This window comes from Nocardia sp. BSTN01 (assembly GCF_015354405.1).
Lineage (GTDB): Bacteria > Actinomycetota > Actinomycetes > Mycobacteriales > Mycobacteriaceae > Nocardia.
This window is the reverse complement of sequence record NZ_JADKYP010000015.1, coordinates 1-111996: the sequence shown is the minus strand read 5'-3', so window position 1 is coordinate 111996 and position 111996 is coordinate 1. Positions and strand designations below refer to the sequence as shown.

Annotated in this window: 115 protein-coding genes, 1 other RNA gene and 1 pseudogene (1 of these 117 only partly in view); 48 read left to right on the top strand and 69 right to left on the bottom strand. The window is 67.3% G+C overall.

Annotated features, from left to right (window positions below):
• Window positions 1-1386 carry the 3' portion of an Eco57I restriction-modification methylase domain-containing protein gene (locus IRT45_RS36870; protein ID WP_228534374.1) on the top strand. It extends 822 nt beyond the left edge of the window, so the window shows 1386 of its 2208 coding nt (coding positions 823-2208); its start codon lies off the left edge, out of view; the stop codon is at window positions 1384-1386.
• Between the two features lie 30 nt (window positions 1387-1416).
• Here IRT45_RS36870 and IRT45_RS15350 read toward each other — a convergent pair whose 3' ends face one another.
• From IRT45_RS15350 to IRT45_RS15335, 4 genes are all read right to left on the bottom strand, one after another.
• Window positions 1417-2037, bottom strand: coding sequence for a TetR/AcrR family transcriptional regulator (locus IRT45_RS15350; RefSeq protein WP_194806530.1), 621 nt, complete (start codon window positions 2035-2037; stop codon window positions 1417-1419).
• A gap of 102 nt (window positions 2038-2139) precedes the next feature.
• The gene (locus tag IRT45_RS15345; RefSeq protein ID WP_036499925.1) at window positions 2140-2319 is read right to left on the bottom strand and encodes a hypothetical protein; all 180 of its coding nucleotides are present in this window, start codon (window positions 2317-2319) and stop codon (window positions 2140-2142) included.
• 129 nt (window positions 2320-2448) lie between these two features.
• Window positions 2449-2967 carry a gamma carbonic anhydrase family protein gene (locus tag IRT45_RS15340; protein ID WP_194806529.1) on the bottom strand — a complete coding sequence of 173 codons (519 nt, stop codon included), beginning with the start codon at window positions 2965-2967 and terminating at the stop codon, window positions 2449-2451.
• Window positions 2948-3928 carry a GlxA family transcriptional regulator gene (locus tag IRT45_RS15335; RefSeq protein ID WP_194806528.1) on the bottom strand — a complete coding sequence of 327 codons (981 nt, stop codon included), beginning with the start codon at window positions 3926-3928 and terminating at the stop codon, window positions 2948-2950. Before IRT45_RS15335 ends, IRT45_RS15340 begins: the two co-directional genes overlap by 20 nt.
• 71 nt (window positions 3929-3999) lie before the next feature.
• Between IRT45_RS15335 and IRT45_RS15330 the strand changes: the two genes are divergently transcribed.
• Window positions 4000-4767 carry an MBL fold metallo-hydrolase gene (locus tag IRT45_RS15330; protein ID WP_194806527.1) on the top strand — a complete coding sequence of 256 codons (768 nt, stop codon included), beginning with the start codon at window positions 4000-4002 and terminating at the stop codon, window positions 4765-4767.
• A gap of 109 nt (window positions 4768-4876) precedes the next feature.
• A complete protein-coding gene (gene ald, locus IRT45_RS15325) occupies window positions 4877-5995 on the top strand; it encodes an alanine dehydrogenase (RefSeq protein ID WP_194806526.1) in 1119 nt (372 codons plus the stop codon).
• Window positions 5996-6022: 27 nt separating this feature from the next.
• Here the strand turns inward: ald and sigJ are convergent, their stop codons facing one another.
• Complete coding sequence (gene sigJ, locus IRT45_RS15320) at window positions 6023-6943, bottom strand: RNA polymerase sigma factor SigJ (protein ID WP_223273418.1); 921 nt, start codon at window positions 6941-6943, stop codon at window positions 6023-6025.
• 116 nt (window positions 6944-7059) lie between these two features.
• Between sigJ and IRT45_RS15315 the strand changes: the two genes are divergently transcribed.
• Window positions 7060-8157 (top strand): cobalamin biosynthesis protein, encoded by a 1098-nt coding sequence (locus IRT45_RS15315; protein WP_194806524.1) that lies wholly within the window; start codon window positions 7060-7062, stop codon window positions 8155-8157.
• On the opposite strand, the gene IRT45_RS15310 is transcribed toward IRT45_RS15315, so the two are convergent.
• The 3 genes from IRT45_RS15310 to IRT45_RS15300 all read right to left on the bottom strand — a co-directional run bounded on the left by IRT45_RS15310 (window position 8131) and on the right by IRT45_RS15300 (window position 10172).
• Window positions 8131-8547, bottom strand: a complete 417-nt coding sequence (locus tag IRT45_RS15310) for an ester cyclase (RefSeq protein ID WP_194806523.1) — start codon at window positions 8545-8547, stop codon at window positions 8131-8133. The genes IRT45_RS15315 and IRT45_RS15310 overlap by 27 nt on opposite strands.
• A 105-nt stretch (window positions 8548-8652) precedes the next feature.
• Entirely contained in the window at window positions 8653-9672 is a 1020-nt protein-coding gene (locus IRT45_RS15305; RefSeq protein WP_194806560.1) for an SURF1 family protein, read from the bottom strand.
• Window positions 9673-9677: 5 nt separating this feature from the next.
• The gene (locus IRT45_RS15300) at window positions 9678-10172 is read right to left on the bottom strand and encodes a low molecular weight protein-tyrosine-phosphatase (RefSeq protein WP_194806522.1); all 495 of its coding nucleotides are present in this window, start codon (window positions 10170-10172) and stop codon (window positions 9678-9680) included.
• A gap of 52 nt (window positions 10173-10224) precedes the next feature.
• On the opposite strand from IRT45_RS15300, the gene cobC reads away from it, so the two are divergent.
• The gene (gene cobC / locus IRT45_RS15295; RefSeq protein ID WP_309240974.1) at window positions 10225-11439 is read left to right on the top strand and encodes an Rv2231c family pyridoxal phosphate-dependent protein CobC; all 1215 of its coding nucleotides are present in this window, start codon (window positions 10225-10227) and stop codon (window positions 11437-11439) included.
• A 143-nt stretch (window positions 11440-11582) separates the two neighbouring features.
• A complete protein-coding gene (locus IRT45_RS15290) occupies window positions 11583-12725 on the top strand; it encodes a Nif3-like dinuclear metal center hexameric protein (protein ID WP_194806521.1) in 1143 nt (380 codons plus the stop codon).
• Window positions 12726-12856: 131 nt separating this feature from the next.
• On the opposite strand, the gene IRT45_RS15285 is transcribed toward IRT45_RS15290, so the two are convergent.
• Entirely contained in the window at window positions 12857-13300 is a 444-nt protein-coding gene (locus IRT45_RS15285; RefSeq protein ID WP_194806520.1) for an OsmC family protein, read from the bottom strand.
• 234 nt (window positions 13301-13534) lie between these two features.
• Here IRT45_RS15285 and IRT45_RS15280 point away from each other — a divergent pair, with 234 nt between their 5' ends.
• Both IRT45_RS15280 and IRT45_RS15275 read left to right on the top strand, forming a co-directional pair.
• Window positions 13535-14272: a zinc ribbon domain-containing protein gene (locus tag IRT45_RS15280; protein ID WP_194806519.1), complete on the top strand. Its 738-nt coding sequence runs from the start codon at window positions 13535-13537 to the stop codon at window positions 14270-14272.
• Between the two features lie 10 nt (window positions 14273-14282).
• Complete coding sequence (locus tag IRT45_RS15275) at window positions 14283-15515, top strand: bifunctional RNase H/acid phosphatase (protein WP_194806518.1); 1233 nt, start codon at window positions 14283-14285, stop codon at window positions 15513-15515.
• A gap of 90 nt (window positions 15516-15605) precedes the next feature.
• On the opposite strand, the gene IRT45_RS15270 is transcribed toward IRT45_RS15275, so the two are convergent.
• Both IRT45_RS15270 and IRT45_RS15265 read right to left on the bottom strand, forming a co-directional pair.
• Entirely contained in the window at window positions 15606-16493 is an 888-nt protein-coding gene (locus IRT45_RS15270) for an alpha/beta hydrolase (RefSeq protein WP_194806517.1), read from the bottom strand.
• Window positions 16494-16555: 62 nt separating this feature from the next.
• Window positions 16556-17719: a lactate 2-monooxygenase gene (locus tag IRT45_RS15265; protein WP_194806516.1), complete on the bottom strand. Its 1164-nt coding sequence runs from the start codon at window positions 17717-17719 to the stop codon at window positions 16556-16558.
• Window positions 17720-17949: 230 nt separating this feature from the next.
• Here IRT45_RS15265 and IRT45_RS15260 point away from each other — a divergent pair, with 230 nt between their 5' ends.
• The 3 genes from IRT45_RS15260 to IRT45_RS15250 all read left to right on the top strand — a co-directional run bounded on the left by IRT45_RS15260 (window position 17950) and on the right by IRT45_RS15250 (window position 19571).
• A complete protein-coding gene (locus IRT45_RS15260; RefSeq protein ID WP_194806515.1) occupies window positions 17950-18735 on the top strand; it encodes an alpha/beta fold hydrolase in 786 nt (261 codons plus the stop codon).
• Between the two features lie 73 nt (window positions 18736-18808).
• Window positions 18809-19226, top strand: an RNA gene (rnpB, locus tag IRT45_RS15255) — RNase P RNA component class A.
• 39 nt (window positions 19227-19265) lie between these two features.
• Entirely contained in the window at window positions 19266-19571 is a 306-nt protein-coding gene (locus tag IRT45_RS15250) for a putative quinol monooxygenase (protein WP_194806514.1), read from the top strand.
• 13 nt (window positions 19572-19584) lie between these two features.
• On the opposite strand, the gene IRT45_RS15245 is transcribed toward IRT45_RS15250, so the two are convergent.
• The 3 genes from IRT45_RS15245 to IRT45_RS15235 form a co-directional block, all read right to left on the bottom strand.
• A complete protein-coding gene (locus IRT45_RS15245) occupies window positions 19585-19857 on the bottom strand; it encodes a Clp protease N-terminal domain-containing protein (protein WP_194806513.1) in 273 nt (90 codons plus the stop codon).
• Window positions 19858-19953: 96 nt separating this feature from the next.
• Window positions 19954-20352, bottom strand: a complete 399-nt coding sequence (locus tag IRT45_RS15240; protein WP_194806512.1) for a nuclear transport factor 2 family protein — start codon at window positions 20350-20352, stop codon at window positions 19954-19956.
• Window positions 20353-20384: 32 nt separating this feature from the next.
• A complete protein-coding gene (locus IRT45_RS15235) occupies window positions 20385-21218 on the bottom strand; it encodes an oxidoreductase (protein WP_194806511.1) in 834 nt (277 codons plus the stop codon).
• Between the two features lie 809 nt (window positions 21219-22027).
• On the opposite strand from IRT45_RS15235, the gene IRT45_RS15230 reads away from it, so the two are divergent.
• Both IRT45_RS15230 and IRT45_RS15225 read left to right on the top strand, forming a co-directional pair.
• Window positions 22028-22360, top strand: a complete 333-nt coding sequence (locus IRT45_RS15230; protein ID WP_036499952.1) for a hypothetical protein — start codon at window positions 22028-22030, stop codon at window positions 22358-22360.
• A 15-nt stretch (window positions 22361-22375) separates the two neighbouring features.
• A complete protein-coding gene (locus IRT45_RS15225; RefSeq protein WP_194806510.1) occupies window positions 22376-23845 on the top strand; it encodes an RNB domain-containing ribonuclease in 1470 nt (489 codons plus the stop codon).
• Here IRT45_RS15225 and IRT45_RS15220 read toward each other — a convergent pair.
• From IRT45_RS15220 to IRT45_RS15195, 6 genes are all read right to left on the bottom strand, one after another.
• Window positions 23833-24702 (bottom strand): CHAD domain-containing protein, encoded by an 870-nt coding sequence (locus IRT45_RS15220; protein ID WP_194806509.1) that lies wholly within the window; start codon window positions 24700-24702, stop codon window positions 23833-23835. The genes IRT45_RS15225 and IRT45_RS15220 overlap by 13 nt on opposite strands.
• Complete coding sequence (gene pip / locus IRT45_RS15215; RefSeq protein ID WP_194806508.1) at window positions 24699-25661, bottom strand: prolyl aminopeptidase; 963 nt, start codon at window positions 25659-25661, stop codon at window positions 24699-24701. Before pip ends, IRT45_RS15220 begins: the two co-directional genes overlap by 4 nt.
• Entirely contained in the window at window positions 25661-26155 is a 495-nt protein-coding gene (locus IRT45_RS36865) for a hypothetical protein (RefSeq protein WP_228534373.1), read from the bottom strand. Before IRT45_RS36865 ends, pip begins: the two co-directional genes overlap by 1 nt.
• Window positions 26156-26213: 58 nt before the next feature.
• Window positions 26214-27107, bottom strand: coding sequence for a hypothetical protein (locus IRT45_RS15205; protein WP_194806507.1), 894 nt, complete (start codon window positions 27105-27107; stop codon window positions 26214-26216).
• A gap of 67 nt (window positions 27108-27174) precedes the next feature.
• Complete coding sequence (gene glnA, locus IRT45_RS15200; RefSeq protein WP_194806506.1) at window positions 27175-28512, bottom strand: type I glutamate--ammonia ligase; 1338 nt, start codon at window positions 28510-28512, stop codon at window positions 27175-27177.
• A 73-nt stretch (window positions 28513-28585) separates the two neighbouring features.
• Window positions 28586-30136, bottom strand: a complete 1551-nt coding sequence (locus tag IRT45_RS15195) for an alpha/beta hydrolase (RefSeq protein ID WP_194806505.1) — start codon at window positions 30134-30136, stop codon at window positions 28586-28588.
• Between the two features lie 209 nt (window positions 30137-30345).
• Between IRT45_RS15195 and panB the strand changes: the two genes are divergently transcribed.
• The 3 genes from panB (at window position 30346) to IRT45_RS15180 (ending at window position 36265) form a co-directional block, all read left to right on the top strand.
• Window positions 30346-31206: a 3-methyl-2-oxobutanoate hydroxymethyltransferase gene (panB, locus tag IRT45_RS15190; protein WP_036499989.1), complete on the top strand. Its 861-nt coding sequence runs from the start codon at window positions 30346-30348 to the stop codon at window positions 31204-31206.
• A 300-nt stretch (window positions 31207-31506) separates the two neighbouring features.
• Window positions 31507-34515 carry a bifunctional [glutamine synthetase] adenylyltransferase/[glutamine synthetase]-adenylyl-L-tyrosine phosphorylase gene (locus IRT45_RS15185; protein ID WP_194806504.1) on the top strand — a complete coding sequence of 1003 codons (3009 nt, stop codon included), beginning with the start codon at window positions 31507-31509 and terminating at the stop codon, window positions 34513-34515.
• A gap of 376 nt (window positions 34516-34891) precedes the next feature.
• Window positions 34892-36265 (top strand): bifunctional lysylphosphatidylglycerol flippase/synthetase MprF, encoded by a 1374-nt coding sequence (locus tag IRT45_RS15180; RefSeq protein WP_194806503.1) that lies wholly within the window; start codon window positions 34892-34894, stop codon window positions 36263-36265.
• Between the two features lie 7 nt (window positions 36266-36272).
• Here the strand turns inward: IRT45_RS15180 and IRT45_RS15175 are convergent, their stop codons facing one another.
• Window positions 36273-36800 carry a hypothetical protein gene (locus IRT45_RS15175; RefSeq protein WP_194806502.1) on the bottom strand — a complete coding sequence of 176 codons (528 nt, stop codon included), beginning with the start codon at window positions 36798-36800 and terminating at the stop codon, window positions 36273-36275.
• A 249-nt stretch (window positions 36801-37049) separates the two neighbouring features.
• Here IRT45_RS15175 and IRT45_RS15170 point away from each other — a divergent pair, with 249 nt between their 5' ends.
• Window positions 37050-38504, top strand: a complete 1455-nt coding sequence (locus IRT45_RS15170) for a metallopeptidase (RefSeq protein WP_194806501.1) — start codon at window positions 37050-37052, stop codon at window positions 38502-38504.
• A 37-nt stretch (window positions 38505-38541) separates the two neighbouring features.
• Here the strand turns inward: IRT45_RS15170 and IRT45_RS15165 are convergent, their stop codons facing one another.
• From IRT45_RS15165 to IRT45_RS15140, 6 genes are all read right to left on the bottom strand, one after another.
• Window positions 38542-39018: a 6,7-dimethyl-8-ribityllumazine synthase gene (locus tag IRT45_RS15165; protein ID WP_039777200.1), complete on the bottom strand. Its 477-nt coding sequence runs from the start codon at window positions 39016-39018 to the stop codon at window positions 38542-38544.
• Window positions 39019-39027: 9 nt separating this feature from the next.
• The gene (locus tag IRT45_RS15160) at window positions 39028-39864 is read right to left on the bottom strand and encodes an alpha/beta hydrolase (protein ID WP_194806500.1); all 837 of its coding nucleotides are present in this window, start codon (window positions 39862-39864) and stop codon (window positions 39028-39030) included.
• 91 nt (window positions 39865-39955) lie between these two features.
• The gene (locus IRT45_RS15155; protein ID WP_194806499.1) at window positions 39956-40363 is read right to left on the bottom strand and encodes a DUF3224 domain-containing protein; all 408 of its coding nucleotides are present in this window, start codon (window positions 40361-40363) and stop codon (window positions 39956-39958) included.
• 37 nt (window positions 40364-40400) lie between these two features.
• Window positions 40401-41759 (bottom strand): M20/M25/M40 family metallo-hydrolase, encoded by a 1359-nt coding sequence (locus IRT45_RS15150; RefSeq protein ID WP_194806498.1) that lies wholly within the window; start codon window positions 41757-41759, stop codon window positions 40401-40403.
• Entirely contained in the window at window positions 41756-43435 is a 1680-nt protein-coding gene (locus IRT45_RS15145; RefSeq protein ID WP_309240973.1) for a CocE/NonD family hydrolase, read from the bottom strand. The genes IRT45_RS15150 and IRT45_RS15145 overlap by 4 nt, the downstream gene beginning before the upstream one ends.
• 89 nt (window positions 43436-43524) lie before the next feature.
• On the bottom strand, window positions 43525-44436 hold the full coding sequence (locus IRT45_RS15140) for an oxygenase MpaB family protein (RefSeq protein WP_194806496.1): 912 nt from the start codon (window positions 44434-44436) through the stop codon (window positions 43525-43527).
• 197 nt (window positions 44437-44633) lie between these two features.
• On the opposite strand from IRT45_RS15140, the gene IRT45_RS15135 reads away from it, so the two are divergent.
• A complete protein-coding gene (locus IRT45_RS15135) occupies window positions 44634-44801 on the top strand; it encodes a hypothetical protein (RefSeq protein WP_157104288.1) in 168 nt (55 codons plus the stop codon).
• Window positions 44802-44874: 73 nt separating this feature from the next.
• Here the strand turns inward: IRT45_RS15135 and glnA (IRT45_RS15130) are convergent, their stop codons facing one another.
• Window positions 44875-46311 carry a type I glutamate--ammonia ligase gene (glnA, locus tag IRT45_RS15130; protein ID WP_194806495.1) on the bottom strand — a complete coding sequence of 479 codons (1437 nt, stop codon included), beginning with the start codon at window positions 46309-46311 and terminating at the stop codon, window positions 44875-44877.
• Window positions 46312-46772: 461 nt separating this feature from the next.
• On the opposite strand from glnA (IRT45_RS15130), the gene IRT45_RS15125 reads away from it, so the two are divergent.
• Window positions 46773-47234, top strand: a complete 462-nt coding sequence (locus tag IRT45_RS15125; RefSeq protein ID WP_063064163.1) for an RDD family protein — start codon at window positions 46773-46775, stop codon at window positions 47232-47234.
• Here IRT45_RS15125 and IRT45_RS15120 read toward each other — a convergent pair.
• Window positions 47218-47802: a TetR/AcrR family transcriptional regulator gene (locus tag IRT45_RS15120; RefSeq protein ID WP_194806494.1), complete on the bottom strand. Its 585-nt coding sequence runs from the start codon at window positions 47800-47802 to the stop codon at window positions 47218-47220. The genes IRT45_RS15125 and IRT45_RS15120 overlap by 17 nt on opposite strands.
• Window positions 47803-47886: 84 nt before the next feature.
• Here IRT45_RS15120 and IRT45_RS15115 point away from each other — a divergent pair, with 84 nt between their 5' ends.
• Window positions 47887-48747 carry an aldo/keto reductase gene (locus IRT45_RS15115; RefSeq protein WP_194806493.1) on the top strand — a complete coding sequence of 287 codons (861 nt, stop codon included), beginning with the start codon at window positions 47887-47889 and terminating at the stop codon, window positions 48745-48747.
• An 11-nt stretch (window positions 48748-48758) separates the two neighbouring features.
• Here IRT45_RS15115 and IRT45_RS36860 read toward each other — a convergent pair.
• The 9 genes and pseudogenes from IRT45_RS36860 to sucB all read right to left on the bottom strand — a co-directional run.
• Window positions 48759-49175 (bottom strand): annotated as a pseudogene (locus IRT45_RS36860) (aldehyde dehydrogenase family protein); the annotation flags it as partial.
• A gap of 195 nt (window positions 49176-49370) precedes the next feature.
• Window positions 49371-50006, bottom strand: coding sequence for an IclR family transcriptional regulator (locus IRT45_RS15110; protein WP_194806492.1), 636 nt, complete (start codon window positions 50004-50006; stop codon window positions 49371-49373).
• 10 nt (window positions 50007-50016) lie between these two features.
• Complete coding sequence (locus IRT45_RS15105) at window positions 50017-51177, bottom strand: S9 family peptidase (RefSeq protein WP_228534371.1); 1161 nt, start codon at window positions 51175-51177, stop codon at window positions 50017-50019.
• Between the two features lie 165 nt (window positions 51178-51342).
• Window positions 51343-52086: a DUF4191 domain-containing protein gene (locus IRT45_RS15100; RefSeq protein WP_039777211.1), complete on the bottom strand. Its 744-nt coding sequence runs from the start codon at window positions 52084-52086 to the stop codon at window positions 51343-51345.
• Window positions 52087-52153: 67 nt separating this feature from the next.
• On the bottom strand, window positions 52154-54355 hold the full coding sequence (locus IRT45_RS15095; RefSeq protein WP_194806491.1) for an elongation factor G-like protein EF-G2: 2202 nt from the start codon (window positions 54353-54355) through the stop codon (window positions 52154-52156).
• Window positions 54356-54533: 178 nt separating this feature from the next.
• Window positions 54534-55544 (bottom strand): lipoyl synthase, encoded by a 1011-nt coding sequence (gene lipA, locus IRT45_RS15090; RefSeq protein WP_194806557.1) that lies wholly within the window; start codon window positions 55542-55544, stop codon window positions 54534-54536.
• A 74-nt stretch (window positions 55545-55618) separates the two neighbouring features.
• Window positions 55619-56170, bottom strand: a complete 552-nt coding sequence (locus IRT45_RS15085; RefSeq protein ID WP_276326885.1) for a GNAT family N-acetyltransferase — start codon at window positions 56168-56170, stop codon at window positions 55619-55621.
• Between the two features lie 108 nt (window positions 56171-56278).
• Window positions 56279-57169: a TIGR01777 family oxidoreductase gene (locus IRT45_RS15080; protein ID WP_194806490.1), complete on the bottom strand. Its 891-nt coding sequence runs from the start codon at window positions 57167-57169 to the stop codon at window positions 56279-56281.
• Window positions 57170-57201: 32 nt separating this feature from the next.
• Window positions 57202-58995, bottom strand: a complete 1794-nt coding sequence (gene sucB, locus IRT45_RS15075) for a 2-oxoglutarate dehydrogenase, E2 component, dihydrolipoamide succinyltransferase (RefSeq protein WP_194806489.1) — start codon at window positions 58993-58995, stop codon at window positions 57202-57204.
• A 411-nt stretch (window positions 58996-59406) separates the two neighbouring features.
• On the opposite strand from sucB, the gene IRT45_RS15070 reads away from it, so the two are divergent.
• A complete protein-coding gene (locus IRT45_RS15070; protein ID WP_036500046.1) occupies window positions 59407-59757 on the top strand; it encodes a hypothetical protein in 351 nt (116 codons plus the stop codon).
• 221 nt (window positions 59758-59978) lie between these two features.
• On the opposite strand, the gene IRT45_RS15065 is transcribed toward IRT45_RS15070, so the two are convergent.
• The gene (locus IRT45_RS15065) at window positions 59979-61487 is read right to left on the bottom strand and encodes a leucyl aminopeptidase (protein ID WP_194806488.1); all 1509 of its coding nucleotides are present in this window, start codon (window positions 61485-61487) and stop codon (window positions 59979-59981) included.
• A gap of 178 nt (window positions 61488-61665) precedes the next feature.
• On the opposite strand from IRT45_RS15065, the gene IRT45_RS15060 reads away from it, so the two are divergent.
• Entirely contained in the window at window positions 61666-62229 is a 564-nt protein-coding gene (locus IRT45_RS15060; protein ID WP_194806487.1) for an RNA 2'-phosphotransferase, read from the top strand.
• Between the two features lie 68 nt (window positions 62230-62297).
• Here the strand turns inward: IRT45_RS15060 and IRT45_RS15055 are convergent, their stop codons facing one another.
• Window positions 62298-62960, bottom strand: a complete 663-nt coding sequence (locus IRT45_RS15055; RefSeq protein ID WP_194806486.1) for a phosphate uptake regulator PhoU — start codon at window positions 62958-62960, stop codon at window positions 62298-62300.
• Window positions 62961-63104: 144 nt separating this feature from the next.
• Here IRT45_RS15055 and IRT45_RS15050 point away from each other — a divergent pair, with 144 nt between their 5' ends.
• From IRT45_RS15050 to IRT45_RS15040, 3 genes are all read left to right on the top strand, one after another.
• A complete protein-coding gene (locus IRT45_RS15050) occupies window positions 63105-64175 on the top strand; it encodes a ParA family protein (RefSeq protein WP_194806485.1) in 1071 nt (356 codons plus the stop codon).
• 99 nt (window positions 64176-64274) lie between these two features.
• Window positions 64275-65087, top strand: a complete 813-nt coding sequence (locus tag IRT45_RS15045) for a bifunctional 2-polyprenyl-6-hydroxyphenol methylase/3-demethylubiquinol 3-O-methyltransferase UbiG (protein ID WP_194806484.1) — start codon at window positions 64275-64277, stop codon at window positions 65085-65087.
• Window positions 65088-65179: 92 nt separating this feature from the next.
• Window positions 65180-65473 carry a hypothetical protein gene (locus IRT45_RS15040; RefSeq protein ID WP_194806483.1) on the top strand — a complete coding sequence of 98 codons (294 nt, stop codon included), beginning with the start codon at window positions 65180-65182 and terminating at the stop codon, window positions 65471-65473.
• A 117-nt stretch (window positions 65474-65590) separates the two neighbouring features.
• On the opposite strand, the gene IRT45_RS15035 is transcribed toward IRT45_RS15040, so the two are convergent.
• From IRT45_RS15035 to IRT45_RS15025, 3 genes are all read right to left on the bottom strand, one after another.
• Window positions 65591-66124, bottom strand: coding sequence for a dihydrofolate reductase family protein (locus IRT45_RS15035; protein ID WP_194806482.1), 534 nt, complete (start codon window positions 66122-66124; stop codon window positions 65591-65593).
• A gap of 2 nt (window positions 66125-66126) precedes the next feature.
• Complete coding sequence (locus IRT45_RS15030; RefSeq protein WP_309240972.1) at window positions 66127-67044, bottom strand: helix-turn-helix domain-containing protein; 918 nt, start codon at window positions 67042-67044, stop codon at window positions 66127-66129.
• Window positions 67045-67126: 82 nt separating this feature from the next.
• A complete protein-coding gene (locus IRT45_RS15025) occupies window positions 67127-67549 on the bottom strand; it encodes a DUF1707 domain-containing protein (RefSeq protein ID WP_228534370.1) in 423 nt (140 codons plus the stop codon).
• Window positions 67550-67887: 338 nt separating this feature from the next.
• Here IRT45_RS15025 and IRT45_RS15020 point away from each other — a divergent pair, with 338 nt between their 5' ends.
• Window positions 67888-68940, top strand: a complete 1053-nt coding sequence (locus tag IRT45_RS15020) for a mechanosensitive ion channel family protein (protein ID WP_194806481.1) — start codon at window positions 67888-67890, stop codon at window positions 68938-68940.
• A 19-nt stretch (window positions 68941-68959) separates the two neighbouring features.
• A complete protein-coding gene (locus IRT45_RS15015; RefSeq protein ID WP_194806480.1) occupies window positions 68960-69814 on the top strand; it encodes a TIGR03621 family F420-dependent LLM class oxidoreductase in 855 nt (284 codons plus the stop codon).
• Here IRT45_RS15015 and IRT45_RS15010 read toward each other — a convergent pair.
• Window positions 69811-70941, bottom strand: a complete 1131-nt coding sequence (locus IRT45_RS15010) for an ImmA/IrrE family metallo-endopeptidase (RefSeq protein WP_194806479.1) — start codon at window positions 70939-70941, stop codon at window positions 69811-69813. The genes IRT45_RS15015 and IRT45_RS15010 overlap by 4 nt on opposite strands.
• Before the next feature lie 105 nt (window positions 70942-71046).
• Complete coding sequence (locus tag IRT45_RS15005; RefSeq protein ID WP_194806478.1) at window positions 71047-71874, bottom strand: SGNH/GDSL hydrolase family protein; 828 nt, start codon at window positions 71872-71874, stop codon at window positions 71047-71049.
• A 360-nt stretch (window positions 71875-72234) separates the two neighbouring features.
• On the opposite strand from IRT45_RS15005, the gene IRT45_RS15000 reads away from it, so the two are divergent.
• The 5 genes from IRT45_RS15000 to IRT45_RS14980 all read left to right on the top strand — a co-directional run bounded on the left by IRT45_RS15000 (window position 72235) and on the right by IRT45_RS14980 (window position 76990).
• Window positions 72235-72711 carry a nuclear transport factor 2 family protein gene (locus IRT45_RS15000; protein WP_309240971.1) on the top strand — a complete coding sequence of 159 codons (477 nt, stop codon included), beginning with the start codon at window positions 72235-72237 and terminating at the stop codon, window positions 72709-72711.
• Window positions 72708-73505: an SDR family NAD(P)-dependent oxidoreductase gene (locus IRT45_RS14995; RefSeq protein ID WP_194806476.1), complete on the top strand. Its 798-nt coding sequence runs from the start codon at window positions 72708-72710 to the stop codon at window positions 73503-73505. Before IRT45_RS15000 ends, IRT45_RS14995 begins: the two co-directional genes overlap by 4 nt.
• A gap of 129 nt (window positions 73506-73634) precedes the next feature.
• Window positions 73635-75569, top strand: coding sequence for a UvrD-helicase domain-containing protein (locus IRT45_RS14990; protein ID WP_194806475.1), 1935 nt, complete (start codon window positions 73635-73637; stop codon window positions 75567-75569).
• Between the two features lie 48 nt (window positions 75570-75617).
• A complete protein-coding gene (locus tag IRT45_RS14985) occupies window positions 75618-76424 on the top strand; it encodes a hypothetical protein (protein WP_194806474.1) in 807 nt (268 codons plus the stop codon).
• Between the two features lie 5 nt (window positions 76425-76429).
• Window positions 76430-76990, top strand: a complete 561-nt coding sequence (locus tag IRT45_RS14980; RefSeq protein WP_194806473.1) for an alpha/beta-hydrolase N-terminal domain-containing protein — start codon at window positions 76430-76432, stop codon at window positions 76988-76990.
• On the opposite strand, the gene IRT45_RS14975 is transcribed toward IRT45_RS14980, so the two are convergent.
• Window positions 76983-77651 carry a winged helix-turn-helix transcriptional regulator gene (locus tag IRT45_RS14975; RefSeq protein ID WP_309240970.1) on the bottom strand — a complete coding sequence of 223 codons (669 nt, stop codon included), beginning with the start codon at window positions 77649-77651 and terminating at the stop codon, window positions 76983-76985. The two genes, IRT45_RS14980 and IRT45_RS14975, sit on opposite strands and share 8 nt — an antisense overlap.
• Window positions 77652-77742: 91 nt before the next feature.
• Between IRT45_RS14975 and IRT45_RS14970 the strand changes: the two genes are divergently transcribed.
• A complete protein-coding gene (locus IRT45_RS14970; protein ID WP_194806471.1) occupies window positions 77743-78633 on the top strand; it encodes an alpha/beta fold hydrolase in 891 nt (296 codons plus the stop codon).
• Here the strand turns inward: IRT45_RS14970 and IRT45_RS14965 are convergent.
• The gene (locus tag IRT45_RS14965) at window positions 78630-79298 is read right to left on the bottom strand and encodes a TetR/AcrR family transcriptional regulator (protein WP_194806470.1); all 669 of its coding nucleotides are present in this window, start codon (window positions 79296-79298) and stop codon (window positions 78630-78632) included. The two genes, IRT45_RS14970 and IRT45_RS14965, sit on opposite strands and share 4 nt — an antisense overlap.
• Window positions 79299-79421: 123 nt before the next feature.
• Between IRT45_RS14965 and IRT45_RS14960 the strand changes: the two genes are divergently transcribed.
• Window positions 79422-80384, top strand: coding sequence for an SDR family oxidoreductase (locus IRT45_RS14960; RefSeq protein WP_194806469.1), 963 nt, complete (start codon window positions 79422-79424; stop codon window positions 80382-80384).
• Window positions 80385-80399: 15 nt separating this feature from the next.
• Here the strand turns inward: IRT45_RS14960 and IRT45_RS14955 are convergent, their stop codons facing one another.
• The 3 genes from IRT45_RS14955 to IRT45_RS14945 all read right to left on the bottom strand — a co-directional run bounded on the left by IRT45_RS14955 (window position 80400) and on the right by IRT45_RS14945 (window position 84141).
• Entirely contained in the window at window positions 80400-82514 is a 2115-nt protein-coding gene (locus IRT45_RS14955; RefSeq protein ID WP_194806468.1) for an FAD-dependent oxidoreductase, read from the bottom strand.
• A gap of 94 nt (window positions 82515-82608) precedes the next feature.
• Window positions 82609-83091, bottom strand: coding sequence for a gluconokinase (locus tag IRT45_RS14950; protein WP_194806554.1), 483 nt, complete (start codon window positions 83089-83091; stop codon window positions 82609-82611).
• A 168-nt stretch (window positions 83092-83259) separates the two neighbouring features.
• Window positions 83260-84141 (bottom strand): sterol desaturase family protein, encoded by an 882-nt coding sequence (locus IRT45_RS14945; RefSeq protein ID WP_194806467.1) that lies wholly within the window; start codon window positions 84139-84141, stop codon window positions 83260-83262.
• Window positions 84142-84217: 76 nt separating this feature from the next.
• Between IRT45_RS14945 and IRT45_RS14940 the strand changes: the two genes are divergently transcribed.
• Window positions 84218-84838, top strand: a complete 621-nt coding sequence (locus IRT45_RS14940; RefSeq protein ID WP_194806466.1) for a TetR/AcrR family transcriptional regulator — start codon at window positions 84218-84220, stop codon at window positions 84836-84838.
• Between the two features lie 143 nt (window positions 84839-84981).
• Entirely contained in the window at window positions 84982-85749 is a 768-nt protein-coding gene (locus IRT45_RS14935) for a histidine phosphatase family protein (protein ID WP_228534369.1), read from the top strand.
• 12 nt (window positions 85750-85761) lie between these two features.
• Here the strand turns inward: IRT45_RS14935 and IRT45_RS36855 are convergent, their stop codons facing one another.
• A complete protein-coding gene (locus tag IRT45_RS36855; RefSeq protein WP_228534368.1) occupies window positions 85762-86115 on the bottom strand; it encodes a TetR-like C-terminal domain-containing protein in 354 nt (117 codons plus the stop codon).
• Between IRT45_RS36855 and IRT45_RS38020 the strand changes: the two genes are divergently transcribed.
• The 4 genes from IRT45_RS38020 to IRT45_RS14915 all read left to right on the top strand — a co-directional run bounded on the left by IRT45_RS38020 (window position 85999) and on the right by IRT45_RS14915 (window position 89487).
• The gene (locus tag IRT45_RS38020; RefSeq protein WP_375540101.1) at window positions 85999-86259 is read left to right on the top strand and encodes an anthrone oxygenase family protein; all 261 of its coding nucleotides are present in this window, start codon (window positions 85999-86001) and stop codon (window positions 86257-86259) included. The two genes, IRT45_RS36855 and IRT45_RS38020, sit on opposite strands and share 117 nt — an antisense overlap.
• Window positions 86256-86657: a hypothetical protein gene (locus IRT45_RS14925; protein ID WP_194806465.1), complete on the top strand. Its 402-nt coding sequence runs from the start codon at window positions 86256-86258 to the stop codon at window positions 86655-86657. The genes IRT45_RS38020 and IRT45_RS14925 overlap by 4 nt, the downstream gene beginning before the upstream one ends.
• 239 nt (window positions 86658-86896) lie before the next feature.
• Window positions 86897-88069, top strand: coding sequence for an aminoglycoside phosphotransferase family protein (locus IRT45_RS14920; RefSeq protein WP_194806464.1), 1173 nt, complete (start codon window positions 86897-86899; stop codon window positions 88067-88069).
• A gap of 146 nt (window positions 88070-88215) precedes the next feature.
• Window positions 88216-89487: a cytochrome P450 gene (locus IRT45_RS14915; protein WP_194806463.1), complete on the top strand. Its 1272-nt coding sequence runs from the start codon at window positions 88216-88218 to the stop codon at window positions 89485-89487.
• An 18-nt stretch (window positions 89488-89505) separates the two neighbouring features.
• On the opposite strand, the gene IRT45_RS14910 is transcribed toward IRT45_RS14915, so the two are convergent.
• From IRT45_RS14910 to IRT45_RS14890, 5 genes are all read right to left on the bottom strand, one after another.
• Window positions 89506-89829 (bottom strand): hypothetical protein, encoded by a 324-nt coding sequence (locus IRT45_RS14910; RefSeq protein WP_194806462.1) that lies wholly within the window; start codon window positions 89827-89829, stop codon window positions 89506-89508.
• A gap of 12 nt (window positions 89830-89841) precedes the next feature.
• Complete coding sequence (locus tag IRT45_RS14905; protein ID WP_194806461.1) at window positions 89842-90015, bottom strand: hypothetical protein; 174 nt, start codon at window positions 90013-90015, stop codon at window positions 89842-89844.
• 222 nt (window positions 90016-90237) lie between these two features.
• Window positions 90238-91491 carry an amidase domain-containing protein gene (locus IRT45_RS14900; protein ID WP_194806460.1) on the bottom strand — a complete coding sequence of 418 codons (1254 nt, stop codon included), beginning with the start codon at window positions 91489-91491 and terminating at the stop codon, window positions 90238-90240.
• Window positions 91492-91610: 119 nt separating this feature from the next.
• Window positions 91611-92138 (bottom strand): hypothetical protein, encoded by a 528-nt coding sequence (locus IRT45_RS14895; RefSeq protein ID WP_194806459.1) that lies wholly within the window; start codon window positions 92136-92138, stop codon window positions 91611-91613.
• 166 nt (window positions 92139-92304) lie between these two features.
• On the bottom strand, window positions 92305-92535 hold the full coding sequence (locus tag IRT45_RS14890) for a hypothetical protein (protein ID WP_194806458.1): 231 nt from the start codon (window positions 92533-92535) through the stop codon (window positions 92305-92307).
• Window positions 92536-93178: 643 nt separating this feature from the next.
• Between IRT45_RS14890 and IRT45_RS36845 the strand changes: the two genes are divergently transcribed.
• Together IRT45_RS36845 and IRT45_RS36840 are read left to right on the top strand one after the other, a co-directional pair.
• Window positions 93179-93568: a hypothetical protein gene (locus IRT45_RS36845; RefSeq protein WP_228534367.1), complete on the top strand. Its 390-nt coding sequence runs from the start codon at window positions 93179-93181 to the stop codon at window positions 93566-93568.
• 80 nt (window positions 93569-93648) lie between these two features.
• Complete coding sequence (locus IRT45_RS36840; RefSeq protein WP_228534366.1) at window positions 93649-94029, top strand: hypothetical protein; 381 nt, start codon at window positions 93649-93651, stop codon at window positions 94027-94029.
• Window positions 94030-94119: 90 nt separating this feature from the next.
• Here the strand turns inward: IRT45_RS36840 and IRT45_RS14880 are convergent, their stop codons facing one another.
• The 6 genes from IRT45_RS14880 to IRT45_RS14855 form a co-directional block, all read right to left on the bottom strand.
• A complete protein-coding gene (locus IRT45_RS14880; protein ID WP_194806457.1) occupies window positions 94120-94668 on the bottom strand; it encodes a hypothetical protein in 549 nt (182 codons plus the stop codon).
• Window positions 94665-95327, bottom strand: a complete 663-nt coding sequence (locus IRT45_RS14875; protein WP_194806456.1) for a pentapeptide repeat-containing protein — start codon at window positions 95325-95327, stop codon at window positions 94665-94667. The genes IRT45_RS14880 and IRT45_RS14875 overlap by 4 nt, the downstream gene beginning before the upstream one ends.
• Window positions 95324-96802 carry a hypothetical protein gene (locus tag IRT45_RS14870; protein WP_194806455.1) on the bottom strand — a complete coding sequence of 493 codons (1479 nt, stop codon included), beginning with the start codon at window positions 96800-96802 and terminating at the stop codon, window positions 95324-95326. Before IRT45_RS14870 ends, IRT45_RS14875 begins: the two co-directional genes overlap by 4 nt.
• 1 nt (window position 96803) lies before the next feature.
• The gene (locus IRT45_RS14865) at window positions 96804-97106 is read right to left on the bottom strand and encodes a WXG100 family type VII secretion target (RefSeq protein ID WP_194806454.1); all 303 of its coding nucleotides are present in this window, start codon (window positions 97104-97106) and stop codon (window positions 96804-96806) included.
• A 5-nt stretch (window positions 97107-97111) separates the two neighbouring features.
• Entirely contained in the window at window positions 97112-97453 is a 342-nt protein-coding gene (locus IRT45_RS14860) for a WXG100 family type VII secretion target (protein ID WP_194806453.1), read from the bottom strand.
• A gap of 165 nt (window positions 97454-97618) precedes the next feature.
• Window positions 97619-98629, bottom strand: coding sequence for a restriction endonuclease (locus IRT45_RS14855; RefSeq protein WP_194806452.1), 1011 nt, complete (start codon window positions 98627-98629; stop codon window positions 97619-97621).
• Between the two features lie 331 nt (window positions 98630-98960).
• Here IRT45_RS14855 and IRT45_RS14850 point away from each other — a divergent pair, with 331 nt between their 5' ends.
• A complete protein-coding gene (locus tag IRT45_RS14850; protein ID WP_194806451.1) occupies window positions 98961-99407 on the top strand; it encodes a hypothetical protein in 447 nt (148 codons plus the stop codon).
• Between the two features lie 16 nt (window positions 99408-99423).
• Entirely contained in the window at window positions 99424-99858 is a 435-nt protein-coding gene (locus IRT45_RS14845; RefSeq protein ID WP_194806450.1) for a hypothetical protein, read from the top strand.
• A 99-nt stretch (window positions 99859-99957) separates the two neighbouring features.
• Here IRT45_RS14845 and IRT45_RS14840 read toward each other — a convergent pair whose 3' ends face one another.
• Both IRT45_RS14840 and dapA read right to left on the bottom strand, forming a co-directional pair.
• The gene (locus tag IRT45_RS14840) at window positions 99958-100818 is read right to left on the bottom strand and encodes a DUF262 domain-containing protein (protein WP_228534365.1); all 861 of its coding nucleotides are present in this window, start codon (window positions 100816-100818) and stop codon (window positions 99958-99960) included.
• Between the two features lie 766 nt (window positions 100819-101584).
• Window positions 101585-102475 carry a 4-hydroxy-tetrahydrodipicolinate synthase gene (dapA, locus tag IRT45_RS14835; protein ID WP_194806449.1) on the bottom strand — a complete coding sequence of 297 codons (891 nt, stop codon included), beginning with the start codon at window positions 102473-102475 and terminating at the stop codon, window positions 101585-101587.
• 350 nt (window positions 102476-102825) lie between these two features.
• On the opposite strand from dapA, the gene IRT45_RS14830 reads away from it, so the two are divergent.
• Complete coding sequence (locus IRT45_RS14830; RefSeq protein WP_309240968.1) at window positions 102826-103632, top strand: DUF3048 domain-containing protein; 807 nt, start codon at window positions 102826-102828, stop codon at window positions 103630-103632.
• 177 nt (window positions 103633-103809) lie between these two features.
• Window positions 103810-104178, top strand: coding sequence for a hypothetical protein (locus IRT45_RS14825; protein WP_194806448.1), 369 nt, complete (start codon window positions 103810-103812; stop codon window positions 104176-104178).
• Window positions 104179-104476: 298 nt separating this feature from the next.
• Here IRT45_RS14825 and IRT45_RS14820 read toward each other — a convergent pair whose 3' ends face one another.
• Complete coding sequence (locus tag IRT45_RS14820; protein ID WP_194806447.1) at window positions 104477-107329, bottom strand: AAA domain-containing protein; 2853 nt, start codon at window positions 107327-107329, stop codon at window positions 104477-104479.
• 543 nt (window positions 107330-107872) lie between these two features.
• Here IRT45_RS14820 and IRT45_RS14815 point away from each other — a divergent pair.
• The gene (locus IRT45_RS14815) at window positions 107873-108127 is read left to right on the top strand and encodes a hypothetical protein (protein ID WP_194806446.1); all 255 of its coding nucleotides are present in this window, start codon (window positions 107873-107875) and stop codon (window positions 108125-108127) included.
• A 31-nt stretch (window positions 108128-108158) separates the two neighbouring features.
• Here IRT45_RS14815 and IRT45_RS14810 read toward each other — a convergent pair whose 3' ends face one another.
• From IRT45_RS14810 to IRT45_RS14795, 4 genes are read right to left on the bottom strand one after another with little or no spacing between them, the layout of a single operon-like run.
• The gene (locus IRT45_RS14810) at window positions 108159-108821 is read right to left on the bottom strand and encodes a hypothetical protein (protein ID WP_194806445.1); all 663 of its coding nucleotides are present in this window, start codon (window positions 108819-108821) and stop codon (window positions 108159-108161) included.
• On the bottom strand, window positions 108818-109312 hold the full coding sequence (locus IRT45_RS14805) for a hypothetical protein (RefSeq protein ID WP_194806444.1): 495 nt from the start codon (window positions 109310-109312) through the stop codon (window positions 108818-108820). Before IRT45_RS14805 ends, IRT45_RS14810 begins: the two co-directional genes overlap by 4 nt.
• Before the next feature lie 4 nt (window positions 109313-109316).
• Window positions 109317-110042, bottom strand: a complete 726-nt coding sequence (locus tag IRT45_RS14800) for a hypothetical protein (RefSeq protein WP_194806443.1) — start codon at window positions 110040-110042, stop codon at window positions 109317-109319.
• The gene (locus IRT45_RS14795; protein ID WP_194806442.1) at window positions 110039-110356 is read right to left on the bottom strand and encodes a type VII secretion target; all 318 of its coding nucleotides are present in this window, start codon (window positions 110354-110356) and stop codon (window positions 110039-110041) included. Before IRT45_RS14795 ends, IRT45_RS14800 begins: the two co-directional genes overlap by 4 nt.
• Before the next feature lie 287 nt (window positions 110357-110643).
• On the opposite strand from IRT45_RS14795, the gene IRT45_RS14790 reads away from it, so the two are divergent.
• Window positions 110644-111744 carry an acyl-CoA desaturase gene (locus IRT45_RS14790; RefSeq protein WP_194806441.1) on the top strand — a complete coding sequence of 367 codons (1101 nt, stop codon included), beginning with the start codon at window positions 110644-110646 and terminating at the stop codon, window positions 111742-111744.
• Window positions 111745-111996 lie beyond the last annotated feature (252 nt).

Here is a 111996-nt window from a genome sequence, read left to right as displayed (position 1 = left end):
ATCGCTGTGCGCGGGCATGAGCAGCGGACCTGCCGGTTTGTCACGGCCTACGAGTCGGAGCGCGAACCGACAGGCGATGCCGACCTGTTCGACGCTTTGGTCGGCCCGGCCGATTCCGTGGTCGAACACGGCGGGCGCCGCATCGCGGTGGAGACCGGAACACTGTGGACCGGTGCGCACGACAGCGCGGGGCGAGTGCGGAATCCGGAGCCCGGTATGGCCCCCTCCGTCGCATCGGCCAGCGGGAAGTCACCGTCGAGCGAAAAGTCCATGGCGAGTGGAGAGTCGCCAGTGGTCGCAAGCCGAGCGGGGGCGAGCCGCCCTGCCGGTGGTGTTCCGGCGCACCGCAGCGTCTGGATCGGTCGCGAGCATGACGCTGAATCCGGGATGGCATGGCACGCGGCGTCGATCGACCGGCGGCGCGGGGATGTGGTCGAGCCTGGGCAACCGCCCGCGGACGTGCCTTCGTGGACACCCGTCGAGGGTGTCGACGCCGACGTGAAGTGCGAAGACGAATCGCTCACCAGCACTTTCGATCCCGCGACGCCGTGGCGCATGTCGCGCCCGGATACCGACGCCTGGTTGGCGCGAATCGCCGCCGGCACGTGGCGCACATTCGGTGAGGTCGCGCGAATCAGGGTGGGAATCAAGACGAATGCGGATCGAATCTTCATCTCCGACCGTTGGGAAGATCGGCCCTGCTGTCCGGAGCCCGAACTGCTCCAGGGGCTGCTGACTCATCACGATCTCGTTCCGTGGCGGATCGCCCGCGCCCACGATACTCGCGTGCTGTATCCCTACGACGCTTCCTGTACCTGCCGCACACCGATCGACCTGAACGAATACCCGCTCGCCGCAGCCTATCTCGCTCAGCACAAGGACACCCTGGCCGCTCGGGACTACCTGACCGGCACCGGGCGGGAGTGGTTCGAGATCTGGGTGCCGCAGCGGCCGCATCTGTGGTGCCGGCCGAAGGTGGTGTTCCCGGATATCAGTGTGGCGCCACGCTTTGCGCTCGATCGCAGCGGTGCGGTGGTGAACGGGGACTGTTACTGGATGTCGCTGGCCGATATCGGCGACGAGCGCCTGGCCTATTTGCTGATGGGCGTGGCCAATTCGACGCTCGGGCTGCGGTTCTACGATGCCGTGTGCGGAAATCGGCTCTATGCCGGGCGGCGACGGTGGATCACGCAGTACGTCACCCGGCTTCCGCTGCCCGATCCGAATACCGTTGCGGCACAGGAGCTCACCGATCTGGCTCGGGATTTGGCGAACGGCGGAGCCGAACCCGATGCCGCGCTGCTCGACCGGCGAGTGGCAGCGGCGTTCGGGCTGGGCGAGACCGGAGTACGCCCGCAGGACAGTGCCGCTTCGGAGTCTTCGTAGCAACCGGCGACGGCCGCGACCGCGAGACGGTCAGGCGGTGTGCCCGCCCACCATCGGCAGCAAGGTCCGCCGGGCGAAGGCGCGGGCGGCCTCCGCATCCGAGAGCGGGATCAGCCCGTCGGGAGTCAACGCCAGCGATTGCGCCAGCCGGGCCATGATCTCGGCGACGAGGTCGGCGTCGAAATCCGACTCGGCGTTGGTCTTCTGCAGGCCGCGCAGCTTGTCGCCCAGATAGGCGCGGCCCACCGCGAGGATCGGGCCGGCGTCGGTGGTCAATCGGGGCAGGATCAGCTCCGGTTCGGTGCGCAGCAGACGCTGCAGCAGCTCGTTGTGCGCCAGTGCGGTGATGAAGACGACGAAGATCTCCACCAGCTGATCCTCGTTGTCGGTGATGCTGCCGACCCGCTGTTCGATATCGGCGACGAAGCGCTGCGCCTCGCGCACGCTCACCGCCTCGACCAGATCGTTCTTCGATTCGAAGCGGCGATACAGCGTCGCGGGACTGATGCCGGCGCGACGCGCGATCTCACCCATGCTGGTGCGCTTGATCCCGAAGTCCAGGAAGGCCGACAGGGCGCTCTCGAGCAGCTGCTCACCGTCGGAGCGGGGCTTCTCGAGGATGCGGGCCAGGATGGACGGAACAGGGGGCATGGGGTCTCCAGTCGAGTCGGCGAGGGACCGCGTCGATGCGGAAGGCTGACGATCATTATCTCATCGCGCCGGACCGCCACCGACGTCCCCGACCGCCCGCGCTCATCGCAGATTGAGGGCGGCCATTTCCTGCTCGATCGCATTCGCGGCGAAATCGCTTCCGCTGGAACGTAATTCGTGGACCCGGCGCTGTAGCGCCTCGATGCCACCGGGTTGGGCCGCGATATCGGCCACACTGATCCGCCCCTTGGGTCGGTGCATACCGGACTGCTCGTACGACACCGTCTAACCTCCTGCATACCCACGTCGCAGTACGCCGCCCGAGGCGATGATTCACTGCCGCGGACCGCGAACATGCTGCGACGATGTTACCAAGAGATCAACATGGACGCTTGACCAGTGTGGCCCCTCTCACAGCTGGGTGCCGGTGTCGCGGTGAGTGCTCATATTGTGCAGATAGACCGCGGCGTTGAGCTTGATGCGATCGCGTTCGGCATCGCCGAGTTCGCGCCGCACCTTGCCCGGCACGCCCGCGACCAGCGAGCCGGGCGGAATCTTCGCCCCCTCGGGAATCAGGGCATTGGCGGCGATGAGACTGCCCTCTCCGATCACCGCGCCGTTGAGCACCGTCGCGCCCATGCCGACGAGCACGTCGTCGCCGATCGTGCAACCGTGCAGGATCGCGTTGTGGCCCACCGACACTCCGCTGCCTACCCGCAGCGCGAAACCCGGGTCGGCGTGCAGGACGCACCCGTCCTGGATGTTGGTGCCGGCGCCGATCGCGATGTCCTCCAGATCGCCGCGGATCACCGCGCCGTACCAGACGCTGACCTGTTCACCCAGCCGCACCCGGCCGATCACCGTGGCCGTCGGCGCCACCCATGCGGTGTCGTCGATCTGCGGCTCGTGCTCACCCAGCTTGATCCTCATGCAGGTCAACATAGCTGGCCCGGAACTGGGCGCGATGTGCGGCCGGTGGCAGTCCGAGCGTGCGGTGGAAATGGTGGCGCAGATTCATCGCCGTGCCCAGGCCGGTCTCGGCGGCGATGCGGTCCATCGTGTCGTCGGTGGATTCCAGCAGCAGCCGGGCGCGGTCGATGCGCTGATCGAGCAGCCAGCGCTGCGGGCTGGAGCCGGTGCGGTCGCGGAAACGGCGGGTGAAGGTGCGCCGCGACATCAGGGCGGTGCGGGCCCAGCCGTCCAGATCGATCGGATGATCCAAATGCGTTCGGGCCCAGACCATCGCGTGTTCGATCGGATCGTCGTCGTCGGCATCGGGCACCGCGAGCGGTATGTACTGTGCCTGTGAACCGGCGCGATAGGGCGCCAGGACCAGCGTGCGCGCGAGTTCGGTCGCGGCGCGGGCGCCGTGGTCGGCGCGCACCAGGTGCAGGCAACAGTCCAGTGCCGCAGCGACTCCCGCGGAGGTCACCACATCGCCGAGGTCGGTCCACAACCGATCCGCGCGCACGGTCACCGCGGGAAACGCGCGGGCCAGGGCTGCGGCCAGACCCCAATGGGTGGTGACTTCACGCCCGTCCGCCAGGCCGGTGGCGGCGACGACCCAGGAACCTCGGCACAATCCGACGATGCGGGCGCCGCGGTCGTGCGCGCGCCACAGAGCCGACGAAATGACCTCGGGCACGGGCAGTTCCGGGTTCCAGCTGGGAATCACCACGGTCTCCGCGCGGTCGATCGCCTCGGGGCCGTGGCGCACGACGAGGTCGAAATCGCCGGGGGTGCTCAGGATTCCGGGCCCCTCGGCACAGGTGAGCACCTGGTAGGGCGCGCTGTGCTGCACGCTGGTGCCGATGCGCCCGAACACCATTCCGGGAACGGACAGATGAAACGGGCTGATCCCGTCGAAGGCGACCACCGCGACCACATGCATGGCCCGATCTTATCGAAGCGTGGCCTGCGGGCCACTGTTCGAACGTGCCGGATCGGTACAGGCTGTTGCTCATGACGAACACGCTCTCCACCACGGTCGAACTCCTGCACATCGGCGGCCCCACCGTCCGGCTGAACTACGGCGGGCTGGTCTGGCTGACCGATCCGACGTTCGACGAACCCGGCGACTACTCCGCCGGCGCGCTCACCCTGCACAAACTGACCGGACCTGCGGTCGCGGCGGAGCAGGTCGGCGCGGTGGACGTGGTGCTGCTGTCGCACGATCAGCATCCCGACAATCTCGATCCGGCCGGGCGCGACGTCATGGCCGGCGTCGAGACCGTGCTGTCCACGCCGGAAGCGGCCGGACGACTGGAAGGCGTTCGGGGACTGACGGTGTGGGAGTCGGTGACCATCGGCGCCGTCACGGTCACCGCGGTACCGGCACTGCACGGGCCGGAGGGGGCCGAGGCGTTGAGCGGCACGGTCACCGGGTTCGTGTTGCAGGCCGAGGATCTGCCGACGGTGTACATCTCCGGCGACAACGCCTCCGTCGACTACGTCGAGCGCATCGTGGCGAGATTCGGCCGCATCGACATCGCCCTGCTCAATGCCGGCGCCGCGAACGTGGGCCGGTTCGAGGATCGCGACGTCACGCTCAATGCGCGCACGGCGCTGGCCGCGGCGGCGGTGCTCGGCGAGGCGGTCGTGGTGCCGGTACACGCCGAGGGCTGGGCGCACTTCACCGAGACCCTCGATCACCTGCGGCGCACCTTCGGCTACGGCGGGCGTGCGAAGCAGTTGCGGATCCCGCCGCTCGGCGAGTCGATCACGGTGTGACGAGGACGGCGGGCGGCCGGGCGCGGATCGATTGCCAATTGGTTGCGGTTCGGCGAATCACCGCCACATGATCATGGCGCCGCGCCCGGATCAGGGCCACGATGGCGGTATGAGAATCGGGGTTCCGCGCGAGATCAAACCGCAGGAGAGCCGGGTCGCCCTCGCCCCGGCCGGCGCCGTCGAACTCACCCGGCACGGTCATCGGGTGCTGATCGAATCCGGCGCCGGACTCGAGTCCGGATTCACCGACGCCGATTACGCGGCCGCCGGGGCGACCATCGCCGCGACCGCCGACGCGGTGTGGGACGAGGCGGAACTGGTGTTGAAGGTGAAAGAGCCGGTCGCGCCCGAATATTCACGCATGCGCGCCGGGCAGGTGCTGTTCACCTTCCTGCACCTGGCGGCCTCCCGGAAATGCACCGACGCCGTGCTGGCCTCCGGCATCACCGCCATCGCCTACGAAACCGTGCGTGGACCCGACGGATCGCTGCCGCTGCTGACACCGATGAGCGAGATCGCGGGCAAACTCGCACCGCAGGTCGGCGCCTACCACCTGATGGCGCCCGAAGGTGGTGCCGGGGTATTGCTGGGCGGCGTGCCAGGGGTGCGGCCGGCGGAAGTGGTGGTGATCGGTGGCGGGGTGGCCGGAACGAGTGCCGCGACGGTCGCGGTCGGAATGGGTGCGCGGGTGATCGTGCTCGACACCAATCCGGTCCGATTGCGGGAACTCGATGTCCGGTTCGCCGGTCGCGTCACCCCGCTCGCCGCGAATGCCGCCGATATCGAGCGGGCCGTCCTCGCCGCGGATCTGGTGATCGGTTCGGTCCTGGTGCCGGGAGCCCGTGCGCCGCAACTGGTCCCGGACACCCTGGTACAGCGGATGCGGCCGGGGACCGTGCTGGTCGATATCGCCATCGACCAGGGCGGTTGTTTCCAGAGCTCGCATCCCACCACGCACGCCGAACCGACCTTCGCCGTGGCGAATTCGCTGTTCTACTGCGTCGCGAACATGCCCGGCGCGGTCCCGCACACCGCCACCGTCGCGTTGACCAACGCCACCCTGCCGTATGTGCGGACCATCGCCGATCTGGGCTGGCGGGAGGCCTGCCGGGCCGACCCCGGGCTCGAGGCCGGCCTCAATGCCGATGCGGGACAGCTCTATTCCACGGCGGTGGCGCGAGCGCACGGCCTGGTCGGGGTCGGTCCCGGCGCGAGGTGGCGCGCCTGATCGAGCCGCGCCTGATCGGGCCCGGCCTCACATCGTCCAATCCGGTTCGCCCTCGGGCAGATCGTGCAACTTCTCCGGGTTGCGGACGATCGCGATCGAGGTGATGCGGTCCTCTTCGACGGTGAACGCCATGATTCCCAGGTGGTTGCCGTCGAACACCATGAGCCCGGGCAGCCCGTTGACCTGAACCATGCGCGCCCACGCACCGGTTCCGGCGCGGTACCAGCCGAAGTACAGCTTGGCCACCAGCTCGGCGCCCTGCACCGGCTGCCGGATCGCCGGCACCCGGCCGCCCCCGTCGGCGGTCAGGGTGACGTTCTCGTCGAGCACGCCGAGCAGGCCGCTCAGATCGCCGGACCGCCACGCCGTCGAGAAGGCCGAGACCACCCGCTCGTGTTCGTCGCGGGAGGCCGGGAAGCGCGGGGTGCCGTCCTCGACGTGTTTGCGGGCGCGGGAGGCGAGCTGGCGGACGGCGGCGGGGGTGCGGCCGACCACGTCGGCGACCTCGGGACCTGTCATGCCGAAGATGTCCTGCAGTACGAAGGCGGTGCGTTCGGCGGGCGAGAGCGATTCGAGGACCACCAGCAGGGCGGTGGTGACGCGCTCGTCCTGTGAGATGCGGTCGGCCGGGTCGTCCCAGCTGGTGACCTCCGGTTCGGGCAGCCATTCGCCGACGTACTGTTCGCGGCGCGCCCGGGCCGAACCCAGCTGATCCAGGGCGAGGCGTCCGGTGACGGTGGTCAGCCAGGCCCGCAGATTGTCGATTCGATCACCGGGAGAACGGGTTTCGTACCAGCGTTGCAGCCGCAGCCACGCCTCCTGCACGACATCGTCGGCATCGCTGAGGCTGCCCAGCGTGCTGTAGGCCACGCGGCGCAGATACTGGCGGTGCTCCTCGAACTGCCGTGCCAGTTCGGTCTGGTCGATATCGTCGTGTCCGGTCGTCACAGCTGCCATCCTCGTCTCGCCGTGCGGGCCCGCCGCCCGGGTGCTTCCCCATGGTGACGACGCCGCGGTGCCGAGTGTGACATCGGGGTGCCGGACGCGGCCGATAGTCTCGCCCGGTGCGATATGGAACGGCGCGGGCCGCGGGACTGCTGATCGGATTCGCGGCGGATCGGATATTCGGTGATCCGCGGCGGGGACATCCGGTGGCGCTGTTCGGGTCGGCGGCGGCCGCGCTGGAATCGCCCTGGTACCGCGATACGCGTGCCGCCGGGGTCGTGCACGAGATCGTCTTGGTGGGCGGGGTCGTCGCGCTGGGTGCCGGTGCGGAAATCGCCGGTCGGCGATCGGGAGCTCTCCGTGGGCGCCGCGCGGTGGCCTCGGCCGGAGCGGATCGGCGCAGGGGCGGTGGCGCAACCGGTCGTAAGCGGGACGGGTGCACCGACCCCCGAACAGCGGCGGGGCGTTCCGACCTGCGCGCGGGGCTCGGCACCGTCGTGATGACCGCAATCGGCACCTGGATCGCGCTCGGCGGCACCACGCTCGCCCGGACCGGACGCGACATGGCGGACCGGTTGGAGGCGGGCGAGTTGAGCGGTGCGCGCGAGGTGCTGCCCTCGCTGTGCGGACGCGATCCCGAGGTGCTCGATGCCGACGGATTGGCCCGTGCCGCAGTCGAATCCATCGCCGAGAACACCTCCGACGCCACCGTCGCACCGCTGGTGTGGGGCGCGATCGCGGGTGTGCCCGGCGTGTTGGGCTACCGCGCGATCAACACCCTCGACGCGATGATCGGCTATCGCAACGAGCGGTACCGTAACTTCGGCTGGGCCGCCGCGCGCGTCGACGATCTCGCGAATCTGCTGCCCGCGCGGGTGAGCGGTGCGCTGACCGTCGCGCTCGCGCCGCTGGCGGGCGGCCGGCCCGGCGATGCGTGGCGGGCGTGGCGCCGTGACGCCCGATCACATCCGAGCCCCAATGCGGGCGTCGCCGAAGCCACGATGGCCGGAGCGCTGGGCGTCGCGCTGGGTGGGCGGACCGCATACCGGCACGGGGTCGAGATGCGGCCGGTGCTGGGCAGCGGGCGGACTCCGCAGGTGCCCGATCTGCGGCGAGCGGTGCGATTATCGAACGGAGTGCAGCTGGCGGCCGCGCTGGCAGCGGCAGCGTATGCGCTCGGCCGCCGCCGGTCAGTTCGGGCCGAATTGCCGGAGTAGGGCCGCGGTGTCCAGGTATTGCCGGTCCCGCACGACCTTCAAGTCGTCGTCGAAGACCAGCACTTTGGCATAGGCGATCTCGAACCGCCGGCCGGTCGCGGGAAGCACTGTCACACCGGCGACGACGAAGTCGTTCACCGCGGTGGCGCGGCCGACCAGTTCGGCGACCGCCGAGTTCGGCGCCGGGTGGAGCGCGCGAATGCCCTCGGCGTAGTCCGGGAACGCCGTGAACCAGGCGCGGCTCCAGTCCAGGGTGCCCGCGAGATCCAGTCGCAGGCCGGTGCCGGTGTCGAACTCGTAGTCCCGGGCGCAGGTGGCCGCCCAGAGATCCCACTGCTGTCCGGTCCACGATCGCTGGACGGCATCGTAAGCCTGCTGGATGGCGTTCATCCGGTTCTCCGCTCGCATGAGTCGATCTAGCTATATCAATCTATAGCCAAATAGGTTGATCGAGCCAGTCCACCAGCGAAGCGGGCGAATTCTGCGCCGAGCCGGTCAGCGGCGGGCGTTGCCGTAACGGTCGGCGAGGCGGTCCGCGGTGGAGCGGGGTTTCGCCGGTGGTTCGTCGGATACGGGCGTGGTCTCGGAGTGCGCCTCCGGAGCTGGGTCCGAGGGGGCGGCGGCCGCAGCCGTGCTCATGTCTTCGGTTGCGGCACTTGCTGATTCGGCAGCGGGCGATCCGGCTGTACTCATCGCCGGAACCTGTTCACTCGGTGTGGCCGCCTCCGTGGCGGCACGGTCGCGGCGGCGTTCGCGGATTTCGGCGTAGACGAAGTAGCCGAGGCCGAGCGGGGCCATGACACCGAACGCGATCCACTGCAGCCCGTAGGACAGATACGGGCCCGCGTCGAGCTGGGGGAGTGCTTCCGGGGTGAAGGCGCCGGGCTGGCCGGCGTCCAACTGCAGATAGCCGCCGTGCTCACCGGTGGCGAAGCTGGTCAGCGGCGTGCCGAGAACGGTGGAGAGCGCAGCGGTATCGACCGAGTACACCTGACGCAGACCGTCGCGGACCATCGGATCCTTACCGGGGACGACGCCCTCGGATCGGCGGACCCGCCCCTCGATGCGCTGCGGACCCGACGGCGGTTCCGCGATCATCGGCAGATCGGAGCCGTTCACCGCCGCGATCAGGCCGCGATCGACCAGTACGACCCGGCCGTCGTCGAGCCGGAACGCGGCCAGCACCCCGTAGGCGGGCTGATCGTTGAGGCGCTGCAAACGCTCGACCACCATCGAATTCGGCACATAGCTACCGGTGGCGATGACCCGCCGCCATTCGGTGTCGGCCGGATTCGTCCCGGCCGGTGGTGTGCCCTCGCCGGTGTTCAGCAGGTTCTGCGCCGGAACCGGGTCGGCGTTCACGGAGGCGGCGATCAGGTTGTTGCGATGCGACGTCGAGGTGTTCTTGCCCAGCTGCCAGGGCGCGAGCACGGTGAAACACAGATAGGCGAACGCGACCACGACGACCGCCAGAATCGCCCAGCTGGGCCGCAGCAGGAAGGTGAGCCGGCGCAGGAGGTTCATTGCCGCGGTCCGGTCGTCGCGGGTTCGCCGAGTTGTTCGCGCACCCAGGCCAGCAGCGCCGGAACCGCTGCCTCGATCTGCGCGCGCACCAGCTCGAAATCGGTGTCGTCGCCGTAGTAGGGATCGGGGACGTCGTGATCGTCGGCGGCGGGGTCGAAGCTGCGCAGCAGTCGCCGGCGCGCTTCCGGAATCCGCAGCCGGGTCAGTTCGCGATCGTGGTTGGAATCCAGGGCAATCAGCAGATCGGCGTCGAGATGATCGGGCCCGATCATGGCCGCGACGTGCCCGATCGGATATCCGTGCCGGGTGAGCAGGGCGGTGGTGCGCGGGTCGGCGTCCGAGCCGACGTGCCAGGCGGTGGTGCCGGCGCTGCTCACGCGCACCCGATCGGCCAGTCCGGCTCGTTCCAGATGCGCGGCGAAGATCTTCTCGGCCATCGGCGACCGGCAGATATTGCCGGTGCAGATGAAGGTCACGTGCAGCTCGCCCACGCACCCATTGTGGCCGGTCGGTGCGGGCGGCGGCCACGTAGGGTAGGTGGCTGTGCCCGAGGACACCCCCACGACCGCCGGCACGCGGTCGCACCGAGGCCCGGGCCGCCCCAGCGATAACCGTCCGGGCGGACCCGCGGCCGACGCCGATGCGACGCGTGCGGGTTTCGCCGTGGGCGCCGACAGGATGCGGGTGCCCGGAGCTGCGTCGCATGAGGGTGGGGCGCGGGAGGGTGGCCCGGAGTTCGTTTGTTCGGCGTTGCGGCATCACGGGGACCGCGACGTGCGGCCGGGGATGCTCGACTTCGCGGTGAACGTGCGCGGCGACGCGCCGCCGGAGTGGTTGCTGCGGCGGCTGGCCGCGCGCTTGCCGGAACTGGGGCGGTACCCGTCCGAGACGGAGGCCGACGCGGTGCGCACGATCGTGGCCGCACGGCACGGGCGTGCGCCGGAGGAGGTGCTGCTGCTGGCCGGGGCCGCGGAGGGGTTCGCGCTGTTGCCGCGGCTGGCGTCGCGGTTGGCGGCCGTCATCCATCCGTCCTTCACCGAACCGGAACTCGCGCTGCGTGAGGCGGATGTTCCGGTGGTGCGGGTGATGCTGGCGTCGCCCTACGAGTTGGAGGGGGCTCGGGTCCCCGAGGACGCCGATCTGGTGGTGCTCGGTAATCCGACCAATCCGACCTCGGTGCTGCATCCTCGCGCGGTGATCGAATCGCTACGGCGGCCCGGTCGGATCGTGGTGGTCGACGAGGCGTTCGCCGACGCGGTGCCCGGTGAGCCGGAAACGCTTGCGAGACAGCCTTATCCGGATGTCCTGGTTTTACGCAGCCTGACCAAGACCTGGGCCCTGGCCGGCCTGCGGTGCGGATATCTGCTGGGGCCGCCCGAACTGCTGGCCAAGTTGAACCACGGTCGCCCGCATTGGCCCCTCGGCACACTGCAGCTCGAGGCGATCGCGGCGACCTGTGAAACGCATGCGATCGCCGAAGCCGAGGCGAGTGCGGTCCGGATCGTGGCCGAACGGGAGGCGATGATCCCTCGCCTGCGCGCCCTAGGTATCGAGGTGCACGAACCGGCCGCCGGTCCCTTCCTGCTGATCCGCGTGCCCGATGGTGAGCTGTTGCGGAAACAACTGGCGGACAAGAACATCGGTGTCCGGCGGGGCGACACCTTCCCCGGGCTCGGCAACGAATTTCTGCGCCTGGCGGTCCGCGACCACGACGCCGTCGATCGTTTGATCGCCGCGATCGAGGCCGTCGGGCTGTGAAGCTCGACGCGGCGTCCGAACGCCCGGCTGCCCGGTTGCCCCGCTCCCAGGCGGCGGCCAGTGGGGCACGCGGCGCGGTCCGGCCCGGCAGGCGGCATCGGAGTGGATAATGACCGGAACGGCGAAACGGTGGAGGTGCGGTGGTGACAGCGACGAATTCTGTTGTGACGCTGAAGGACTTGATCGGTGTCCTCGACGGCGCGTATCCGCCTCGGCTGGCGGAGTCCTGGGATTCGGTGGGGCTGGTCTGTGGTGATCCCGCGGCCTCCGTCTCGCGGGTGCTGTTCGCGGTCGACGCCACCGCCGCCGTGGTCGACGAGGCGATCGGTTGGGGCGCACAGGCTTTGGTCGTGCACCATCCGCTGCTGTTGCGCGGGGTCGACACCGTGGCCGCGAGTACGCCGAAGGGCGCGCTGCTGCATCGGCTGATCCGCAACGACTGTGCGTTGTTCACCGCGCATACCAACGCCGATTCGGCCGATCCCGGAGTGTCGGACGCCCTCGCCCACACACTCGGGTTGACGGTGACCGGGCCGCTGGAGCAGAAATCGGTGGCGCCGGTGGACACCTGGGTGGTGTTCGTTCCACGCGCACACACCGACGCGGTGCTGGCGGCGATGTTCGAGGCGGGCGCGGGTGGCGCCGGGTTCTATCGCGAATGTGGCTGGCGGGTGCCGGGAACCGGGCAGTTCCGGCCGATGGCGGGAGCGAATCCGGCGATCGGGCAGGTCGGCGACCTGGAATTCGTCGAGGAGGACCGCGTCGAGGTGGTGGCGCCGCCCTCGGCCCGCGCCGCGGTGCTGGCCGCGCTCCGCGCCGCCCACCCCTACGAGGAACCGGCCTTCGACGTCACCGAACGCGCGGCGCTGCCTTCGGCGCAGGGCCTCGGCCGCATCGGCACCCTGCCGGAATCGGAAACGTTGCGCGCCTTCACCGCTCGCGTGCGCGCTGCCCTGCCCGGCACCGCGTGGGGTGTGCGGGCGGCCGGCGATCCCGACCGTGAGATCCGCACCGTCGCGGTGTGCGGTGGCGCCGGCGATTCCTTCCTGGGCACGGTCGCGAAGCTCGGCGTCGACGCCTACGTCACCGCCGACCTGCGCCACCATCCCGCCGACGAACACCTGCGCGCGGGCGGCCCCGCACTCGTCGACGTCGCCCATTGGGCCAGTGAATTCCCCTGGTGCGCCCAAGCGGAAGGCGTTGTGCGGGAAGCCCTTCCGGGAGTGGAAACCCGGGTCAGCACCCTGCGCACCGACCCGTGGACTCTGGGCGCCGCCGACGACTGACGCGAACAGCTTCGACCCGCAGGCCGATAACCGTCGGGCACGCAGCGCGTTGCATCGGTGGCGAGCCCGATGTTTCCTCGGCGAAATCGCACTCTCGGTCCGTCCGCCCGAAAGCTATGACCGGCGCCGATTCACTCGACCCGGATGTCGGGCTCGTGGTCGACCGGGAAATTGACCGAGTTGGCGATGAAGCAGCGCTTGTGCGCCTCCGCGTGGAGGGCGCGAGCCTGCTCGGCCAGAGCGGCATCGGTGATGGTGACGCGCGGGCGCAGGGTGACGTGTTCGAAGCGGTGGTCGTTCATCACGCCTTCGGCCTCGTCGAGATAGTCGATCACCACGATTCCGGCCTCGACGCACAGATGCAGGTACCACAGCATGTGGCACTCCGAGAGCGAGGCGACCAGGAGTTGCTCGGGATTCCAGCGGGTCGCGTCGCCCCGGCCGACGAGAGGGTCCGCCGAGCCCTGCAGCGGCGGCCGCCCCTCGGCGAGCACCTCGTGATTGCGCGAATACGAGCGGTAGTCGGTGGTGGCGCCGGTCCACACCACGTCCACGCGATAGCGATGTTCGGCCATCCGGTCAGAGTGTCACAGTGGCGGCGGCACCGCACTCGAGTTGTCGGTGGGCTGCGAACCGGCACCCGCGCCACCCCGGCACACCGCGTTCGGCCGCGTATCCGGTGGTCGCGGGCGGGCGATGCGGGGTTGGGGCGAAACCGGCCGTGGGCAGAGTACGGTTGAGCACCGGCGTCGCGCACCCGCTGCCCGTCGCCCCGCAACCGTCCATAGTGTCGAGGAGTACGTCCCGCGTTGAATGTCGAACCACCGATCCAGGCCAAACTGCTCGACCTCGCGGCCGTCGACGCCGAGTTGACGCGGATCGCGCATCGCCGCAAGGTGCTGCCCGAACAGCAGGAAGTGCAGCGGCTGGAAGCCGAACGCACCGACCGCAAGGATGCGGCGGTCAAGGTCGAGATCCAGCTCGACGATCTCGACCGTGACATTCGCAAACTCGAGGGCGAGATCGACGCCGTGCGCAAACGCGAAGCGCGCGATCGCGGCATGCTCGAGGGCGGCAACGTGGGTGCGAAGCAGCTCTCGGAGTTGCAGCACGAACTCGGCAGCCTGGAACGCCGGCGCGGGGTCCTCGAGGACGAACTGCTCGAGGTGATGGAGCGGCGCGAGGCGGCCGAGGCCGATCACCAGCACGCGGGCGCCAACCTCTCGCGCGCCGAGGAGGATCTGACCCTGGCGCAGAGCCGTCGCGACGACGCGGTCGCCGACCTGGACGTGGCCGCGCAGCGCTGCGGCACCGATCGCGAACAGCTGCTCGCCGGATTCCCGGACGAGCTGCTCGCGATCTACGACAAGCAGCGCGCCCAGCACGGCGTCGGCGCGGCGCTGCTGCAGGCCCGCCGGTGTGGCGCCTGCCGGATCGAACTCGACCGCGGCGAGATCGCCCGGATCGCCAAAACCGATCCGCAGGTCGTGGTCCGCTGTCCCGAATGCGGTGCGATCATGGTGCGCACCAAGCAGTCCGGATTGTGACGGGCCGGCGATGACGGTACGCACGGTGATCGTCGAGGCCGACGGCGGCTCGCGAGGTAATCCCGGCCCCGCCGGCTACGGCGCGGTGATCTGGGATTCCGACCGCGCCACGATCCTCGCCGAACGTCGCGAATATCTCGGCGTCACCACGAACAATGTCGCCGAATACCGCGGTCTCATCGCGGGTTTGGCGGCCGCCGCCGAACTGGGCGCGCGCACCGTCGAGGTGCGGATGGATTCCAAACTCGTCGTCGAGCAGATGTCGGGACGCTGGAAGGTCAAGCACGCGGCCATGATTCCCCTCGCCGAGCGCGCCCGGCAGCTGGTCGCCGGCTTCGATCGGGTGGGCTTCCAATGGATTCCGCGCGAGCAGAATTCGCATGCCGATCGGCTTGCCAACGAGGCCATGGACGATGCGGTGGTGGTCGCCGAGGTGCGCGAGGCGGATACCGAGCGGCCGATGATCGACAGTGTGGCCGAACCGGAATCGGCTGCCCAGGATTCGGCACGCGGCGTCGAAGCCGAGCTGCCGAGCTGGATCGATGAAGCGGCCGATGCCCGTGCCGCGCACGAGGATCCGGTCGTGCAGGAGACGGCCCCGGCGCCCGGCCCGGGCTGGACCGGCGCCCGAGGGCGGCCGACCCGGCTGTTGCTGCTGCGTCACGGTCAGACCGAATTGTCCGTGGAGCGACGGTATTCCGGCCGGGGTAATCCGGAACTCACCGCGCTCGGTCGCGAACAGGCCGCTCGTGCCGCGAAATACCTTGCCGCGAAAGGCGATATCGCCGCGGTCGTGAGCTCGCCGCTGGGCCGGGCCCGTGCGACCGCGCAGGCCGCGGCCCAGGCGCTCGACGTGCCGGTGCGGGTCCTGGACGCGCTGACCGAAACCGACTTCGGCGAATGGGAAGGTCTCACGTTCACCGAAGCGGCGCAACGGGACCCGGAACTGCATCAGCGCTGGCTAGGTGATCCGTCGCTGCCCGCTCCCGGCGGTGAGAGCTTCACTCAGGTGCGCGAACGGGTCGAGGCCGCGCGCCGCGATCTGCTGGCGCTGTATCCGGGGCAGAACGTCGTCGTGGTCAGCCACGTGACGCCGATCAAGACGCTGCTGCAATTGGCCCTGGAAGTCGGCCCGTCACTGCTGTACCGGCTGCACCTGGATCTGGCGTCGCTGTCGATCGCCGAGTTCTATCCCGACGGCGGATCGTCGGTGCGGCTGGTCAACGACACCTCGTACCTCTGAACACCGGTTGGGGCACCGGGTCCGGTACCGCGGCGTTCCCCACCAGTGTTCAGGGCTCGGTGTTCGGGGTGGTGTGTGAATGTGGGGCGTTCAGGGGCGCAGCACCGACACCAGGAATTCGGTCTGGTCGTAGACGGCCTTCTCGAACCAGTCGTCGAAGTAGATGTCGAAGTGCCCGATCGGGTATCGCTTCACGATGCCGTGTTTGGTGCGCTCGGCGGCCTTGAGCGTCGGACCCACCGGCGCGACCGAATCGTTGTCGCACACCGCGTAGAACACCGGCACCTTGATGGCCTTGGTGCGCCGCCACGGTGCATCGAACATCGCCGACATACCCACGCGGGCAGCAACTTTCGGCTGGTACTGCGCGCTCTCCTCGGCGAGGCGGCCGAAACCCTCGGGCACGTCCGAGGCGCTCATCAACGCCGCCGAACGCTTGCGCCCGGCCAGTCGCACGCCCACCGGCTTGCGGCGGATCGGACCCACGAGGAGGTCGACGAGCGCGAGAGTGCCGGTTTTGGCGAGGTTGATCGGCCCCTTCGCCATCGCCGAGGACCAGCCGCTGGTGAACGGGCACTGCGCCACGACCGCGGCCAGATAGTCGTCCTCGTGCGCGATGGACAGCACGTGCCCGCCGCCGAACGAACTGCCCCACAACGCGATTCGGGTCGCGTCGAAACCCTTGAGGGTGCGGGCGAAGGCGATCGCGGCGCGCCAGTCGTCGCGCTGGCGTGCGATGTTGATCAGCTGGCGCGGTTCACCACCGCTGGCGCCGAAATGCCGGTAATCGAAGACCAGCACGCCCATTCCGGCCGCGGCGAACCGGCGTGCGTAGCGATCCAGACCCATTTCCCGGTTCGCACCCAGCCCGTGCCCCATGATGACCAGTGGACGCGGTTTGGGCGGGCCGTCCGGAAGATAGAGCCACGCTGCACACTGTTCGCTTCCCGAACCGAACCCCACCTCGACACGCTCCATGGGCGAATACCGTACTGGGTCGCGCGCCCGGCCGCAGACGTGGATCCCCGCTCAGGGCACGATTACCGGTGAACGGAACGCAAACACTCGCGAGTCAGATCCTTCAGCGCCGGGTAGCCGTCGACCGCCATGATCAGGTCCGCTTCCGCCAACAGAGTGCGCAGGACGTGCACGATTCCGTCCACGCCGCCGAGCGCCAGACCGTAGGCGTAGGGCCGGCCCACTCCAACCGCGGTGGCGCCCAGTGCGAGCGCCTTGACGACGTCCGCGCCACTGCGGATTCCGGAGTCGAACAGCACCGGCAGACCGTCGGCCGCGGCGACGACCTCGGGCAACACATCCAGTGCGGGCAGTCCGCCATTGGCTTGGCGCCCACCGTGATTCGAGCAGTAGATGCCGTCCACGCCACCGTCGCGGGCCCGGCGCACATCGTCGGGATGGCAGATTCCCTTGACGATCAAGGGCAGATCGGTGAGCGAGCGCAGCCAGGCCAGATCCTCCCAGCGCAGCGGGTTGCCGAACAGTTGCACCCACCGCAGCACCGCGCTCATCGGATCCTCCTCCGGTGAGCGCTGCAGTCCGGAGAGGAAGACCGGATCGGTGAAATAGTTGGCGAGGCAGTGCCCGCGCAGTTGCGGGAAGTTGCCGGTGGACAGATCGCGCGGCCGCCAGCCCGTGATCCAGGTGTCGAGGGTGACGACGATGCCCCGGTAACCGGCCTGCTCCGCCCGATGCACCAGGCTCGCCGCGAGATCGCGGTCGGTGGGCGTGTAGAGCTGGAAAAAGCCCGGGGTGTCACCGAATTCGGCGGCGACGTCCTCGAGCGGATCGACGGTGAGGGTCGAGGCGACCATCGGCACGCCGCTGCGGGCGGCGGCGCGAGCGGTCGCCAGATCGCCGTGGCCGTCCTGGGCGCAGAGGCCGATCACGCCCACCGGGGCCATGAAAAGCGGTGTGGGAAGCGTCATTCCGAACAGGTCGACCGACAGGTCGCGCTCCTTCGCGCCGACGAACATACGGGGGATGAGCCCCCAGTGGTCGAAGGCGGCGACATTGGCGCGCTGGGTGCGCTCGTCGCCCGCGCCGCCGGCCACATACGACCAGATCGAGGGCGGCATGGCCGCCTGCGCGCGCTGTTCGAGTTCGGCGAACGCGACCGGGTACTCCGGTACGACGCCGCGCAGCCCCTGGAAGTAGATCTCGTTCTGGAAGTCGCCGAACCCCATGCGCGCTGCCCTTCTGTGCCGTCGGTTCGCCGGCGAGTATGCGCGCTCGACGGCGAATGCGCGCTTCACTGTATGCGTAACCAGCGGTACCGCGCCACGACTCGGCCGGTGCTCGCGTCCGCCCGGGACTATTCGACCGCCTCGCGGGACAGATGTGTAAGACAAGCGTCTTGCACATCTGTCTGAAAGTAGCTACCGTTGCCTTCGAGCGAGTGCGAAGGAGATCTGAAATGACTGTTACCCGAGCGACTTTCGAGGTGAACGGCCGGCGCCTGTCCTATCTGGACTTCGGTGGAGCCGGTCGCCCGCTGCTGGCACTGCACGGCCATATGTCGAATGCGGCGAGCTTCACCGACCTGGGGGAGCGGCTGGGGGACCGCTGGCGGCTGATCGCGCTCGACCAGCGCGGGCACGGTTTCTCCGACCGTGCCGGGGACTATTCTCGCGCCGGATACATCGCCGATATCGCGGCGTTGCTGGACCATCTCGGACTCGGCAGTGTCGTGCTGCTGGGCCATTCTCTCGGCGGTATCAACGCATACCAGTTCGCTGCCCGCCATCCGGAGCGGGTCGAGGCCTTCATCGACGTCGACGGCGCCGTCAGCCTCGGCCTCGACGGGCGCAACCCGTTGCACTTCGTGCTGGCTCTGCCCTACGAGGCGCCCACCCGTGCGGCGCTCGTCGAGGCGATGGGGCCGATGGGTGCCCACTTCGCCGACGTCGTGCGCGAACGGGCGGATGGCCGCTGGAGCCTGCCGTTCCATCCTGGCGACATGGTCGCCTCCGAGGATCAGGTGCACGGCGACCACTGGGCCGACTGGACGTCGAGCGTCTGCCCCGCCCTGCTCATCCGGGCGGCCCACGGAGTGATTCCGCGCGAACAGGCCGAGGCGATGATCGAGCGCCGGCCGAATACCCGGATGGTCGAACTGGACACCGACCACTTCGTCTACGCCAACGATCCGGACGGTTTCGGCGAGGCTGTCGGCGAATTTCTCGCGATGCTCCCGGCATGAGCGCCGTGGCGGCTCGGAGGCCGACAGTCGCCGGCTTTGCTCGTCGGCGCTCGCACGGCACAATGGTGCGCGACGAGTCGGTCGGGCGACCGCGTCGACGGGAACGGGCACGGCTGTGCCGCTGCCCGTCGCCGAGGAAAGTCCGGACTCCACAGAGCAGGGCGGTTGTTAACGGCAACCCGGGGTGACCCGCGGGACAGTGCCACAGAAAACAGACCGCCGGCGGTCTCTCCGGAGGTCCGCCGGTAAGGGTGAAACGGTGCGGTAAGAGCGCACCAGCGCCCCGGGTGACCGGGGCGGCTCGGTAAACCCCGCCCGGAGCAAGGTCGAAGGTCGCACTCTCGCGAGTGCGGCTGCGCAGGTGCCCGAGGGCTGCTCGCCCGAGCCTGCGGGTTGGCTGCTCGAGGTGCCCGGTGACGGTGCACCCAGATGGATGGTCGCCTCCCGGTGCGAACCGGGAACAGGATCCGGCTTACAGACCGACTCGTCCCCTCCGGGGATTCTCGTTCGCGGCGTGCGACGCTGAACGCATGGATGCGACGCCGCGGCAGATCATCGTCACCGGTTACCTGCGAGTGGACCCAGCCGATCGCGACCGTTATCTGGCGACTTGCGTGGAGGTCGTGGTCGCCGCCCGGCAAAACCCCGGATGCCTCGACTTCGCGTTGTCGGCCGACCTTGTCGACGCCGGTCGCATCAACATTCTGGAGCGGTGGAGCGACCGAGCGGCGCTGGACGCATTCCGCGGCGCGGGCGTCTCCGGCGAGCAGGGCGCGATGATCCGCGAAGCGCAGGTCACCGAGTTCACCGTCGGCGACGAAACCCTGCTGCGCTGACCGGCCTTCCCGGTCAGCGCGCGCAGCCCTCGCCGTTGTCCGGATGGGGAGTCGGATTCGGGTACGGCCCGTTGCGCAGGGTTTCGTGCAAGGCGTCCGAGATCGCCGCCAGATTGGCGCCGGTGCGCTGGAAGGCCCGGGCGACAGCCGAACTCGGGTGACGCAGCGACGCGAGGACGAGGTGTTCGGTGTCGAGAGCGGTGTGGCCGGCCTCGCGCGCGATACCGGCGGCTTCGTCCAGTGCGCGGCGCAGGCCGGGGGCGTGCGGTAGCGGTTCCGCGGTCATGCACCCATGATCACCCGTGCCGAGCACTTCAGCGCATATTTCGCCACTATTCGGCCACGGCGGTTCGGCCGCCGGCCGGTCGGCGGCGACCCGCGTCTACGGGTGCAGCGGTGTGCGCCGGGGGCGCACGATGCGGTGGGTGATCTTCCAGCCGGCGCCGATGCGCTGGATGGTGTCCTCGTAGGTGACGCTGCCGACCGTGCCGTCGGTCAGGACGCCGAAACCCTTGGACAGGGCGCGGACGGTGCCGTCGGCGACCTCGTTGACGACGATGTTGGTCACGTGGTGGGCGACGGGGTTGTTCTCGCCCAGTGCGAGCGCGGCGTCTCGGCAGGCGGGGATGCCGACCAGGACGCCGCCGCCTATGGCGGTGACGTCGTAGACGACATCCTCGGCGAACAGCGCCGGCCAGCCGTCGAAATCGCCGTTGTCGGTCAGGTGGCCGTGCAGGTTGATCAGGTCGGTGATCGCGAAGCGGTCGTCCGCGGACAGCATGGCGGGTCCTCCGGTCGAGACGAGGGGAGTGATCAGCGGAAACCGGTGTCGGCGGCCCAGGGTTCGAGCTCGTCCAGATCGGTGAGGCGCTGGGTCAGGGTGGCGCGGATGCCGGCGAAGGCCTCGGGGCCGAGCGGCAGCCGCAAGGGCGGTTCGTCCATGGCGACCGCGCGCAGAATGGCCGCGGCGGCTCGGGCCGGATCGCCGGGCTGGGCGCCGTCCTGAGCCTGGAAGCGCTCACGTTCCTCGGCGAAGATCGGTGTGTATTCGGGCATCGGTTCGGCCCACTGGATGGACCGGCCGGCGAAGTCGGTGCGGAACGGTCCCGGCTCCACGATGGTGACCTTGATGCCGAACGGCGCGACCTCGTACGACAAACCTTCCGACAGTCCTTCGACCGCGAATTTGCTGAGCGCATAAGGGGTTCCGCCGAGGCGGGCACGCACACCGCCGACCGAGGACAGCTGCACGATATGCCCGCTGCGCTGGGCCCGCATGAGCGGCAGTACCGCCTTGGTGGCCGAAATCAGGCCCCAGACATTGGTTTCCATCAGGGTGCGCAGTTGCTCGTCGTCGCATTCCTCGAGCGCGCCGCGCAGTCCGTACCCGGCGTTGTTGACCAGAACGTCGATGCGGCCGAACCGAACTCGCGCCTCCTCGACCGCCGCGGTGATCGACGCCGGATCGGTGACGTCCAGCTGTGCGACGAGCACCCGCTCCGGATCGCGATCTCGAAGCTCGGCAAGGGATTCGGGTATGCGCGCGGTGGCGACCACACTGCCGCCCTCGGCCAGCACCGCCTCCGCGATCGCACGGCCGAAGCCGCTACCGGCGCCGGTGATGAACCAGACGTGATCGGTGGTCATGGTGGAGGCCTCCTGTGTCGGATCGTCGTCGAAGCCGGGCCTTGCGACCGCATGCGGTGCCCGCGGCGGGCCGCCGGCACCGGGTGCGGTCGCGCGATGATCAGCCGGCGGGGTTGATCACCAGAATCTGGGCCCAGTAGGCCGCCTGCTCGGGACCGACGAGAGGCAGCAGGTAGTCGAAGACGATGGACGACATGCGGTGTGGAACTCCTTGTACTCGAGGAACTATTACTCGACGACTCTCGCCGCGCGGCGCACTCTCGTTACTGCACGGACCCCCGAATCCGTGGGTACGCCGTGGCCTGTCACCATCGGCAACAGTAACAGCGCGCTCCGACAGTCGCAGGCCCAGCGGAAAACGGACTCGACGGGCCGATTCGGCGTACGGTAGCGTGATCTGGACGTAGGTCCGAGTCGTCCGAGTTATGACTGTTCGCTCTGAATGGTGTGCTATTTCCTTCCGGAATGATCTGGTTCGACGATCGTTGCGGGCCGTACTCGAGCCGATTCGTCGACCCCCGTTGCACTCGGAGAAACCGCATTGCCGCCGTCGCGGTGGGTGAGCGCGAAATCGCAGGCACCGACGGTTGGCGCGGTCCACGCCTCGGTTCACGCCCGGTCCGGTGGGCGGGCGCATTCTCGGCAAATGCGGGCGAATCGCCTGGTCTCGGCGTGTCCCGTGCGACGAACCGCCCCGGAGTGGCCGGAACCGTGATCGACGTCATAAAGTGTTGGCCGTTGGAAGTGTCGCTGCCGGGGGTGGCAGTGGCTATGGGTGCTACGAGTGTCGGAAAGCAGGTTCTGTATATATGCGAGTAGTTCGCAAGTTGGCGGCCGGTGCGTTGATCGCCGCAGCTGCGTCGGGTGTTGCGGTGCTGGGCGCGGGATCGGCGTCCGCGGTCGCGGTCACTCCGCTGCCGGGTGGCGTCCAGGTGGACCTCAGCCCGGGTGACACCCAGTGGGTCCACCAGTCCCATGTCGGCCAGACGATCGCGGTCCTGCCGCACCCGTCGGCGGCCTCGTTCGGCCAGGCTCTCGATGCCGCGGCGACCCTGTCGTCGCAGTACCCCGACGGCCGCGTCGTCTTCACCGTGTACGGTCCGTTCGATCAGCTGAACGGCACCATGCTGGCGCTCAAGTAAGGTTCAGCGCCCCGCGTGGAACTGCATCCCAGGATCGTCTCGGCACCGGTGGACTTCGGTGTCGTGCGATCCGAATTCGGACTCGCCTCGGAATATCCGTCCGAGGCGGTCTCGGAGGCCCGCGACGCAGCCGATGCGTTCGCGGGCGTCCGGGCCGATCGCACCGACATCCCGTTCGTGACGATCGACCCACCCGGCGCCATGGATCTCGACCAGGCGCTGCATCTCGAACGCACCCCGACCGGATTCCTGCTGCACTACGCCATCGCCGATGTGGGCGCGGTGGTCGCGCCCGACGGCGCGCTCGCGCGGGAATCCCTCGCAAGGGGGCAAAGCTTCTATCTCCCCGACGGCATCGTGCCGCTGCATCCGCCGGTGCTCTCGGAAGGGTCGGCCAGTCTGCTGCCCGGGGCGGTTCGTCCGGCCGCCCTGTGGACCATCGACTGTGACGACAAGGCAGAGCCGCAACGCTTTTCGGTGCAGCGCGCCCTGGTTCGTTCCCGCGCCCGCCTCGACTATCCCGGCGTCCAGGCCGACGCCGGCGCCGGCCGCCTGCACCCCTCGATCGCCGCACTGCCGGAGTTCGGCCGCCTGCGCATCGAGGCCGGCCTGGCCCGCGGCGCGATCGAACTGCGGCTGCCCGCGCAATCGGTGATCCCCGACGGGCGCGACCACGACACCGAACACTGGCAGTTGGCGGTCGAACCGCGCACCGCCGCCGACGACTGGAACGAACAGGTCTCCCTGCTCACCGGCATCTGCGCGGCCCGGATCATGCTGGCGGACAACGATTCCGACGCTCGCATCGGACTGTTGCGCACCATGCCCGCGCCACCGGCCTCTGCGATCGCGTCCATGCGCCGCACCGCCGCCGCGCTCGGCGTGCCCTGGCCCGCCGGGATGCCGGTGGGCCGGATGCTGGCCGGACTGGATCCGAACACCCCCGCCGCGCTGGTGCTCAACTCCGAGGCGACCAGCCTGCTGCGCGGCGCGTCCTACACCGTGCTCGACGGTGAAGCGCCGGATGTGGTGCAGCACAGCGGCATCGGCGCGGCCTACGCCCATGTGACGGCGCCGCTGCGCCGCCTCGCCGACCGGTACGCCACCGAAATCTGCCTGGCTCGCTGCGCCGGCACCCCGGTACCGCACTGGGTTCGCGACGGACTCGGCGCCGCCGCGGATACGATGCGGCGCAGCGACGCGGTCGGCGGCAAACTCGAACGCGCGTGCATCGACCTCACCGAATCCACCGTTCTCGCACCACGTCTGGGCGACACCTTCGAGGCGGTGGTCATTCGCGAGGGCAACGGCAACCGATCCGCCGAAATCTTCGTCGCCGAGCCGCCGGTGCTCGCCAAATGCACCGGATCGCCGCCGGAGGGCCGGCGGGTGCGCGTGCGCCTGGACATCGCGGATCCCGATAAACGCGTGGTGGGCTTCACCTTTCCGGCGGATGCGCGCGAGGGCGCCGATCAGGACAGGTAGTCGTAGTTCAGGAATTCGATGAGGGTCGGGTACTGGGCGAGGGCGGTGCGTGCGGCTTCCACCTCTGCGGCGCACAGCAATTCGTAGGGGGCGGTATCGGCGCCGTGGTCGCGGACGATCTCGGCACGGGCGGTGATGGTGGCCAGCGCCTCGATGGCGTCGCGGTGATCGCCCAGGACGCCCTGCACCTTCTTCGCGCGGCGGGCCAGGTCCTCGGCGGGGCCGTCGAGAACATCGGTAGCCGCTTCGGCGCTGTAGCGTAAACGCTTGGCGGCCTTGCGGATATCGTGCAGCGCCTCCACGCGGTCGGCCTCCTCGACATCTCGTTCCGCGTCGACGCGTGCTTTCAGCCGGCGCAGGTCCGCGCGCACGGCCGCGGTGAACACCCGGTCGGCATCGCGGCGGGCGTGTGTGCGGCGCAACGGGGGATCGGTGCGCAGGCCGACCACTCGTGCCCGCAGCAGCCCGTAGCGCTCACCGTCGAGTTCGCGCAGCACGGTGCGGTGGGCGTCGGTGTAGGCCGCGCGTTCCGCGCTCACCAGCCGTCGCCCGAGATGGCGTTGCACATCGGGGTATTCGTCCAGCAGCGCGGCGAACCGGTCGGCGCGCACCTCGGCGTCGCGGGCGATGCCGAGCAGGCCCGCCAGCCAGCGCAATTCGGCACGGATCGCGTCTATCTCGTCGCGGTGGAACACTTTCCGATACGACCGCAGCACCGACCGCAGCCGGCGGGTGGCGACCCGCATCTGATGTACCGAATCCGATTCGTCGGCGCGGACCTTCGGCTCCGCGGCCAGCAGCCGGTCCACGTCCTCGCCGAGGGCGGCGACGACGGCGGGACCGGCCGCCCCGCTCATCGCCGATCCCGGAATTCGTCGGTGGCCTCGATCAGATGATGGGTGGTGCCGGGCTCGGCCGCGGCATGTCCGGCCTCGGACACCAGATGCAGTCGCGAACCGGGCCAGGCCCGATGCAGATCCCAGGCGCTGACCGCCGGGCAGACGACATCGTGGCGGCCCTGCACGATCACCACCGGAATATGCGCGATCCGGTCGACATCGCGCAGCAGTTGGCCCTCTTCCAGGAATCCGCCGTGCACGAAGTAGTGGTTCTCGATGCGGGCGAAGGCCAGTGCGAAGCGGGGTTCGGCGGATTCGGCGACCCGTTCCGGTTGCGGCAGTAGCGAACTCGTCGCACCTTCCCAACTGGACCACGCCACCGCGGCGGCTGTCGCCACCTCGTCGTCGGGGGAGTGCAGCAGCCGGTGATAGGCCGCCACCAGATCCCCGTCGCGCTCGGCCTCCGGAATCGGCGCCAGGTACTTCTCCCACTCGTCGGGATAGACGAATCCGGCGGCACCGTTGTAGTACCAGTCGATTTCCTTGCGCCGCAACAGGAAAACGCCCCGCAGCACCATCTCCGTGACGCGCTCGGGGTGGGTCTGGGCGTAGGCCAGCGCCAGTGTCGAACCCCAGGACCCGCCGAAAACCTGCCAGCGCTCGATACCCAGATGGGTGCGCAGCCGTTCGATATCGGCGACCAGATGCCAGGTGGTGTTGACCTCCAGGCTCGCCCTGTCGGCCACATGTGGCGTCGAATGCCCGCAGCCGCGCTGATCGAACAGCACGATCCGGTAGGCGGCGGGATCGAAGAATTGGCGGTGCGTCGAATTGGTGCCGCCACCCGGGCCGCCGTGCAGGAACACCACCGGTTTGCCCTCGGGGTTGCCCGACTCCTCCCAGTAGAGGTGCTGCCCGTCGCCGACGTCGAGCATGCCCTCACGGTAGGGCTCCAGCGGCGGGTACAGGGTGCGCATCAGAAGGCGATTCCCGAGGCGAGATCGGGCAGCTCCAGCGCCTGCAGCGCCTGAGTACGAGTATCCGAGCAGGTCTTGGTGGTGATCCGGTCCACCACGGCCTTGTCGCCGAGCACCGCGAGGTTGATACCGCCGTTCTCCGCGGCCCACTGGTGCACCGTGATGTTGAGCGCCACCTTCCCCAGCGTCGGGCCCTGCACCCGCCAGTCCGACAGCTGCGGGGAGATGGCGTCGCACAGCTTCTGCGCGACCGGGTCGGGAACCTGCACGGGACTGGTCTGCCCCGGTTTGGCGGTGACGCCGGCCGAACCGCTGGGGCGTGCGGCCGTCGACGTCGCCGAGGCGCCGGATTTCTCGGGCCCGGCCGAACCCGTGCTTGCGCCACCACATCCGGCGACCAGCGCGACGGCCAGCGCCGCACCGACGGCGAGCGCTCCGCGAGTCATCCAACGGCTCTGCGACATCTGTTCCCTTTGTTCGATTCCGGAGTTCATCCGAAGTTCCTGCTGTCGACCTACGAGTCTGCCACCTCGCCGCGGGTGCCCGCGTGGCTCAGGCGAAGTTCGCGCGCAGCTGGTCCAGCATCTCGGTGACGAAGGGCGCGAATCGTTCGGCCGGGCGGCCCGGCGCGGTGTCGATGGTCAGCCACGAATGCAGGGTGGTCAGGGGCGCGAGGCGTTCGGCCAGCTCGATCTCGCGGTCGGTGACGGTGGCCAGTTCGCGCCAGGCGTCGAAATAAGCCGCTCGCTGCGGGTCCCGGAACGTGCGCACGGACAGGAAGGGATGGGTGAGCAGTGCATCGCCCCAGTCGAACACCGCGGCGGTGGTGCGGAAGACGTGGCCCGGATACAGGTCGTTGTGTTCCACGCTCAGCCGGTCGTACTGCGCGAGTTCGGCGGCGGCCGACTCGATCGCGTGCTCCAGTCCCGGGGCTCGATCGGCGAAATGGTGGTAGACCTCGATCAGACGCGCCGGTGGCAGATGCGGAGTTCCGGTGTCGCGCAACGACTCCGCGTGCGTGCACAGGGTGTGCTGCAGGGCCGCGTAGGAGCGCAGCACCGATTCCCAGCCCGGCGGCCGCGGTGGCGGCGCGTCGGTGCCGTCGAGGGTGAACTGCCGGTCGAGCGGTCCGGTCCGCATGGTCTCGCCACCGTCGCTTCCCAGGAACCACCCCTTCTCACGCTGTACCGCAAGGGGTTTCGGCACCGAACCCGGAACGATCCGATCCAGCGCCGCCAGCAGCGGGCCCTCGTGGGCGAACGCACGCGCACTCGCCTTCGCCCAGACGGCTCCGCCGTCGGTGTCGATGCGCGCGAGCAGCGTCCAGTCCCGCCGCCGCATCTCCTGCGCACCGGTCACGGTCAGCCCCAGGTTCGCGAGTTCCGCGGTGGCCCAGTCGATCAGCGGTGGCAGTGGCTGGTCGGCCACCGATACAGGCGCGTTCACCGGGACAACCTAACCTGCTCGCCGATCGTCGGTGCGAGACCGGCCGAAGCCGGTCTCGCACAGCCGATCACAGTGTCAGGTACTCGCCCAGCTCCCACGGCGTGACCTGGGCGCGGTAGGTGGCCCACTCGTGGCGCTTGTTGCGCAGGAAGAAGTCGAACACGTGCTCGCCGAGGGTTTCGGCGACCAGTTCCGACCGTTCCATCGCCCGCAGCGCCTCGTCCAGGGTCGAGGGCAGCTCGCGAAAGCCCATCGCGCGACGTTCGGCGGTGGTCAGCGACCACACGTCGTCCTCGGCCTCGGGCGGCAGCGTGTACCCCTTCTCGATGCCGCGCAGGCCCGCGGCCAGCAGCACCGCGAAGGCCAGATACGGATTGCAGGCGGAATCAGGGCTGCGGATCTCGACCCGCCGCGAGGACTGCTTGTTCGGCGTGTACATCGGAACGCGGACCAGCGCAGAACGATTCGACCGGCCCCAGGACGCGGCGGTCGGCGCCTCGCCGCCGTGGATCAGGCGCTTGTAGGAGTTCACCCACTGGTTGGTGACGGCGCTGATCTCGTTGGCGTGTTCGAGAATGCCCGCGATGAACGCGCGCGCGGTCTCGGACAGGTTGTTCGGGTCGTCGGGATCGGCGAAGGCGTTGTGCTCACCCTCGAACAGGCTCATGTGGGTGTGCATGGCCGAACCCGGGTGGTCGGAGAAGGGTTTGGGCATGAACGAGGCCCGCACGCCCTCGTCGATGGCGACCTCTTTGATGAGGTAGCGGAAGGTCATCACGTTGTCGGCCATCGACAGCGCGTCGGCGTAGCGCAGGTCGATCTCCTGCTGGCCGGGCGCACCCTCGTGGTGGCTGAACTCCACCGAGATACCCATCGATTCGAGCGCGTCGATGGCGTGGCGGCGGAAGTTCGGCGCCTCGTCGTGCACGGCCTGGTCGAAGAACCCGCCGTTGTCGGCGGGCACCGGGCGGCCCTCCTTGAGTGCCGAACGGATCAGGAAGAATTCGATCTCCGGATGCACGTAGCAGCTGAAGCCCAGGTCACCGGCCTTGTTCAACTGTCGGCGCAGCACGTGGCGCGGATCGGCCCACGACGGCGATCCGTCGGGCATCGCGATATCGCAGAACATGCGCGCCGAATGCTGATGGCCCTTGCTGGTGGACCAGGGCAGCACCTGGAACGTCGACGGATCGGGCTTGGCGACCATATCGGCCTCCGACACCCGGGCGAAGCCCTCGATCGCCGAGCCGTCGAATCCGATGCCCTCCTCGAAGGCGCCTTCCAGCTCCGCGGGGGCGATCGCCACCGACTTCAGATATCCCAGGACGTCGGTGAACCAGAGTCGCACGAAGCGGATGTCCCGCTCCTCGAGCGTCCGCAGCACGAATTCCTTCTGGCGATCCATACGCGCGAGCGTAGGCACCCGCGGTTAAATCCGTGTTACATCGTGCAACAACCGCCGGTCCGCATGTGTGGCGTCAGCCGCAGGTGAGCCCTTCCGGGGGTGTCTTCAGGTCCGTGAGGTAGGCGAATACGGCATCGTCGACGCACGGCACGCCGCCGGAGAGGAATGCCGTGTGCCGGGTTCCCTTGTTGGTGATCAGCGCCGCGCTCAGCTGATGGGCCAGATCGACACCGGCCTGATACGGCGTGGCCGGATCCGCGGTCGTGGAGATGACGACGGTCTTGGGCAGGCCCGGTGCGGAAATGTTGTGCGGGGAGCCGCTGTTGGGCACGGGCCAGAACGCGCACATCTCGAGCGGCGCCTGCCCGGTGGCGTGGCCGTCGTCGAGGAACGGGGCAACCTTACGGTATTCGGCGTCCTGCTCATCGGTTTCGGCGCGGTCCTTGATGGCCGGATCGTCGACGCAGTGGATGGCCAGGAACGCGTCCTGCGAATTGTCGTAGGTGCCGTCCTTGCCGCGGCCGTCGTAGAGATCGGCGAGCTGCAGCAGGATGTCGCCCTTGCCCTTGGCCAGCTGAGCCAGGCCCGCGCTCAGCACATTCCAGCTGTCCTCGGCATAGAGGGTGTTCTGTACGCCGGTGACGGCGTCGCTGTAGGTGAGGCCACGGCCGTCCCGGGTCTCGGCCGGGTGGTCCCAGAGCGGGTTGACCAGATCGTGGAAGCGGGCCACCGCCTGGGTCGCGTCCTGCCCGAGCGGGCAGTCCGGTTTGCTCGCACAGTCGGCGGCGTAGGCGTCGAACGCCTTCTGGAATCCGGCGGCCTGCTGCACCGATTCCTTCTCCGGATCGGCGTCCGGATCGAGAGCGCCGTCGAGCACCATGGCCCGCACCTTGTCCGGGAACTTCTCGGCGTAGGTGTAGCCGAGCCGGGTGCCGTAGGAGTAGCCGACGTAGTTCAGTTTGTCGTCGCCGAGCACCCCCCGGATGATGTCCATGTCCTGCACGACCTCGCGGGTGCCGACGTGGGCGAGGAATTCGTTGCCGGTCTTCTCGGTGCAGTGCGCCGCGAAATCCTTGTTCTCCTGCTCGGCGGCCGCGATGCCGGCGGGGGTGTAGTCCTTGGGCGGTTCGGCGCGCTGCTGATCCCATTGCTGCCCGGTCAGGCATTCGATCAGCGGCGTGGACGCGCCGACGCCGCGCGGGTCGAAACCGATCCGGTCGAACCGCTGCGCGAGCGGGGTGTCCTGGCCCTGCGCGGCCATCCACAGTCCGGCCTGGCCGGGACCGCCCGGGTTGAACAGCAGCGATCCGATGCGCTGCCCGGTCGCCTTGATCCGGGAGACCGCGATCTGCGCGGTCGCGCCCTCGGGCTTGTCGTAATCGATCGGCACCGAGATGTGCGTGCATTCGGTGCCCTGCGGGAACCGGGTCGAGGAATCGCCGAACCCGTCACAGCTACCCCACGACGGAACCTGGGTGTAGTACTTCTGCAGCGCGGCCGGACTCGGCGCGGACGGCGGGGCGACGGGGTGATTCTTCGACGTCGACGAGCAGGCGGCGGCCACACACATCAGGGCCACCGCGGCTGCGACGCGACCGGATCGCGACAAGGACATGCGCGCCATCCTTCCATCTCCGCCTGTGATCATCGCGGTGTCCGCGGCGGCCTCCGTGGTTACGCAGGCTGCCTCCTCCGGCCGCGTCGCTCCCACCGCGTGTGACAAATCCCATCCCGGGCACGCCTTAATAGCGGCCATGCCGCGGTGGCAGACTGGACGGGTCATAGCAACCCGGGGACCCGATCGGGCCTCGAGGACAGACGAAAGGGACGATGATGTCCGCTGCTCAGGACAATCCTGCTTCCGAAACCACCGCCTACGGCGCCGCACCGACAACTTCCCGGCGGAAGACGCGAGTGCAGCACCTGCAGCAATGGAAATCCGCGGGCGAGAAGTGGGCGATGCTGACCGCCTACGACTACTCCACCGCGAAACTGTTCGAAGAGGCCGGCATCCCCGTGCTGCTGGTCGGCGATTCGGCGGCCAACGTGGTCTACGGCTACGACACCACCGTGCCGATCACGATCGAGGAACTGCTGCCACTGGTACGTGGCGTGGTCCGCGGCGCGCCGCACGCCCTGGTGGTGGCCGACCTGCCGTTCGGCAGTTATGAGGGCTCTCCGGAACAGGCGCTGGCCAGCGCCACCCGCTTCATGAAGGAGGGGGGTGCGCACGCGGTGAAACTCGAAGGCGGAGAACGCGTTTCCGAGCACATCGCCCGGCTCACCGCCTCCGGCATCCCGGTGGTGGCGCATATCGGCTTCACCCCGCAGAGCGTCAACACCCTCGGCGGCTACCGCGTGCAGGGGCGCGGCGACGGCGCCGAACAGCTGATCGCCGACGCCATCGCGGTGCAGGAGGCCGGCGCCGTGGCCGTGGTGATGGAGATGGTGCCCGCCGAGCTGGCCGGTCAGGTCACCAACAAGCTGACCATCCCGACCGTCGGCATCGGCGCCGGCAGCGACTGCGACGCCCAGGTCCTGGTCTGGCAGGACATGGCCGGCTACACCAGCGGTAAGACGGCCAAGTTCGTCAAGCGCTTCGGCCGCGTGGGTGACGAATTGCGCAGCGCCGCAGCGGAATACGCGCGCGAGGTGGCGCAGGGGACCTACCCGGGTCCGGAACACAGTTTCTGAGGAACGGGTCGACCGCGGGCTGCGTGCACGCTGCCCGCGGTCGATTTCACCGCACCGCCGACGCCGATGCCGCGTCTCGCACCGGCGCCGGCGGCCCGGGGCGTTCGGCGTGATGATCGGAGCGAGGCCGGGATCGCGACGCATACAGCTCGCCCACGGGCCCGGTGACCCGCGGGCGGGACTGCGCTCCTACGGCTTCGCCGAGGGGAATCGACTCGGCGATGAAGGCGGGCGAGCCTCCCGCCACCACCCGCGAGCAGGCAACTTCCGCATGCTCGGCCGTAACGGTAATTTGAGAGAATGGTCCGGCCACCGACTGCACGTCCCGCAGTGCCCGGTGCCGGTCGGCTGGGATTGCTGGAGCCGACGGCAGCCGCGTCGTTACGAGAGCTCGCCTGGGACAATGTCGACAGTGTTTCATTGCTGTGGGCGTTGTCGCGGTCGCCGGATGCCGATCTGGCGCTGCTGACCCTGATCCGCCTGCGCGAGGCGCTCGGGTCCGATTGGGCCGCACTGGATTCCGCGGTGCGCACCGATCTGTCGTTGCGTGGCAGACTGTTCGCGTTGATCGGCTCGTCGAGCGCGTTCGCCGATCATCTGGTCGCGGATCCGGCGAGCTGGCAGCTGCTGCGGCGGGAACTGCCGAGCACGCGGGAGATCCTCGACGATCTGCTCGACGCGGTCGGCGCCACGCCCGAGGCGGGGCCCAACGCCGCCCCGATGCTCTATCGGGCCACTCACGCCGGTCCCGACGCGATCGCCTTGCTGCGCAAGCGATATCGCGATCAGCTGATGGTGCTGGCCGCCCACGATCTGGCCGCCACCGTAGAGAACGAACCGGTGCTGCCGTATCAGCAGGTCGGCAACCATCTCACCGATCTCGCCGATGCCGCACTCACCGCCGCGCTCTCGGTGGCGGTGGCGCGGATCTGCCCCGACGAGCCGGTTCCGGTCCGGCTGGCGGTGGTCGCGATGGGCAAATGCGGTGCGCGCGAACTGAATTACGTCTCCGATGTGGACGTGGTGTTCGTCGCCGAACCCGCCGACACCACCGCGACCCGGCTTGCCGCGGAGATGATGGGTATCGCCGGCAGCGCGTTCTTCGACGTCGATGCCGCGTTGCGCCCGGAAGGCAAGGCCGGGGCGCTGGTGCGCACCCTGGATTCGCACATCACCTACTACAAGCGCTGGGCGCGCACCTGGGAATTCCAGGCGCTGCTGAAGAACCGCCCCGCCACCGGCGATCTGGAACTCGGCAGGCAGTACGGCGAGGCGTTGATGCCGATGGTGTGGAGCGCCTCGGAACGACCGGATTTCGTCTCCGACGTGCAGGCGATGCGGCGCCGGGTCGAGAGCCTGGTGCCCGAGGACATGCGCGAGCGGGAACTGAAGCTCGGCCACGGCAGCCTGCGCGACGTCGAATTCGCGGTGCAACTGCTGCAGTTGGTCCACGGTAAGGCGGATGAATCGCTGCACGTGCCGGGCACGGTCGAGGCGCTGACGGCGCTGGCCGTGCGCGGCTATGTGGGCCGCGACGACGCCGCCAACCTCACCGCTTCCTACGAATTCCTGCGCCTGCTCGAGCACCGCCTGCAACTGCAACGGCTCAAGCGCACCCACACCCTGCCCGCGTCCGACGACGAGGAGGGGATGCGCTGGCTCGCCCGCGCCGCGCATATGCGTCCCGACGGCCGCCAGGACGCGGTCGGGGTGCTGCGTAGCGAGATCAAGCGCAACACACTGCGGGTGCGCCGGCTGCACGCGAAGCTGTTCTATCGCCCGCTGCTGGAATCGGTGGCCCGCCTCGACGCCGCCGCGTTGCGGCTGAGCCCGCAGGCCGCGGTCCGTCAGCTCGCCGCCCTCGGCTACGCCGCCCCGGAGAACGCCCTCGGCCACCTCAAGGCACTCACCGGCGAGGTGGGACGCAAGGGCCGCATCCAGGCGCTGTTATTGCCGACTCTGCTCGAATGGCTCGGTGACACACCGAATCCCGATGCCGGGCTGCTGGCCTACCGGCGGGTGTCGGAGGGCCTCGACGATCAGATCTGGTTCCTGCGCGAACTGCGCGACGAGGGCGCGATCGCGCAGCGGCTGATGATCGTGCTCGGCTCCTCGGCCTATCTGCCGGATCTGCTGATCAACGCGCCCGAGACCATCCGGATGTTCGCCGACGGACCCGACGGGCCGCTGCTGCTGAGCCCGAAGGCCGAGGACGTGCGTTCCAGCATCCTGGCCGGGGCCGCCCGCTACGACGAGCCCCGGCGCGCCGTCGCCACCGCCCGCTCGCTGCGCCGCCACGAGCTGGCCCGCATCGCCTCCGCCGATGTGCTCGGCATGCTGGAGGTGCCGCGGGTGTGCCGGGCGCTGTCGTCGGTGTGGGTCGCCGTGCTCGAGGCGTCGCTGCAGGCCGTGATCCGGGCCTGGGAGGCCGAACACGCCGCGCCCGCGCCCGCGGACTTCGCGGTGATCGGCATGGGCCGGCTCGGCGGGATGGAACTGGGCTACGGATCCGACGCCGACGTGCTGTTCGTCTGCGATCCGCGCCCCGGCGCGGATGAGACGGTCGCGGTGAAGTGGGCGATCGGCGTGGCCGAACAGGTGCAGCGGCTCCTCGGTGCGCCCAGTACCGATCCGCCGCTGCAGGTCGACGCCGGACTGCGGCCGGAGGGACGCAACGGTGCCCTGGTCCGGACCCTGGCCGCGTATCGCGCCTACTACCAGCAGTGGGCGCAGCCGTGGGAAGTGCAGGCGCTGCTGCGCGCGCATCAGGTCGCCGGCAACGAGGAGCTGGGTCTGCGGTTCCTGCATTCCATCGACCCGGTCCGTTATCCCAAGGGCGGTGTCTCCGAGGAGGCCGTGCGCGAGATCCGGCGGATCAAGGCGAGGGTCGACTCCGAGCGCCTGCCCCGCGGCGCGAATCCGGCCACCCACACCAAACTGGGCCGCGGTGGTCTCGCCGATATCGAGTGGACCGTGCAGCTGCTGCAACTGCAGCACGCGCACGAGGTGCCCGATCTGCACAACACCTCGACCCTCGAATGTCTCACGGTGATCGAGCGCGACAAACTCCTCGACGCCCTCGATGTGGAGCTGCTGCGCGATGCCTGGCTCACCGCGACCAAGGCCCGCAACGCCCTGGTGCTGGTGCGCGGCAAACCCGCCGACCAGCTGCCCGGGCCCGGGCCGTTGCTCTCGGCCGTGGCCCGGGTAGCGGGCTGGCCGACCGACGACGGCAGCGAATTCCTCGACCACTACATGCGCGTCACGCGGCGGGCGAAGACAGTTGTCGAGCGCGTCTTCGGCGGGTGAGCGGGGCGTAGATCCGTCGCGGCCGGGTACGCGATGGATGACACCGATGCGTGATCGCGGCGGTTGCCGTGGTCGCGGGGCTCGCCCGGGGCGATAGGCGGCGTTTTCGCGGACCGGCGATGAATTCTCGCGATACGGGCGGGTCTGCGCCGAAAAAGTGTTGCGGGGAACAGACCGGGCGCGATATCGGTTGGTACGGAGTGTGCTGTGCCGTCGTGACCATGCGAGGGGTCCCGCAGAGCCGGAACGAGCGTTCCGGATACTGTATCCGTACGCGACCATTCGGAAGGACCGCCATGGTGAGGATGTTCGTGGACGTGCGTTACGCCCACCTGCTCGACCGCGCACGCGATGCACTGTGTGATCGGAGACCGTGATGGCTGAACTCAATTCGGCCGTCACCGGTTACCGCACCTATCGGCACGCCGCCCTGAATCCGACCCGTGCCGTGCGGGTTCCGTTGATCGCGGTGCTGTTGCTGGTCGGGGTGGTGCTGCTCTACGCGGCCGACCACGCCTCGCGCGAAGGTGTCAATCGCGGCTGGTTCGTGGCGGTGTCGCTGTCGGGTCTGTTCGTGGCGCGTGGTCTGCATCTGCGGCGGCCGATCACCCTGCCGCACTTCACCGTCGCGGTGATCGTGCTCGGGGTTTCCAACATCGCCTACCGCAGCGACCACGGCACGGTCGGCTTCGTCTGCCTCGCCTCGACCGGCCTGATCCTGATGTTGCCGCAGAGTTCGCGTCCGCAACCGGATCAGCGGCATCGCATCGCCGCACTGGTCGACCGCACGGTCGAGGATCCGCTGGCCCCGTTCGCCCTGCACTCGGCGAAATCCTATTTCTTCAGCGCGGATTCGAACGCCGCGATCGGATATCGCGCGCGCTTCGGCATTGCGGTCGTCGCGGGCGACCCGGTCGGCAACTGCGCCGAATTCGGCAGGCTCATCGCCGAGTTCTCCGAATTCGCCTCCGCCCGCGGCTGGCGGATCGCGGTGCTGGGCGCCAGCCCCGCGGTCACCGAACTGTGGCGCACCCGCGCGGCCGATCATCATGGCCTGCACGCCATTCCGATCGGTCGCGACGTGGTGGTCGAGGTCGACTCCTTCGATATGGTCGGCCGCAAATTCCGCAACCTGCGCCAGGCGGTGAGCCGCACCCGCAACTTCGGCGTCAAGACCGAGGTGATTCCCGAACGCGAACTCGACCGCGAGATGCGCGAGGCGCTGCTGGGCGTCGTCGACGAGTGGGGCACCGGTCGTCAGACCCGCGGCTTCTCGATGATCCTGGACCATCTGCTCGACGGCCGGAATCCGGGCATGCTCGTGGTGATCGCCCGCGACGGTGAGGGCCGGGTCGCCGGATTCCAGCGGTACGGGTCCTCCAATCACGGCAGCGAACTCAGCCTCGATGTGCCGTGGCGGCGCAAGGACGCTCCGAACGGCTTGGACGAGCGGATGATCGTCGACCTCGTCGACTACGGGCGCGACAACGACGTGCACCGCATCTCGCTGGCGTTCGCGGCGTTCCCCGAACTGTTCGCCGACAAGGAACGGTCGCGCTCCAAACAGGCCATCTATGTGCTGGCCCGCACGCTGGACCCGTTGATCCGGCTGGAATCGCTGTATCGGTTCCTGCGCAAGTTCAACTCCTTCGGCAATCAGCGTTTCGTCCTGATCCGCTGGCGTGAGATCGTCTTCACCGCGCTCGCGCTGCTGACCCTGGAATTCGTTCCCCATCGCAAACAGGGCTGAGCCGCGATCACGCCAGATTGCCCTCGTAGCACAGGCCGGTTCCGCGCCAGGTCGGTTGCGGGGCAACGGTTCCGCGATCGAAGCGCCATGCGCTGACGGGTTCGCTGGCCTTCCAGAACAAGCGGCCGTCGTGGCCGCGCACCACCTGATAGACGTCGTCGGTGCCCTCGACCAGTTGATTGCCGACGCAGTAGTCGTTGTAGGCGGTGCCGGGTTGGCGTGCGCCCAAGCTGAAGTGGGCGGCGGGGTCGCCGGCCGAACCGGGGTTGGCGACGGTATCGGGCCGGTCCGACGTCGCGCCGGCCGACCACATCGGAGTGCCACGGCCGTCGGCGCCGCAGGTGTAGCCGCGTCCGCCCGCGATGATCGTGGCGCCGGCGGGGTGGGTGGTTCCGGCCCACAGGCAGCCGGCGGCGGGTTGGGCGGCCGATCGCCTGGATTCGGCTTCGGCGGGCGCCGCGGTGAAGCCGAGGCCTGCGGCGGTGAGCGCCGCCAGGGCGGGAAGGGTGAACGATGCGCGGGGGTGCCTGGGCATGGTATCGGCCTCTCTGCTCGCCGTTGAGCATCTACTAACTACGTAGGTAAATAGTAGTTGAACGAGCGGTGTGCGCGCCATGTCGTGGTCGTCACCGTGCGCCATCCGTGCCGATATCGAGACATACGTTGCGCATTCGCGCGGGCGCCCGATTACGATGTGAGCGCTCGGGAGACGGGGGGACCGCTGTGCGGAATCCGGATCGTCGTCGGTCCGGGCGTCGACAGTGGTACTCGGGGAGGACACGAGATGAAATACGACAGGCGGCTGCGGCTGGCCGCGACGGCCGGGCTGCTGGCGCTCGGCGCGGTATTGGCCGGATGCGGCACCGATGCGAAAACGACTGTGGCACATGACGTTGCCGCGACGAACGAGAATCCGTGGGCACTGAGCGGCGCCGCGCCCAATGCCTCGGGTCCGAGCGGTCCGCGACCGGGTGTGCCCGACGCGCCGCTACATGCCGACAACGGCGACGGCGGCGAGATGGACCGGCTGGCGCTCAACACGCTGTCGGATCTGCAGGACTACTGGGGCGCGGAATACGGCAAGAACTTCCCGGGCACCTTCAAGCCGGTCGACCACTTCATTTCCTGGGATGCCAACGCGCCCAAGGAACAATCGGTCACGTTCTGCCGCTCCAGCACCTACCACGTGGTGAACGCGGCCTACTGCAAGATCGACAAGACCGTCGGCTGGGATCGCGGCAAGCTGCTGCCGCTCATCTCGGACAAGTACGGGAAGATGGCAGTGGTGATGGTGCTCGCGCACGAGTACGGTCACTCGCTGCAGGATCAGGCCCGGCTCAACGGATTCTTCACGCCCGGAATCGTGCTCGAACAGCAGGCCGACTGCTTCGCGGGTGTGTTCCTGCGGCATGTGGCCGAGGGCGGTTCGGCGCATTTCACGCTGAACACGACCGACGGGCTCAACGGTGTTCTGGGTGCGGCGGTCGCCGTGCGCGACCGCGACCCCGACAATCCGAAGAATGTGCACGGGTCGGCGTTCGAGCGCGTGACGGCGGTGCAGATCGGCTGGTCCGACGGTGCGGCCGGATGTAAGGGCATCACCAAGAAGGAGATTCAGGAGCGCCGCGGCGGTCTCCCGACGACCTTCGAACCGGGCGACGAGGAGAACCAGATGGGTGTCGACGTCGACGGTCTCAATGCTGTCGCCGCCGCGCTCGGGCGGATCTACCCGCTCCAGAACCCGCCGGCCTTCGACTACTCCGGCATCGTGAAACTGTGCCTGAAAAACCAGGCGGTGGAACCGGTTTCGTACTGCCCGTGGATGAACCGGATCGGAACCGATGTGCCGGAGCTGGCCAAACGCGCCGGCGCGCAACCCGGCGACGACGAACCGCTGTCGGCGGTCGTGGACGGCAACTACAACGCCTACGTGGTGTTCATTTCCCGCTATGCGCTCGCGGTGGAGAACGAGCGGCATCTGTCGCTGTCGGGGCCGGAGACCGCCGGTCTGCGGACGGCATGTCTGTCCGGGGTGATCACCACCAAGCTCAGCGACCCGGCCAGCGATCCGCGCTTGACCGCCGGTGATCTGGACGCGGCGGTATCCGGCCTGCTGGCCGACGGACTGGCCGCCAGCGATACCGACGGCAAGGTCGTGCCCAGCGGCTATCAGCGACTCGACGCCTACCGCACCGGAGTGCTCGACGGCGAGGCCGCCTGTCTGAACAACTACAAGTGACGCCGAGGGGCGACCGGCAACCGGTCGCCCATCCTCGTCAGTTCTCTCGGACCGCGCCGGTGGGGAGGGTGCGCAGGGAGCTGAGCGTGGTCGCGACCGCGCGGGCGGCCTCGGCGCCCTTGGTGTGGAAGTGCTTGGTGAAGTAGTCCACGTGCTCGCTGTGCTCGTGGAAGTGATGCGGGGTCAGCACCACGGAGAACACCGGGACATCGGTCTCGAGCTGCACCCGCATGAGCCCGTCGACCACGGCCGAGGCGACGAAATCGTGCCGGTAGATGCCGCCGTCGACGACCAGTGCCGCGGCCACCACCGCGGCGTACCGGCCGGTGCGGGCCAGTCGCTGCGCGTGCAGCGGGATCTCGAACGCGCCGGGCACGTCGAACACCTCGACGGCATCCGCCGAATACCCCAGATCGCCGTACTCCGCCAGGAAACCCTCGTGGGCCTGGGTGACGATGGACTGGTGCCAGTTGGCGCGGATGAATGCGATGCGTCCCTGGTCGGTATTGCTCATCCTCGGATGTTACTGCGCGCCGGTGTGCTCCTCCAACCAGTGCACCAGGTCGCCGAGTACCTTCTCACGCTCGGGTTCGTTGAATATCTCGTGGTAGAGGCCCGGATAACGCAGCACCGTGAGATCGGTCGCGGTGGCTCCGGCCTCGATCCGATCGGCGCCCACCGGGGCGGCCAGGGCATCGGCGCCGCCGTGCAGCACCAGCGTCGGCACCCGCAGCGCGTCGAGGTGGCCCAGCACGAAGTCCGCGCCGTGCAGAATTTCGGTCGCCGTGCGGGCCGGTAGTTTGCCGCGGTAGACCAGCGGATCCTGATCGTAGGCGCGCACCACCTCCGGATCGCGGCTGATCTGCGCCGAATCCAGTTGCAGCACACCCAGATTCGGCGCCCAGCGGCTCAGGGCCGGGGCGAGCAGCCGCTGCACCGGGTTACCGGCCTCGATCACCACCGGCGGCGCCGACACGGCGATCCCCGCGACGTCCAGCGGTGCCCGGGTCGCCAGATACAGCGTGATCAGGCTGCCCATGCTGTGGGCGAGGACGAACCGCGGCAGGCCCGGATGCTTCGCGCTCGCGATATCGAGCATGGTGTTCACATTGTCGGCGGCCGCGTCGATCGATTCGATATTCGACCGCCCGCCCCCGGAGCGGCCGTGCCCGATGTGGTCGAAGGCGTAGACCGCGAAACCGCTGTCGGCCAATCGTTTTCCCACATGGTCGTAGCGCCCGGAGTGTTCGGCGACGCCGTGCACCAGCACCACGACCGCGCGCGCCTGCTCGGGCAGCCAGGCCCGCCAGAAGACCTGTCCGCCGCGGGCGTCGAATTCGCCGGTATCGCCTGTCGTCATACTGCCTCCGTCTGCGCCGTCGCTGCGCCGCCATTGTCGCGCACGGCGGGCCGGTGCGTCGCGCATCGGCCCGCCGCGCGGTGATCCGCGGTCAGCCCAGGTCGTAGTCGAACCAGATCCGGTGGGTGCCGTCGGTGTCGACCGCCAGCCCGCCGGTCCCGGTGATCTCGCTCAGCTCCCCGGTGCCGCTGCTGGGCACGATGGTGAAGAATTCCGCACTGCGGTCCTCACCCGCGGTGGTCGCCGAATGAGCGAAGTTGAACGTACCGGCCAAACCGTTGAGCGAACCCTCGAACGACTCCATCGCCACATAGGTGCCCCGGCCCGACAGCTGGTCGAACGCGGCGGTGAACAACGTGGCCGAGCGTCCGACCGCCTCACCCTCGAAATGCTTTTCCAGCCGGGCGATTCCGACCGGCGTCGCGGTGGGGATGTCCGGATCGGGAAGGACGTCCGTGGCGACGAAGGATTTGACGGTGAACGTTGCTGTAGCTCGCACCCGCTGAGCGTAGCCGCGAACACCGACATTCCCGGCATCAGCCGCCGGCGCTGGTGTAGTGCGCGAGGACGCGGCGGTTGAATTCGATCAACCGCCCGTAGTTGGCCCGGGAGAGCCGTTCGTCGGTGCCGTGGATGCGCTCCAGATCCGCCGCGTCGACCACGATCGGCGCGAAGTTGCATCGGGTGGTGGCCAGCCCGTCGTAGTGGCGGGAGTCGGTGGCGCCGGGCACGATGCCCGTGGTGACCACCGCGTCGGGCACCACGGCGCGAGTGATGTCGGCGATCACGTCGAAGGCCGGTCCGGGGCCGGTGATCCGCGAGGGTTCGGAGGCGGTGCCGAGTACCTCGATCGTGACGCGCGGGTCGGCGACCACGCGGCGGCAGTGTTCGAGCACGCCGGCCACCGAATCACCGGGCAGGATACGGAAATTCACCAGCGCCTCGGCGCGCTGCGGCAGTACGTTCGCCTTCACCCCGCCGCGGATCACCGTCGGTGCGGTGGTAGTGCGGACCAGGGCCTCGGTCTGCGGTCGCGCCGCCATCATGCGGGTGATCACCCCGCCCGCGATCGGTGCGAGCCGCAGGGCGGACCGGCGTGGTTCGGCCATGGCGGGCCGCATCCGGGCCAGCATGTCGGCGATCACCGGCGTCAGGCGCAGCGGCATCGGATGGTCCTGGATGCGCGCGACCGCCCGCGCGATCCGGCCCACGGCGGTTTCGCGGCCGGGCATCGAGGAATGGCCGCCGGTGTCGGTGGTGCGCAGTTGCACGGTGGCCCAGCCTTTTTCGCCGAGCATGATGGAGGCGACGGGTGTGGTGGCGCCGTCGGCGACGCCCTGGGTGATCACCCCGCCCTCGTCGAGCAGCAGGTCGGCGCGCACCTCGAGCTCGCGCAGCCGGGCCGCCATCCGGGTGGCGCCGGCGCGGCCGAAGATCTCCTCGTCGTGGCCGAAGGCGAAATAGACGGTGCGGCGCGGCCGGCGGCCCTCGGCGAGCAACGATTCGGTCGCCTCCAGGATGGCGAGCATCCGGCTCTTGTCATCGATCGCGCCACGGCCCCAGATGAATTCGTCGTCGACCACACCGGCGAAGGGGGGATGGGTCCAGCGTTGCTCGTCATCGACCGGAACGACGTCCTGGTGGGCGAGCAGAACGGCCGCCGTCCCGGGCTCGGTTCCCGGCCAGCGATACAACCGGCTGTGGCCGAATCGCTCCAGTTCCAGGTGTGTGTGCACCAGGGGGAATTCGTTGTCGAGAAGGCTTGCGAGCCGGTCGAATTCGACCTCGTCGGCATCGGCGTCGTCGCGCGAGACGGTGACGCAGCGCAGGGCGGCAGCGAGCCGCTGCGCGGTCGCGTCGTCGACGGTGGTCGCGGTCGTACCGGTCGCTGTCATCGATCTCCTCGTCGTTGCGGGAAGTCCACGGTCACACCGGAATCGCGCAGCACCGCGGCCGGCAGGTCGGTCACCCAGCGCGCGCGCCACTTCCCGAGCGCTTCACTGGTGCCGCCGGTCAGATCGAAATTCCGGGTGCCGGTGAGCAGCGGCAACTCCACGGTGCCGGAATGCACGCTCACCCGCGCGTTCGCCGGAGTGTGCGACCAGACGGAGTCGACCACATCGGTGATACGCACCCCGATCCGATGACCGGCCGACACGGTCCAATCCTGTGCCAGCAGGCGGATGTCAGCGGTATCGGCGACCTGCGCGATACCGCGAGTAATCACCGTGCCCGCGCCGTTGGGCGCCACATCGTAGAGTTCCACGGCCACCGTGGCGGCCGGTGGGCCACTCAACGCCAGTGTGGCCGTGGGGATTCCGGACAGATGCTGATCGGAGGGCAGCGGCTGCGAGAGCGACCAGTACTCGCGGTCCGGGCCGGGGAGCAGGCCGCGATCGGTGTATTCACCGGGCCGGATCGGCATTGTCACTCGCGCGGAATCGACGGGCGGCCAGGTTTTTTCGCTTCGCCATCGGCCGTCGAAACTGCCGACAGTGACGCGCGGGCCCGGAACCTGGACGTCGCGTTGGGCCACATATTTGTCGAAGAAGGCCAGCGCCTCGCTGTAGAACTGCGGTGTGCCGCATGCCTCGTGGCAGTTCTGGTGTCCCCACTGGCCGAACCAGCCCCTGTCCTCAGGGAGATCGTGGTTCTTCCAGACGTCGAAGACGCGATAGGCGCGGGTGTTGTAGTCGAGGAAACCCTGGCTCAAGAACAGCGGAACCTTGCTGCCGCGAACGCGATCGGTGAGGTCACGATCGCGCCAGAACCGGGTACCGCCGTCGTGGTTGGTGGTGCCCGCCAGATACGACTGCGCGCATTCGATCGGTAGCCGCGCGGCGTTGGCCTTGTATTCCGGTGAGTCGGAGGGGTGCGCGGGGGTGGAGGAGATCAGCAGATGTTCGAATCCGGCCATATCGCCGGGGCGAACACCGTCCTCGGTCACCGGCTTTCCGGAGAACTTCCACGAAATGCCTTGCATGTACAGGTAGCTGTAGGGGTCGACGACGGGTTCGAACGACGCCACCGCCGCCAGCCCCTTCGGGTTGGTGGCCAGACCCATGACGCCGGTCCATGCCTCGTAGGAGGTACCGGTCAGGCCGACTCGTCCGGTCGACCACGGTTGTGCCGCAGCCCATTCGACCGCGGTACGCACATCGCTCTGCTCGCCGGGGCCACCGAAGTCGGGGCAGCCACTGGACCCCCCGAAGCCTCGCAGATCCACGATCACATAGGTGTAGCCGGCGTCGAGGAACAGTTCCGAATACAGATCGCGTAGCGACGGGCCGCCCTGCGGATGAATTTCGGCTGTGAATGCCAGATGGTTGCGGTAGGGGCTCACCGTCATGACGACGGGGGTGCGCACGTCATCGGCCATGCCGGCGGGTCGGAGGATGTCCGCGTGCAATCGCACACCGTCGGGGGTGGTCAGGAACTCCTGGCGCCACTGATACGCCGGGGCCGGTGCGGCGGTCGCGGTGACCGGCGCGGCCGCGGCGATCAGAAGGACCAGCCCGCCCAGCACACGCATGAGCACGCGCCGGGCGCGTGGCGATGAATTCTCGAGCACCATAGGACTATCGAGTCTGCACCGCCACCCGTCCAGCCCTCAGAACCGGGGTCGGGAAACCGGCCGGTCATCCGGCCGCGGCGCCTCGATCACATCGGGCGCAGATCGAGCACCTTGCGCAGCCGGGCGCGGTCGCGCTCGAGTTTGCGCGCTTCGTAGGCGATGGGGAAGTAGCGGATCCGTTCCGGCAGCAGCGGGACGAGCCGGGCCAGGATCCAGCCCAGAATGCGCAGGTTGCGTTCGTCCTGCGCGGTCCAGGTCAGTCCGAGTTTGCGGCGCGCCGGTTCGGGCGTGGTGCCGACGGTGCAGAAGTACTGCATGCGGCCGAGCGGGGAGGCGGCCAGTTTCCACAGCGGCACCAGCGGTTTGGGCAGCGACTTGGGCGGGGCCACGTGGCGGATCGTTTTCAGGTAGTCACGCGCGGTGTCGGTGGCGACGAGGTGGTTCTCCACGGTATCGGCGAAGAAGACCTCGAACTCGGCGTAGGTCGGCGGAATCTCCTTGGGCGCCACCGAGAACATGCGCAGCAGTTGCAGCACCTCCTGGTAGTACTGCTCCTTCTCCGCGTACGTGAGCGGAGTGCGGCTGAAGTATTTCGAGCCCTCGTTGAACGCGTAGGTGCCGGTGTGCAGCACCCAGGCCCACGGGCCGGAGGCGAGCGCGGAGTGGCGTGTGCCCTGGGCGTCGACGGTGTTGAGCGAGGCGTGCATATGCCGCAGGCGATCGGCCTCGGCGACGGCCTCGTCACCGCCGTAGGTCCAGGTCATCACCGCCGCGAGACTGCGCATCGCGCGGCGCATCGGATCGGTGCGGAAGGTGGAGTGCTCGTCGACGACCGCGGAAATCGTCGGTTCCATGGTCTGCAGCAGGAAGGCCGAGCCGGCGGTGAGGGAGAAGGTGATCAGTCCTACCTCGTCCCACATGCGGGTTCCGGGCTCGATCGGCTTGCGGGGGCCGAGTTCGTGTTCGGTGCGCTCGGCGCGGGCGACGGAGGCGGTCATCCGTGATCTCCTTTGACCACTCGACATGATGAGAAGATTACATGCGAATCATCTCACTCTCTTTCGATCTTGGCAACCGGGCGCCCGCCACCGACTCGCCGGAGCGACCATAAGTGAACACAACCTGAAATCTCGGTGAACTGGTGGGAGAATGGGATCCTCGCCACATCGAAAGTTCAGGGAGGAGGGATCCAGCCATGATCCACACTCACGCCCACCCCTCGTTTTTGGGGACCTTGCGCACCTACGCCCGCCGGGCGCTGGCCCGCCATACCCTGACCGCCGAGGAACGCCGCAATCTCGCTGCCGCCCAAGCTCATCCGGCCGTCTACAGCGCATCCCTGGGCAGCCACCCGCATCTGTGAGGAGCCCCGAAACGCACCGAAGCCCCAGCCGGATTCGGCTGGGGCTTCGTGAATTCGAGTGTGCCGTAACGACTTACACGTCGTAGTACAGCTCGAACTCGTAGGGGTGCGGACGCAGGTTCACCGGCGCGATCTCGTTGTCACGCTTGAGCTGGATCCAGGTCTCGATGAGGTCGTCGGTGAAGACGTTGCCCTCGGTGAGGTACTCGTGGTCCTGCTCGAGGCGGTCGATGACCGAGGCCAGCGAGGTGGGGGCCTGCGGGATGTTCTTGGCCTCCTCCGGCGGGAGCTCGTAGAGGTCCTTGTCGACCGGGGCCTTGGGCTCGATCTTCTTCTTGATGCCGTCCAGGCCGGCCATCATCATGGCGGCGAAGGCCAGGTACGGGTTACCCGAGGAGTCCGGCGCGCGGAACTCGATGCGCTTTGCCTTCGGGTTGTTGCCGGTGACCGGGATGCGGACCGCGGCGGAGCGGTTGCGCTGCGAGTACACCAGGTTGATCGGGGCCTCGTAGCCCGGCACCAGACGGTGGTAGGAGTTCACGGTCGGGTTGGTGAACGCCAGCAGCGACGGCGCGTGGTGCAGGATGCCGCCGATGTAGTGGCGGGCCAGGTCGGACAGGCCACCGTAGCCGGCCTCGTCGTGGAACAGCGGCTTGCCGTCCTTCCACAGCGACTGGTGCACGTGCATACCCGAGCCGTTGTCACCGAACAGCGGCTTCGGCATGAAGGTGACCGACTTGCCTTCCTGCCACGCGGTGTTCTTCACGATGTACTTGAACAGCTGCAGGTCGTCGGCGGCCGACAGCAGCGTGCCGAACTTGTAGTTGATCTCGGCCTGACCGGCGGTGCCGACCTCGTGGTGGCCGCGCTCGAGCTCGAAGCCCGCGTTCTGCAGGTTGGTCGAGATCTTGTCGCGCAGGTCCACGTAGTGGTCGTAGGGCGCGACGGGGAAGTAGCCGCCCTTGTTGCGGACCTTGTAACCCAGGTTGCGGGAACCGTCGGGGTTGAACTCCTTGCCGGTGTTCCACGAACCCGAGACGGACTCGATCTCGTAGAACGAGCCGTTCATGCCCGATCCGTAGCGCACGCCGTCGAAGATGTAGAACTCGGCCTCGGCACCGAAGAACGCGGTGTCGGCGATACCGGTCGAACGCAGGTACTCCTCCGCCTTGCGCGCGATGTTGCGCGGGTCGCGGGAGTAGGCCTCACGGGTGAACGGGTCGTGCACGAAGAAGTTCAGGTTCAGCGTCTTCGCGGTACGGAACGGGTCGATCCGGGCGGTGGAGAAGTCGGGCAGCAGCAGCATGTCCGACTCGTCGATCGACTGGAAACCGCGCACCGAGGAGCCGTCGAACGCCAGGCCCTCTTCGGCCAGGTCGGAAGTGAACGACTTCGCCGGGATGGAGAAGTGCTGCTGAACGCCAGGAAGGTCCGAGAAGCGTACGTCGACGTACTCGACGTCCTCCTCCTTGATGTACTTGATGACCTCGTCGGCCGTGCTGAACGCCACTTAGTACTCCTTACGGATCGGTTCCCAGCCTGTGCCGATTGCTGGGTTTCAGCGCTGAACGGTATGGATGCGGTGTTTCCCCGCAATCAAGGCTGTGTTTCGCCAGTGTTACACGTGCTGCTGGACGGGTCGGCGGCGTCCCCGGGCAACACCACGTGATGGTTCGTTCACGATGCGGTGCCGGACCAGCACAGTTATCCTGCCACCACGGCATCCGGCGCTCGACTCGAGGACCGCGCATCGTCGCCGATCGGTGCGCGCGACGCCCAGAGTTTCCCGCCCGCAACCGCTTTGGTGAATCGCCCCGGCGGGGCATCGTGCTGTCGTCCCCGCGGGCCCGCGAAGCCGCGAGAGCGACGCCGCCCGCGGACGGCGGCCTCCGACCGCCGGTGTCGCGCGCGGGTGCGTGCGCGGTCCGGGTGTGACGTAATCCTCACCGCCGATACGCCTACGCTGGGAGCATGGCGCGAATTACCGGTTCCTGGCTGTCCGGCCCGAATGCGGCCCACCCCGGCGAGCCGCAGCCCGACGACTATCCCGGCAAGCTGCTCGGCCTGCCGCAGGAGGGTGTGGGGTCGCTGGCGCCCATGTCGCGCCGCATCCTCGCGCTGTTCGTCGACTACTTCATCGCCATGGGTATCGCCGCGCTGATCGTGCGCGGCGCCGGCTCGCTCAACACCGTGACCTATCTGATCTGGTTCGTGATCGGCGTGGTGACGGTCATGCTGTTCGGGTTCACGCCCGGGCAGTACTTCCTGGGCATGCGCACGGTGCGGATCGATGCGTCGGCGCCGGTCGGCTTCGTGCGCTCGGTGGCGCGGCAGGTGTTGCTGACCTTCGTGGTGCCCGCGTTGTTCACCGACGGGGATCGCCGCGGTATGCACGACCGGGCGACCGGGACGGCACTCATCCGCGCTCGGTGACAATCGGCCGCCCTGCGCCGAGTCGCACACCGTCGAGCAACAGGTCGAGAAGGCGGTCGATCTGCTCGCGGTCGATACCCGCCAGTGTCGCGCCCGCCATCGCCGCCGTCACGTCCTCGGGCCGGACGTCGTCGCGCAGTGTCCCGGCCGCGACGCCCGCATCGAGCACGGAACGGATTGCGGTACTGAGTCTTTCGCGTGTCTGCGCCGAGGTCACCGCCCCGGAGGCGATGACCTCGCGCAGTGCCTCGGCCATGCCGCGTTTGGTGGCCACGAAGTCGGCGTAGCGGCCCAGCCAGATCCGCAGCGCGACCTCCGGGGCGTGGTGGCCGAGCAGGTCCGCGGCCTGATCGCACAGCTGTTCCAGTTCGCTGCGATAGACGGCTTCGATGAGCGCTTCCCGGGACGGGAAGTGCCGATACAGCGTGCCGATGCCCACGCCGGCGGACTTGGCGATCGATTCCAGGCTGGGCGTGCCTTCTTCGCCGGTGAACGCGGTGAGAGCGGCGTCGAGGAGTAGTTGGCGATTGCGCTGCGCGTCGCGGCGTCCACGCGGCTGTCCGGGCAAAGTGGAGGGTCCTCCGTTTCTGTATTAGTCTGGAAGTAAGCGGAGGTTCCTCCGCTTATGCACAGGGTAACAAGGGAGACCCGAATGACGGTCATGACGCAACCGCGTGACGGCGAACTGGCGGGACGTCCGGTCGGCCGAATCGGCTACGGCGCGAGGCAGCTGGAATCCGGCGCGGACGCGGTCGCGGTGCTGCGGCGGGCGGTGGAGCTCGGCGTGGGCCATATCGATACCGCCGGTTTCTACGGCAACGGCTCGGTGAACGCGCTGCTGCGCGAGGCGCTGCATCCGTATCCGGACGATCTGCTGCTGGTCGACAAGGTCGGCGCCGTGCACACCGGCAGCGGGCTCGTCGCCGCGCAGAAGCCCGAGCAATTACGGGCCGCGGTGGAAGCCGACCTGCGGGCGCTGGATGCCGAACAGTTGGCGGTGGTCAATCTGCGCCGGACCGACGCTGCGCCGGGCATCGTGGCGACCGGAGATCAGATCGTGGACCTCGACGACCAGCTGGCCGAACTGGTGTCGTTGCGGGACGAGGGCAAGATCGGGGCGATCGGGCTGAGTCATGTCACCGTCGAGCAGCTCCGCCACGCCGCTCCCGCGGGTATCGCGTGCGTGCAGAATCTCTACAACCTGCTGGAACGGCAGGGGGAACCCGTTTTGGCCGAATGTTGTTCGCGCGGAATCGCTTTTGTTCCGTACTTCCCGCTCGGATCGGGATTTCCGGGACGGCCCAAGGTGGCCGACGACGACGTGGTGCGCGATATCGCCGGCCGCCTCGGCGCGACACCGAGTCAGGTGGGTCTGGCGTGGTTGCTGGCCCGCGATCCGCACATCCTGCTGATTCCGGGCACCCGCAGCATCGACCATCTCGAGCAGAATGTGGCGGCGCGGGAGCTCGAGCTGGATGCCGGGATGCTCGCCGCGCTCGACGGGCGGGCCTGAGCGGCGTCGGTATGGATGATCGCGTTGAGCCCGAAGTGACTGTCGTTGGCCAGCGTCAGGACGTCGGCGGTGTCGGAGAAGGGGATGATCGTGGCGACCGGGCCGAAGATCTCCTCGCGCGCGATGCGCTGGTCGTGGCGGCCGAGGAAGACGGTCGGCTCGACGAAATAGCCGGGCCGATCGGCGAGGGAGCCACCGGTCACCAGCTCGGCGCCCTCGGCGACACCCAGTCCGAGGTAGCCGCCGATGCGCTCGTGCTGCTGCCGGTTCACCACCGGTCCCATGGCGACCTCGGCGTCGAACGGGTCGCCCAGCGTGAGGGATTCGGCATGGTCGGCCGGCCGCCGCGTCACCTCCTCGACCAGGCTGTCGTGCACGTAGACGCGGGTGGTCGCGCCGCCGCTCGCGTCGCGCCAGCGCCCGCCGATCCAGAGCCGGCGGGGCGGGAACGTGGTCGGAGCCTGCGCGCCGTCGGCGCGGGGGGTGGAGGTGCGGACACGGCTGCTCCTGACGACTGAACGAAGTGTGAGCAGGCTAGCGCGATGATCGTATGTTGTGATGAAGTTTCCGATTATCGGACAAATGCCTGGTTCGATAATCGGCTCGGAGGTTATCCGGAATGTTCAGCCCAGCGCGGCGTACAACCGCTCGGCGGCCCGGCGCACCGCATCGACCATCGCCGGAGTTTCCTGCCCGACCAGCGTGACCACGCCGACGGCCGCCGGGGGACCGGGCAGTCCGGGCAGCGAGGCGACGACGCCGTGCGCGCCGGGCACCAGCTTGCCTGCGCTCTCGAAGATCCCGCGCTCGCCCTGCCGCGACGCCTCGATCGCCTCGCCGAGGGCGCCCTGTCCGCGCGCGGTGCGGGCGCCGACCCGATAGGCGACATGGAAGGTGGTGAACGGCGGCTCGACGACCGCGACCGCGAGGACGTCGTCCCCGTCGGCGACGCAGAAATGGGCCGTGGCCTCCACCTCGCGGGCCAGATCCTCGAGGATCTCGCGGGTGGCCTCGCGCACCGAGCCGAGCACGTGCTGAGTGAGCACGAGCGCGCCCGCGGAGACACTGACCGTGCCGTCTTCGGCGCGGCGCACCAGTCCGTGTTCGACCAGCGTGCCGACCAGGCGGTAGATGATCGTGCGCGACAGCCCGAGCTCCTGCGCCAGTTGCGCCGGGGTGCGGGCATGGGGGCTGCTGGCGAGCAACTTCAGCACGTCGAGTCCGCGGCTCAGGGTCTGCGAGGTGTCGGGAGCCGGCATGGCAGAAATCCTACGTGGGCGGCGCCTCGATCAGCTCGCGCTCGGCGGCCCACTGCTCGACGTATTCGAGGCAGGTGCGCAGATGGCCGGGTTGGCCGACGTAATAGTCTGTGGCGCCGGGGATTACGCGATAGGTGCGGTCGGGGGTGGCGAGCGCGTCGCGCACGATCGGGTTGTGGGTGGCGGGCACCGCGTCGTCGGCGGAGTTCTCGATCTGCAGCATCGGGCCCTTCGTGATCCGCGCGGCATTGCGTGCCCCGCCCGCCACCGAATGATCCGGACTCCACTGACTCAGCCACGATCGCAGCGTCGTGTAGCGGGCCAGGCCGACCGGTCCGACATTCGCGGTGCGCGGATCGCCGAGATAGCACCAGTTCGGGCGGCGGTCGTTGGGGTCGACGGCCGGATCGAGCCAGCGCACATCGCACATCGTGCGGTGGACCAGGAAGGGCTGCTCCTGTTCGGGCCCGCCCGCGGCGCGCAGGTCGGCCAGCCGGGTGAGCGCCCAGTCCGAGATGCGGCGATTGCGGGCGCGCTGGGCTTCGCGGAATCCGGCGACGTACTCGGGATCGTAGGGCGGGCGCCGCGGCGCGTCGTCGGCATAGATGTCCCAGGTGGCGTCGCGGCGGTGCGGATCGGTTTCGTCGATCACCGACGGGTCGAGCCATTCGGTGAGAGTTTCCGCCCGCGACAGATGCGCCGCGATGAACACGACCCCGTCGCCCGGCGAAAGTCCCGCTCCCACAACATCGACCGGATCTCCGGCAGGTGTGTGCGTGATGCTCGGATCCCATGCCTCGGCCTGGTACAGCAGCGACAGCGATCCACCGCCGGACCAGCCGACCAGAATCACGCGGTCGTAGCCCGCGACCTCGCGCGCCCAGCGCACCCACGCGCCGAGGTCGAGGACCACCTTCTCCATCACCAGCGCGGAATCGTTCTTCGGGTAGCGGCTCGCCCCGCACAGCACGTGATGTCCGCGGGCGGCGAGTGCGGTCGGCATCGGCAGCAGATTCAGCGTCGAGGTCGGATGCTGGAAGAGGAAAACCGTTGCGCCCGAACGCCGATCGCCCGGTGGGCGCAGCAATTGCCCCTCCAGCACGATCCCGTGGCCGCCGGTGAATCCGTGGGTCTCGCGGACCGTGGGCTGCTCCTCACTGTGCAGGATCACCGGGATCCGCGGTGCTCGGGTTGAGCGGCGAAGTCGGCCGCGGCCCCGGACGCATGGGGTAGTGGACGAGAAATCGCCGCCGCTCCCTGACTCCGGGATGCGGCGGCGATTCGAGACTTCAGTTGTGCAGCAGCCTCCGCATGCGGCGGTGCTGCCGTGCGTATGTCAGCGGCGGCGGATGGTGCGCTGCACTCCGCGCATCTTCGCGCCGGCCGGCAGCGGGCCCTTCGGCAGGGCCGGTCCGCCGCGGGTGGCCAGGGCGGTGAGGCGGCCCTCGATGAGGTCCATCCGCTTGGCGTCGATATTGCGGGGGAGTTTGGTGAGGTGGCGCTGCAGGCTCTTCAGCGGAACCTGGCCCTCCTCGTTGCCGATCACGATGTCGTAGATCGGGGTATCGCCGACCAGGCGGGCGGTCTTCTTCTTCTCCTGCGCCAGTAGCGACTTCACGCGTTGCGGCGAGCCCTCGGCCACCAGGATCACACCGGGCAGGCCGATCACGCGGTGGACGGCGTCGAGCTGGGTGGTGGCGGCGACGGCCTGGGTGGCGCGCCACTTACCCTGCAGGTTGTCCAGCACCCACCAGGCCGCGCCCGCTTGCCCCTCGGCCTTGGCGTAGACGTTCTTCTGCACGCGGCGTCCGAAGATGATGAAGGCGACCAGCGCGCCCAGCAGAATGCCGACCGGCAGCAGGAACCACTGCATGTCAAAAAGGAAGCCGATGAGGAACAGCACCACGGTGATGCCGACCAGCGCGCCGATCATCAGCGGCAGCAGCAGTTTGTCCTCTTTGCGCACCATCTGGAACGTCTGCCAGAGCTGCTGACGCCGCTCCTTCGACGCCTGCCTGCGCGCCGCCTTCGCCGCGGCCTTCGCTTCCTTCGACGGTGTGCCGCCCTTACCTGCTGCCATACCTCTCAGGATAGTGGTCGAGCGGGCCATAGCCCGCACGGGCCGCAGAACAGGTGCGACGCTCGCCTCAGACGGTGGCTTCGCTGCGACTGCGCAGGTCCGCGGCGATCTGGCTCGGCATCGGTTCGTGCCGCACATAACTGCGGTCGAACTGGGCGGCGCCGCGCGAGAGTGAGCGTAGGTCGATGGCGTAGCGGCTCAATTCCAGTTCGGGCACCTCGGCGCGGATGACGGTGCGCCCGGCGGTGGCCGGTTCGGTGCCCAGCACGCGGCCGCGGCGGCCGGCCAGGTCGCCGAGGATGGTGCCGACGAAATCGTCGGCGACGGTCACCCGCACCTCGGCGATCGGTTCGAGCAGATCGATCCGGGCGGCCGCGGCCGCTTCCCGCAGGGCCAGCGCCCCCGCGGTCTGGAACGCCGCATCGGAGGAATCGACCGAATGCGCCTTACCGTCGAGCAGGGTCACCCGCACATCGACCAGCGGATATCCGGCGGCGACCCCGCGCTCGGCCTGCGCGCGCACGCCCTTCTCCACCGAGCCGATGAACTGGCGTGGCACCGCGCCGCCGACCACCTTGTCGACGAATTCGATCCCGGAGCCCTCCGGCAGCGGTTCCACCTCGATATCGCAGATCGCGTACTGGCCGTGGCCGCCGGACTGCTTGACATGCCGCCCGTGCCCGGAAGCCTTGCCCGCGAACGTTTCTCGCAACGCCACCCGATACTCGTCGACATCGACCTGCACCCCGAACCGGGACCGCAGCCGCTCCAAGGCGACATCGCGATGGGCTTCGCCCAGGCACCACAGCACCAGCTGATGGGTGCGCGGATTCTGCTCCAGACGCACCGTCGGATCCTCGGCGACCAGACGGGACAGGCCCTGCGACAGCTTGTCCTCATCGGCCTTGCCGTGGGCGCGCACCGCCACCGGCAGCAGCGGTTCGGGCAGCGGCCACGGCTCGATCAGCAGCGGAGAATCCTTGGCCGACACGGTATCGCCGGTCTCGGCGTGCCCCAGTTTGGTGACGTAGGCGATATCGCCGGCGATGGCCTGGCCGATCGGGAACTGTTGTTTACCGAACGGCGCCGTCACCGCGCCGACCCGTTCGTCGACATCGTGCCCGTTGCCGTCGTTGTGCCCGCAGATGTGCACGGTGTCGTCGGCGTGCAGGGTGCCGGAGAACACCCGCACCAGCGACACCCGGCCCACATACGGATCGGAGGCGGTGCGGATCACCTCGGCGGCCAGCGGCGCACCCGGATCGCAGGACAGTGCCTGCGGGGCCGCCCCGTTGCCGGGGCAGCGCGCCGCGACCGCGTGTTCGGCGGGCGTGGGGAAGCCGCGGGTGATCAGCTCCAGGATCTCGACCATGCCCAGACCCTCGCGGGTGCCCTCGGGTGGAGGCGCCGCGATGAGGATGGGATGGAAGCGGTCGTGCGCCACCGCGCGTTCCAGATCCGCGATCAACGTGGTGAGGTCGATCCGTTCGCCCTCGAGGTAGCGGTCCATCAGGGTTTCGTCTTCACTCTCGGCGATGATGCCCTCGATGAGCCGATTGCGCGCGGTCTCGATCTGCGCGGTCTGTTCGGCGGTGGCGTCGGTGCGGGTGTGCGCTCCGTCGGAACAATCGAAGACCTGCTCGGTGAGCAGGTCGATCACCCCGGTGACCGGGCGGTGCCCGTCGGGGCCCTTCGGGCCGTACACCGGCAGTTGCAGCGGCAGGATCGCGTCGGAATCGCCGTCGCCGAGCAGATCGGCGCAGGTCTGGGCCATCAGGTCGAAATCGGCGCGGGCCGCGTCCAGGTGGGTGATCACCAGGGCCCGCGGCATCCCTACTTGCGCGCATTCCTCCCACAGCGCCAGCGTCTGCCCGTCCACACCGTCGGCGCCCGCGGCGGCCGAGACCACGAAAAGGGCCGCATCCGCAGCTCGCAGACCGGCCCGTAGTTCGCCGACGAAATCGGCATATCCTGGCGTATCGATCAGATTGACCTTGATGCCGTTCCAGGCGACCGGCACCACCGACAGCTGGACCGAGCGATGTTGGCGCTGCTCGATATCGTCGTAATCCGACACACAGGTGCCGTCCTCCACGCGGCCGGCTCGGGTGAGCGCCCCGGCCTCCATGGCCAGTGCCTCCACCACTGTGGTCTTGCCGGAGCCGGTGTGCCCGACCAGGACCACATTGCGGATACCGTCCGGCTGGGACGCCTCGAGGACTCTGCCGGCGGAACTGTTACGGGCGGCGGTGCTCGCTTTCTCGGCCATGTCTCTTCACTTCCCGGAGTCGACACGTGCGGTTGCTTCGAGCTTCCCACCGGCGCGCGGCTGTGTCACCCGTTCCGGGGATCCGCACCCCATCCGTGGTGAATCCGCACCCCGTACGCAACGAACGACCGGCCGAAGGCGAATTCGGCCGGTCGCTACGAGGTGGCTGGGGTTCGGTTCAGCTGCCGAATCGGGCGAGGACCGAGCTCGCCTCCTGGCTCGCCGAGCCCTCCTCGGCCAGATGCGACATCTCCGGTGCGATCTCGCGGCCGTGATGCGCCATCGCCTGCGCGTACAACCGGCCGGCGCGGTAGGAGGAGCGCACCAGCGGACCGGCCATCACGCCGGCGAAGCCGAGTTCGGTTGCGACGCGGGAATGTTCGACGAATTCCTCCGGCTTCACCCAGCGGTCCACCGGATGGTGGCGCGGCGAGGGCCGCAGGTACTGGGTGATGGTGAGGATGTCGCACCCGGCCTCGTGCAGGTCACGCATCGCCTGGGTGACCTCTTCGGGGGTCTCGCCCATGCCGAGGATCAGATTCGACTTGGTGACCAGACCGGCCTCGCGGGCCGCGGTCAGCACAGCCAGCGACCGCTCGTAACGGAACGCCGGGCGGATCCGCTTGAAGATGCGCGGCACGGTCTCCACGTTGTGCGCCAGCACCTCCGGCCGCGCGGAGAACACCTCGGCCAGCTGATCGGGTTCGGCGTTGAAATCGGGAATCAGCAACTCCACACCGGTGTGCGGGTTGAGCCGCTTGATGGCGCGCACGGTTTCGGCGTACAGCCAGGCGCCGCCGTCGTCGAGGTCGTCACGGGCGACGCCGGTGATCGTCGAATACCGCAGGCCCATCGCCTGCACGCTCTCGGCCACCCGGCGCGGTTCGTCGCGGTCGAGCGCGGCGGGCTTACCGGTGTCGATCTGGCAGAAATCGCAGCGGCGGGTGCACTGTTCGCCGCCGATGAGGAAGGTGGCCTCGCGATCCTCCCAGCATTCGAAGATGTTGGGACAGCCCGCTTCCTCACAGACCGTGTGCAGCCCTTCGCGTTTGACCAGGCCCTTGAGTTCGGAGTACTCGGGGCCCATGGTGGCGCGGGTGCGGATCCACTTCGGCTTGCGTTCGATCGGCGTCTGCGCGTTGCGGGCCTCAATGCGAAGCAATTTGCGACCGCCTGATTCCCGTACCAGGGAATCGGAGGACGAAGTGGCCGGCGCGGCGGTGTGTGCCGTGCCGCTGTTCGATGTCGGGGTATCGACGGAGGTCACTCGAACGACTCTACGCCCGCCGAAATCGGGCCCGGCAGCGTGCGCTGCATCAAGGTCAGATCCATCCAGCCGCCGAACTTGTGACCCACCTCGGGCAGCTGGCCGACGATCCGGAAGCCGAACTTCTCGTGCAGCAGAATCGAGGTCTTGTTGGAGGTTTCGATCGCCGCGATCACGGTGTGCACCCGCCCGGACTCCTCGGCCCGCCCCAGCAGGGCCGTCAGCAGCGCGGTCGCCGCGCCGCGGCGCTGGAACCGCTCCGAGACGTACACCGAATTCTCCACGCAGTACCGATAGCCGGATTTGGGCCGCCACTGCGCGTAGCTGGCATATCCGGCCACCTGACCGTCGATGATGGCGACGAGCACCGGATATCCGGCGGCCACCCGGTCACGCCACCAGTGCAAACGATCGTCGAGGTCGACCGGCTGGGTGTCCCAGATGGCGGTCGTCTCGGCCACGGCGTCGTTGTGGATGGCGAGGATGGTGGGGATGTCGCGTTCCTCGGCATCGCGAATGCGCGGTCCACCCGACTGGATATCGGTCACCGCCTCAAACTATCCGCAACCTTCGGTGGCGGCGAGCCGATCGGGTTCGAACGCGGGCGCTGTCCGTGCAGGTGTGAGCGGTTTCACCCCGCTCGGCCGTCATCCTGTTCAGTCGATCACCGACGCCAGCGCCTGGCCGATGGTTTCGTGGCGGAAGGTGTAGCCCGCCTTCTCCAGCACGGTGGGAATCGCGCGCGGGCCGCGCAGGATCGCCTCCTGGGCCAGTTCGCCGACCGCGGCCTGCAAGGCGACGGCGGGCACGATGAACGGCGCCGGACGATGCAGCGCCCGCGCCAGCGCGCGATTGAATTCGGCATTGGTCACCGGCGCCGGGCCGACCATGTTGACCGGTCCGCGCACCGCCGGGTCGGTCAGGACGAACGAGATGCCGGCGACCTCGTCGTCGAGTGAGATCCACGGTTGATATTGGCGCCCGCTGCCCAGGCGCCCGCCCAGGCCGATCGAATACAGCGGCCGCAACAGGGCCAGCATGCCGCCGTGGCGCGACAGCACCACCGCACTGCGCACCTGCACCACCCGAACCCCGGCATCGACCGCGGGCTGGGTGGCGGCCTCCCAGTCCCGGCACAGCGTCGCCAGGAAACCCGTTCCGGCGGAATCGGATTCGGTGATCACCCGGTCGCCGGTGTCGCCGCCGTAGAAATGCACGCCGCTGGCGTTCACCAGCGTCGGCACGCCGGCGTCGGCGACCGCGGTGGCCAGCACATCGGTCGGGCCGATGCGGCTGTCGCGCAACTGCTGTTTGTAACTGCCGTTCCAGCGGCGTGCGCCGAGTCCGGCGCCGCACAGGTTGACCACGGCATCCGCCGCGCGCAGGGCCGGTGCGGGCACCTGCGCCCGCACCGGATCCCAGCTGAACTCGTCCTCGGCCGCGGCGGGACGGCGCACCAGGCGGGCCACCTCGTGCCCGTGCCGGCGCAGCGCGGCGACCAGCGCCGTCCCGACGAGTCCGGACGAACCGGCGATCACAACCTTCATGTCGTCACCGAATCGTCATGTCGCGCAGCGTTTTACAGACCGAGATCGGCCTCGAACGCAGCCTCCTCCAGCCGGTGCCTGATGGTGGTCAGGAAGCGGCCCGCGTCGGCGCCGTCGATGAGGCGGTGATCGTAGGTCAGCGGCAGGTAGCACATCGAGCGGATGCCGATGAACTCGCTGCCGTTGTCGGAGATCACGATCGGGCGCTTGACGATCGCACCGGTGCCCAGCATCGCCGCCTGCGGCGGAAGCAGGATCGGGGTGTCGAACAGGGCGCCCTGGCTGCCGATGTTGGTGATCGTGAACGTGCCGCCGGCCAGCTCGTCCGGCTTGAGGCCGCCGGTGCGGGCACGGTTGGCGATATCGGCGATCGCGCGTGCCAGCCCGGCCAGCGACAGGTCGCTGGCGTTGTGGATGACCGGCGACAGCAGACCCTGCTCGGTGTCGACCGCGATGCCCAGGTGCACCGAGGAGTGGTAGGTGATCTCCTTGGTGTCCTCGTTGTAGGAGGCGTTGACGTTGGGGTGCACGCCCAGCGCCTCGACGGCGGCCTTCGCGAAGAACGGCAGGAACGTCAGGTTGACGCCCTCACGGTTGGCGAACGCGCTCTTGGCCTTGGCCCGCAGCGCCGCGATCTTGGTGACGTCGACCTCGTGGGTCTGGGTCAGCTGCGCGGTGGTCTGCAGCGATTCGCGGGTCTTGGTGGCGGTGATCTGCCGGATGCGGTTGGCCTTCTGGACCGTGCCGCGCAGTGCCTGCAGTTGCGGACGGGCGCCGGCCGGAGCCGACGGCGCGGCGGGGGCCGCGGCAGCGGCCGGAGCGGCGGCGGGCTGCGGCGCGGCCGGGGCCTTGTTGGCCTCCGCCGCCGCGAGCACGTCCTGCTTGCGGATGCGGCCGCCGACGCCGGAACCCTTCAGCGTCGACAGATCGACGTTGTTCTCCTGGGCCAGCTTGCGGACCAGCGGGGTGACGTAGGGGGATTCGCCGTTGCCGGACGCGGCGGCGGGCGCGGCCTGCGCCGGAGCCTGCTGGGCCGGGGCCTGCTGTGCGGGGGCCTGCTGCACGGGCGCTTCCTGCTTGGCCGGCGCCTGCTGCTGCGGCGCCTGCTCGGCGGGGGCCTGCTGGGCGGGCGCTTCCTGGGCGGGTGCCTGTTGCTGCGCGGGCGCCGGAGCCGGGGCGGGCGCGGACTGCGCGGCGGCGGGCGAGCCGCTGCCGATCACGCCGAGCTGACCGCCGACCGACACCACATCGTCCTCGTTCGCGCTGATCTCGAGCAGCGTGCCGGCCACCGGCGACGGGATTTCGGTGTCGACCTTGTCGGTGGACACCTCGAGCAGCGGCTCATCGACCTCGACCTGGTCGCCGACCTGCTTGAGCCAGCGGGTGACGGTGCCCTCGGTGACGGATTCGCCCAGTTCCGGCATCTTCACCGGAGTGCCGTCGGCGGCACCACCGGACTGCGCGGCGGGGGCGGACTGCTGCGCGGGGGCCTGCTGGGCGGGCGCTTCCTGCGCGGGCGCGGATTCGGCCGGTGCCTGCTGGGCAGGTGCCTCCTGCGCCGGGGCGGGTGCCGACCCGGACGCCTCGCCGGCGTCGCCGATCACGCCCAGTTCGCCGCCGACCTCGACGACGTCGTCTTCCTGGGCCACGATCTTGGTGAGCACACCCGCTGCGGGGGACGGGATTTCGGTGTCGACCTTGTCGGTGGACACTTCGAGCAGGGGCTCGTCGACCTCGACCGTGTCTCCTTCCTGCTTCAGCCACCTGGTCACAGTGCCCTCGGTGACGCTCTCACCAAGAGCTGGCATCTGGACGGAGAAGGCCATGTCCGTTGACTCCTCTAACTGCTCGACGGGTTCACAACAGTTCGTCTCTCGGCGGGGCGCGCCGCGGGTCGCGGCGAGCACCCGGCTGCCACCGAACATTCCTGTGGCACCGGAGATCCGTGCGGTTCTTGTTCCGGTTCTCCATCCTTGCACTCGCCGTTGCGATACGTACCACAGGGCGGGCGGTCGGCGGGCCCGTGGCGACATCACAGCATCCGCGCCGCCGCGGAGAGCTGCCCCGATGTCGATCGTCCGGCTCGGCGTGTCTGGTTCGACACCCCGCACCGGACCGCGGGCTTCGGACACTCTGTCCTCCGCGGAGCTGGGCGTGCGCCCGAAATGCCCGACAGCTGGCACTATCGATAGATCGGGAGTACACGCACCCGACATTCGACCAGGAGGTAGGCGGCCGTGGGGTTGCTCGATCGTTTCCGCGGCGGCCGCGCGGGTAGAGGCGCCGACGCCTCCGATATTCGTTATCTGGCCGACTGGGTGCGCACCCACGTGGGTGTCGAGGCGTATATCGAACCCAAGACGACAGTGACCGATGTCACAGCGATTCTTATCGCCGCCGATGGGGAATGGACGCGCCGGGTCGTGGGCGAGCGCGGCGCGCGCCAATTGTCGAGCCGCCTGGGCGTTCCCGTCTACGACGTCGGCCGCACCGGCTACCCGCAACGTATGCGCGACTACGACGCCCGCAAACGCATCGAGCGCAAGCGCGCGCTGGAGGCCGATCTGCGGGATCTGTCCGCGGAGTAGAACGCTTCGGGCCGAGCAGGGGCCGACAGTCGGAAATCGCGTCGGCAGGATCGCGACGGCGGCCGTCGCCACCGGCGACGGTCTACCGGTGTGCGCTCAGCTCGTCGGTGAGGCGTTCGGCATCGGCGGTGCCGAACCGGCCCGGGTGACGCGCTGACCAGATCCCGGTCGGCCACACGTCCGATAGTCGCCGACCGGGAATCCGAATTATGTTGTGCCGCTTACTCGCCCGCGATATCGGTCAACACCGCGACCAACGTCCGCACGGGAACGCCGGTGCCGCCCTTGCCGATATAACCGAACGGCCCGCCGGTGTTGTAGGCCGGACCCGCCACATCCAGGTGCGCCCACTGCACGCCCTCGGGCACGAATTCCTTGAGGTACGTGCCGGCGACCAGCATGCCGCCCCAGCGGTGCGGGGACACATTGGCCATGTCGGCGACCTTCGAGTTCAGGTCGGCGCGCAATTCGGCGGGCAGCGGCATCGGCCAGCCGTTCTCGCCGACCTCCTGCGACAGCCGCGCCACCCGGTCGCGGAATTCCTCGGTGCCCATCACGCCCGGGGTACGGGTGCCGAGTGCGACCATCTGCGCGCCGGTCAGCGTCGCGACGTCGATCAGGTAGTCCGGGTTGTCCTCACCCGCGCGCACGATCGCGTCGGCCAGGATCAGCCGGCCCTCGGCGTCGGTGTTGATGACCTCGATCGTGGTGCCGCCGTACTGGGTGAGCACATCGCCGGGACGCTGGGCGGTTGCCGAGGGCATGTTCTCGGCCATCGGCACCGTCGCGGTGACCGTGATCGGCAGTCCGAGTCGCGCCGCCACCAGGGTGGTCGCGATGACCGCCGCGGCGCCACCCATATCGGAGGTCATGTTTTCCATATTGGCCGCCGGCTTGATGGAGATACCGCCGGTGTCGAAGGTGATGCCCTTGCCGATCAGCGCGACCTTGGTATCGCCGCCGGAGTAGGTGATGCGGATCAGTCGCGGCGGGCGCGAGGAGCCCTTGCCGACGCCGACGATACCGCCGTAGCCGCCCGCTTCCAGCTGCTTCTCGTCGAGAATCTCCACGTCCAGTCCGGCCGCCCGCGCCAATTCGGCTGCGCGCTCGGCGAATTCGGCCGGGAAGAGGGCGTTCGGGGGAGTGTTGACGAAATCGCGGGCGGTCGCCACCGCCTCGGCGACAGCCTGGGCGCGGAACAGTTCGTCCTCGCCGGAATCGGCTGTGGGAACGAGGAATTCGACGCGCTGCAGCGGCCGTTCGGCCGGCTTGGGCGCCGACTTGTCGGACTTGAACGTGGTGAAGGTGTAGGCGCCCAGGTAGAAGCCCTCGGCAGCGGCGCCCAGATCCAGTCCGGACAGCGTCGTGACGGCCGTGGCGGTGCCGGCGAGCGAGCGGGCGGCCACACCGGCGGATTTGCGGATCTGCTCGGCGTCCAGCGCGTCCCGTCCGCCGAGTCCGACCGCGAGCACGCTGGTCGCGCCGAGCCCGTCCGGCGCCGGGATACGGGTGAGTTCCTCGGCCTTACCCTTCGCGCCGACGGCCAGCAGCGAGGCCAGCAACTGCTCGCGGGTGCCGGCATCGAGCACCGCGTCGAATACGTCGGCCGCGGCGATCACGGGCCCGTCGTCGGTGGACAGAAGTCCCACCACGAGAACATCGGTATCGGGGCCGATGCTCTCGGTACGTGCCAGTTCCGGGCCGAGTGAACGATCTGCAACAGCTGTCATGCGCCCAGGTTACTGGGTGGGGTTCGGGGCCAGCGGTGGGAGCGACGCGGCCGGACGCGGCAGCCTGCGTAACCACGGAGGTCGCCGCGGACACCGCCGAAGGACACAGCTGGAAGCACCGCGGCCGGAATTCGCTGGTGCTGCTCCGGGCGCCGTGCGATCGTGGTGGTGAATGACTATGAACGATCGAGAACTTGTGCGCTTGTCGAAGCGCCTGTCGAAGTGGTTGCGGCACGACCCGCAGGGGATCGGCCTGGAACCGGACGCCGCGGGGTGGGTGCCGGTGGACGTATTGCTGCGGCAGGCGAGCGGGGCCGCAACGACGATCACTCGCGCGGACCTGGACGCGGTGGTCGCGCGGAACAACAAGCAGCGCTACGAATTCGACGAGACCGGGACGTCGATCCGCGCCCGGCAGGGGCATTCCATCCCCGTCGAGCTCGGCTACACCGCGACGGAACCGCCGTCGATCCTGTTCCACGGCACGGCCGAGCACCTGGTCGAGGTCATCATGGCCGAGGGACTGCGCCCGATGCGCCGGCATGCGGTCCACCTCTCGGCGGATGTGGACACCGCACGCACCGTGGGCGGCCGGCACGGTCGCCCGGTGGTCTTCGACGTCGCGGCCGAGCGGATGTATCGCGACGGGCAGTCGTTCTACCGCACCGGCAACGGAGTCTGGCTGGTCGATGCGGTGGCACCGCACTATCTCGCGCGGAGACCCTCTACCGGTTCGGCCTGAATCCGTAGGCGCTACGGGAGCCCGGTGCGGTCTGCGAGCTCATCACCGCGGCGGAGTGTGGGTGCCGCTCACTCCTCGCCGGTCTGTGCCGACAGCGGTACGCCGGTGTGGAAGAACCGGATCAGCCGCCCGATCCGCACGCAGTGCGCGGCGCAGCGCTCGAAATGGTGTGCCAGCAGCGCTGTTTCGACCGCCATCGCATTGCCGTGCTGCCAGCCGTCGTCGGCGACCGCGCGCAGCAGGTGCTGCTGGAGCTGTTCGATCGCCGGATCCGGCGGAATCAGGGTGGTGTCGGGTTCCACCTGCTGGGCCGAGATCACCGCGATGGCCGCGGCGGTGAGGTCGACCAGCGCCGCGGCCATCGCCGAGAGCTGATGCGTGATGTCCTCGGGCGCCACGGGTTCCGGGAATTTCCGCACCACACCGTCGGCCACCCGGCTGAGCCCGCCCGCGATACCGGACAGATCCTCCGCGATCTGGATGGCGGTCACCACATTGCGCAGATCCCGCGCGACCGGCGCCTCCAGGGCCAGCAGGATCACCGACCGGTCCTCGCATTTGGCGTGCTCGGCCTGGATTCTCTCCTCCAGCGCGAACACCTCGTAGGCAGCGGTCAGATCGGCGTTCTCGATCGCCACCGCGGCGCGTTCGGCCGCCTCGTGTGCCAACCGAGCCATATGAGCGAGCTCGTCGGAGAGCGCCGCGAGTTCGGAGGAGAATTTCGTTCGCACTCTGGTATCTTCGCCGCCCGCCGCGCCGAACGTGCAATATCGCAGGAAAAGTCATCGAATATCCGCCTCGCGGGCCGGTGTCGTGCAGTGCCGCAGCGGGTGTCGATCATTAAGGTGTAGCGCACCGTGCCGACGGTTGTGTGAATGGAGGGTCTCGGGCTGGTGGAGTTACGAAGCGAGACATCATCCGGGCAGCGCACGGGATCGGTCGAGGTCGTGGGTCCGCTCGGTGCGGCGCAGCCGGCGAATGCGGCGGCCGACGAGGACGGATTCGACTGGCTGGGGCGTACCCGGGCCGGGCGTGTGCTGCGGTTGGAACGGCCGCAACGGATCTGGGAGACCGAGCGCACGCCGGGGCGCTCACGCCCCTATGTGGTGGCGACGTTCAACTTGAAGGGCGGGGTGGGTAAGACCACCACCACGGCCGCGCTGGCCGAAATCCTGTCCGCCGAATTCGACAAGCGGGTCCTGCTGATCGATCTGGATCCACAGGCCAATCTCACCGCGATGATGGTCGGCGAAAACCGGGCGATGGAACTGGATTCCGGTGACCGCACCCTGGCCGCGATCTTCGCCGCCGCTCTGGCCGGGCGCCCCGCCCCCGATGTGCGCGCGCTGATTCAGCACGAGGTGTCGCCGATGCTTGCCGTCACCACCGTCGATCTGCTGCCCGCCTCGCCGAAATTGATTGCGCTGCAGGATGAGATGCCCGGGCTGCGGCAGGGCGAACCCACCGCGGTGCTGGCCCGGGCGCTGTCGGGCGTGCTCGAGGACTACGACTACGTGCTCGTCGACTGCCCGCCGAATCTCGGCCCGATCACCCAGAACGGCCTGCGGCTGTCCGACGGTTACCTGATCCCCACCATCCCGGACATCATGTCCACCTACGGAATTCCGCCGGTACAGGCGCATCTGCGTCACCTCGCCGCACGCTGGGGTGATCCGCTGGAGGAGCTCGGCGTCGTGGTCACCAAGTATCGCCGTTCCTCCGCGGTCCACCGCACCACCCTGGAGATTCTGCAGGCCAATCGCACTCTGCCGCGGTTGTTTCCGACCCGCATTCCCGACTCCAATCAGATCGCCGCCGCGGCCGCGTTCACCGATTTCGGAAGTCTGCGAAGGAAATACGGGACGGGCGGGCAGTTCCTGGCATTGCGCGAACTGACGGCGGATTTTCTCGCGACGACGCGAATAACGCTCGCGTGGGGACGGTGAACACCAAAGGCGCGAACGGCCCGTCAATCATGTGTTGACGATTGCAGTAGTCGTCAACTTATGGTTGACGAATGACATCGCTCGATTTACCGTTGCCGCATGTCCTCCACCGAACCGCCCGCACCGGCGATCACGCCCGCCCAGCGCCGGGCGACCGGCGAATCCTTCGGCATCGATCCGGCCCGATACGACCGCACCCGCCCGCCGTATCCGCAAGCCATGATCGACCGCATCGTCGCGGCGAGCCCGGGGTCGAACTATCTGAACGCCGGCTGCGGAACCGGCATCGAAGCGCGGCAGTTCCGTGCCGCGGGCTGCACCGTGCTGGGTGTCGAACCCGACGCCCGGATGGCCGAGTTCGCGCGGCGTGACGGACTGCGGGTGGAGGTGGCCCGGCTGGAGGAGTGGGATCCGGCCGGGCGCGTCTTCGACGCGGTGGTGTGTGGCACCGCGTGGCATTGGATCGATCCGGTCGAGGGTGCGCGCAAGGCGGCACAAGTGTTGCGCCCGTCCGGGCGGTTGGCATTGTTCTGGCACGTTTTCGAGCTGCCGCCCGCCGTGGCCGAGGCATTCGCCGAGGTCTACCGTCGGCTGCTCCCGGACTCGCCCTTCCGGCCGCCGGTCCGTCCCGACCGGGCGGTGGACCCCTACGAGCCGATACTGGTCAACTCCGCCAACGGAATTCGCGATGCCGGCGGATTCGGTGACGTGCAGCGGTGGCGCTTCGATTGGGAGCACCGCTACACCCGTGACGAGTGGCTGGATCAGATGCCCACCCAGGGCACGCTGACGCGAGCTCCGGCCGAGGTGGTGGATCGGGTGCTCGCCGGCGTCGGCGAGGCGATCGACGCGATGGGCGGCAGCTTCACGATGCTGTACGCCACCATGGTCCTCACCACCGCTCGGCTGTGAACTGACTCACATCTCCGGTTCGGTGGAACCGCGTCGGGTCGGGAACGTCCAAACCCGTGACGGACAACATCTTTCGAGACAAGGATTCGCCCATGACACGCATGACGGCCGCACTTCTCGCCTCCGCCGCGATCGCGGGCTTCGGCCTGACGGCCGGCCAGGCGGCGGCGGCTCCGCTCGCTCCGGCTCAGCATCAGGCTCTCGACCCGTCGGCCGCCCAGAACGGCTGCCCGCCGCCGCCGACCGGCCCCGACGGTCGCCCGCTGCCGCCGCCGCGGGGTGTGGACGGCAAGCCGCTGCCCCCGCCCACCGGAGCCGACGGAAAGCCCTGCCCGCCGCCGACCGGCCCCGACGGCCGCCCCCTGCCCCCGCCGCCCGGCGCCTGACCCGGTGACGGTCGCGCCACAGCCCACCTCGGCGGTGGGCTGTGCGTGTGTTCCTACGGCTTCGGGCGGGTTCACGGTCGCCTAACCGGCGTGGCGACTGTGAACCCGCGGTATCGCCTAACGGACGATATCGTAACGGGCGCAGGCGAATTCACCGTTCTGCGCCAGTTCGGTCAGTTTCATCTCGACCCGGCGGGGCAGCAGTGGCTGTCCCGCGCCGAGGGTGATCGGGGCGATCGATACGCACACTTCGTCCAGCAATCCGTGGTCGGCGAACTGTCCCGCCAGCTCGCCGCCGCCGACGATCCAGATGCTCTTGCCCGCCGCGGCCTCCGCCATTTCCTTGTGCACCACGGTGATCGGCTGCTGCGTGTACCGCACGTCGGCCCCGTCGGTGCGCGGATCGAAGTCGCGGTGGGTGAAGACCCACGCGGGCATCGGGTACGGCCATTTCATATCGGGGTCGTTGTCGAGGATCCACCGATAGGTGTTGGCGCCCATGGCGATGGCGCCGATGTCGGCGATGAACGTGTCGTATCCCATCGGTCCGTCGTTGTCGACCTGCCGGGTCAGCAGCCAGTCCAGTCGATGGTCCGGTGTGGCGATGAATCCGTCCAGGGTGGTGGCGGTGTAGTACACGGTGCGGGGCATGGTCATCCTCTCCTGCGCAACCACATGATGGGGTCGCCGTTGTCGTGTTCTGTTGTCCGATCGGGGAATTCGCTGTCGATCCATTGGCGTACCAGCAGTCGCCGGTAGGCCGAATAGGTGAGGACGTGGGCGATCACGGAGCCGAGGACGAAACTTTCCGGCGGCTCGCACAGGGCGTCGATCAGGGTGTCGTCCCAGCCGCCGCGACGGTCGATGTCGCGGACGGTATCCAGCCACCGCGGCACCACCTCCTCGAATCGCCGTGTCAGCTCGGGGAGGTCGTCGGATCCGCGGTCGGGTTGATCGGTGCCCTCGATGGCGGCCAGCCACACCTGTTTGGTCCACAGCAGGTGAGCGAGGACGGTCGCGATCGACGCATCCGGTCCGTCCCACGCCAGCACCGCCGCCGTCGAACGCTGCCGCCGGTACCGGTGCTCGTCGAGGCCCTTCGCCAGGTCGAGGAGTTCACGTGTGTCCTCCACATCGTGGTGCAGCAGCAGCGACGTCGGATCCATATCGTGTCTGCCTTTCGGTTCGCCCTCCACCCACAGCGACATCGGCGGGTGGAAATGGATCCCGTTCACCGCGGGGAGCCAGCGGGTGCGGGAGGCGGCCGGCGTCGCGCTCGGCGGATGTCCGTAGGCGCGGCTGTAGGCCCGGCTGAACCCCTCCATCGAGTCGTATCCGGCGTCGAAGGCCACATCCGTCACCGCCGCGCCGCCACTCAACTGCCAGGCGGCGCGCTCGAGCAGCACCCGCCGCCGCATCGCGACCGGCGACTCGCCGGTGCCGCGCGAGAATTGCCGGGAGAAGTGATAGGGCGAAGCGAACGCGCCCTGCGCCATCGCGCTCAGCGTGGTGTTGTTCTCGTCGAGAACGGAATCGAGCAGTTCCCGTAATCGGTCACGTCCGGTCGTCACATCGTTCAGTGTGGTCGGCGCGGGTCATGTCGCGCTTGACCGATCTTGCGCATGTCTGCGCGCACCGGCTGTGGGGGCGCGATCACACCCGATAGTGCCGGCGGGGGCCGTATCCGGGCGGGCCGTAACCGCGGCGGTGGTGGATGAACAGGAAGAACAGCGCCGGGAAGACGAAGAACGGAATCATGTGGGTGGTGGCGACGATCACGACCGCGACCACCACGGCGGCCAGCAGCAGCGCCGGGAACACCGGGCGCGCGCGGCGGGCCTGCCGCTGCGGACGAGCCGGCGGGGCGGGTTGCGGACGCGGCAGGTCGCTGAACAGGACGATCAGGTCGGCGGCGGTCTTCGCGGCGTAGGCGCGGCTCACGCGCTCGTCGTATTCGTCGAGCTCGAGGCGCCCGGCCGCGAAATGGTCGCCGAGGGCGGCCGCGGCCTGTTCACGCTCGGCCGTGCCGACGCGGACGCTCGGCGACCCGAACACCGCGGGGTCGAAATCGGTCATGGCAACCGCCTCACCGGGGAAACGAAATCACGATGCACCCAGCGTAGGACGCTTCGGCGGATCGTGCCTGCGCCCGCGGGCGTATCCGCGACTACGCTTCCCGGCGGATCCGGCGCGGACCGCCCGCGCGGACGGTGCCGGAGACCTCCCGACGAGCAGGGGAAAATACCCGGAAGCCTTGCCGTGAAACACTATTCACCGCATCGGCGCAGGTCGCGAAAGTGTCGGATTTCGCACAGCCGCGAGCGGCGGCGGGCTGCGGTTTCGCTCGGTAGCGTGGCTGAAAGTCCGAGATACGAGCAAGCCCGAGATACAGCCGTCGCAAGGAGTTGGAAGCCTTGGAGGAGGTACTTCGACCGCTGGTGGTCTTCGCCGCGACGCTCGCGGTCACCATTTCGATCGGCGCGATGGTCGACCGCTTGTTGAGTCACGCCGCGCAGAAGCATCCCGCTAACCGACTGCCCGGTCTACTGCGTCGCATCCACCTGCCGCTACAGGTGTTCCTGGCGACGATAGCCCTGCATTTCACCTATCCGCTGGCAGAGATCAACATGCGCCACGACGCGGTCGTGCTCAACATCCTCGCCGCGGTGGCGATCCTGTCCGCCGCCTGGGTGGTGATGCGCGCCGTCGACGCGGTCGCCGAGAACACGCTGGAGAAATACGCTCACCGCACCAACGACATCGCCAAGGTGCGGCGGCTGCATACGCAGCTGATGCTGGTCCGGCGCATCATCACCACGGTGCTGGCGATCACCACCGCGGCGGTCGCGATCCTGCTGTTGTTCCCGAACCTGCGCACCCTCGGTACCTCACTGCTGGCCTCGGCCGGCATCATCGGCGTGATCGCCGGTGTCGCCGCGCAGTCGACGCTGGGCAATCTGGTGGCCGGCCTGCAGATCGCGTTCGGTGATTCGGTGAAGATCGGCGACACCGTGGTGGTCGAGGGGGAGTGGGGGACGGTCGAGGAGATCACACTGTCGTTCCTCACCGTCCGCATCTGGGACGACCGCCGCCTCACCATGCCGGTCTCGTATTTCAATTCCAAACCGTACGAGAACTGGTCCAAGGGCGGCCCGCAGATCACCGGCACGGTCTTCCTCTACCTGGACACCAGCACGCCGGTGGCCGAACTACGTGAACATCTGCGTGACTATCTGCGCACCCGCGACGATTGGGACGGCCGCAGCTGGAATCTGCTGGTCACCGACAGCACCCCGTTCGGCATCCAGGTCCGCGCCTCCATGTCGGCCCGCAATGCCGACGACGTGTGGACGCTGCGCTGCGCGGTGCGCGAGGAATTGCTGGCCTGGTTGCGCAACGAGCACCCGAACGCCCTGCCGAAGATCCCGACCAGCGTCGTCGAACGCGAACATGCGATGGCCGAGTAGCCGCCTATAGAGTCGTGGAGTGCGCGAATTCCGCTTCGGAGTCAACTTCCTCGATCCCGGGTCCGCCGACGAGTGGGCCGCGAAATGCCGGCGAGCCGAATCGCTCGGCTACGACGTGCTGTTGGTTCCCGACCACCTGGAACTCCCGGCGCCCTTCCCGTCGGTGCTCGCCGCCGCGCAGGCCGTCGAACGCCCGCGGGTGGGCACCTTCGTCCTGAATGCCGCGTTCTGGAATCCGGTTCTGCTGGCTCGTGATGTGGTCAGCACCGCCCAGCTCACCGGTGGCCGGCTCGAACTCGGTCTCGGAACCGGTTATGTGCGAGACGAATTCGAGGAAGCCGGTATCGATTTCGGCACCCCACGGTCCCGGGTCGACCACCTCGAGAAGACGCTGACCGAACTCCGGCGGCTGCTGCCCGAACCGCATCCCACCATTCTGCTGGGCGGCAGCGGTAACCGCATGCTGCGGCTGGCCGCCCGCCACGCCGACATCATCGCGTTCACCGGTGGCGAATCCGTCCCCGGCGCCACCGACGGCTCGATGCGCCTGTCCAGTGCCGAGACGGTCGACGAACGTGTCGCCGCGGCACGGCGTTTCGTCACCGAGTACGACCGCGATCCGGAATTCAACATCCTGGTCCAGCAGGTCGTCCAAACCACCGACCGCAAGGCCGCCGCCACCGAGATCGCCGCGCAGATGGGTCATCTGAGCGTGGCCGACGTGCTGGACGCGCCGACCCTGCTGATCGGCACGGTCGCCGAGATGGCCGATCAGGTGCGCGAACGCCGGGAACGGTACGGATTTTCCTATGTCACCGTATTGGAGCCCGCGATGGAGGGGTTCGCGAAGGTGATGCGGGAAGTGCGGGGCTAGTGCACGACCGACAGATGCGGGCCGACCTGCGCCTCGCCGAGGACCTCCGCGAGAAGCCATGAGGACCACCGCAGTTCGTCGGTGAGCTCGGCGCGCCCGAGCCCCGCGCCGCGCGCCCGCGCCACGGCCTCCGCGAGCAATCCTGGGGCCTCGCCGGGATATTCGGCGACCGGCTCACGGTCGTGATCCACAATTCGGGTCGGTTCGAAAATGTGCATGCGTGGCCCTCGGTCCTGGCCGATCCGCCTGATCACCTCGGTCGGCACACCCCACTGCCGGGCCAGCGCCGCCGGGCTGGGGAAGTGAATCGGCGACGGAAACAGCTGGTCCATGTCGTCGGCGGGAACCAGCAGTTCGGCGGCGAACCGGTCGGCCTCCTCTGCCTGCGTCCGGTCTCCCGGCAGCGGGCAGGGGTGCAGCAGCAGATGACCGAGTGCGCGCGCACAGGCGAACCGGTAGCCGTAGACGCATTGCGCGTGCCGGGCGGCCACGACGATCAGTGAGCGCCCCCAGGTGTGCGCGGCGTAGGTGCCGACCCGAGCCATGGCCGCACTCGTCGCCGGCGCGAAAGCCACCACGATGCCGCGCGACTCGAGTGTCGCGCCGAGATGGGCCAGCGGACCCGGTGCGATGCCCCAGTGGTCGCGGAGCAGGCGCGCGGCGTCGGCGGGCGCTGTTCCTTCTTCGAGGGCGGGAAGGTCGAGGGCCGGGAACCGCATTCGGCAGGCCAGCGTGTACGCCAATTCCCAGAGGTACTCCGCGAACGCCACCGCCTTCGCCCGATCGGATGCGGTGGCCGAACCGGGATCGTCGAAATGCAGGTCGGCGGCGTCGATCCGGCACATCGGGCGTCCGGTGGCGAAGTAGTCGACGGGGACTCTCAACACCCTGGCCAGGTCGGCCGGAACGTCCGGATCGGGCTGTACGGCGCCGATCTCGTACTGTTCGACGACCGCGGCGGACAGACCTGCCGCGTCCGCCAGCTCGCCGACGGACAGTTCGGCCCAGCGTCGCGCCTGCGTCAGTCGTATCGGTTCGAACGCCGATGCGACGAACCCGAACGGCTCGTCGGCCCGTTCGGTGAGGAGTTTCAGCCCGCGTCGGTCCTGCCGACCGTCACTGTCCACCCGAATTGTTTACCGCATCGACGGTCACTGCGGGTGATCCGACCCGAGAAAAGTTCGGTTTCCGGCGAAGCGGACAAACTGGTGCGCGGCGAATTCTTCGGCCATTCAGGGCATTCCGCCCGGTATCACCGGCAGCAGTTCAGGGCGTTTCGCCAACCGGCCGTCACCGGTCGACACGCCGCGCAGCCGCCGCCACATCCACGGGCGCAATGTCGCTGCCACCCAGGCGAGTTCGCCGGCCGCGCCGGCCGCGCGGAAACGCTCGGAGCCGTCCGGCGGCTGCGCCCAGCCGTGATCGGCGCCGTCGAGGCCCAGTGCCTCCGCGGCGGCCAGCGCGAAGCGTTCGTGCCCCAGTTCGGACCCGTGCAGCCGGTCCGCGCTCCACATGCGCAGATCGACCATCGACGCGGCGCCGAACAGATCGACCAGGCGCAGGTCGTAGCGGCTCGCGCACAAGCGAATTCGATCGTTGATCAGGTCGACGCGCGGTCCGATGTAGCGGGCGGCCAGCGGCACGATGCGGCGCACGTCGGGAAAGGTCGTCGTCACCACCGTTGCGCCGCAAGCGGTCAGCTTCGCGTACAGCTCCTCCATGAGGTCCAGTGCCGCGGCGAAATCGGTGCCGGGCGCCGTGACGTCGTTCATGCCCGCGCAGATGCCGACCAGATCGGGGTCCATCGCCAGGGCGGCATCGAGTTGTTCGTCCCGCACTTCCGCGAGGCGGCGGCCACGCACCGCCAGATTGGCGTAGCGGATCTCCGGATTGTCCTGAACCAGGCGCTCGGCCAGCCGATCGGCCCACCCGCGCAGGCCGGTGCCGTCGTCGCCGTCCCACAGCCCCTCGGTCTGACTGTCGCCCAGCGCGACGAAGCGTTCGTAGCGGTTCGGCGATGCCGCCGGGCCGTCCGAACGCGGCGAGGACAACGTCGTCATGGCAGACCTCCGGAACGTGAAGAGGGGTGCGGGTGCGGCGACGGCCCGCGAGCAGTCGCCACCGGCCGACCAGGTTACATCGGCGCTGTTCGGCGGAATCGGGGCTTCAGGACCGCGGTGATCCACGCCACCGGAACGCTGCCGCTCCGGCTTGTGATCCGCTAGCCCGCCACCCGAAGAGCCCTGCGATCCGGTTTCGCGTTCCGGCGGCGGGCAGTCTGGCCGCACACCGCGACTCGCCCGATCCCGATGGCCGGAACGCGGGCACCGCCTCACTCGGGTGTGCGCTATTACTCGACCCGAGTGGGCCGGACCACCGCTGAATCGGCCCGGCCGCCTGTCCATCGGAAGGATTTCGCCGTGACCGAACTGGCCGAACTGCACCGACGCCTCGCCCGGATCGAGGACGAACGCGCGATCGAGCGGATGATCGCCTCGTACGGCCCGCTGGTCGACGCGGGCAATGTCGCCGCTGCCGATCTGTGGTCCGCCGAGGGCACCTACGACGTCGAGGACTGGCAGATGCGCGGCCGTGCCGATGTGGCCGCGATGGTCGGCTCCGACGCCCATCAGGGGCTGATCAAACGTGGCTGCCTGCATTTCCACGGTCCGGCGGTGGTCACCGTCGACGGCGACGAGGCGGTCGCGGTCTGCGAGTCCGTCCTCGTCGTCGCGCACAACGGCCGCAATGTGGTGGCCCGCACCGGCGCCAACCACTTCACCCTGCGCCGGATCGACGGCCGCTGGCAGATCACCGCCCGCACCGCCCGCACGGTCGACGGCGATCCCGCGGCCCGCGAACTGCTGACCGCCGGAATCGAGGGCGTTGCGCGATGAGCGGACAACTCTCCGGCAAGGTCGCGGTGGTGACCGGTGCCGCCGCCGGGATCGGCGCGGGAATCGCCCGCCGGTTCGCCGACGAAGGCGCGCGCGTGGTGATCACCGACCTCGACGAGACATCGGGCCACGCGGCCGCCGAGGAGATCGGCGGCCGATTCGTCGCTGCCGACATCCGCCATCGCGACGACGTCGAAAACGTCGTACGGACAGCGGTTTCCGAATACGGATCCATCGACGTCCTGGTCAACAATGCCTGGGGCGGAGGAACGATCGGCCGCGTCGAGAACAAGTCCGACGAACAACTCGCGCACGGCATCGCCCTCGGCTACTACGGTCCGTTCTGGGCCATGCGCGCCGCCTTCCCGCATATGCGGAGCCGCGGGTGGGGGCGCGTCGTGAACATGTGCAGCCTCAACGGCGTCAACGCTCACGTGGGGTCGCTCGAATACAACGCCGCCAAGGAGGCATTGCGCGCCCTGACCCGCACCGCCGCCCGCGAATGGGCGCCCACCGGCGTCACGGTGAACGCGGTCTGCCCGGCCGCCAAGAGTCGCAGCTTCCTGCGCGTACTGGGCGAACACCCCGAGATGGAAGCGATGGCGGATGCGGCGAACCCCATGGGCCGCATCGGAGATCCGTACGACGACATCGCGCCCGTGGTCGTATTCCTCGCCTCCGACGACTCGCGATACCTGACCGGGAACACCCTGTTCGTCGACGGCGGCAGCCACATCAACGGGGTCGCGTGGGCGCCGGATCTCGATGCCGCCGAACAGGATCGGCCGATGTAGACCTTCTCCGTCCGTATCCTCTGCACTCCATCGCGCGATGTAATACCTTGATAGACACAGGTTTTGGTAGCCAGGGGTGTGGCGGCTCCAGCACGGACCCGCCCGGCTACGCCGGTAAGGGGGCCCATGATGGCCGATATCGAGTTCGAGCGGCGTCGTCGAAGAGTGGCGCAACAGCTCGGCGAACTGACCGTACTCACGCCGGCCTGGCGCCGGTTCCTGTCGGTGCCGCTGATGCGCAACGGCTGGCATGTGCTCGTGGAACGCGAGAACAGCCGTTCGGATCGCTTCGACGCCTACGCCGTCGGCCCGGGCGGCGTCTTCGCCCTGGTTCTCACCGAGGTGGTGCCGTCCGCCGCGGAACTACGCCGGATCCGCTGGCGTGCGGAGGAGACGTTCGCGAATCTCACCGCGGGCCGCACCCGGTACGTGCCGCATATGATCGAGGTGTTGCTGCTGATGGACGAGGCGGCCGACACGCCGGTCGAGGCGCGTTACATCGCGGTCGACCCGACCACCATCGCCGCGCGGCTGTTCTCCGAAGCGAGCCTGTCCAGCCGCAGCGCCCGGCAGATCGCGATGACGGTGGCCGAACGCAACACCTGGTTCGCCCTGCTGTCCGCCGACAGCAGCGCGGTGCCCGAAACCCTGCCCGCCGAAGGACTTTTCGAGACGACGACGCTGCGTGCGGACGAACGAGCGCGGGCGTTGAAGCGACCTTTCAGCGAATGGATGACGTTTCTCGATCCGGCCCAACTCGACCTCGTCTACCGAAACTACAACGGCCCCGCCCGATTCAGCGGTCCGGCGGGAACCGGGAAGACCGTCGTCGCCCTGCACCGCATGGCACGGCTGTCCAAAGAAGGCGCCGGGCCGCAGCTCTTCACCAGTTTCGTGCGGACGCTGCCGACTTATCACGAATCGGGTTTCCGGCGCCTCGCACCGCATGCGGGTGAGCGGGTGGAATTCGCCGGACTCCACTCGTGGACCACCCAATTTCTGCGCAGCCGCGATATCGGCTGCCGCCTGGGCAGCGGCGACAACGCCTTCTACCACGCCTGGCGCAATGCCCGCCGCCACCTCGAACCCCTCGAACCGAACCCGAGCTACTGGAAGGACGAACTGCATCGGGTCATCAAGGGGCAAGGTATCGATCGCGACCTCTATCTGAAGATCGACCGGGTCGGCCGAAACCGCCTGCGGCTGGACAAAACTCACCGCGAGCTGGTCTGGGATCACCTGTACCTGCCGTATCAGGCGGCGCTGCAGGACCTCGCGACGGTGGACTTCAACGACGTGATCGATCTGGCGATCGACGAACTGCGCGCGGCGCCGCTGGACGCACCCTACGACCTGGTGGTGGTCGACGAGGTCCAGGACTTCACCCTGATGGAGCTCAAACTCGTCCACCAGATCGCCGGTGGTACCTCCACCTCGCCGCTGTTGCTGGTCGGCGACGGCCAGCAGCAGGTCTATCCCGGTGGCTGGCGCCTGTCCGATGCCGGCATCCCGATCGTCGGCCGCGGCGCTGTACTGCGCACCAACTACCGCAATCGCGCGGCCGTGCACGACTACGCCAAGCGGGTCGACGCCACGAATACGGTCGACGACCTCGACGGCGCTCCGGGATTCGTCCTGCGCGACAGCGAGGTCGTCTTGCCGGGCGGCACCGCCCGCTCGGAAACCTTCTCGCGGTCGCGAGCCGAGGAGAAGGTGATCGCGGCCCTGATCGACTCCGGATATCCGCACTCCGACGTCGCCGTGATCACCGATACCAACCGCCAGGCAGAAAGAATCCGAGCGGCATTGCGCCGCAAGCGGATTCCCGCGGTGTCGCTCGAACATTACGACGGCACCCAGCACGATGCGGTGAAGGTGGGAACCGTGCATCGCGCCAAGGGGATGGACTTCGCCGCGGTGTTCCACCTCACCGACGCGCCGATCGCGCCCGTCGACCGATCGCGTGGCAGCGAGCGCGACCGGGCGGAGCTGGCGGCACGGCAGACCATGGTGGCGCTGACCCGCGCCCGCGACCACATCTGGATCGGGCTGATGCGGGATTGAGGCCCACGAGTCGGTCTTTCTCAGCTGAATCGGTTACCTTCGGCATCCATGACCGACGCATCACCGGGTCCGGCCGGGCCGCACGCCCTGCCGGAATCGACGCCCACCGCACCGGCCCGAGATCGCCGGCCACGACGCCTGGGCAAGGTCCGCCAGCTGGTCGTCTCGGTGATGCTGGCGGTGATGACCGCCATGGTGCCGCTGGCCTTCGCGCCCGCCATGCCCGCCTCGGCGGCGGTGGCGAAGCCGGGTGTGGAGAATGCGCCGGCCCGCGCGGCGGTCACCGATCTGGTCGGCGACCACCCGTGGTCGGTGGCCGTACCCGCTGATTTCGCCGCCGAGGCGGGCTATCGACCGGTGGTCGAGAACGGGATTCTGGTCGATCCCGACGGGGACTGCTCGTCGCCGATTCAGCTTCCCGCCGAGTTCACCGAGGCCTGCAAGGCACACGACCTGGGCTACGACATGCTGCGTTACGCCGAACAGCGGCAGCAACCGCTACAGCCGTGGGCACGCCAAGCCATCGACGCCACCCTGCAGCGTCGCATGCACGCCGCCTGCGATACCCGCACCGACACCGCCGCCCGCGCCCGCTGCGATGTCCTGGCGACGGTCGCCACCACGGGCGTCGACCTGAATTCCCGGCGGCAGAACTACGCCACCCCGGACCCGGAGTTCCTGTTCGGCACGCAACTGTCCGGCGAACGACTCAGCGACCAGCTGCTCCATTTCGGCGCTCCGGCCGCGGTGGGAGCGGTCTCGGCGGCGATCGTCGGCATCGTGGCGTGGCGGCGGCTGCGACCGGCCCGGCTCGCGGCCCCGAACGTCGTCGCGGAAGCCGGTGCCGCCGGGTGACCGCCATGACAGTGCAGAGCACGACCTCACGGGCCGACGCGACGACGCAGCCGCGCCGGCATCGGTCCCTCCACGTGCGACCGCGCGTCGATACCGTCGTCGCCGTCACCCTCGCCGTCGTGATATCGCTGCTTCCGGCCGTCCTGCCGCGCACCTCGGTATCCCAGGCCATCGTGACCGGTGTGCCGGTGGCACTCGCCATCGGAGTGGCCGGTGTGGTGCGTATGACACTGGGCCACTGGCGTATCGATATCGATGAACGCTTCGGCCGCCACCGCGTCCCGATCCTGCTGCTCTGCGGATTCGTGGTGACGGCGGTCGTCGTGCGCGCCGCGGCATGGCAGAACGGGCTGCACGCGGCCATGGGGGAGGCCCCGGTCGGCGCGGCGTACTGGCTGCGCTGCGCACTGGGTGCGGCGGCGATCGTGGTGTTCCTGGTCGGTACCGGGCGTGGAATGCGCTGGGGGGCACGCCTGTTCACGCGCGCCGTCCTCCGCGTCGGGACAGCCGAGAACATCGCGCTGCGAGAACGCGACAGTCCGAGGCGACGAGCCGCCGTCAGCTGAACCGCAGCACCTCCCGGTGCCGGGTCAGTAGGTCGATCAGTAGCCGGGCGGGTGCGGCGTCGCCCTCGACCCTGACCCGCTCACCGATCGCCACCGGATCGACGGGGCCGTACGCGAGGCCGGCCAGAGTCCGCAGGTCGGTCACGACAACCGTGTCGGCGTGGTCCACTTCTCCCGGGGTTACCCGGATGGCGCCGTCCTCGATGGACAGCGCGGCGGCGGAATCGTCGAGCCGGAACTGGACCGTCACGCGCACACCCACGGTATCGGCAGGATCGATGAGCGCGGCCAGGAAAACCAAGCTCCACTCCGCCCGGTAGTTCTCGTCGGGGCGTCGCGGTTCGTCCAGCCGGTGTCGCATCCCCCACAGGGCGAGCGGGACCAGGGCGGCGGCGAGTTCGCGGCCCGTGGGCGTCAGTGTGTAGACCTGCGATGCTGCGGGTGGCGGCAGGTGCTCCCGGGTGATCAGGCCGTCCTCGTGCAATTGCTTGATGCGGTTGGCGAGGAGGCTGGTGCCGATGCCGTCGAGGGCGTCGGCGAGGTCGGAGTAGCGCTTCGGCCCAGACATCAGTTCGCGCACGACGAGCAGCGTCCAGCGCTCGCCGACGAGGTCGAGGCTGCGAGAGAGCCCGCAGTACTGGTTGTAGGACCGTCGTGTCACGGCTCGGACCTTTCGGTAAAAAATCATAGAGTGCTTACTTCTAAATCTTATGTTACCGTGATCTCACGGGAACGACGACAGGAGGGGCATCGTGACGACGTCAATGACGGACCCGGAAATTCTTGCGCTGCAATCGTTGTCGTCCGGCATCGGAGTGGATGTCGAACATCGGTTCGCCCGGATCGACGGCCTGCGCATGCACTACGCGACAGCGGGCACCGGTGATCCGCTGATCCTCCTGCACGGCTGGCCGCAGCACTGGTGGGAATGGCGTCACCTCATCGGCCCGCTGTCTGCGCATTACCGCGTGATCTGCCCGGACATTCGCGGGCTCGGTTGGTCACAGGGGCCTCGTGGTGGATACACCTTCGAGCGGCTGGCACGCGATGTGGTCGAGTTGATGGACCATCTCGGGGTGCGCCGGGCGCGGATCGTCGGGCGGGATTGGGGACTCGTGGCCGGGTATCGCGCCTGTTTGAACTGGCCGGACCGGTTCGAGCGGTTCGTAGCCCTCGCCGGTGTTCATCCGTGGACGGCCGACGGCATCAGCCTTCCGGTGCTCCTGCGCCCGTGGCATGTGTATCTGCTTGCGGCGCAGGGCAACTCGCGTCGACTGCAAGATCGACTCAGTCGCCGCAGTTTGGATGCCTGGCGCTACCACGGCCGCTACAGTTCCGGCGAGATAGCGGTGTACCAGGAGCGGATGCACACTCCCGACGCATATGCCGCGACGGCCGATTTCAATCGGAATGTGGTGTTGCACGAGGTCCCACATTTTCTGCGGCACTATCGCATGCTTCGGCTGCGGGTTCCGACTCTTCATCTCAACGGTGCTCGCGACCCGCTCTCGGAGGGCGTCCCCGACCGCTACCACGACTACGCCGATGCGATGGAGCTGGAGATGATCCCGGACTGCGGTCATTTCGTGCCGGAAGAACAGCCGGAGTGGCTGACCACGCGACTGCTGACGTTCTTCGGTTAGGCGAACGGCCGGCCGAGCAACCCCGTCGCGATCAGGTCGGCGAGTTCGCGCGCGCTCCGCATCTGTGTCTCCCGGGTGACCGGCGCAGCCCGCCCGAGCCGGTGTGCGAGGGGCAGTTGCACCAGCCCGGCCACCGGACTGATGACCGCGAAGAAGAGCACATCCATCGGCACGGCCGGCATGCGGCCCGCCGCTGCGAGCCGTTCGACAGCCGGGACGAGCGGGCCCAGCGTCGGCGCCACGTAGTTCTCGTACAGATAATCCAGCCGTTCGGACTCGCGGCCGAATTCGTCGGCCAGCAGGCGGCCGAACAGTGGCGTCTCGACGGCGGCTTCGTAGAAGTGGACGATCATCGCTCGAACTCGCTCGGCGTCGTCCATCTCGGCGTCGAGGATCTGCTGCCGTTCGCGCTGATCGTCCGCCAGTGCCGAGTCCACGACCGCGCGCCAGAAGTTGGCCTTGGATCCGTAGCGGTCGTTGATGAAGTTGTGGCTGACGCCGAGCCGTCTCGCGAGCTCGCGCGCCGAGGTCCGGTCGTAGCCGAGTTCGGCGAAGGCTTCCATTCCTCGTCGCAGGATTTCGCTCTCGGCCGGCACCGGGCGCGCGCCTGCCCCGGGACGCCCCGGCCCCCGGGCCGCCTCGGTCGTCGACTCTGCTATCGCCATGGGTTCATTGTCCTGAGGGCTGCGTCCGGGCCGGATGCGGGGACGGTGTACTTGACAGCCGTCAGAATACGCTTAATCTGACAGGTGTCAGAAGCTCTCCGAAATGTCGTCGGAAGAAGGACAATGGCTGCCACCACACCTGATATCCCGGTTCCCGACCTCACGGGCAAACTCGCGGTGGTCACCGGCGGCAGTGACGGTGTCGGGCTGGGCCTGGCCACTCGACTCGCGGTCGCGGGCGCCGAGGTGATCCTGCCGGTCCGCAATCCGCGCAAGGGAGAGGCCGCGATGGCGACGATCCGCCGGCAGTGCCCCGATGCCGAGATCTCCCTGCGTGATCTGGATCTGTCCTCCCTGGCGTCCGTCGCCGGTCTCGCGGACCGGCTCCTCGCCGAGGCCCGCCCGATTCACATCCTGATGAACAACGCCGGGGTCATGACACCCCCCGACCGGCAGACCACCGAGGACGGTTTCGAGCTGCAGTTCGGCACCAACCACCTCGGCCATGTCGCCCTGGTCGCCCGCCTGCTTCCGCTGCTGCGCGCGGGCAAGGCCCGGGTGACCTCGCAGATCAGCATCGCCGCCGACCAGCACGCCATCAACTGGGAGGACCTGCAATGGGAGCGCAGCTACAACGGCAACCGGGCCTACAGCCAGTCGAAGATCGCCGTCGGCCTGTTCGGGCTCGAGCTGGAACGGCGCAGTCGGGCCGGCGGCTGGGGTATCACGAGCAACCTGTCCCACCCCGGGGTGACGCCGACGAATCTTCTCGCCGCGCGCCCGGAGGTGGGTCGCGACCGCGACACCCTGCTCGTCCGGGTCATCCGTGCGCTGGCCGAGCGCGGCATCCTGTTCGGCAAGGTGGAATCGGCCCTGCTGCCCGCGCTGTACGCCGCGACGTCGCCCGATGCCGAAGGCGGCCGTCTCTACGGCCCGAGCGGGTTTCGCCACCTGTCCGGCCCGCCGGCCGAGCAGGAGCTGTATTCGCGCCTGCGCGGCCAGGACGACGCGCGCCGGATCTGGGCGGCCTCCGAGGAGTTGGTCGGTCTTCGGTTCCCGGTTGTGGACAGCCCGGCACCGGCATGACCGCGCCGCGCCGATCTACAGCGCCGCCGCGACTTTCCACGCCGAGTGGATCGCACCCTCGATGTAGTCGACCGATCCGGCGTCACCCACGACGTGTACCTCGGGAACCAGCCCCGCCAGCACATCGGCCAGTGGCGCTTGCGCGGAGACACCCGAGGCGACCACAACCAGGTCCGCCGCCGCGGTCGACGTCCGGTCCCCGACGCGAAATTCCACGTGCCGCTCGGTGATTCGCTGTACGGTCGCGTGCCGGTGAATGGTGACGCCCGCCTCGCCCGCATGCCGAACGGCGGTCCACCGCCGAGGCATCGCCATCGGCACACCCAGCTGCTGACCTTCCTCGAGTACCGTCACGGTGCGTCCGCGTTCGGCCAGGAACTCCGAAAGTTCCAGTCCGACAAGCGAACCTCCGATCACGACCACATTCTTGCCCATCGGCAGGAATCTGCGCGTCACCGATCGGATCGCGGCGGGGCTCTTCGTGATGCCGGAAACCTTGCCCAGCTTCGCGACGGTGCGCAGCAACGGCGGCACCCGGGATACGTCTCCGACACCGGTCATCAAGGCGCGCAACGTGTCACCGGTATGCACGTGCGGCAGATCGCTGCCGGGTACCGCCGGGCGATCCCGCACCGCGCCGGTAGCCACGACGACCACGTCGGGCTTCAGCGCCTGGATCAACGGCACGGTCGCCTCGGTCTTCAACCGGATGTCGATATCGAGTTGCTCGACCTGGCCCTTCAGCCAGTTCAGCAGGCGCTCGTTGTCGGGCGTGGTCAGGCTGGAGAACCAGAGAGTGCCTCCGAGGCGTTCCGCCTTGTCCAGCACCGTCACTCGGTGTCCGCGCTCGGCGGCGAGACGGGCGATTTCGAGTCCGCCGGGACCGGCCCCGACCACGACGATCCGTTTCGATGTCGTGCTGCGAACCAACGGAAGGACGTTCTCGTCACCGAGGGCCGGGTTCACCGCACACAATGGGGTGTCGTCCCAGAAGTTCTCCTGAACGCACACATAGCAATTGATGCAGGGCCGAATGTTCTGCGGTGTACCGGCGCGGAGTTTGTTCACCAATTCCGGATCGGCGAGCAATTGCCGCCCCATCGCCGCGAAATCCGCCTTCCCCTCGGCGATCACCTGCTCGCCGATCTCCGGCAATACCCGGCCGACAGCGATCACGGGAATTGAGACGGCCTTCTTCACCTCGCCCGCCAATTCCGTATAGGCGCCCACGCGGTCGGGGAGTGGCCCGTCGGTGAAGTTGGAGAACGGGTTTCGGCCCCAGCCGGTGACATGAATGGCATCCGCGCCGGCCGCCTCGAACAGCGCCGAAGCCTGCTTCGCCTCCTCGGTGGTCAGCGCACCGTCCTCTCCGAATTCACGCCCCGCGATCCGCACCAGAATCGCCAGCGCATCGCCGACCTCCGCCTTCACCGCGCGAATCACCTCGACCGCCAACCGCGCCCGATTCACCAGCGAGCCACCGTAGTCGTCGGTCCGCTTGTTGTCCGCCCGGCTCAGAAAGCCGCCGAGGATGTATCCGTGCGCGCAATGAATTTCGACGGCGTCGCCACCGGCTGCCTGCACCCGCCCCGCAGCCTCCGCGAAACACCGCACCACCCAATCGATATCGTCCTGCGTGGCTTCGCGATAGGTGGCCTGCTTACCACCCGTGACAGCCGCCAGTTTCTGCAGTTCTTCCGGGGTGTTGTCGGCCAGCGCCGACATATCCGACGAGCCGCGCGGCGCCGACGGAACCAGCAGTGGCCGCCCTTGCACGGTATCGATCCGGGCGATCTTCCCGTGGTGCGTCATCTGCACACACAATGTGCTGCCCGCGGCGTGCACCGCGTCCGCGAGCGCGCGCAGACCGGGAATGAACCGATCCTCGGACAGCCCGGGTTCCTTGGTGCTCGCACACCCCACCGGATAGGCGACAGCACAGCATCCGGTGATGATCAGCCCCGTCCCACCGGCTGCGCGGGCGACGAAATGATCGATATCGCCCTGCTCGATCTCCCCGTCCTCGCAGAGGTTCATATCCATCGCGGGTAGAACGACGCGGTTGGGGACGGACATCGGCCCGATCGTCCCGGGGGCGAGCAGGTGGGGAAAGGTCTGGTTGCGCGGCACGCGTCGACGCTAGAACTCCCGGCAGCGGGCCAGGGCGAACCTCCCGATCACCGAGACATCGACCGTGCGCCGCCGGCGATGACCCGGAAACGCACTACCCGATGTGCAGCAGCGCAGCGGCATTCTCCGCGAGGACTTCCGGTGTGCGATCGGTGTGGAGAACAACCCCGCGTTCGGCGCCGTCCAGTGGCTCGAGCGTCCGCAGTTGCGAATCGACCAGGGAGGCGGGCATGTAGTGGCCGCTGCGGCCGGTCACGCGCTCGATCAATTCCTCGCGTTCCGCGGTCAAATGCACGAAGAACACTTCGGGCGCGGCCGTCCGCAAGATATCGCGATAACTCCGCTTCAGCGCCGAGCAGGCGATCACACCGCCGCTCTTCTCGACCATCCGATCGTGCAACCAGCGCCCCACCGCCGCCAGCCACGGTGCGCGATCCTCATCCGTCAGCGCGATACCCGCGGACATCTTCGCGATATTGGCAGGGGAGTGCAGATCGTCCGCATCCGCGAACGGACTACCGAGCCGGTCGGCAAGCAGACGGCCGACCGTCGATTTCCCGGTGCCGGAGACCCCCATCACGACCACACAGAGCGGAGGAAAACGGTCGGTCACCCCTGGCACGGTAACCGACTCGGTTACCGCCGCCGATCATGGGCGGATGTTCGTCGAATCCTCCAGCAGATCGGAATGCGTCGGCTCCCGAACCTCGCCGGGCGCGTGCGGCCGGAGCTGATGCCGGAACGGTCAGCGAGGAGGTAGCCGATCACCGGTCTCACTCGTATCTGCGGCGCCGGGCTGCCATCCCGGTGGCCCGAACACATATCCGGCCCATTCGCGAATACGTCTGGTGGAACGCAGGTCTCGCCACAGCGCGCCGAATTCGTAGTACTGGAGCGTGAGGACGTTCGAGCTCTCGATGTTCTTCGTGAGCCCGTAGGTGGGGCGGAAGGTTTCGGCGCGAAATGTGCCGAACATGCGATCCCACAGGATCAGGATGCCGCCGTAGTTGCGATCCAGATACTCCCGATCGCTGGCATGGTGCACGCGGTGATGGGACGGCGTGTTGAAGACGAATTCGAACCATCGGGGCAGCTTCCCGATGGTCTCGGTGTGCACCCAGAACTGGTAGATCAGGTTGAACGACCAGGCCGTGAAGATCATCCACGGCGGCACGCCCAACAGCGGTAGCGGTACCCAGGCCAGGAGTTCGAACCACGGATTCCATTTCTGGCGCAGTGCCGTCGCGTAGTTGAAGTACCGGCTGTTGTGGTGCACCTGATGTGCCGCCCACACCACCCGGACGCGATGCGCGAGGCGGTGATAGGCGTACCAGAGCAGATCGACCGCGAGCATGACCGCGAGCCACGACAGCGGATTGCGCGGATCGACCTGCCACGGCGCGTGCACGTACAGCACGGCGTAGCCGACGAGTGCGGCGAATTTCGCGGCACCGCTGACGAACAGGGAGACGAAACCCATGGTCAGGCTGGTTCGCGCATCGGTCACGTCGTAGCCGGCGCGATCCTCGGCATGACCGCGCAGCGCGGCGATCTCCAGAACCATCGCGAGCACGAAGAACGGCACCGCGTAGGTCACCGGCTGGTTGATCTGTTCCCACAGGGTCATCGCAGGCACTCTCCGGAACGACTATATGACCCTACGGTCACTTCAATGGAAGTGACCGTAGGGTAAGTTCGGGCGCATGTCAACGGCCGCCGGACTCGGAACCAAGGGCATGCCCGCGCGGGACCGCCGCGAGGAGATCCTCATCGCCGCCATGCGGGAGTTCGCCGAACGCGGGTTCGCCGCCGTATCGATGGTGTCGATCGCCGGGCGCGCGGGCATCTCGAAGGCGCTGGTCTATCAGCACTTCACCTCGAAGGAACAGCTCTACGCGGAGTGCCTGACCGCCTTGGCGGACCCGCTCCTGGAACGCCTCGATGACGAAATGAATCCCGCCACAGCACCTTTCGCGATGCCGGGTAACGCACTGCGCGGCCTCTTCGACACCCTCGGCCCCGACCGCACCGCCTGGCGGATCATCCACGACCCGACCGCCCCGGCGACCGGCGCGGTGGCCGATCTGGTGCACGGCTACCGCAACCGGATCGCCGCACACGCCGACTCGGGCGTGCGCCGATTCCTCGACGCCCTGGGCGACACCGACGAACGCGATATCGAAGCGCTCGCCGGCATCTGGACCGCCGCGGTCGACGCGGTCATGGCCTGGGCGCGTGCCCATCCCGAAGAATCCGCCGACGACCTGACCACCCGATTTACCCGCCTGATCGACATCGTCTTCTCCATCGGCGCGACACGCTGAATCACACGGCTTCGGCCGGCGCGGCGGTGGAGCCTGCTCGGTAGCCCGGGACAGCTGATCGGGCATGCTGGAACGAACCCGTGAACACAACCCGCCGAACACGCGCACCCTGGTCGCGCGGCGGGACCGAAAGGGAGAGTCGGATGACGGCAATGGGTCCCGACCCGTCGAGCGCATTCCCGTCCGTTCCCTCGGCCGCGATTCCGCCGCGATATCGCATGCGCGACCTCTGGATCATCCGCCACGGTGAAAGCCGAGCCAATGCCGCATTCAGCGCCGGTGCCGACGAGGTTTTCCCGGGTAGCGACGCCGACGTCGAGTTGACGCCTACTGGATACGAGCAAGCCGCTCGGCTCGGACGGTGGCTGGCGGGTCTGGCCCCGAACCGGGCACCGCAGCTGGTGGTGTGCTCACCGTATCTGCGTGCCCGGCAGACCTGGGCGACGATGGCCCGCACTGCCAACGGCCTCAGCGAGGGATCCGGCGCCGTTCCCGTCGTGGTCGACGAACGCTGCCGCGACCGCGAGATGGGTGTCTTCGAATTGTTTCCGCCGCAAGCCATTCGGCGCCACGCGCCGCAGGAGTACGAGCGCCGCACCCGGCTCGGCGAGTGGTTCTATCGGCCGCCGGGCGGAGAGTCGGTGGCCGATGTCGCGCTACGCATGCGTGATCTGCTCACCGGGCTCGACCGAACCACCGCGGAGCGGATTCTGATCGTCGCCCACGACGCGGTCGTCGTCACCGCCGCCCATGTCCTGGCCGGTGTCGGAGCGACGCCCCTCGACGCTCCGCCGCCTGTGCCCAATGCCTCGATTACGCAGTGGCACAACGACGGAACCCATCTGCGGACGGCCGCATGGGGCCTCCCGCCGCCTGTGCGAGATGACGCGATGCCGGAGTCCGATGCGTGATCGCCCCGGCCGTCACTGGGGCCGGCCGTGTCCGGCGAACAGACCGGCACGCGCGCTCGTCAGCGCCAGTCTCGCGGCAGCGTCCGCGGTCTCGTCGTCCACCCGCTCTCCGGTGATCAATACGCGGAAATAGATCGGCGCCACAAGCGTTTTGATCATCTCCGCCGGATCGGTGCCCTCGGGCAGCTCCCCGCGAGCGACCGCCCGCGTCACGACCGGCAGCGTGTGCCGGATCCGATCGCGGAAGACGTGTTCCTGGTGACGCGATTCGGGAATGTGCCGATCAACCAGCAGATCAAACGATGGGCGGTGGGCACCCCGCCCGCGGATTACGCCGACATCCTGCGCCGTTGGGAATTGTTCCATTTCACCCGAACCGGTTGCGCCGTAATGGCATTCATTCTGGTGATCGTCGCGGTCGTCGGATTCACCTCGACCGACGACAATATCGGGCGGATGCGGGAAAATCCGCACCGATCGCCCTCCATCCAACGGGCGGGGGAACGATGATTCGCACTCCGTCGACGCCGATCGCCGGGCAAGCCGTCGGCATTCTTGCCGACGGCGCCGTCAAAATACTGCTCGCCGCCGTCTACGTCGCCGGTGCGGAACCGCTGAGTCATCGGCTCGGTGTCGCCACCTGGCTGCTGATCGCCTGCGCCGCGGCCCTGCTCATCGCGGGCGGCAGTGAACTCGCCTACCTGCGCAGCCGCTCGATGAGCACGTATATGCGGCTCATGATCGGCTACGACAGCGGCTGGTCGATCGTGACCGTCGTCGCGCTGCTGCTGGCATGGCAGGGCAACCGGACGGCCGGCGAGCTCTGGATCGGTTATCAGACGATCGCGCCGCTCGCCTTCGCCGCGCTGCTGATCGCGGCCGGCGGCCGTGACTGCGCGCCGGAATGAACCGGCGGGGCCGACCGTCGTCGTGGTGATCGGCACCCTCGGCTACTCCCCTCGGGATACCGACGGGTAACTCCGTTCCGCCTGTCGACATGTGGCATCGAAGAATTGAAGCAATAGGTATTTTATTGTCTTGCAATGCTTTCGAGTGCTGTAGGGTACTGTGCTTCTGGCGCTGCGATCGGTGCGGGCGCCGGTTCGCTCGGATAATCGTTGTCTTACAGTGGAATCGAGATACGTGCGTGAATCACAAGCTCTGGTTGCTCGGTCGTTCTGTCACCGTCGGGACCCGGATGCTGGGTGAGAAGATTCGCGGGCCGAGATCGCGCTCCCTGACCGACGTACCGATCTCCGGAGATCACGTCACCCCCGAATGGCTGACCGCCGTGCTGTGCCGCGATGTTCCCGAGGCCGAGGTGACGAGCTTCGAGACCTCCGACGGCAGTAGCGGCACCTCGACGAGGGTCGCGATCCGGGTCGAATACAACGAGGCGGGAACCAGGGCGCAGCTGCCGACCCGGTTGTTCGCCAAGACCACCACCAGTTTCAGTCAGCGAATCCTGCTGGGCGGCGGAAAGATGATCGACGGGGAAACCCGGTTCTTCCGCGACTTCCGGCCGGCTGTCGACATCGAGGCACCGATCGGATACTGGGGGGCGTCCGATCCGGCGTCCTGGCGGTCGATCGCCCTGATGGAGGACATCGCCGCGACCCGCGGCGCCGTGTTCAGCGAGCCCACCGCGTCGATCACCCGCGAACAAGCCGAGGATCTGGTCCGCAATCTCGCCCGGCTGCACGGCACCTTCTGGGAATCCGAGGCGATCGACGCCCTCAACACCCCCGCGTACATGCTCGACGTGTACCTGTCCGCGATCGATATGAAGAAGCGGTGCGAGGTGGGCCTTCGCCGCGCGGAGGACGTCGTCCCGCCATCCCTGCACGGCAGCAGCGAACGGCTGTGGGCCGGTGTGGAGCGGGCGGTGGCCATCGCGACCGAGGAGGTTCCGCCGACGCTGCTGCACGGCGATCCCCACATCGGGCAGACCTACGTCACCAGCGCCGGCCGCATGGGTTTCGTGGACTGGCAGGTCGTCATGCGAGGTGGATGGGCACACGATTTCGCCTACACCGTCAACTCCGGATGCGAGCCGGAAGACCGCCGAGTGTGGGACAGGGACCTGCTCGCGGCGTACCTGGACGAACTGGGGGAGGCCGGCGGTAAGCCGCCCGCCTTCGACGACGCCTGGTTGCTCTACCGCCAGCAGTCGATGTTCGCCTACGCCGCATGGGCTTTCACCATCGGACGCGCGAGTTACCAACCCAAGATGCAGTCGAACGAAACCTGCCTGACCCTGTTACGACGCATCACCACGGCCATCGACGACAACGATTCCCTGGGCGCCCTCGGCGTCTGATGTAACGCTTTACCACGAATGATCATCGTGCTGCCGATGGTCGCCCCGGCCAGGGTCGTCCGGATGCGACCAGCGCAGCCTTCGACGCGCGCGACATCCCCTCATGCGGTTCGACCAGGCGCGCGATACGACAACTGGAGTGGTTGATGACTACGTCACAGTTCCCGACCCGCCCGACGATGTGCCCCGTCGCCCACGGCTCGCCGACGAGTTCCGACGGCCCGCGCGTCCCGTTGTACACCCCGGATTTCTCCGACGACCCACATCGGGTCTACCGCGAAATGCGCAGCAGGTATGGCTCACTCGCACCCGTCGAACTGGCGCCGGGCGTGCCCGCCACCCTGGTGATCGGCTATCGCACCGCGGTGCGCATCCTCAACGATCCCGAACACTTTCCCGCCGACCCGCGCGTGTGGCAGCAGACGGTGCCCTCGGATTGCCCGATCCTCCCGCTGCTGGAATGGCGTCCGATGGCCAGCCGCAGTTCCGGCGCCGATTTCCACCGCTACCGTGAGGCCATCAACGCCGGTATCGACGCCGTCGATCTGCACTCGCTGCGCGCGGCGGTCGAGAAGGCCACACTTCCCCTGATCAACAGCTTCTGCCAGGACGGCCAGGCGGAACTGATCACCCAGTACATCTATCCACTCGCATTCGAGCTCGTGAACGTCATGCTCGGATGCCCGCCGGAGATCGGCGCGCAGGTCGCCGCCGGTACGGCCAAACTGCTCGAAGGCGTCGACGCCGAACAGGGCAACCGTATCCTCGGCGAGGCGCTGATGAGCCTGGTGCGCCTCAAACGAGCCACCCCGGGCAACGACATCACGTCGGTCCTGCAACAACACCCGGCCGCCCTCGACGACACCGAGGTCTCGCATCATGTGTCGCAGATCTACGGCACCGGAATCGAATTCGAGCTGAACCTGATCGCCAACACCTTGCTGCTGGTACTCACCGACGACCGTTTCGGCGGCAGTGTGCTCGGCGGGAATCTCTCCTCCCGCGACGCGGTGGACGAGGTGCTGTTCAACGACCCGCCCTTGGCGAACCTGCTGATCACCTACCCGCGCCAGCCGATGCTGATCGACGATGTCTGGCTCCCCGCCAATCAACCGGTCGTGATCAGTATGTCGGCCTGCAACAACGATCCCGTGATTCGCAGCGACGACATGACCGGCAACCGGTCGCACCTGGCCTGGGGCATCGGCCCCCACGCCTGCCCCGCCCAGTCGATCGCGTACCTGATCGCCCAGGAAGCGATCGACCAACTCCTCGACGCCCTGCCCGAAATCGAGCTCGCGACCGACGCCCCGAGCTGGCGGCCCGGCCCGTTCCACCGAGCATTGACGGCCCTGCCGGTGACCTTTCCCCGCACCGAGCCGCTGAATTTGAACAACAAGCCCGCAATGCCGGGGTGAGACGGGGCCGTTCGGCTGTTATTCGGACATGGAGTCCACGGCCTTGCCGATTCGACCGAGACTGGTCGCGTACCGTTCGTCGACACTCGTTCGCGCGCTGACGATCTCGACGATCTTCTTTCCGATGCTCTCGAGTTCTGTCAGGCTCGACAGGATGTCCTGCTTTCGCGCCGACGCGAAATCGACGAGCGCGGGCCCGGTCTGCCAGCCTTCGTTCGCTTGCCGCGCGGGTTCTATCTCATCGAATTGTTGCTCGACCCGGGTGCGGGATTCGGTGCTGTTGGTGGAGATGTCCACCCCGGCCTGTTGCGCGGTCGCGGGGTCGATGCAGACGTCTGTCATGGTGCAGCCCTGTCAGAAGAACGCTTCGCACGGATGGTAGCGAGGCGAGATCGGTTCATCGGTATTCGGTTGCAGCAGTGCAGATCCCACGACCAGTGCGTAACCGATGCTGATGATCACCGCCGAGGCCGCGACAACGACCCCGAGGACCGTTGCCGGCGTCGAGGAGAAACGCGTGGCGGACACGAGGAACACCACTGCTGCCGCGGCGGCACAGATCAAGAGGACTGTCGCGGCCCAGCTCGACGCGGTGGCAGCCGTCGGAACGGGAACGCTTCGCGCACAATGTGATTCGAGAAGAGCGTCGGCCCGCTCATCCAGCTTGTGATCGGCCACCGCCAGGAGAAGGACGGCAGCTGCGAAGCAGGCGAGAAAGAGCGCTGCGGACACGATCGTGAGGCGCTTCAACTACCAGGTCTCCTTCGGCCGAATGATTCGGACGTTCTGTGTGCCGCCGTCCTGATTCGAGAATCCGATCCGGTCGGTCAGGCTGAAATCCTTGCCGTTGGTGGTGTGCTGGGAATAGAGGATGTCACCGTTGGGAAGTACCGCGGTCACGACCGCCGTGTGGTGCGCTTCGCCCGGCTTGTAGTCGCCGACGTTCTGCGTGTGCTCCCAATACACGAGATCCCCGGGTTTCGCCCCGGCCGTCCCGACCTCCTGCGCCCCGTTGTTCAGGAAGAAGTTCTTCTGCTTCTCCGCATTGAACCAAGTATCGCTGTGGCTCAGTCCCTGCAGGGAACCGGGCCCCGGCGGATCGAAGTCGATCCCCGCCGCCCGGCTGCGGTTCCAGCCGTCCGAATCGGTGGTCAGAGTGCCTTTGTAATCGAGACCGGCCGACGCGAGCGTGGTGGAAACGAAGTTCGCGCAGTTGTTCTGGAATTTGTCGATCGACGTGTCGTTCGCGTGGTCGCGAGCGAACTGCACCGCCTTGACCGCGTTGTAGCCGTTGGAACCTTCGAGTTCCTTCTTCACGCTGTCGGGGATCCCGTTGAGATCGTGCAGTTCGACCGGCACCGCCAACATGAGTTGCTTGCGTCGATCGACGGCCAGCGAGTCCCACCACGCCTTCACCACATCGGGAGGCTGGCCTTGCGGCAGGGTCTCGCGAATGGCGTCGAGCGCGTCGGCCACCGCCGCGGACTGCTGTTTCAGCGCATCGTCGAGCGAGCTGGTGTCGACGTTGATATTCAGTTTGCGCAGCGCGCCGGCGACTTCCCGGTCGGCGCGATCCGCCGCGTCGATCGCATCCTTGATCAGCGCGTTGTACCGCCGGCAGTCATCCGCCGCGGTGTCCGGATCATGGTGTCCGGCAGGTACGACCAGAACGTCGCCCTCGAGTTCCAGGCCCGCGACCGTTCCCGCCGTGATCGCCGAACCGGCCTGTGCCTGCGCGATCCGAGCCGCATCCTCGAGCGTGTCCAGCGCGGTGACGGCGCCCCGCAACAGGACACCGATCTCCTCCAGCTTCCCCGTGACGTCGGAGATCCGCCCGCGCACGATCTCCCCCAGATAGTCGGTCCAGGATTCCTCGAGCCGACGCGAACCATTGGCATGAATTTCGGCGACGGCTTCTTCGCAATCCTTGGCCGCCGCCAGCAGATCGTCGGCTGCGGCTTGCCAGCTGCCCGGATTCGCGTACCGAAGTTGATGCAGATCCATGACCGTCCCCCCGTACCTTCGATGGTGGTCTGAGGGTAGTCAAAACGCCAAAAACGGGCAAATAGAACAAATTTGGTGGCGCGGCGATCTCGGTTTACGCGTCGCACGCCCGCCAAGGGCTACTTGCGGTGGCGACCGGTATACCCGTCGGTCGACGGAGAATCATGAGCCTCGTCCGGGTTGCCGTCGCCGCTCTCGACGCCGGATCGATCACCAGGACCTTTGCCGATCCGGCGCGGTTTGGCGATGCGCCGGATTCCGGTGGCCGGGGCGCGTTCACCGGCTCGCTTCCGCCGCAATTCGTCGAGGTCGACGACGCTTGCGTCCTGGTCGGCACGGCCCGCATGAACCGATGCGGGACCTTCATCGGCCACCGCGGGGCCGGTATCGGCCACCGCGGGACCATGCCACGCAGTACTCGAATCCACCGGCCACGACCCGGTCTCTCGCTGCAATTCCGACCGCATGACGGGCCTGGTCGGCGGCGGATCGTTGACGCGGCCGCCCTCCGAACGCCACGTCTTACCCGGTGGCTTGGCGTCGTCCGCCACCCGCCGGGGACGCCGCGGCAGCTGAACGACCTTCGGCGCGCCCGCTCCGGTTGCCTCCGGTGCGGATCGCGATCCCGGTACTTCCTGGTCAGACATCGAACTACCGGGCGACGAACGCCGCTGTCCCAGTCGCGGCGCCGGTCGGGTCGCCGAGTCGATGTCCACTCGTGTGGCTGATGGTGGTGCTCACATCCCTATTGTCGCAGAGCGCCGCGGGCGGGAGGGAGGTCGGTTCCGTCGGGCGCGTCATGCGGTCGAATTGTCAGAGGCAGTGCGCGGGCGGGGCCGGGCTCCAGCTGCCGATGCATCCCGCCCCGATGTACGCGAGCAGATCGATCACCGTCGATCCGGTTTGCAGGACGACAGGCCGGTTCGCAGTGATCTCGTCGGTGTTGTTGTACTCCAAGGGGATTCCGGTTTCCGCGCCGGCGATCCCGGCCGGGGCGATCCAGAAGGCAGCGATTGCGGCTACGAGGATGGCAAGCCGCTTCATGGTGTTCCTCCCGAAAAACTGCATCAGGTTTCAGTGTTCGAGCCAGCATAGTGTGAAGTGATTGTGTTTCGGAGCGGATCGGCGGGCTTTTGGAGGTTTGCGGACCGCCTGCTCGCGAGGGTGAGACCTGCGGAGGAGCCGCGCCCCGAGGGGCTGCCCGCCCTGGTTGCCGCCCGTTCGAATATCCGAGGATGGGCTGCATCGCCTTGGTGGTCGTATCGGTGATCCCGCGCCGGAAGCGCTGCTGCGGCAGCAGTTGCCCTCTACGTCGACGATGTCGAGGCCGCCGTGGCCGCCCTGCGGGAGCGCGGCGTGGTCTTCGAGGAATACGTGCCGGTGTACCAGTCCGGGAAAGGTCCGTCGACGGAGTTGGTCCCGGAGTCGGCGCCGCCGCAACGCGTGATCCAGCGTTTTCGGATCGGGCCCCTCGGACGTAGGCGCCATGATGCCGTAGCCGATTCCGGAGGATCACCGTCCTGGACGTACCGGGGAATCTCATTCATCGAGGGCACTTCGGGGAACTGTCACAAATGGCGTCGAACCTCAGCGAACCAACCCGCTCTGCGATAGTTTTGAACGGCAGTAATTCAATTTTCCTGTGGGGCGGGAGGATTCGTTGCATCGCATCCCTACATACCGACCGGTGTCGCGGGCCGTCACAGTCATTACTGCCATCTTCGCGCTGGCGATGCCGAGCGCGGTCGCCGTGGCCGAGTCGGCTCCTCCAGGCGAGCCGGACGCTTCACCGGCAGCCTGCTCGCTGGCCGCCACCTCGGAGACACGCACCATCAACGACCAGCGGTATCTCCTCCGCGTCCCCAGCGGCCTGACCAGTGCCGCGCCGCTACTGATAGCCCTTCACGGCGGCGGGAGCAATCCAACTACGTATGAGAACCAATCCGGCTGGACGCCGTTCGCCGCACGGCACAAGTTCATCGTCGCCTACCCGCTGGGTGGCAAGAAAGACGTACCCGAACCCAACCGCAGCTGGTACTTCGAAACGGCAACAGGACCGACGTCGACTTCCTCCTGAAGGTCATCGCCGATATCGAGGGCTACCGCTGTGTAGACACCAAGCGGGTCTACATGACCGGCCACTCCAACGGCGGGCAAATGACCTCCCGCATGGCCTGCGCCGCATCAGCCCAGCTGGGCGCGGTAGCGATGTACGCCGGCGGCTCACACGGCGGCTGCGAAGACGGCGTCCCGATCCGCAAACTCTCCTTCGGCTTCTTCACCGCCGACAACGACTTCACCCAGGCACCGGTCTTCGCGGCTCACCTCCAGTGGCGCGGTACCATCGGCTGCAGCAACGACGCCGGCACCGAAACCGGCCCCGAAGTGGCGGAAGGGTACCGGTATTCCTGCGAGCAGGGCGCCAACGTCGTATGGCGCAAATACAAAGCAGGCAGCCATGATTGGCCGAGCGGCGACCGAGGCGTCGATGTCCGCGATCGCATGTGGCAACTGTTCCAGAATCATCCGGTGCCGTGACGTTGGGGCGCCGGTGAACGAGACCTGCGGCACGGCAACGAGATTCGGGCTGATCGCACGCGCGCAAGTTCCGGCGAAGACCCCGGATCGTCAATCGTTGATATCGTCCGATTCGGGCTTGTCTTTCAAGTAGTCCGGCCGCCCTGGCCAATGCGGCGGAGTGACAGATTGTCCCGTCCATGCATCCAGCGGCTGGATTTCGAATATGGAATGGTCTGCTATCCCTGCAGTATTCCAGACGACTCGATGTCCGAACTGCACCTCAAGAGGGAAATCTTGTCGGTCGGCGTCGATAAAAAGTATCCACCCGTTCTTGAGCCCGAGACGAACTGTTCCAGTCTTGAAGAATACGGCCGAAACGATCCTCGCGTCGAGGAATTCTTCAACCTGAGTGCGGTCCCAATAGTCGATTCGATGCCGGTCGGGGGAGTCCTTGGCGACGGATTTAGCGCACAGTTCAGCGTCGTACCCGATCAGAATGCGAAAGTGGTCGTCATCCAATACGAGTTCGAAGTGGTCCGCTTTCCAGTTGATCCTCCTCACGGACCTCCCGCGCAGAGACTTGAACAGCCATCGGTCGTTGTGCTCAACGATGACCCGAATCGTCTCATCGGATCTCGCGGCGACCGGATCTGTCACATTTCTACCCTGACATCCGGCGCACCATGTTCAGCGAACCAATGCTGCAGTTCCGGGCCGTTCACGATCTGCGATTGTGCGGTTCCGACATCTACTGGACCGATCACCGTACCGCTGGCCCCTGTGACGTCGGCGCCCCCGATTCGACAGTTTCGCAACCTGGTCCGGCCGAACTGGCACAGCGAGAGATCCACACGTTCGAGATCAGATCCGGACAAAGTCGTGCGTCGTAGGTCCGCTCCGTGGAAATCGGCGTCGGTTAACACGCAGTCATCGAATACTGCTCGTTGTAGAACAGCGCTTCGGAATATCGTGGCACGACCGACGCATCCGCGGCCCTCGACTTTTCGCAAATCCGCACCTGAGAAGTTCGCACGAGACAGATCGGCAGCCATCATCCACGCCTGGTACAGATCGGTCTCCGTGAAATTGACGCCGGTCAGGTCGGCGCCCAGCAGTGACGCGCCGAGAAGTTCCATGCCCGAAAGATCGGCGCCCCTGAAGTCGAGGTTATCGCCACCCAGTAGTTCCTCGACAACTACTTCACTGTCCAGTTGGTCAGTAAGACTTGAAAAATATGTGTGTAAACAAGCAGCAGTGATCGCATTGTCCGGCCAGCGCGATACGTCGTCCGGTGAACGTGCGAAGGTATCTCTCACTGGGACCAGACGACCTTTCCTTGCCAGTTGGGATTGTTCTTGACCAGCTGCTCCAAGTGCGCTCTGCGGTCGGGCGACATTCCGTCGGGATCGATTATGATGTGCTCCCCGTCTGCAATATCATCGTTGATCATATCAGTGAACTTTTCGTCCGACTGTGGTGGGATCGGCATCCCCGGCGCTTTTCGATAGCTGGGTTGGAAATCCGGTGAACTCTTCACGTCCCAACGCTGACCGGATGAATCTACGAACTCTCCGCGATCCTCTCCGTTGGGTCCCGGCTCTGCCCGAGATATCGGTCCCGGAATCAAGCCATTGTGTTCGGCGCTGAGACCGACCTCGGCTTCGCGTCTGGACTGTTTGGTGATCTTCCCATTCTTCGCCGCGTCCTTCGCGAGTTCTTCCAGACGTGTGGAGTATTCCGCCGTACCAGGGGAGTTGGAGGGATTCGCGGTGGCACCGTGGTCGTCGATGAGAACGACCCGCACGCCGATGATCGACGTGAGAGCATTGACGGCCCGGTCGAGGTCGTTGGAAGGGATCGGCTCGAAGGCGGTGATTTTGCGCTGATTGTCGTGGATGTCACCGATGGATTTGCTCATATCGGTGGTGTGGTATGCGGTTTCGATCGCCTCAACGGTGGCCGCGACAGCTTCGGTGACTTCGGCCGCGGCACCGACTTCGGCCGCTCCGAGACTCAACACCGACAAGGCGCCTCCGACGACTGCGGTCACTACGAAGGCTGTCGTCAGTTTGTTGATTGCTTCCGTCGCGTGGGATCTCAGGTCGTCGGTCGCCTGGCGGTAGTTGTCGATCGGAGCCGTGATGTTGCCCGCGGCGGTAGCGACGGCATCGGCGCTGTTCCGGAGGGTAGTGAAATAGTCTTGGATGCGCTCGCGATGGCCATCGTCGTCCATGCCGTCGAACAGCGCGGAGATTGCGGACATCGTTGCCGCCGCGTTGGTAACGGTGCCGTTGGCAGCGAAGGTGCTCCACGTGGTGTGGGCGGTCCGCAGTCCGTTGCTGTCGCCGTTGGGAAGTTTCCCGAAGACCTGGATGAGTTTGGCGGAGAGGTCGTTGAAGAACCCTTGCAGCCCGCCCTTCTTCTCGTATCCGTCCCCGTTGTCGCCGATGGAACTCGGAAGGGAGACCTTGTAGTCGCCGACCTGACCGGTGTGCGGCCTCGGAGGAGGCGGATTGGATTTGTTGGCGATGCCCCAGTTGTAACCCTGGGCGTACAGGACTGATCCGTAGTTGGTCAGGGCGTTGGCCAGGCTCGCACACGCCTGCAAGGTCTTGCGGCTCACCTCGTCGTAGGCGTGGCCCCAATCGCTGCACCCTGGGGCATCGCCGGCCATCTTCCTGCAGTCGCCTTTGGCCGCGTCGTGGACGGGCTTATCCGCTTTGCGGAGTTCGGTGGCGAGGTCGTGGCATTTCTTCGCGGCGTCGTAATAGGTCTCCCAGTCGACGATCACGTCACTGGCCGCTTTCGAGCATGCGTCGGTTGAGTTCCAAAGCTCGGCTGTAGCCGGCGTGCGCGGCCTTGGCGGCATCGCTCATTTCGCGGATACCGTCGACGAGTTCTTTTGCCCCGCTGATCCATTCACGATGGGCGTCGTCGTAGGCGCGGGCGGCGACTCCTTCCCAACCGGTGCCGCGGAGGGCAGTGACCCGCTGGTGGATGTCGTCGAGGTGGTCGTCGATGAATCCGGCGAGGCCGGACAGCCGCGTGACGAGCTGGTCGAGGTGTTCGAGATCTACGGTGAAACGTGAGGCCACGGCAGTTACGACCAGTTGAGCTTCGGGATGCCGAGGGCTGCGGCACTGGCTTCGTCGGTAGTGGCGAAGGTGTCGGCGGTAACGCCCAGTTTCTCGGCCATCGAAGTGAGGGCGGAGAAGATCTGGCGGCCGCCGTCTTCGACTTCGTGCCACCCTTCGGCGAATTCGTCGGCGTAGTCACCGGTCCAACTGCTGTTCAGCAGTTCGGCCACTTCCTCGGCTGCGGAATCCAAAGCTCCCGACAGAGTTTCAGCCAGGCCGTATACGTAGGTTCCGACGTCTCGGACTTGAGCCGGAACGACTGAAAATCCCTGTCCAGGAACGGTATTCCCCCCGTTGTCACTCACATGGCGATGTTAGACGAAGCCTGTGCCACCCGTCCATCGGGCCACCGCTGGCCCTGGCACGTCGGTGATCACGGCGGGCCAGCGGTATCCGTTGGGGTCTGATGCGCGGCGAGTCATCGAGAGCCCGTACCGTGCACCAGCCCTGCCGGGGTGCAACCGAGTTGGTCACCCGTAGTTCTTCACCGTCGCCAGCAGCCGGTCCGCATGCTGGTACAGGTCGACCACACTCTCGATGTCGTGCCGTTCGCCATCCTTTCCGTTCTCGAACGTCGTGATGAACTTGACGCTCTTGGCGTTGAAGTGCAGGCGCACAACCGGTTTGCGGTTGTTGTCGTCGAGCAGGATGGCGAAATACACCTTGCCGTCGCGGTAGTGGACGCGGTTGGGATCGACCTCCTTGGCGAGGATGGCGCGGACGATGTTGAAGCCGTCGAGTTCTTCTTCAGTGGTGACGATGTCATCGTCAAGTTTCGAATCCTCAGCTGCCTGCTGCACAGTCTCGTTCGCAACCGCTTCGGCGGGGGCCGCTACGACCGTGCTCGTGTTCTCACCGAGGGCGGAATTCAGGCGGTCGCTCACCTGATCGGCGATGAACTGTGCGGCTGCCTTCGCGACCAGGACTCGGAACTGGTCGACGATGCGCTGTGTCGCCTTGCCCTCGTAGATACGGGTGGTGAAGTAGCGGACCCAGTCGTCGGTCGGGTTCTTGACCTCGAGTGCCAGTAAGCGCTTGATCTGCCCGATGTACTTGAGCTCCTCGGCGGCGCTCACGATCGAATCGAGGTCGAAAGATTTCTTGGACAGTTTCGCGACCTCGGGCACGAGGGCGTTGTCCATGTCGAGGATGTCGAACACCAGGAACGGCTTCGAGTCCATGATGTTCGGACGGTCGCCATCGGTGAACACCTGATATTCGCGGCCGTTGGTGAGGATCGCGATCCGCGCGGAGGTGACCGAGAATTGCCTGCGCGCTCCCAGCCTCGCACGCGTTCGGTTTCTGCGAGCCGCTGAAACTGTCCACGCACCTCGCGATCGATGGCGCTGGCAAAGCGACTTGGGTACAACCTGCGCAAGATCATCACATTCACGACCCAGGTAGACGACGTCGGACTTCGGGTCCGCAACGTTGCCGAACGACTCGGCGTCGAGGCTGTGTTCGTCCCCAGCGTCGACCACTTCGAGGGCGGTGTAGTCCCCGCGAAGCTGGTGGAAGTCGCCGATGTGATCACCGTCGAACCCGAATACACCTATGCGCGATGGGCTAGCGGAGAACTGCCGGCCGAGATCGGGGGCGACCAGTGACGGCGGAGGTAGGCGTATCGCTCATCTGAGATGCAAGCTTCAGCGGTCGGCCGCGGGCGGCAGCATGTTTCCCGAGTCCATATCTGGTGGCCTACATCACAGACATTCAAGGGGATTGGTCGGAACCGGCAGGCATCTCGGCGCATCCAACTAGATGTGCGGATCCGAAATTTCGCGCCGCACAAACACTTCGGAGGGGGACTCTATGAATGTGAGCCATGCTGTGCTCAAGATCGGCTTCGCCGCGCTGGCGATCGCAGCGCCGCTTCTGGTACCGGCCAGCGCCGGAGCCGCACCAGGGAACGGTAACGCTACATGCCACATCACGGCGAACAACCCACACCATTCGAAGGGGTCGCCCGGGTGGATCGTGGGCAAGGGACGAATCTCCTGCACCGCCGACATCGACTCGCTGGAGATCGTCGTGCAAATCGAGCGGAAGCAGGGCGGCAAGTGGGTGGTTGTCTCTGGTCCCGACAAGACTCCACACGATGCACCCAAGGCGGGCCAAAAATACACTGGCCAGTCGAATTTCAGATGTGAAAACGGGGAGTATCGCACGGCCGCCAGCGGTCGCGGCGTATACGGCGGACGCCCGTCCGGCTCGATGGCGTGGCAGTACTCGGGCACGGTCACCGACCCCTGCGGCTGACAAGGAGCGACCAAGGATGAGCGAACAGGGTGGCTGGGATGAATTCGTTGTGGCGCTATGCGATTTGGCGGTGAAGTACGACGCTGACACATTTCTCCACGAGTCCCTCGTGCTGCTCACCGCACGCGCGATACCGCCTGGCGACAAGGCGGGAAGAATTGCGGTCACCCGGTTCGACGACGAAGCCGCCCGGATCGAAACCGGGTGGTGTTTCAACATTGTCACCGACTACGTCGCCGAGGACACCAGTCAGCCGGTGCCCGCGCTGAGGCTCGTCGAAGCGATCTGTCGCGGCGATGCCGAAGAGCACTGCTTGATCGATGAGGACGGCCGCTGGGTCGGAGTTCTCCTCAATGCGTGGGGGCGAGGCGGCAACTGGATGTCGGGTGACCACGATCGGCCCGAGACGCGGGCGACGCGACGGTTTCCACGCTGGAACGACGACGAGTGAAATGGCGAGCAGCCCGCCAATGTTCGTCGGCCGGGCTGCTCGTCATCGGGACTGCTCGTCGGCCACGGCGTGGCCGTGGGGCCGCGCCGTCCAGAGCATTCAGAATCGATACTGCTCGAGGCGGTCCGGGTTCCACACGCGGCGCGCCAGTTCCAGGACCAACTTGACTCGCTCCTCCTGCTCGGACTTGCCGAACTCGGTGTAGGGCTTGAATGGCAGTTGCTCTCGCATCAGGAAGGCGGTGAACTGCGGTTGGTGTTGGTCGATAGCGCCGAGCAAATACGCCTTCAGCATGTCGACCGGGCTCAGTGGCTTTCCACGGTCGTTCATCGTCTCGAAGATCGAATACGCGTGCGCGTCGGTCGTGGTGGAGATTTCGATCAGGCCGACATTGCCGATCAACCAATAGATGAACGTCTCCAGACCGTCGCCCAGCTCGCCCGCGAGGTCGAGCGACTCGATGTCACGGTAGCGGCAGACAATGTTCACGATCGACTCGTCTTTGCCCGTCGCATCGAAGTTTTCGCCGTTGAAGAGCGCCTTGAGCACCGGAACACGTTCGGTGATATCGAGATTGAATTTTCGCTCACCATAGTTGTCGGAGAAGATCAACGGCTCGATCGTCGAGCTGACAGCGAGTCCGCGCTCGCGCGCCTCCCGGTACAGGAAGATCAAAAGCAGCGTCAGCGACGTCACCCGCTGTTGCCCGTCGACAAGATACCCCTTGGTTCCACGGTGCGTGACGATGATCGATCCGAGGAAATAGTCGCCGTACCCGGTCGCGGCCCTCGGTGAGTCGCCGGGATGATAATCGGTGGCGAACTTCGAGAGCAGGTCAGCGACCAGCTCTTCGATGTTCTTCCGCTCCCACTTGTACTCCCGTTGGTACTCGTCGATGGCGAACGATCGGGTCTGCAGCAGATCCTTGATCGTGCGGTAGTGCGGAGTAATGCTGCTCATGCTTGTACTTTCCTGTCAGGCAGGGGACGTCGGCGAGGGCACTTGCATGCTTTCGGACGGCGGTGGGTACCGCGGTGGTGTTCCGTCGAGGAACATCGTCGCCGGATGCTCTTCTGTAACAGTCGATTTCCTCGGCTGAAGGTTCACATTTCGGGCTGGCGCAGCATGAGTACGACGGGGGCCGATGCGGCCTACTCTGTCGACGGGCGATTGGCATCGCCAGTCCGGCTCGTGAATACCGGGCGCACCCATCGGGGGATATGCATCTCCTGTGACCGGACCCCGATGACGGGACCGTCCGGTCTTTGGGGCATGGTTTACACCCTTCGCCCGCCCGGGAGCACTCGTGATCCGGTTGGGTACATGATGGCTATGGCCGAGGGCATGGGCGTATGGGCGATCATGTTTCCGATCTCGCTCATGTCGATAAACGGCCGGAACGAATCAGCGCCGCCTTCGATCTGGCGACCGGTCAATCCACCACACGTGTGGCGCCGGGGAACCGTGGAACCGGTAGCCGTGCAGTCGCTTTCAGTGAACGACTGCGATTTCGAACCCACTCAACTAGAATGCGACTGTGCGCGCCAGCTGAGCTTGGCGACACCAATGCCCGGTAGGCGAGGGAGAGCTGTCGGCCGATCTCGGGGGCCCCTGATGCCTGTGGCGAAAAATCGGGGCGCCGATGCATCCCAAACAGCTGCCTGGTTTCGAAATAGCTTCCCGCAGAGTCACTTCGGAGGTGCATGGCGCATCAGTCGAACCTGATCTACAACAGACCGGATTCCTCGAGTCCGGCACGCAGGCGTTGCTGATGCTCCGGCGGGCCCTGCCGGTATGGCATGCGCAGCGCGTCGGAGGAGATGACGCCGAGCATTTTCATGGCGGCTTTGGACTGGATGGCGCCTTGTGAGACGTGCATGATCGCATCGACGGCGGGGATGAGGCGCCGGTGGAGCTCGCGTGCCCGAGGCAGGTCGCCGCGGTCGACGGCGGCGATCATCTCCGCGTAGAGAACGCCTGCGACGTGTCCGACCACCGACACGATGCCGGTCGCGCCTTGAGCGAGGTGTGGCAGGTTGACGACGTCGTCGCCGGAATACCAGAGCAGGTCGGTCTGCGACATGAGCCTACTGGCCTCGAAGAAATCACCCTTGGCGTCCTTGACGGCGCGCACGGCGGGAATGTCGGCCGCGCGGAGAATGGTGTCGGTGCTCAGCGCCGTCCCGGTCCGGCCCGGGATGTCGTACAGCATGACGGGCACGCCGCCGCCGGCCTCGGCGACCAGACGGAAGTGTTCGAGGATGCAGTCCTGCGGCGGCTTGTTGTAGTACGGCGTGACAACGAGCAGAGCGTCGGCCCCGCAGGCGACCATCTCGCGCGCCGCACGAGTGGAGTGCTCGGTGTCGTTGGTGCCGCAGCCGGCCATCACCTGGACGCGGTCGCCTACGGCCTCGACCACCGCCCGCACGCAGGCGTAGTCCTCCTCGTCGGTGGTGGTGGCGGACTCACCTGTGGTCCCGTTGACCAGCAATCCGTCGTGGCCGTGGTCGGCGAGATATACGGCGAGGTTCTGCAGGCCGTCGTAGTCGATCGAGCCGTCGGCGTGCATGGGGGTCACCATCGCCGTGATGACTCGACCGAAGGGGGTGTCCACCATGATCGTGAGATTACAGGCGAGCACCTCACCTTCCGTGCGGACGGTCCGTGCACACGCGAAGTGCGTCGTCGGGGTGGTTCGACGGGCGCTCACCGGGGACCAAAAGCGTCAACCAGCGACCGGCCCGAGGGGTCGAGGGCGGCGTAAATTGGTAGCTAGAGGTTTGCCTTATGCAACAGCGATGGTGGGTGTGGATTGCCGCGTTCCTGATGAGCTTGGGAATGTGCACTACGTTCGCGTGCAGTAGCGGCACCGGCACCGGCACCGGCACCGGCACTGGCACCGCTACCCGCACCGGACCTGAGCAGGCGGCACCTGAGTCGCCCCCACCCTCCCGGGTAGGCGTGCCCGTGCTGGTCGCGAAGATAGACAACAGTCCGCAGGCACGGCCACCGGTTGGGCTCGGAGCCGCCGATGTGGTCTACGTCGAGCCGGTCGAGGGTGGTTTGAGTCGGCTGGCCGCGGTGTTCTCGACACAGAAACCTCCGGTGATCGGGCCTGTCCGGAGTGCGCGGGAAACGGATCTGACGCTATTGGCCCAGTTCGGTAACCCGACGTTGGCATCCTCTGGTTCCGCACCCGAGCTGATTCCCGCCCTCGATTCCTCCTCGCTCCAGAACGCCTCGGCCGATCGGCAACCCGCGGCGTACTTCCGCGATTACAGTCGCGACGCTCCGCACAACATGTTCGTCCGCCCCGATCAGTTGCCCGAAGGCGGCGGCTGGCCGGAGGCTTCGCAACTGCACTTCGGTCCTGCGCCTGCCGGCGGCCGGCCCACGCAACATGACGAAGCGCGGTATCCGGCTGCGGTGGTCGGCTTCGACTGGTCACCCAGCGATCACGGCTGGCTGGTGTCCATGGATGGTGCTGCCTACAGCGCTGCCGATACCGGACGACTCACGCCGAGTACGGTCGTGCTGCAGAGTGTGCCGGTGCAGAACTCGGCCATCAGCGACGTGGCGGGCAGCGTCTCACCCCTGGCCCAGACGACCGGTAGCGGTCAGGCACTTGTACTTCGCGACGGTCAAGAGTTCCCGGCCATGTGGTCCCGGCCCTCTCCGGAGGCGGGCACAACGTATACCACCCCCACTGGTGCAGTCATCCCCTTCGCGCCGGGACAGGTCTGGACTGTTCTGGTTCCAGAGCAACTCTGGTGAGTCTGTCCTCGCGGTATGACCGTTGATGCCGAATTCGGAGATGTCAGCGACGTACCGACCGCTGGGCCAGGGGAGTGGGGCGCCAACGCTGCTCCGCCCGAGGAGTGCGGCGAGATCGATGGCCCAGGTGTCGTTCAGAATTCCCGGTAGTGACTCGACATCGAGACGGAGACTGAAGTGACAGACGAAGAAGGACCGGTCAGGGGAAGGGAGGCTCGTCTCACTCCGGAGCAAATCGGTCGGATAAGGCGAATGAACTCCGATTGCCGCGCTCTGCTCGCCCTGCTTTCGGACAGGATTCCGGGCGAACAGCTCGAAAGCTGCCGGAGCTTCAGTGCCGCCGGAGAATACGCCGAATTGGTGGACGTGATCGCGGCGATTCTCGTGAAACGTCAGATCCCGGTGACCTCGGTTGAACGTGACGCACTCCGGGAGGTGATGGCGATGTTCAGTCAACCCATGGACGGATACGCCTACCTCGGGAACCCCGACCTGACAATCGCTGGGATCAAAGTAGTGCAGTCGGAACATGGTGGCGCGCTCTGATCTTTGAGGTCCGGCGTCCTCGAGGTGGGCGGCGTGATCCGGTGGATCTCAGTGGCGTGGAGCGCTATTCCGCTCAAGTACCGTTCGACTTCGGCCGGAGAAGCGGATTCGAATAGGCGCTCGCCGTCGTCGATGTCCACCAGAACCAATCGGTTGATCTGCTTGGGTTCGGCGATGAGTTGGTGGCCGGCGTGGCGGGCGCGTGCCATCGGGAAGCGCAGGCGCGATACCTGGGACCGCTGTGCGGATGGGGGACAACGTCACCTGACCGCGGAGCCTGCCTATCTACGGTTGGGAGTCATGATTGTGGTAGCCACCGCCGCGCCTGCTCTCGCGTGACTCGATCGGAGTCGACGTACCACAATTTGTTGGTCCGGTCCCACCGCGCACGCAGCAGCCTTTTAGCCTCGTCCTTCTCGTCGTAGCCGACAGCGAGGTAAAGGCGCCCGTTCACCACGGTCCCCGGCACGACTTCCCTTTCATCGGGCCCTGCCCCACCGCTCGTCACCGGTGTTCTGAGCGTCTGCTGTCCGAAATTGGAGTTCGATGGGGCGGTGAAATTCCTTGCCGCTCGGTCTTTTCTGGCGCGCTCGATCACGGTGCCGACGCGCTCGCAGGCGCCCGGGTCGGTGAATCGCATCATCAGATCCGTGGGACCGCTGTTGGCCAGCAGGTTCAACGAACCGTGCCAGAGGATCTCGCGGTCGATGATGAGGACCTTCTCATGCATACGTTCCCGAAAATCGACCGCGCATCCAGCCGAGCGCAGTTGTTCGATCCGCGCGCGGTGTCGTTCGGCAGCCGGGGGATCGCGCTGTTCCTCCACGCTCCGCGTGTACACGACGACCTGGACGCCGGCACCTGCCCGGTCGCCGAGTCGTTTCGACCATCTGTTCACCGGTACGGGATCGAGGAAGGGGCAATACAATTCGATACTCGCCGCGGCGCGTGCGATATCCCAGTCCACCGCCTTTTCGACCTCGTCCGCGGGAAAGAAGGCTGGTCGTCGTAATTCTTCCTCGGACAGCTCGGATAGTTGAGCCGCCTCGCGGATAGGTACGAGCTGGTCGGCGGACAGCACCTGTGCATGGTTTTCGAGGTGCTCGATCATCACACGGGCTTCGCTGTACGCCGGAAGGTGCTGCCGCAGATGATCGACATCGGCCACCACGATCAGGTGGTCCTGCGCCCGGCTGAGTGCCACATTCAACAGCCGGCAGGTCTGGGAGGACAAGCCGGAGCCGGTGTAGAAGTATCCTGGATCGCTGCCTGCTCCCGCAGCCGTGTCGAATATGACGATCGGACGCTGGCTGCCCTGGAACCGATGGATCGTGTCCACCAATCCGTCGTAGTCGGTTCCGAACCGGTACTTCACACTGCTTTGCAGGGCTTTGACCTGTTTGCGGTACGGGGTGATCACCGCCAGCCGATCAGTGGGGCGCGAGCCGTGCGCGACCTCCGATTCCTGCCATTTCCGGCCGGGGAGCACACCCTCGTATTGCAGGCCACGAATGAGTTCGTGGACGACGGCCTCGTGCACGGTATTGGATTGGTTCTGGCGATTCGGGATCCGCTGTCGCGACGTGTCTATGAGTATCATCGGTGTTTCCACCAGCGGATTGGCGGGGATGCGGCTGGTGTTGTTTCGCCCGGTCCGCAGTGGCGCGTCGGGATACGCGACGGCGTTGACGAGGTCGCAGATCGGCTCGCGCATGCGGTACTGAGTATCCAGGGCAACCAAGCGCGGATCGTCGCGCACGGTTCCGCTTTCGGTCACCAAGCCGGCGGCGCGAAATGGGTCGCGGGAACTCCACATCCGTGCGTGCGCGCGATCGTCGTCGCTTGCCTTCCGGTCGCTGTCTGCTTTGGTCACCGCCGGAAGCTGTCGGAAATCCCCTGCGATGACGACTCGTTCGCGTGCGAGAGCTGCCGCAAGCCATGCGGATGGCAAGTCGACCATGCCCGCCTCGTCGATGACGACCACATCGATGCGGTCCAGCAACCTCCGTGACTGGATGGCCTTGGCGATGGTGGTCCCCATGATGCGGCACCGACCTCGGACGGCCTGCCGGATCTTGGCGCGCTGCTGATTCAATTCGTCGAGCTGTTTGCGCAACCCCTCGGCTCGGTCGACGAGTGTCGAATGCGGTTCGACGTACTCGAGGATTGATGTCACTGCGGCGAGTTCATGCTCTGCCTTGTCGATCTCACCGGCGGATTGAGCGATTGCGTCCTCCGCCGCCTGCCGCTGCTGTGCGGCACGCTGCCGTTGGCCCTCGGAATCGGCCAGATCTCGCCGCAGTACGGCGATTCGCCCTTCCTTCCGATCGGCGAACATCCCCCTAGGAGGAGTTACACGGATCAATTTCTCCTGAAGCTTCTGGGCATCGGCATCCGCTTTCCGGTAATCTTGACCGGCTCGGACACGTTCAAGTTCGGCATCCTTCTTCGCAGAGCGCGCGTTGTGCAGGCGTTCCATCAGTGATCCGGCGTCGTCGTACAGCCGGAGTTGTGTCTGTGCTCGTGTCCACGCCTCGGTCGACTGGGCGATCGCCTCGTCGAGTTCGACGGTCACCCTGTCGATGACCTGCTCGGGATCGATCGACGATCCGTAGCGAGCACGAAGTGTGCCTACTTCGATGTCGCCGGCACGCTGAATCAGTCCGTCCGAGAATCCGGCTTCGTTGTTCAGCAGGTCGCAAATGCGCTCGAGGGCTTGGTCCACTGCTACTTTCGTGGGCGCCAGAAAGAGCACGGTGCGTCCCTGCCGGAAGTTCCCTTCGACGACATGGCCGACCACATCGGTCTTACCGGTGCCTGGCGGCCCCCACAGAAACAGGACCTCACTCGCCAACGATCGTTGCACTGCGATCCGCTGGCGCGAATTCAATTTCAGCGCTGGCCAATTCGCGACCCAGCGACTGGGGTTGTCATCGATTCCGCTTCTCGGTTCGCCGCGGCCGACGACCCATCCGGCAGTCTCGAGATGCAGCGCGTCGTCATCGGCCGCCGACTCGAGGCGTTCGATGGCTCTCGTGAACCCGGTCGAATCATCTTCCCGCAGTTGTACATTCAGCGGCGCCGTTCCCAAGCTCTCAGCGGTCACGAGCCGAACGGTGCCGTCCGGCATTCGCGCGGCCTCGGCAGGCATCCATGAGCCGCGCGATGTCGACGGTCGAACGAGCACGGCCGCGGTATCCAGCGATCGGTGCCATTTCTTACAGGTGAACAGGTACTCGTACCGTTCGGCAGCCGAGGACACCACCCGTCCTGCCGACAGCGACACCTTGACACCGTCACGAGGTTCGGAGCGCCGTGCGGTCACGACCTCGAGTTCGACCGCTCGTAACAGTTCGTCGATCGGAAAAGGGCGCTTGGTCTCACTCACTTCTCCACCCCCGAAGGCTCGCGTACCGGTCCCGCCTTGCGTCACACCCGAGTGACAACCCTACTCCGGCCTTGTGAGCCTCGCATCCACAGCAGCACAGCAGATTTCAGGCCGAGGCAGCGAGATGTGCCCCCACGGCAGTGCCATCGATCCGTCGTTGATCGGCCGCCCGGCCGTCGAGATCTGCTGACGCTCTTGATCCCTACGTGCCCCAGCACGACCGATTGTCTTAGACCTGCTTATGTGAGTCCTCCGCTATCGTCGGTGCGCGATCGCAGGTCGATGTTCTCCGCCCCTGTATCCCTGATGATTCGTACCGAGCCTGCCTTTCGGCCTGAGGGGAGCAACGTCAGCGGGTTCGGTAATGGGTGGGTTCGCCAAGCCCCGGCCGGCGTGTATGAGTGGGAATTCTACGTTGACGTTACGGTTGACGGGAAAATCCGCTCGCTCGTCGTCGATGACCATGGATCGCCGTTCAAGCTGGCAACATCGGCGCCCGACTATTCCGCTGAATATGGTCTGAGGTATTCCACCGACGGTTCATCGATTGTCCGCAAATGAGACGGACGGCGGCGTCGGCATGTTCGTGGCACTACTCTGGGCCAGACACCGACCCTCGCGATTCGAACGCCTCCGCGAACCGCGGGTGTGCCCTGATCCGTGCCGACCCGAGGTCGACGATAGGCCGGAACATCACGAATGTCGTCGAGCGACGGTAGAGCAAGTATGCGGCGATCAACCCGAAAAGCCCCCACCCAGGGAAGACAGCCAGCACGAGTGCTACGGGAAGGTGGTCGGAGGTCGTTGTTTGGGTGGCTGCGAGGATGACGAGGATGGCAGCAAGGCCCAGTAGAACGATCGCATGTCCGATGTATTGGCAAACCTGGCTTGTGCGTTCGCATTTCGCACAGATCGGCCAAGTTCCCTCGAGGACGGTGGATGGTGGGTTGACCTCGACCCATCTGAACGTCGCGATGCGGTAGACACCTCGCAACAGAAATCGAACCTCATACGCAGCGGTCCGCTGTACCCATTGTTGTTCCGCGGAACGCCGGACCGTCATCGGCCTGAAGTCGAAGTCCTTGTCGCGCTGTTCGATTGCAGTCTCGCCGTGACGAGTGCATACGTCGGGTAGCTCGTCGGACAATTGTAGGACGAACGTTTCCTGCGGATCGAAATCGGGGTTTTCGGCGAAGTCTTCGCGGAGGCGAATCCGCACTGCGACATCGGTTCGCGCGTCGGAGCGGGGGGTCACTCCAGCCATCCTTGGGTGCGTCGCTGTTGGAAGTAGAGATCGTCCTCGTCCGGTTCATCGGGGGTATACAGCTGTTCGCGATTCGGTTTTCTCGTTCGTGGGATCACCGGGCTCCCGGTATCTTTCGCGGGCGACGGGGGAGTCGGAGGTACATCCTCCCGAGGTGGAGTGGGCGCGGTCTCGTGCTGATCACTTCGGAGACGTTCGAGTTCTTGTTCTCCGACCTGGGCCAGAGCCTGGCGCTCGTCTTCCGGCATCGTCAGCGCTCGGTTCAGTTGGCCGGCAGGTACGGAGTCCATGATGCCCGCGAAGGCGTCGGACGCACCGAAGTCTCGCATACTGCGGCGGCCGCTCAGCACATCGTCGAGTTGCTTTCGCAGAGCGGGATCGGTTACGGCGGACTTGATCGTCTCGAGGGAACGGCGCAGCTGGCGGGACACCGCGATGTCGCCGTGGGCCACGTCGAAGCTGACTTCGGACGGATTTTCCATTCGATCAAACTCCGGGGTGGTCGTAGGACGAATTCGGCAGTGGGGGAAGGTTTTCCGGTGTCGTCTGGCTCGACAGCGCGTTCAGCAATCCGATCATCCCGTATATGGCCTTGTACCCGGTCGTTACGAGTTTGATGAGTTGGCCCACCTTCGCCACGATCTGGACCAAGTAGGCGGCCGACACTGCGGCTTGGGCCGCGGCAGCGGGTGCGCCGACCAGGCTGGAAGCGAGAACCGCCTCGGCCGCTTGCGACGCGAGCCAGAGCAGAGCCAAATCGGAGATGTCCTGCAGAAAATCCCCGACTCGGCGGCCCAGTTCCCGCATGCCGGTGCTGATATTCGTCAGCTGCCGTTCGATCTCTTCGAGCGGGCGAACTTGGAACTCGACGCAGGCAGCGAGATGTTTGAAGTAGGTCTCCGAGCTCTCCGCGGCGTGACCGTGCCAGGTGGCGCCGGCGGTCTGCTGCCACTGAGTGTTGATCGACTCCGCATACGCCGAATTGAAGCGGCTCAGGTTGCCCGCGGCTCCGGCGGCCTTCGCGACCGCCTCCCAGTCGCCGTTGACCTTCTCTCCTGCCCAGCCGTACACGTCGAAGCCGACGACAGTTTTGATCGTGGTCGAGATGTAGTAGGCGGGGGAGACGAAATTCCCGCCGGCGATGAACGACACCAGGCCCGGCATCGGATCCTCGGCCTGTGGGTCGACCAGTGTCTCTTCGGGACGGGTCATCGCGCGTTCCCCGGATACGTCTCGTCGAGCTGCCGAGCGTGCTCGGAGTCGGTTGTGCGGTAGAGCTGGGCGGCTTTGGCAAGCTCGGTCGCCGAACCGTCGGCCAGCGTCTGGAGGTGCTTGTAGTTGTCCTCGAGGTTCTGCCGAATATGTTCGACGATCCCCTTGACCTCTACGAATATGCCGGTGTGCGCGTCCGAGAGGTTGAACCACTTCGTTACGTGAGTGCCCGCTGCGCCGGCCTGGCCGGCGAGATCACGCAGCGCGCCGCTGAACTTGTCCACATCGTCGGGTACGACTTGGAAGTCGGTCATTGCGCTCCTTGTGTGATGGGCTGAACACTTCTGATCGCTTGGACGGACGGCGACTGCCGTCGGTTCCGGTCGACAGCCCGCGGTTGAGAACCTGAGCGTCTGTACCACATAGCAGCCCAATTCCGTGTCATACCAAGGGATGAGAAGGAACGAGAATTCCGCGGATAGCTTCGGTGTACCGAAATCGCCACCCCGCCTCACGCAATCGCGTTGTGTGTTCGATCGACGTCGATCGGTCGGTATCGAGAGCGGGCGTGGCCTCTCCGACCCAGCTTCCAGGAAGAAACATGACGACACCGGCTTTGGTTTCCGAGTCATCCCCACGATCGGCGCGGCGCACCGGCGCAGACGGTGATTACGCCCGACTACTGCGTCGCATCTCCGACGCGGGCTTGATGGACCGCCGCCCCGGCTACTACGCCATCCGGCTCAGCCTCGTCGGATTCGCATTCGCGGCCGGCTGGGCGGCGTTCGTTCTGATCGGCGACTCGTGGTGGACGCTCATGGTCGCGGCGTTCATGGCCGTCACGTTCGCTCAGGTCGCGCTGGTTATGCATGATGTCGCGCATCGTCAGGTCTTTCGGCTTCGGCGTCCGACCGAGATCATGGGGCGGGTCGTCGGGAATGCGGGGATCGGGCTGGGGTATGGGTGGTGGCAGGACAAGCACACTCGGCATCACGCCAATCCGAATCATGAGGAGCTCGATCCCGATGTCGCGCCCGACATTCTGGTGTGGTCGCAGCGGCAGGCGCGCGATAGTCGTGGGCTGCCTCGGCTGATCGGGCGGGCGCAGGCGTTCCTGTTCTTCCCGCTGCTGATGTTGGAGGGGCTGAATTTGCATGTGGCCGGGGTGCGTGCGCTTCGGAACCGGGCGGTCAAGCACCGCCTGTTGGAGGGGGCGCTGCTCTTCGGTCACTTCGCTGTGTATCTGGGCGCACTGTTCGCAATTCTGCCCGCCGACAAGGCTTTTGCGTTCTTCGTTGTGCATCAGGCGCTGTTCGGTCTCTACATGGGGTGCATCTTCGCGCCGAACCACAAGGGGATGCCGACCTTCACCGGGGACGACCGGCCCGACTATTTGCGCCGGCAGGTGCTGACCTCGCGCAATGTGCGTGGTGGTGCGTTGACCGATATCGCGCTCGGCGGGCTGAACTATCAGATCGAGCATCACTTGTTTCCGAGCATGCCTACTCCGAACTTGCGGCGTGCGCAGGTCATCGTCCGCGAGTACTGCGCCGAGATCGGCGTGCCGTATCACGAGACCGGGCTGCTTTCCTCGTACCGAGAGGCGCTGAGACACCTGCATGACGTCGGTGTGCCGTTGCGCGCCGGAGATCCACGCCAGGCGCAGGGTGAACCGATCGAGGGGTCTACAGCGGGACGCTAGGTCGATTCGAACGCCTATCTCTTAGCGCTACGCCCTCGCCTCACCGCGCGACGCACCGGCAGGACCGCACCTGGCGGCACCGTGTCACGTGCCCGTATCACCGCCGCACGCGGCGGCACCGTGCCCCCCGCGTCATGGCGCTACGTCAGCGGAGCCGGGCTGCGCACGGAGAAGTGGTCGTGTCCTCCATCCCCAGCATCGAGCAGTGAGAGAGGGGTGTGAACTGATCGTGCAAACCTCGTCGAATTTTGC

What these genes read in the sequence shown, in the direction of transcription:
- IRT45_RS15350 (WP_194806530.1), bottom strand. Translation starts at nt 2,037, where the DNA reads ATGCCCCCTGTTCCGTCCATCCTGGCCCGCATCCTCGAGAAGCCCCGC.
- IRT45_RS15340 (WP_194806529.1), bottom strand. Translation starts at nt 2,967, where the DNA reads ATGAGGATCAAGCTGGGTGAGCACGAGCCGCAGATCGACGACACCGCA.
- IRT45_RS15335 (WP_194806528.1), bottom strand. Translation starts at nt 3,928, where the DNA reads ATGCATGTGGTCGCGGTGGTCGCCTTCGACGGGATCAGCCCGTTTCAT.
- IRT45_RS15330 (WP_194806527.1), top strand. Translation starts at nt 4,000, where the DNA reads ATGACGAACACGCTCTCCACCACGGTCGAACTCCTGCACATCGGCGGC.
- ald (WP_194806526.1), top strand. Translation starts at nt 4,877, where the DNA reads ATGAGAATCGGGGTTCCGCGCGAGATCAAACCGCAGGAGAGCCGGGTC.
- IRT45_RS15310 (WP_194806523.1), bottom strand. Translation starts at nt 8,547, where the DNA reads ATGAACGCCATCCAGCAGGCTTACGATGCCGTCCAGCGATCGTGGACC.
- IRT45_RS15285 (WP_194806520.1), bottom strand. Translation starts at nt 13,300, where the DNA reads ATGGCCGAACATCGCTATCGCGTGGACGTGGTGTGGACCGGCGCCACC.
- IRT45_RS15275 (WP_194806518.1), top strand. Translation starts at nt 14,283, where the DNA reads ATGACGGTACGCACGGTGATCGTCGAGGCCGACGGCGGCTCGCGAGGT.
- IRT45_RS15270 (WP_194806517.1), bottom strand. Translation starts at nt 16,493, where the DNA reads ATGGAGCGTGTCGAGGTGGGGTTCGGTTCGGGAAGCGAACAGTGTGCA.
- IRT45_RS15265 (WP_194806516.1), bottom strand. Translation starts at nt 17,719, where the DNA reads ATGGGGTTCGGCGACTTCCAGAACGAGATCTACTTCCAGGGGCTGCGC.
- IRT45_RS15260 (WP_194806515.1), top strand. Translation starts at nt 17,950, where the DNA reads ATGACTGTTACCCGAGCGACTTTCGAGGTGAACGGCCGGCGCCTGTCC.
- IRT45_RS15250 (WP_194806514.1), top strand. Translation starts at nt 19,266, where the DNA reads ATGGATGCGACGCCGCGGCAGATCATCGTCACCGGTTACCTGCGAGTG.
- IRT45_RS15245 (WP_194806513.1), bottom strand. Translation starts at nt 19,857, where the DNA reads ATGACCGCGGAACCGCTACCGCACGCCCCCGGCCTGCGCCGCGCACTG.
- IRT45_RS15240 (WP_194806512.1), bottom strand. Translation starts at nt 20,352, where the DNA reads ATGCTGTCCGCGGACGACCGCTTCGCGATCACCGACCTGATCAACCTG.
- IRT45_RS15235 (WP_194806511.1), bottom strand. Translation starts at nt 21,218, where the DNA reads ATGACCACCGATCACGTCTGGTTCATCACCGGCGCCGGTAGCGGCTTC.
- IRT45_RS15230 (WP_036499952.1), top strand. Translation starts at nt 22,028, where the DNA reads ATGCGAGTAGTTCGCAAGTTGGCGGCCGGTGCGTTGATCGCCGCAGCT.
- IRT45_RS15220 (WP_194806509.1), bottom strand. Translation starts at nt 24,702, where the DNA reads ATGAGCGGGGCGGCCGGTCCCGCCGTCGTCGCCGCCCTCGGCGAGGAC.
- pip (WP_194806508.1), bottom strand. Translation starts at nt 25,661, where the DNA reads ATGCGCACCCTGTACCCGCCGCTGGAGCCCTACCGTGAGGGCATGCTC.
- IRT45_RS36865 (WP_228534373.1), bottom strand. Translation starts at nt 26,155, where the DNA reads ATGAACTCCGGAATCGAACAAAGGGAACAGATGTCGCAGAGCCGTTGG.
- glnA (WP_194806506.1), bottom strand. Translation starts at nt 28,512, where the DNA reads ATGGATCGCCAGAAGGAATTCGTGCTGCGGACGCTCGAGGAGCGGGAC.
- IRT45_RS15195 (WP_194806505.1), bottom strand. Translation starts at nt 30,136, where the DNA reads ATGGCGCGCATGTCCTTGTCGCGATCCGGTCGCGTCGCAGCCGCGGTG.
- panB (WP_036499989.1), top strand. Translation starts at nt 30,346, where the DNA reads ATGTCCGCTGCTCAGGACAATCCTGCTTCCGAAACCACCGCCTACGGC.
- IRT45_RS15185 (WP_194806504.1), top strand. Translation starts at nt 31,507, where the DNA reads ATGGTCCGGCCACCGACTGCACGTCCCGCAGTGCCCGGTGCCGGTCGG.
- IRT45_RS15180 (WP_194806503.1), top strand. Translation starts at nt 34,892, where the DNA reads ATGGCTGAACTCAATTCGGCCGTCACCGGTTACCGCACCTATCGGCAC.
- IRT45_RS15175 (WP_194806502.1), bottom strand. Translation starts at nt 36,800, where the DNA reads ATGCCCAGGCACCCCCGCGCATCGTTCACCCTTCCCGCCCTGGCGGCG.
- IRT45_RS15170 (WP_194806501.1), top strand. Translation starts at nt 37,050, where the DNA reads ATGAAATACGACAGGCGGCTGCGGCTGGCCGCGACGGCCGGGCTGCTG.
- IRT45_RS15165 (WP_039777200.1), bottom strand. Translation starts at nt 39,018, where the DNA reads ATGAGCAATACCGACCAGGGACGCATCGCATTCATCCGCGCCAACTGG.
- IRT45_RS15160 (WP_194806500.1), bottom strand. Translation starts at nt 39,864, where the DNA reads ATGACGACAGGCGATACCGGCGAATTCGACGCCCGCGGCGGACAGGTC.
- IRT45_RS15150 (WP_194806498.1), bottom strand. Translation starts at nt 41,759, where the DNA reads ATGACAGCGACCGGTACGACCGCGACCACCGTCGACGACGCGACCGCG.
- IRT45_RS15140 (WP_194806496.1), bottom strand. Translation starts at nt 44,436, where the DNA reads ATGACCGCCTCCGTCGCCCGCGCCGAGCGCACCGAACACGAACTCGGC.
- IRT45_RS15135 (WP_157104288.1), top strand. Translation starts at nt 44,634, where the DNA reads ATGATCCACACTCACGCCCACCCCTCGTTTTTGGGGACCTTGCGCACC.
- IRT45_RS15125 (WP_063064163.1), top strand. Translation starts at nt 46,773, where the DNA reads ATGGCGCGAATTACCGGTTCCTGGCTGTCCGGCCCGAATGCGGCCCAC.
- IRT45_RS15115 (WP_194806493.1), top strand. Translation starts at nt 47,887, where the DNA reads ATGACGGTCATGACGCAACCGCGTGACGGCGAACTGGCGGGACGTCCG.
- IRT45_RS15110 (WP_194806492.1), bottom strand. Translation starts at nt 50,006, where the DNA reads ATGCCGGCTCCCGACACCTCGCAGACCCTGAGCCGCGGACTCGACGTG.
- IRT45_RS15100 (WP_039777211.1), bottom strand. Translation starts at nt 52,086, where the DNA reads ATGGCAGCAGGTAAGGGCGGCACACCGTCGAAGGAAGCGAAGGCCGCG.
- IRT45_RS15095 (WP_194806491.1), bottom strand. Translation starts at nt 54,355, where the DNA reads ATGGCCGAGAAAGCGAGCACCGCCGCCCGTAACAGTTCCGCCGGCAGA.
- IRT45_RS15080 (WP_194806490.1), bottom strand. Translation starts at nt 57,169, where the DNA reads ATGAAGGTTGTGATCGCCGGTTCGTCCGGACTCGTCGGGACGGCGCTG.
- sucB (WP_194806489.1), bottom strand. Translation starts at nt 58,995, where the DNA reads ATGGCCTTCTCCGTCCAGATGCCAGCTCTTGGTGAGAGCGTCACCGAG.
- IRT45_RS15065 (WP_194806488.1), bottom strand. Translation starts at nt 61,487, where the DNA reads ATGACAGCTGTTGCAGATCGTTCACTCGGCCCGGAACTGGCACGTACC.
- IRT45_RS15060 (WP_194806487.1), top strand. Translation starts at nt 61,666, where the DNA reads ATGAACGATCGAGAACTTGTGCGCTTGTCGAAGCGCCTGTCGAAGTGG.
- IRT45_RS15050 (WP_194806485.1), top strand. Translation starts at nt 63,105, where the DNA reads ATGGAGGGTCTCGGGCTGGTGGAGTTACGAAGCGAGACATCATCCGGG.
- IRT45_RS15045 (WP_194806484.1), top strand. Translation starts at nt 64,275, where the DNA reads ATGTCCTCCACCGAACCGCCCGCACCGGCGATCACGCCCGCCCAGCGC.
- IRT45_RS15040 (WP_194806483.1), top strand. Translation starts at nt 65,180, where the DNA reads ATGACACGCATGACGGCCGCACTTCTCGCCTCCGCCGCGATCGCGGGC.
- IRT45_RS15035 (WP_194806482.1), bottom strand. Translation starts at nt 66,124, where the DNA reads ATGCCCCGCACCGTGTACTACACCGCCACCACCCTGGACGGATTCATC.
- IRT45_RS15025 (WP_228534370.1), bottom strand. Translation starts at nt 67,549, where the DNA reads ATGACCGATTTCGACCCCGCGGTGTTCGGGTCGCCGAGCGTCCGCGTC.
- IRT45_RS15005 (WP_194806478.1), bottom strand. Translation starts at nt 71,874, where the DNA reads ATGACGACGTTGTCCTCGCCGCGTTCGGACGGCCCGGCGGCATCGCCG.
- IRT45_RS14995 (WP_194806476.1), top strand. Translation starts at nt 72,708, where the DNA reads ATGAGCGGACAACTCTCCGGCAAGGTCGCGGTGGTGACCGGTGCCGCC.
- IRT45_RS14990 (WP_194806475.1), top strand. Translation starts at nt 73,635, where the DNA reads ATGGCCGATATCGAGTTCGAGCGGCGTCGTCGAAGAGTGGCGCAACAG.
- IRT45_RS14985 (WP_194806474.1), top strand. Translation starts at nt 75,618, where the DNA reads ATGACCGACGCATCACCGGGTCCGGCCGGGCCGCACGCCCTGCCGGAA.
- IRT45_RS14980 (WP_194806473.1), top strand. Translation starts at nt 76,430, where the DNA reads ATGACAGTGCAGAGCACGACCTCACGGGCCGACGCGACGACGCAGCCG.
- IRT45_RS14965 (WP_194806470.1), bottom strand. Translation starts at nt 79,298, where the DNA reads ATGGCGATAGCAGAGTCGACGACCGAGGCGGCCCGGGGGCCGGGGCGT.
- IRT45_RS14960 (WP_194806469.1), top strand. Translation starts at nt 79,422, where the DNA reads ATGGCTGCCACCACACCTGATATCCCGGTTCCCGACCTCACGGGCAAA.
- IRT45_RS14950 (WP_194806554.1), bottom strand. Translation starts at nt 83,091, where the DNA reads ATGGGGGTCTCCGGCACCGGGAAATCGACGGTCGGCCGTCTGCTTGCC.
- IRT45_RS14945 (WP_194806467.1), bottom strand. Translation starts at nt 84,141, where the DNA reads ATGACCCTGTGGGAACAGATCAACCAGCCGGTGACCTACGCGGTGCCG.
- IRT45_RS14940 (WP_194806466.1), top strand. Translation starts at nt 84,218, where the DNA reads ATGTCAACGGCCGCCGGACTCGGAACCAAGGGCATGCCCGCGCGGGAC.
- IRT45_RS14935 (WP_228534369.1), top strand. Translation starts at nt 84,982, where the DNA reads ATGACGGCAATGGGTCCCGACCCGTCGAGCGCATTCCCGTCCGTTCCC.
- IRT45_RS36855 (WP_228534368.1), bottom strand. Translation starts at nt 86,115, where the DNA reads ATGGAACAATTCCCAACGGCGCAGGATGTCGGCGTAATCCGCGGGCGG.
- IRT45_RS14925 (WP_194806465.1), top strand. Translation starts at nt 86,256, where the DNA reads ATGATTCGCACTCCGTCGACGCCGATCGCCGGGCAAGCCGTCGGCATT.
- IRT45_RS14915 (WP_194806463.1), top strand. Translation starts at nt 88,216, where the DNA reads ATGACTACGTCACAGTTCCCGACCCGCCCGACGATGTGCCCCGTCGCC.
- IRT45_RS14910 (WP_194806462.1), bottom strand. Translation starts at nt 89,829, where the DNA reads ATGACAGACGTCTGCATCGACCCCGCGACCGCGCAACAGGCCGGGGTG.
- IRT45_RS14900 (WP_194806460.1), bottom strand. Translation starts at nt 91,491, where the DNA reads ATGGATCTGCATCAACTTCGGTACGCGAATCCGGGCAGCTGGCAAGCC.
- IRT45_RS14895 (WP_194806459.1), bottom strand. Translation starts at nt 92,138, where the DNA reads ATGTCTGACCAGGAAGTACCGGGATCGCGATCCGCACCGGAGGCAACC.
- IRT45_RS14890 (WP_194806458.1), bottom strand. Translation starts at nt 92,535, where the DNA reads ATGAAGCGGCTTGCCATCCTCGTAGCCGCAATCGCTGCCTTCTGGATC.
- IRT45_RS36840 (WP_228534366.1), top strand. Translation starts at nt 93,649, where the DNA reads ATGACCTCCCGCATGGCCTGCGCCGCATCAGCCCAGCTGGGCGCGGTA.
- IRT45_RS14850 (WP_194806451.1), top strand. Translation starts at nt 98,961, where the DNA reads ATGAATGTGAGCCATGCTGTGCTCAAGATCGGCTTCGCCGCGCTGGCG.
- IRT45_RS14845 (WP_194806450.1), top strand. Translation starts at nt 99,424, where the DNA reads ATGAGCGAACAGGGTGGCTGGGATGAATTCGTTGTGGCGCTATGCGAT.
- IRT45_RS14840 (WP_228534365.1), bottom strand. Translation starts at nt 100,818, where the DNA reads ATGAGCAGCATTACTCCGCACTACCGCACGATCAAGGATCTGCTGCAG.
- dapA (WP_194806449.1), bottom strand. Translation starts at nt 102,475, where the DNA reads ATGGTGGACACCCCCTTCGGTCGAGTCATCACGGCGATGGTGACCCCC.
- IRT45_RS14820 (WP_194806447.1), bottom strand. Translation starts at nt 107,329, where the DNA reads ATGCCTGCCGAGGCCGCGCGAATGCCGGACGGCACCGTTCGGCTCGTG.
- IRT45_RS14815 (WP_194806446.1), top strand. Translation starts at nt 107,873, where the DNA reads ATGATTCGTACCGAGCCTGCCTTTCGGCCTGAGGGGAGCAACGTCAGC.
- IRT45_RS14805 (WP_194806444.1), bottom strand. Translation starts at nt 109,312, where the DNA reads ATGGAAAATCCGTCCGAAGTCAGCTTCGACGTGGCCCACGGCGACATC.
- IRT45_RS14800 (WP_194806443.1), bottom strand. Translation starts at nt 110,042, where the DNA reads ATGACCCGTCCCGAAGAGACACTGGTCGACCCACAGGCCGAGGATCCG.
- IRT45_RS14795 (WP_194806442.1), bottom strand. Translation starts at nt 110,356, where the DNA reads ATGACCGACTTCCAAGTCGTACCCGACGATGTGGACAAGTTCAGCGGC.
- IRT45_RS14790 (WP_194806441.1), top strand. Translation starts at nt 110,644, where the DNA reads ATGACGACACCGGCTTTGGTTTCCGAGTCATCCCCACGATCGGCGCGG.